Annotated in this window: 75 protein-coding genes, 2 tRNA genes, 1 rRNA gene and 2 pseudogenes (1 of these 80 only partly in view); 39 read left to right on the top strand and 41 right to left on the bottom strand. The window is 44.1% G+C overall.

The window, feature by feature from the left end:
• Nucleotides 1-9: 9 nt before the first annotated feature.
• Together rrf and G6047_RS16660 are read left to right on the top strand one after the other, a co-directional pair.
• Nucleotides 10-118: ribosomal RNA gene (gene rrf, locus G6047_RS16665) — 5S ribosomal RNA — on the top strand.
• A 665-nt stretch (nt 119-783) separates the two neighbouring features.
• Nucleotides 784-1107, top strand: a complete 324-nt coding sequence (locus G6047_RS16660; protein WP_169528751.1) for a hypothetical protein — start codon at nt 784-786, stop codon at nt 1105-1107.
• 72 nt (nt 1108-1179) lie between these two features.
• Here the strand turns inward: G6047_RS16660 and G6047_RS16655 are convergent, their stop codons facing one another.
• From G6047_RS16655 to porU, 5 genes are all read right to left on the bottom strand, one after another.
• Complete coding sequence (locus tag G6047_RS16655; RefSeq protein ID WP_169528750.1) at nt 1180-2850, bottom strand: pyruvate dehydrogenase complex dihydrolipoamide acetyltransferase; 1671 nt, start codon at nt 2848-2850, stop codon at nt 1180-1182.
• Between the two features lie 3 nt (nt 2851-2853).
• Nucleotides 2854-3852 carry a pyruvate dehydrogenase (acetyl-transferring) E1 component subunit alpha gene (pdhA, locus tag G6047_RS16650; protein WP_169528749.1) on the bottom strand — a complete coding sequence of 333 codons (999 nt, stop codon included), beginning with the start codon at nt 3850-3852 and terminating at the stop codon, nt 2854-2856.
• A 133-nt stretch (nt 3853-3985) separates the two neighbouring features.
• On the bottom strand, nt 3986-4495 hold the full coding sequence (gene cdd / locus G6047_RS16645) for a cytidine deaminase (RefSeq protein ID WP_394352505.1): 510 nt from the start codon (nt 4493-4495) through the stop codon (nt 3986-3988).
• A gap of 49 nt (nt 4496-4544) precedes the next feature.
• Nucleotides 4545-5753 (bottom strand): type IX secretion system outer membrane channel protein PorV, encoded by a 1209-nt coding sequence (gene porV / locus G6047_RS16640; protein WP_169528747.1) that lies wholly within the window; start codon nt 5751-5753, stop codon nt 4545-4547.
• A gap of 180 nt (nt 5754-5933) precedes the next feature.
• The gene (porU, locus tag G6047_RS16635; RefSeq protein WP_169528746.1) at nt 5934-9743 is read right to left on the bottom strand and encodes a type IX secretion system sortase PorU; all 3810 of its coding nucleotides are present in this window, start codon (nt 9741-9743) and stop codon (nt 5934-5936) included.
• A 211-nt stretch (nt 9744-9954) separates the two neighbouring features.
• On the opposite strand from porU, the gene gldJ reads away from it, so the two are divergent.
• Together gldJ and G6047_RS16625 are read left to right on the top strand one after the other, a co-directional pair.
• Nucleotides 9955-11622, top strand: a complete 1668-nt coding sequence (gldJ, locus tag G6047_RS16630) for a gliding motility lipoprotein GldJ (RefSeq protein ID WP_169528745.1) — start codon at nt 9955-9957, stop codon at nt 11620-11622.
• A 34-nt stretch (nt 11623-11656) separates the two neighbouring features.
• Entirely contained in the window at nt 11657-12943 is a 1287-nt protein-coding gene (locus G6047_RS16625) for a UDP-N-acetylmuramoyl-tripeptide--D-alanyl-D-alanine ligase (RefSeq protein WP_169528744.1), read from the top strand.
• Here G6047_RS16625 and G6047_RS16620 read toward each other — a convergent pair.
• Complete coding sequence (locus G6047_RS16620) at nt 12940-15792, bottom strand: helix-turn-helix and ligand-binding sensor domain-containing protein (protein WP_169528743.1); 2853 nt, start codon at nt 15790-15792, stop codon at nt 12940-12942. The two genes, G6047_RS16625 and G6047_RS16620, sit on opposite strands and share 4 nt — an antisense overlap.
• Nucleotides 15793-16063: 271 nt before the next feature.
• Here G6047_RS16620 and G6047_RS16615 point away from each other — a divergent pair, with 271 nt between their 5' ends.
• The 5 genes from G6047_RS16615 (at nt 16064) to G6047_RS16595 (ending at nt 24840) form a co-directional block, all read left to right on the top strand.
• Entirely contained in the window at nt 16064-19207 is a 3144-nt protein-coding gene (locus tag G6047_RS16615; RefSeq protein WP_169528742.1) for a SusC/RagA family TonB-linked outer membrane protein, read from the top strand.
• A 13-nt stretch (nt 19208-19220) separates the two neighbouring features.
• The gene (locus G6047_RS16610) at nt 19221-20732 is read left to right on the top strand and encodes a RagB/SusD family nutrient uptake outer membrane protein (protein WP_169528741.1); all 1512 of its coding nucleotides are present in this window, start codon (nt 19221-19223) and stop codon (nt 20730-20732) included.
• A 10-nt stretch (nt 20733-20742) separates the two neighbouring features.
• Nucleotides 20743-21597: a hypothetical protein gene (locus G6047_RS16605; protein ID WP_169528740.1), complete on the top strand. Its 855-nt coding sequence runs from the start codon at nt 20743-20745 to the stop codon at nt 21595-21597.
• Between the two features lie 82 nt (nt 21598-21679).
• Nucleotides 21680-23125 carry a glycoside hydrolase family 30 protein gene (locus G6047_RS16600; protein ID WP_169528739.1) on the top strand — a complete coding sequence of 482 codons (1446 nt, stop codon included), beginning with the start codon at nt 21680-21682 and terminating at the stop codon, nt 23123-23125.
• Nucleotides 23125-24840 carry a cellulase family glycosylhydrolase gene (locus G6047_RS16595; RefSeq protein ID WP_169528738.1) on the top strand — a complete coding sequence of 572 codons (1716 nt, stop codon included), beginning with the start codon at nt 23125-23127 and terminating at the stop codon, nt 24838-24840. Before G6047_RS16600 ends, G6047_RS16595 begins: the two co-directional genes overlap by 1 nt.
• 72 nt (nt 24841-24912) lie before the next feature.
• Here the strand turns inward: G6047_RS16595 and G6047_RS16590 are convergent, their stop codons facing one another.
• The 6 genes from G6047_RS16590 to G6047_RS16565 all read right to left on the bottom strand — a co-directional run bounded on the left by G6047_RS16590 (nt 24913) and on the right by G6047_RS16565 (nt 30290).
• Nucleotides 24913-25539, bottom strand: coding sequence for a YiiX family permuted papain-like enzyme (locus tag G6047_RS16590; protein WP_211165471.1), 627 nt, complete (start codon nt 25537-25539; stop codon nt 24913-24915).
• A 132-nt stretch (nt 25540-25671) separates the two neighbouring features.
• Nucleotides 25672-25746: transfer RNA gene (locus G6047_RS16585), tRNA-Val, on the bottom strand.
• Nucleotides 25747-25801: 55 nt separating this feature from the next.
• Nucleotides 25802-27025, bottom strand: coding sequence for a bifunctional folylpolyglutamate synthase/dihydrofolate synthase (locus G6047_RS16580; protein ID WP_169528737.1), 1224 nt, complete (start codon nt 27023-27025; stop codon nt 25802-25804).
• A gap of 3 nt (nt 27026-27028) precedes the next feature.
• On the bottom strand, nt 27029-27907 hold the full coding sequence (locus tag G6047_RS16575) for an energy transducer TonB (RefSeq protein WP_169528736.1): 879 nt from the start codon (nt 27905-27907) through the stop codon (nt 27029-27031).
• Nucleotides 27908-27954: 47 nt separating this feature from the next.
• Entirely contained in the window at nt 27955-29181 is a 1227-nt protein-coding gene (locus tag G6047_RS16570; protein ID WP_169528735.1) for a Glu/Leu/Phe/Val dehydrogenase dimerization domain-containing protein, read from the bottom strand.
• A gap of 35 nt (nt 29182-29216) precedes the next feature.
• Nucleotides 29217-30290, bottom strand: coding sequence for an anhydro-N-acetylmuramic acid kinase (locus tag G6047_RS16565; protein ID WP_169528734.1), 1074 nt, complete (start codon nt 30288-30290; stop codon nt 29217-29219).
• 98 nt (nt 30291-30388) lie between these two features.
• Between G6047_RS16565 and G6047_RS16560 the strand changes: the two genes are divergently transcribed.
• From G6047_RS16560 to G6047_RS16550, 3 genes are all read left to right on the top strand, one after another.
• Complete coding sequence (locus G6047_RS16560) at nt 30389-31531, top strand: acyl-CoA dehydrogenase (protein WP_169528733.1); 1143 nt, start codon at nt 30389-30391, stop codon at nt 31529-31531.
• Between the two features lie 129 nt (nt 31532-31660).
• Nucleotides 31661-32353 carry a DUF4397 domain-containing protein gene (locus tag G6047_RS16555; RefSeq protein WP_169528732.1) on the top strand — a complete coding sequence of 231 codons (693 nt, stop codon included), beginning with the start codon at nt 31661-31663 and terminating at the stop codon, nt 32351-32353.
• A gap of 151 nt (nt 32354-32504) precedes the next feature.
• Entirely contained in the window at nt 32505-34919 is a 2415-nt protein-coding gene (locus tag G6047_RS16550) for a hybrid sensor histidine kinase/response regulator (RefSeq protein ID WP_169528731.1), read from the top strand.
• Here the strand turns inward: G6047_RS16550 and G6047_RS16545 are convergent.
• Nucleotides 34916-36262 (bottom strand): sigma-54-dependent transcriptional regulator, encoded by a 1347-nt coding sequence (locus tag G6047_RS16545; RefSeq protein ID WP_169528730.1) that lies wholly within the window; start codon nt 36260-36262, stop codon nt 34916-34918. The two genes, G6047_RS16550 and G6047_RS16545, sit on opposite strands and share 4 nt — an antisense overlap.
• A 378-nt stretch (nt 36263-36640) precedes the next feature.
• On the opposite strand from G6047_RS16545, the gene G6047_RS16540 reads away from it, so the two are divergent.
• From G6047_RS16540 to G6047_RS16520, 5 genes are read left to right on the top strand one after another with little or no spacing between them, the layout of a single operon-like run.
• On the top strand, nt 36641-37318 hold the full coding sequence (locus tag G6047_RS16540) for an SDR family NAD(P)-dependent oxidoreductase (RefSeq protein WP_169528729.1): 678 nt from the start codon (nt 36641-36643) through the stop codon (nt 37316-37318).
• Nucleotides 37315-37938 (top strand): SprT-like domain-containing protein, encoded by a 624-nt coding sequence (locus tag G6047_RS16535; protein WP_169528728.1) that lies wholly within the window; start codon nt 37315-37317, stop codon nt 37936-37938. The genes G6047_RS16540 and G6047_RS16535 overlap by 4 nt, the downstream gene beginning before the upstream one ends.
• A 4-nt stretch (nt 37939-37942) precedes the next feature.
• Nucleotides 37943-39010, top strand: a complete 1068-nt coding sequence (locus G6047_RS16530) for a mannose-1-phosphate guanylyltransferase (protein ID WP_169528727.1) — start codon at nt 37943-37945, stop codon at nt 39008-39010.
• 13 nt (nt 39011-39023) lie between these two features.
• Nucleotides 39024-42212, top strand: a complete 3189-nt coding sequence (locus tag G6047_RS16525) for a T9SS type B sorting domain-containing protein (RefSeq protein ID WP_169528726.1) — start codon at nt 39024-39026, stop codon at nt 42210-42212.
• A gap of 10 nt (nt 42213-42222) precedes the next feature.
• Nucleotides 42223-45480 (top strand): T9SS type B sorting domain-containing protein, encoded by a 3258-nt coding sequence (locus G6047_RS16520; protein WP_169528725.1) that lies wholly within the window; start codon nt 42223-42225, stop codon nt 45478-45480.
• Here G6047_RS16520 and G6047_RS16515 read toward each other — a convergent pair.
• Entirely contained in the window at nt 45477-46262 is a 786-nt protein-coding gene (locus G6047_RS16515; protein WP_169528724.1) for an ABC transporter ATP-binding protein, read from the bottom strand. The genes G6047_RS16520 and G6047_RS16515 overlap by 4 nt on opposite strands.
• A complete protein-coding gene (locus G6047_RS16510) occupies nt 46259-47008 on the bottom strand; it encodes an MlaE family ABC transporter permease (RefSeq protein ID WP_169528723.1) in 750 nt (249 codons plus the stop codon). Before G6047_RS16510 ends, G6047_RS16515 begins: the two co-directional genes overlap by 4 nt.
• A gap of 255 nt (nt 47009-47263) precedes the next feature.
• Here G6047_RS16510 and G6047_RS16505 point away from each other — a divergent pair, with 255 nt between their 5' ends.
• Nucleotides 47264-47905 (top strand): NAD(P)-dependent oxidoreductase, encoded by a 642-nt coding sequence (locus tag G6047_RS16505; RefSeq protein WP_169528722.1) that lies wholly within the window; start codon nt 47264-47266, stop codon nt 47903-47905.
• 140 nt (nt 47906-48045) lie between these two features.
• On the opposite strand, the gene G6047_RS16500 is transcribed toward G6047_RS16505, so the two are convergent.
• Nucleotides 48046-48897: a glycosyltransferase family 2 protein gene (locus tag G6047_RS16500; RefSeq protein WP_169528777.1), complete on the bottom strand. Its 852-nt coding sequence runs from the start codon at nt 48895-48897 to the stop codon at nt 48046-48048.
• Nucleotides 48898-48953: 56 nt separating this feature from the next.
• Here G6047_RS16500 and G6047_RS16495 point away from each other — a divergent pair, with 56 nt between their 5' ends.
• From G6047_RS16495 to G6047_RS16485, 3 genes are all read left to right on the top strand, one after another.
• Nucleotides 48954-49925, top strand: coding sequence for a T9SS type A sorting domain-containing protein (locus G6047_RS16495; RefSeq protein WP_169528721.1), 972 nt, complete (start codon nt 48954-48956; stop codon nt 49923-49925).
• 89 nt (nt 49926-50014) lie between these two features.
• A complete protein-coding gene (locus G6047_RS16490; protein ID WP_169528720.1) occupies nt 50015-50971 on the top strand; it encodes a polysaccharide deacetylase family protein in 957 nt (318 codons plus the stop codon).
• The gene (locus tag G6047_RS16485; RefSeq protein ID WP_169528719.1) at nt 50968-52077 is read left to right on the top strand and encodes a GNAT family N-acetyltransferase; all 1110 of its coding nucleotides are present in this window, start codon (nt 50968-50970) and stop codon (nt 52075-52077) included. Before G6047_RS16490 ends, G6047_RS16485 begins: the two co-directional genes overlap by 4 nt.
• Here the strand turns inward: G6047_RS16485 and G6047_RS16480 are convergent.
• From G6047_RS16480 to gcvP, 4 genes are all read right to left on the bottom strand, one after another.
• Complete coding sequence (locus G6047_RS16480; protein ID WP_169528718.1) at nt 52074-52595, bottom strand: class I SAM-dependent methyltransferase; 522 nt, start codon at nt 52593-52595, stop codon at nt 52074-52076. The genes G6047_RS16485 and G6047_RS16480 overlap by 4 nt on opposite strands.
• 162 nt (nt 52596-52757) lie before the next feature.
• Nucleotides 52758-53816 (bottom strand): 3-oxoacyl-ACP synthase III family protein, encoded by a 1059-nt coding sequence (locus G6047_RS16475; protein ID WP_169528717.1) that lies wholly within the window; start codon nt 53814-53816, stop codon nt 52758-52760.
• 123 nt (nt 53817-53939) lie between these two features.
• Nucleotides 53940-54323: a group III truncated hemoglobin gene (locus G6047_RS16470; RefSeq protein WP_169528716.1), complete on the bottom strand. Its 384-nt coding sequence runs from the start codon at nt 54321-54323 to the stop codon at nt 53940-53942.
• 34 nt (nt 54324-54357) lie between these two features.
• Nucleotides 54358-57207 (bottom strand): aminomethyl-transferring glycine dehydrogenase, encoded by a 2850-nt coding sequence (gene gcvP / locus G6047_RS16465; protein ID WP_169528715.1) that lies wholly within the window; start codon nt 57205-57207, stop codon nt 54358-54360.
• Between the two features lie 148 nt (nt 57208-57355).
• On the opposite strand from gcvP, the gene G6047_RS16460 reads away from it, so the two are divergent.
• Nucleotides 57356-58174, top strand: a complete 819-nt coding sequence (locus G6047_RS16460) for a UbiA prenyltransferase family protein (protein WP_211165469.1) — start codon at nt 57356-57358, stop codon at nt 58172-58174.
• A gap of 53 nt (nt 58175-58227) precedes the next feature.
• Here G6047_RS16460 and G6047_RS16455 read toward each other — a convergent pair whose 3' ends face one another.
• Entirely contained in the window at nt 58228-58422 is a 195-nt protein-coding gene (locus G6047_RS16455; protein WP_169528714.1) for a hypothetical protein, read from the bottom strand.
• A gap of 191 nt (nt 58423-58613) precedes the next feature.
• On the opposite strand from G6047_RS16455, the gene G6047_RS16450 reads away from it, so the two are divergent.
• Entirely contained in the window at nt 58614-60521 is a 1908-nt protein-coding gene (locus G6047_RS16450) for a zinc-dependent metalloprotease (RefSeq protein ID WP_169528713.1), read from the top strand.
• 1 nt (nt 60522) lies between these two features.
• Here the strand turns inward: G6047_RS16450 and G6047_RS16445 are convergent, their stop codons facing one another.
• The 7 genes from G6047_RS16445 to G6047_RS16415 form a co-directional block, all read right to left on the bottom strand.
• Nucleotides 60523-61284, bottom strand: a complete 762-nt coding sequence (locus G6047_RS16445) for a LuxR C-terminal-related transcriptional regulator (RefSeq protein WP_169528712.1) — start codon at nt 61282-61284, stop codon at nt 60523-60525.
• A gap of 109 nt (nt 61285-61393) precedes the next feature.
• On the bottom strand, nt 61394-61771 hold the full coding sequence (locus G6047_RS16440; RefSeq protein ID WP_169528711.1) for a hypothetical protein: 378 nt from the start codon (nt 61769-61771) through the stop codon (nt 61394-61396).
• Nucleotides 61772-61782: 11 nt separating this feature from the next.
• The gene (locus G6047_RS16435) at nt 61783-62136 is read right to left on the bottom strand and encodes a hypothetical protein (RefSeq protein ID WP_169528710.1); all 354 of its coding nucleotides are present in this window, start codon (nt 62134-62136) and stop codon (nt 61783-61785) included.
• A gap of 51 nt (nt 62137-62187) precedes the next feature.
• Nucleotides 62188-62688, bottom strand: a complete 501-nt coding sequence (locus G6047_RS16430; protein WP_169528709.1) for a GbsR/MarR family transcriptional regulator — start codon at nt 62686-62688, stop codon at nt 62188-62190.
• Between the two features lie 85 nt (nt 62689-62773).
• A complete protein-coding gene (locus G6047_RS16425; protein WP_169528708.1) occupies nt 62774-64801 on the bottom strand; it encodes a M3 family metallopeptidase in 2028 nt (675 codons plus the stop codon).
• A gap of 191 nt (nt 64802-64992) precedes the next feature.
• Nucleotides 64993-65475: a 5-(carboxyamino)imidazole ribonucleotide mutase gene (gene purE, locus G6047_RS16420; protein WP_169528707.1), complete on the bottom strand. Its 483-nt coding sequence runs from the start codon at nt 65473-65475 to the stop codon at nt 64993-64995.
• A 92-nt stretch (nt 65476-65567) separates the two neighbouring features.
• The gene (locus G6047_RS16415; protein ID WP_169528706.1) at nt 65568-66722 is read right to left on the bottom strand and encodes a 5-(carboxyamino)imidazole ribonucleotide synthase; all 1155 of its coding nucleotides are present in this window, start codon (nt 66720-66722) and stop codon (nt 65568-65570) included.
• Between the two features lie 392 nt (nt 66723-67114).
• Between G6047_RS16415 and G6047_RS16410 the strand changes: the two genes are divergently transcribed.
• A tRNA-Leu gene (locus G6047_RS16410) sits at nt 67115-67196 on the top strand.
• 43 nt (nt 67197-67239) lie between these two features.
• Here the strand turns inward: G6047_RS16410 and G6047_RS16405 are convergent.
• Complete coding sequence (locus tag G6047_RS16405) at nt 67240-68463, bottom strand: MFS transporter (protein ID WP_169528705.1); 1224 nt, start codon at nt 68461-68463, stop codon at nt 67240-67242.
• Between the two features lie 172 nt (nt 68464-68635).
• On the opposite strand from G6047_RS16405, the gene G6047_RS16400 reads away from it, so the two are divergent.
• Entirely contained in the window at nt 68636-70213 is a 1578-nt protein-coding gene (locus G6047_RS16400; RefSeq protein ID WP_169528704.1) for a Na+/H+ antiporter, read from the top strand.
• Between the two features lie 37 nt (nt 70214-70250).
• Here the strand turns inward: G6047_RS16400 and G6047_RS16395 are convergent, their stop codons facing one another.
• Nucleotides 70251-70601, bottom strand: a complete 351-nt coding sequence (locus G6047_RS16395) for a hypothetical protein (protein WP_169528703.1) — start codon at nt 70599-70601, stop codon at nt 70251-70253.
• Between the two features lie 71 nt (nt 70602-70672).
• Entirely contained in the window at nt 70673-71902 is a 1230-nt protein-coding gene (locus G6047_RS16390; protein WP_169528702.1) for a cation:dicarboxylate symporter family transporter, read from the bottom strand.
• Nucleotides 71903-72084: 182 nt separating this feature from the next.
• On the opposite strand from G6047_RS16390, the gene G6047_RS16385 reads away from it, so the two are divergent.
• Entirely contained in the window at nt 72085-72600 is a 516-nt protein-coding gene (locus G6047_RS16385) for a DinB family protein (RefSeq protein WP_169528701.1), read from the top strand.
• Here the strand turns inward: G6047_RS16385 and G6047_RS16380 are convergent.
• From G6047_RS16380 to G6047_RS16365, 4 genes are all read right to left on the bottom strand, one after another.
• Nucleotides 72581-73180 carry a hypothetical protein gene (locus G6047_RS16380; protein WP_235946577.1) on the bottom strand — a complete coding sequence of 200 codons (600 nt, stop codon included), beginning with the start codon at nt 73178-73180 and terminating at the stop codon, nt 72581-72583. The genes G6047_RS16385 and G6047_RS16380 overlap by 20 nt on opposite strands.
• A gap of 126 nt (nt 73181-73306) precedes the next feature.
• Nucleotides 73307-75370, bottom strand: a complete 2064-nt coding sequence (locus G6047_RS16375) for a TonB-dependent receptor (protein ID WP_169528700.1) — start codon at nt 75368-75370, stop codon at nt 73307-73309.
• A 22-nt stretch (nt 75371-75392) separates the two neighbouring features.
• Complete coding sequence (locus tag G6047_RS16370) at nt 75393-75986, bottom strand: dihydrofolate reductase family protein (RefSeq protein WP_169528699.1); 594 nt, start codon at nt 75984-75986, stop codon at nt 75393-75395.
• 12 nt (nt 75987-75998) lie between these two features.
• The gene (locus G6047_RS16365; protein ID WP_169528698.1) at nt 75999-77273 is read right to left on the bottom strand and encodes a PQQ-dependent sugar dehydrogenase; all 1275 of its coding nucleotides are present in this window, start codon (nt 77271-77273) and stop codon (nt 75999-76001) included.
• A 172-nt stretch (nt 77274-77445) separates the two neighbouring features.
• Here G6047_RS16365 and hpt point away from each other — a divergent pair, with 172 nt between their 5' ends.
• The 4 genes from hpt (at nt 77446) to obgE (ending at nt 81343) form a co-directional block, all read left to right on the top strand.
• Nucleotides 77446-78003: a hypoxanthine phosphoribosyltransferase gene (hpt, locus tag G6047_RS16360; RefSeq protein ID WP_169528774.1), complete on the top strand. Its 558-nt coding sequence runs from the start codon at nt 77446-77448 to the stop codon at nt 78001-78003.
• Between the two features lie 92 nt (nt 78004-78095).
• A complete protein-coding gene (locus tag G6047_RS16355; protein ID WP_169528697.1) occupies nt 78096-78668 on the top strand; it encodes an adenylate kinase in 573 nt (190 codons plus the stop codon).
• A 161-nt stretch (nt 78669-78829) separates the two neighbouring features.
• Entirely contained in the window at nt 78830-80107 is a 1278-nt protein-coding gene (locus G6047_RS16350; RefSeq protein WP_169528696.1) for a hemolysin family protein, read from the top strand.
• Between the two features lie 219 nt (nt 80108-80326).
• A complete protein-coding gene (gene obgE / locus G6047_RS16345; protein WP_169528695.1) occupies nt 80327-81343 on the top strand; it encodes a GTPase ObgE in 1017 nt (338 codons plus the stop codon).
• 95 nt (nt 81344-81438) lie between these two features.
• Here obgE and G6047_RS16340 read toward each other — a convergent pair whose 3' ends face one another.
• Nucleotides 81439-81627 (bottom strand): hypothetical protein, encoded by a 189-nt coding sequence (locus tag G6047_RS16340; protein WP_169528694.1) that lies wholly within the window; start codon nt 81625-81627, stop codon nt 81439-81441.
• Nucleotides 81628-81733: 106 nt separating this feature from the next.
• Here G6047_RS16340 and G6047_RS16335 point away from each other — a divergent pair, with 106 nt between their 5' ends.
• From G6047_RS16335 to G6047_RS16325, 3 genes are all read left to right on the top strand, one after another.
• A complete protein-coding gene (locus G6047_RS16335) occupies nt 81734-82084 on the top strand; it encodes a helix-turn-helix transcriptional regulator (RefSeq protein ID WP_169528693.1) in 351 nt (116 codons plus the stop codon).
• 6 nt (nt 82085-82090) lie between these two features.
• Nucleotides 82091-82564 carry a hypothetical protein gene (locus G6047_RS16330; RefSeq protein WP_169528692.1) on the top strand — a complete coding sequence of 158 codons (474 nt, stop codon included), beginning with the start codon at nt 82091-82093 and terminating at the stop codon, nt 82562-82564.
• A 176-nt stretch (nt 82565-82740) separates the two neighbouring features.
• Nucleotides 82741-84885, top strand: a complete 2145-nt coding sequence (locus tag G6047_RS16325; RefSeq protein ID WP_169528691.1) for a S46 family peptidase — start codon at nt 82741-82743, stop codon at nt 84883-84885.
• Between the two features lie 60 nt (nt 84886-84945).
• Here the strand turns inward: G6047_RS16325 and G6047_RS16320 are convergent, their stop codons facing one another.
• The 3 genes and pseudogenes from G6047_RS16320 to G6047_RS17020 form a co-directional block, all read right to left on the bottom strand.
• Complete coding sequence (locus G6047_RS16320; RefSeq protein ID WP_449404257.1) at nt 84946-88254, bottom strand: GEVED domain-containing protein; 3309 nt, start codon at nt 88252-88254, stop codon at nt 84946-84948.
• 183 nt (nt 88255-88437) lie between these two features.
• A pseudogene (locus G6047_RS17025) lies at nt 88438-88770 on the bottom strand (hypothetical protein); the annotation flags it as partial.
• A gap of 63 nt (nt 88771-88833) precedes the next feature.
• A pseudogene (locus G6047_RS17020) lies at nt 88834-89244 on the bottom strand (hypothetical protein); the annotation flags it as partial.
• A gap of 209 nt (nt 89245-89453) precedes the next feature.
• On the opposite strand from G6047_RS17020, the gene G6047_RS16315 reads away from it, so the two are divergent.
• The 3 genes from G6047_RS16315 (at nt 89454) to G6047_RS16305 (ending at nt 92354) form a co-directional block, all read left to right on the top strand.
• The gene (locus G6047_RS16315; protein WP_169528689.1) at nt 89454-90089 is read left to right on the top strand and encodes a tetratricopeptide repeat protein; all 636 of its coding nucleotides are present in this window, start codon (nt 89454-89456) and stop codon (nt 90087-90089) included.
• A gap of 1 nt (nt 90090) precedes the next feature.
• Nucleotides 90091-91449: a UDP-N-acetylmuramate--L-alanine ligase gene (locus G6047_RS16310; protein WP_169528688.1), complete on the top strand. Its 1359-nt coding sequence runs from the start codon at nt 90091-90093 to the stop codon at nt 91447-91449.
• A 194-nt stretch (nt 91450-91643) separates the two neighbouring features.
• The gene (locus tag G6047_RS16305) at nt 91644-92354 is read left to right on the top strand and encodes a phosphodiester glycosidase family protein (protein ID WP_169528687.1); all 711 of its coding nucleotides are present in this window, start codon (nt 91644-91646) and stop codon (nt 92352-92354) included.
• Nucleotides 92355-92681: 327 nt separating this feature from the next.
• Here G6047_RS16305 and G6047_RS16300 read toward each other — a convergent pair whose 3' ends face one another.
• Nucleotides 92682-93263, bottom strand: a complete 582-nt coding sequence (locus G6047_RS16300; protein ID WP_169528686.1) for a DUF1287 domain-containing protein — start codon at nt 93261-93263, stop codon at nt 92682-92684.
• A 75-nt stretch (nt 93264-93338) separates the two neighbouring features.
• Between G6047_RS16300 and radC the strand changes: the two genes are divergently transcribed.
• From radC to G6047_RS16285, 3 genes are read left to right on the top strand one after another with little or no spacing between them, the layout of a single operon-like run.
• On the top strand, nt 93339-94034 hold the full coding sequence (gene radC, locus G6047_RS16295) for a RadC family protein (protein WP_169528685.1): 696 nt from the start codon (nt 93339-93341) through the stop codon (nt 94032-94034).
• Nucleotides 94035-94061: 27 nt separating this feature from the next.
• Nucleotides 94062-94754: a YjjG family noncanonical pyrimidine nucleotidase gene (locus G6047_RS16290; protein WP_169528684.1), complete on the top strand. Its 693-nt coding sequence runs from the start codon at nt 94062-94064 to the stop codon at nt 94752-94754.
• Nucleotides 94754-95506, top strand: a complete 753-nt coding sequence (locus G6047_RS16285) for a hypothetical protein (RefSeq protein ID WP_169528683.1) — start codon at nt 94754-94756, stop codon at nt 95504-95506. Before G6047_RS16290 ends, G6047_RS16285 begins: the two co-directional genes overlap by 1 nt.
• Here the strand turns inward: G6047_RS16285 and G6047_RS16280 are convergent.
• On the bottom strand, nt 95503-96774 hold the 3' portion of the coding sequence (locus G6047_RS16280) for a replication-associated recombination protein A (RefSeq protein WP_169528682.1). 6 nt of this gene lie beyond the right edge of the window; only the last 1272 of its 1278 coding nucleotides appear in the window; its start codon lies off the right edge, out of view — the gene reads right to left on this strand; it ends in the stop codon at nt 95503-95505. The genes G6047_RS16285 and G6047_RS16280 overlap by 4 nt on opposite strands.

Genomic DNA, 96774 nt, shown 5'->3' with positions numbered 1-96774 from the left:
GTAACGACTTAAGGTGGTTATTGCGGCGGGGCTCACCTCTTCCCATCCCGAACAGAGAAGTTAAGCCCGCCTGCGCAGATGGTACTGCAATTTGTGGGAGAGTATGTCGCTGCCTTTTTTTATTGGAACCCGTTCTGGAAAGAACGGGTTCTTTTTTTTTACAGGTGCGGCGCAGTCGGGGCAAGCCCTGGTGTGCTTCGCCAATTCGCCTGCGGCCCGGGCCGCTGCCTTTTTTTTGGAAACCCTGTCCTTCGGACGGGGTTTTTTGTTTTGCGGCGGTTCGCTTGGGCCCGGTTCCGACACGAAGGCGCTAAGGAGTTGTTTTGGACGTGTTTTACGGAGGCGCCTGCGCAAGGGGATAAGACACAGCCCCCATGATTGGCTGATTTTGGTGAAACGGAAAGAACCCACCCCGTTGGAAGGGATGATCTGGGTGTTACCAAAATGTGCTTGGGAATCGGAATGGCCACATCGGGCGGCTTACTTTTTGGGTCTTTGAAGAAAGGGAAGTTCTTTATGAAGTATGCGTGAGCGATGTAAGCGGCATCCCCGCAGACGTAGCGCCCTGGTTTTGCCGGTTTGGCGGGGCGACCACCGGAAGCCACGCCGGGCCGAACCAAAACCCGGTGGAACGGCAAGGGATACAGCGGGCAGCGCGATGGCGGCCGCGCAGCAGGTGGTTTTTGTGTGAAGGTCGTGGCCGACGGCACGCCCATCTAAAATATCGCTAATTAACAGTCTGCCTTCACATAATTTTCTATATTTGAAACAATTATCAATCAAATGAAAGCAAGAATTTTACTTATTGTTTTTTTAATGGTATCGGTTGCGGGATATTCGAATCATATTCCTAAGCCGTCGGTGTTATTCAGTATTACAGAAAAGATACTGGCTCAGGCACAACAATTCTTATTTGCTTCGACCGATAAACCTGCTAAAGCTACTAAAGCGAAACCGGTTATCAAGGTAAAAGCAAAGGCACCACTTACGGTTCCGGTGGAAGCAATAACTCCGCCGGATAAACCGGAAGTAGTTACTACAACCACTATAACGGTAAAAACTGTAACGATTAAGCGAGACGGAATGTTTATTGTTTGTGAACAGTAAGTCTTCGAATCTGTATAATAAAAAAAATCCCGTTCTTTTATGAGCGGGATTTTTTATTTATCGGCTGGTCAATTATGCCAGCATGGTAACAGGATTCTCCAAGTATTGACGCAATGTCTGTAAGAATTCAGAACCTGTAGCACCATCTACTGTACGATGATCACAAGCCAAAGTCACTTTCATTACATTTCCGACAACAATCTGTCCGTTTTTAACCACCGGTTGCTCAACGATGGCTCCAACAGAAAGAATTGCGGAGTTTGGTTGGTTGATAATCGAAGTGAATTCAGAGATTCCAAACATTCCAAGATTGGAAACCGTAAACGTACTTCCTTCCATTTCGGCAGGCTGTAGTTTTTTGGTTTTCGCACGACCTGCAACATCTTTGACGTTGGTTCCAATTTGAGTCAGGCTCAATTGATCTGCGAACTTCAAAACCGGAACAAGCAATCCGTCTTCAACAGCAACAGCAACTCCAATATGAACATGATGGTGTATCAAAGTCACGTCGTCTTTCCATGTTGAATTTACTTTCGGATGTTTCTTCAACGCCATTGCACAAGCCTTGATTACCATATCGTTGAATGAAACTTTGGTGTTTGGTATTGAATTAATGGAATTTCTTGAAGCAATCGCATTGTCCATATCCAGTTCAATGGTCAGGTAATAATGCGGAGCCGTGAATTTGGACTCAGACAAACGGCGCGCGATGGTCTTGCGCATTTGCGAATTCTTGACTTCTTCAGTATAGGTTTCTCCGGCTGGAACAAATGGTTTGACGGCAGGAGCTGCAAGCTCAGATTTAGCTTCACTGGTTGCAGTAGCTTGTTGTGGAGCTGCGACAGGTTTGAAGTTCTCGATATCGGCTTTTACGATGCGTCCGTTTTCACCTGAACCTTTGACTTGTGAAATGTTGATTCCTTTGTCTTCTGCCATTTTTTTGGCTAGCGGAGAAATGAAAATGCGTTTTCCGTCAGATACTACTTCGACCGGTTGTTCTTCTTTCTTTTCAGGATCAGCTGGTTTTTCAGATTCTGTCTCTGCTTTTTCAGATGAAGCTGCAGGAGCGGCACCACCTTTTACAAAATTTGCAGCCACACCGCTAACATCTGTTCCTTCCGGACCGATTATGGCTAGCAAACTGTCTACAGGAGCAGTTTCACCTTCCTTGATTCCGACAAAAAGTAGCGTTCCGGAGTTGAATGATTCAAACTCCATGGTCGCTTTATCGGTTTCGATTTCAGCGAGAATATCACCTTCGGAAACCTTATCTCCAACCTTTTTAAGCCAGGTTGCTACAGTTCCGTCTGTCATTGTATCCGACAGGCGCGGCATTGTAACTACGGTAACTCCGGCGGGAAGTTCAGCTGATGCAGTTTCTTTTTTAGGGGCTGCTTCTGCGGCAGGTTTCGTTACGGCTTGGTCAGCTTCTTTTGGAGCTTCTTCTTTTTTATCTTCAGATTTCGCCGGAGCATCGCCTTTCAATAATCCGGAAATATCTTCGCCTTCGTTTCCGATGATAGCCAAAAGAGAATCAACAGGAGCCGTTTGTCCCGCTTCAATTCCAATATGCAAAAGCGTACCGGCATTGAAAGATTCGAATTCCATAGTCGCTTTATCCGTTTCGATCTCTGCAAGAATATCACCTTCGGAAATTTTGTCCCCGACTTTTTTAAGCCAGGTTGCCACAGTTCCTTCGGTCATCGTATCGCTAAGGCGCGGCATTGTTACAACTGTTGCCATAAATTATAAACGGTGAGGGATAAATGGATAGTTTTCTTGTTCGTAGACCACATCGTACAATTGCTGTGCGGTTGGGAATTCAGATTCTTCGGCGAATTTTTCACATTCATCTACGAGGTTTTTTACACGCTCGTCAATAGCTGCGATTTCATCATCCGACGCGAATTTCTGGTCTTTGATTACGTCGAGTACCTGAGTGATCGGGTCGATTTTTTTGTATTCTTCAACCTCTTCTTTGGTACGATACAATTGCGCGTCGGACATAGAATGTCCGCGGTAACGGTATGTTTTCATTTCGAGGAAAGTAGGTCCGTCTCCACGACGAGCGCGATCTATTGCTTCATGCATGGCTTCGGCGACTTTCACCGGATTCATTCCGTCTACAGGTCCGCAAGGCATTTCATAGCCCAAACCAAGTTTCCAGATATCGGTATGATTAGCGGTTCTTTCTACAGAAGTTCCCATCGCATATCCGTTATTCTCCACGATAAAAACTACCGGAAGTTTCCACAACATTGCCATGTTGAAGGCTTCGTGCAACGATCCCTGGCGCGCGGCTCCGTCACCAAAATAGGTAAGGGTTACGCCGCCGGTGTTGAAATATTTATCGGCGAAAGCGATTCCGGCACCAACCGGGATTTGAGCCCCGACGATTCCATGTCCGCCATAAAAACCGTGTTCTTTTGAAAAGATGTGCATCGATCCTCCCATACCTTTGGAAGTTCCGGTCACTTTTCCGAGCAATTCCGCCATGACCCGTTTAGGATCAACGCCCATTCCGATTGGCTGGACGTGGTTGCGGTATGCAGTTATCATTTTGTCTTTGGTGAGGTCCATGGCGTGAAGCGCTCCTGCGAGTACGGCTTCCTGTCCATTGTACAGGTGAAGAAAACCTCTTACTTTTTGCTGAATGTACAGCGCTGCCAGTTTGTCTTCGAATTTTCTCCAAAACAGCATGTCTTCATACCACTTCAGATAAACTTCTCTGGTTACTTCTTTCATTGAAATCTTAGCTAAGAATTAGTGTGTCTTGTGTAAAGCAATCGCAAAATATTTTTCCTCACACAATTTTGCGAAATGCAAAAATAAGGTTTTCCATTCACAAGAAAAACTAATAAAACCTATAATTTGAGACTTATAAAAAGTTTTTGTCGAAGCTGAGCGGAAGCAGGTTTTTTGTCGATTGAGATAGAATGACCGCTCCGTCTTCTCCCATAAAAAGGATAGATATAGGTCTGCCATCGCGTTGTTCATATTCAATAATGGACTGGCGACAGGATCCGCATGGAGGAATGGGTTCATGCGTATCGCCTTTGTCCGATGCAGCCGATATGGCAATGGCCGAAATTATTTTACCCGGATACGCCGATGCCGCAGCATACAAAGCGACTCTTTCCGCACAAAGTCCTGACGGATAAGCTGCGTTTTCCTGATTGGTTCCAATTACGATTGTTCCGTCGTCTAAAATAACAGCTGCCCCTACACGAAACCTCGAATAAGGTGCATATGCTGTTTTTCTGGCTTGGATGGCGTGTTTCATCAGGTTTTTCGAAGCTTCCGGCAACTCATCCAGAGAGTCATATCGAAGAAAAGTAGTTTCGGTTACAATTTTTTTCATGAGGGTAAGTTCAGAAAAAAAATCCAGACGTCCTTTTCGGGAGCCTGGATTCTGATAATGCTATATGTTGATGATTCTACAAATCGTCATACTTTTCACCAAAGTTAAACGTAAGCGAAAAGCGCAACGTGTTTTCAAGCGGGTTTTGGACTCTTGAAGTCGAGAACAAATATGAGACATCGATCTTTACAATGTTGTAACGGAACCCGGCTCCAAGGGAAGCGAATTTACGCGCTCCTTTTTCTTCACTTTCATGGAAATAGCCCAAACGAAAAGCGAATGAGTCCTGGTATAGATATTCCGCAGCGGCAGAATAAGTGAATTCTTTTAGTTCCTCACTAAAACCATCTGGGGCGTCGCCAAATGATTTTATCAATCCGGAAGTCCAGCTGATTTTGCGATAGGCTTCATTGGCTTCGACACGGGCATCGGTGATTTCCTGATTCGTGATTGTTCCGTCGCCGTTGATATCGCGGTAATTCGGTACTTGTGGTGTCGGAACCAACAACTTTGTAAACTCGACACTCGCGGTGACTTTGTTGTAATCATCAAGTATAAAATCGAAAGCGCCACCCAAACGCATATTGGCCGGAAGGAAGTTGGCGTTGGTGTCATCCTGGGTAATATCGTAACGGATTTTCGGCCCCAGATTCTGGAAATTGAATCCCAAACGATAACGTCCGTTGAAATCTGTAAAGGCAATTTCTTCCGATTGATAAAATCCGGCTACGTCAACCGCGAAAGTGCTCGCCGGTTTGATATCGTTGTTTTCAGCTGGGATTTTGAGTGCGGATCTGATGTATCGACCGGCAACTGCCATTGAGAAATAGTCGCTCAGTTTAAGGGAATAAGAAATATCGACCGCCAATTCATTCGGCTTGACAATTTGTGCGGGATCTGTGTAGTCCTGACGCAACTCGATTTCGCCCAAAGAGAAATAACGCAAACTTGCCCCAAAAGCCATACGCTCGTCAAAACGATTATAATACGTGACCTGTCCGAGTGAAATGTCATTGACAAGTTGCGTGAGATATGGCGTATAATTAAGCGAAAATCCTTGCGGGTCTTGTGCGAAGGCATATTTCGCGGGGTTGTATTGCTGGGAGAATGCATCTGCCGAAGTCGCGACACCCTGATCTGCCAAACCTGCCGAACGTGCATCTGCCGCAATCAAAAGGAAAGGAACTCCTGTAGTAATTACTCTTGGTTCATTGGTAGGTATTTCCTGGGCAATCGAAAATTGTAAGCAAAATAAGCAGAGGAGGCAAATAGCAATTTTTCTCATTTATAAAGGCAATTAGTTAACAAATATAATATCGAAGTAGTTTTATCGGGTAAAAAAATTCTGTTTTTAATTCCTTTTGGACTTTTTTTCGTTCAATGATGCAGGAATTCAGTTTAAAAGCATTTTAATAGCAGGGATATTGTTTTTGATTTGATGAAAAACTCAAAATAGGTTCGTTTATTATAGTATAACAAGTTTCTCGATTTTTTCCGCCCTTACATTTGTGAGTGTGGATCTGACCGTCAATTTATATATATAGACTCCTTTTCCTATGCGGTCGCCAAAATCATCTTTTCCGTCCCATGTTACTTCACGTGATAGAAAGCCTTCCGTATTCACTACCTGGTTTTTTGTCCAGACTACTTTTCCGGTTACCGTCATCACCTGAACCTGAACCTCCAAAGGCTCATACGGCTTGTTGTGTGAGAACCAGAATTGGGTATAGGTAGAAAATGGATTCGGGTAATTGAGTACGTGGGTCAATGTGAGGCCTTCGTCTCCGACTACAATAAACTGTATTTCAGCTGTTATAGGGTTGTTGTATACGTCCCAGGCCTGAAACGTTATGGTATGAAGTCCTTTTTCAAGGTTCCGAAACGGAAAACGCAATTTGCCGCTTCTGTGATTGTCAAGATCTGCTTCGTAATAATCGTTAAGCACATATGGATTGCTTTCGTCACCGTCTAAAATTGCAGTGATGTCATGTCCTATTCCGCTTGCCGTATTAATCCCGTTTTCATCTTCAAGGAAGGCAAGGAAAAAAGGAGATTCATTCGTGACTCCGCCTGATACAAACGTTTGATCGTTCATATATAACTTTACGGTTGGGCCTATATTGTCTTCTGGTGCGTTTTCGTTTATGCCGCCCACTTTTATCGTAGTGTCATATCCTGATTTGTCCAATAATAGTTCATTGCGTTTTGCGTAGAAACTTACACGGCCATTCCCAACGGGAATCCGGATGTCCCGCGGTACAACAAAAGTGACGTCAAACTGACCGGCGGTAACGGATGCATTTCCCCGGAACAACGTTTCGCCAAGCGTTTTGAAGGGCATGATGCTATTGTTGTTATCGTTGTTCAGCGTTGTTCTCTGGAGTTCCTTGTCAAATACCGATATAGCTACTTCGCCGGCATAACTTGTCAGTGGCGTATTGAACTGATCTGTGATTTCTCCGGATAGTTTTACCGTTCCTAATGATTCAAGCGTATCTACCGGGCCGGTTACCGGCATATCATTTATTTTCGTCAGGCGTACCTTCGGTTTCGCAACGGCAAGCATCAGTGCCGGATCTCCTAAATAAACCACAACATTAGTCGTGTAGGCGACAGAGTTTTTGGCCCGACGTAGACATTCCGCGATGGAATAATATTCGTCAGAAGGCGCATTGTTGACATAAGACAACAAATATTGTGAAAATCGTGCATTAAAGAGTTGTCCTGTTCCCTGTCCGATAGTCCGGGTTGTCGTGACCATTGAAATCGCGCCACCTTTGGGATTCAGATAGATGTATTCGCCTGCTGTTGGCCTGTATGGATTGTCAAATCTCGAAAATTCACAGGTAATTGTTATGAACAGCGGATATTTGTATCTGTTGGACAAATTCTGACCATCTTCTTTTGTCCAGATTCGTTCGGCGGAAAGTCCGTCTTCGCCCCCATGACCCAGGTAATTGAATACAAGCGAGCCTTTTTCAAAGTCGTTGAAAATGTCCAGTCGCGCTTTTGGATAGCGTTCGCCTCCTGCCGCCGATTCCTGTTCATACGAATCAAGGTAAATTTTCTCAACGTTTAAAAAAGGTTTGTTGGTGTTGAGTGCCTGCGCCAATGCTTCCTGGTTAGTTTGCAGTTGGGCGTCGTCAGCGGCATCGGAATCATCCGCAATCAGAACATAATTGTTTCGCCAAGGGCCGTATGATTTCAGGTCGTAATAATCAATAACCTTGTCAACCATTTCGCTTGCCTGGGAAGCAGTTGATACAATCATTCGGCCTGGAGCTACATCTATGCCTCCTGCACCGCTAAGCTCGCCTTCATTTTCATCGAGCATGCAAAAAAAGTCGTCACTCGAAAAAGATCCTTCGCCTTCTGTATAGCCATTCAGGGCGTGAAAAATGGGGACTATGTTAGTGTTGTTGGGAATGCGGTCTTTGAAATCAAAAGAGGCATCGCCAAAAAGATTCAGGTATTTTATGCGTTTGGATGGATCGGATGCATTGAAATAGATGTATTTGACCAAGTTTCGAATGGCGCCTATATCTTGTTTTCCGGAAGCGAATTCGGTGTAAATTTTTTCGAGGCTTATGACCCTGACACTAAGGTTTGAGTAAGATCTGTGAAAAGCTGCAAGCCGTTCAGCCTGTGTGATGAGGGATTCTGGTGCTACAATAAGGTAATCGACGTCTTCAAAACCACCCTGTTGATTCTTTAAAATGGTTCCTTTGATATTTTGGTTGGCAACGCGAGCGTTTCCTTCGCGATGCGGGGCATAGTAATCTGTAGGGTCAATAACCGCAAAGCGTCGGTTGTCGCCCATTTGTGATGTAAAACTGAAAGATGCGCTTCCTGTATTAAGGACTCTGGTCACGTTATAAATATCGGTCACATCCCAAACCTGTCCTATTCCGCCGGCATCGGTAAAATTATACTGTATGTTGCCTGTTGAATTTGAGGTATTGTTTTCGAATCTGTATTGTTTGGTATACCCTTTAAGAGAACGTTTCGCTTCAAGTATGATATAGTCCAGATATCCGATAGATCCCGGAACTCCATTGTTGTTATAAGTGACCGTAACGGTCAGGTCTTCTGAAGCTGTAACGGTTGTGGATAATGTTGCAGGTGTAGCCAATATGTGGTCTCCGAGGGCCGCCATACTCATAGTTCCCGCCTGTTGCCCATTGACCGAAATAGTGAAATTTGTGGCAGATGGTGCGCTTGCAGCAGTGTAGACCTGCAGTGAAACAGGCTCAGAAGAAACAATACCCGGAAACTGGAATTCAAATTCCTGTTCGTTTTCTATGTTGAATTTTTCCCCAAACCAACGACGTCCCAAACGGCCTATATTCTCAAGGTCGCGTTCGTGGTATTGGTGGTCTGTAAATTGAGACGTTGACGCATTGGCAGGCAAAGGCTGGCTCATTGTTGTGATGCGCTTTCCGTTATCACCGCCCGAAGTCACGTAATAATAGGCGCGGTCGGCATATAGATTGTTATGGGTCTGGCTGTCAGTGCTCCAGTTGTCCATTCCTTCGGCATATAATAATATGTAGTCGTCCCCGTCGAAATTCCCATCTGATTCTCCTTCAAATACAATGGCGTTTTCTGCTATGTCTAACGGGTAGGGTTGGCTATTCCGGAGCGGAATCATTCTTCCGCCGCTACCATATATTTTAATTTTGCGCGGATCGACCGATGTATTCATGCCAAGGCTCTGTAAAAAACCTCTCGAAATTTTATAAACACCGCTTTTTTCAACATAGAATCTATACCAATCACCGGTTGTAAGGACAGAATTGGAGACAGCATTAATGGAACTGGTAGATAAAACACGTGAAGAGGAAGACGTAAAGCTGTAATCAAAACTTACTAAACGCTTGAAAGAACCGTTGTCCTTTATTATAGGATTCAATTCTATACTTGCGTAGATGTCTTCGCGGGCCTGTCTTGATTGTAGGCGGGTATTGATTGAAGAAGGGATGCTGCTTTGTGAAAGTAAGCCGAGCTGTGCAGTGCCGATGCTTTCATACACGGTGTTCGTAATTTGAAGCGATTGCGGGTTGACTGCAGATGTGACTTTGACAGTATACTGAAACTTCAGGCTTTTTGTGCCAAGGTCGTAAGACATGAATTCCGGGTCAAAATGCGGGATGTTGATTTTGGAGTCGCCGTAAGCAAATTCCTGATCCTGTGCCCAGCTGAGCCGGACGCTTCCGGATTGGCTTGTACACAAATAAGAAGCGAACAGCGTAAGTATCAGTACGATTTGTTTCATGCGATAGATAGAACGGAGTGCTTCCCGATTTATTACGGCTGTAAAAATAAATATTTGTAGGCCATGACCATACTAAAAGGATTCAAAAATGCGTTGATGCTTACTCTTTGGGCAGTCCGGGAGATATGACGAACATTAATTTTTTCATTTTGTATTGTGATGTAATGGTTAATTGCTATATTGCGCCACAAATTTTTACCTACTAAAGATTATGAAAGTAAACAGAATCATGGCATTCAAGGTCTTAGTTGTCGCAGCTATAGCCTTAAGTCTTACTGGTTGCAGTAAGGGATCCTCGAAGAATGTTTCGAGTGCCACAGGATGGAAAATCAACGACAAAGCCGGAGGTTTTCAGCACAATTCCAAATTCAAGAAGCAAGCGACCGCCCCTGGTCTTGTACTTGTTGAAGGTGGGACATTTACAATGGGTAAGGTTCAGGACGATGTTATGCACGACTGGAATAACTCCCCGAACCAGCAACACGTCCAGTCTTTCTACATGGACGAAACTGAGGTAACCAATATTATGTATATGGAATACCTCGACTGGCTCAAGCGCATCTATCCGCCGGACCAGGAGAACTACAAAAACATTTATGAAGGTGCTTGTCCGGACACATTGGTTTGGAGAAACCGTTTGGGTTATAACGAGACCATGACCAACAATTACCTGCGCCATCCGGCTTATGCAGAGTATCCGGTAGTTGGTGTCAACTGGATCCAGGCTGTTGAATTTAGCCGTTGGAGAACAGACCGTGTAAACGAAAAAACCCTCGAAGACAACAAATACCTTAAAAAAGGTGGTAAGCTAGAAGCTGAAGCCGGTAAATCTTTCAGCACTGATACCTATTTGGCGGCCCCAACCAAAACAATGGGTGGTGATGAAGAGCTTGTACTTAAAAAAGGTCGTGGTCGTGCATCTAAAGACAGTACTAATGTTTATGCTCAACGTACATCTGGTTTGATTTTGCCAGATTACAGGCTTCCGACCGAAGCAGAATGGGAATATGCAGCTGCTGCAGACGTAGGACAACGCGAATACAATATCTACAAAGGACAAAAGAAATATCCATGGTCGGGTAGCTATACCCGTTCAGGCAAGCGTAAAGTACGTGGTGATCAATTGGCTAACTTCAAACAAGGTAAAGGTGACTATGGTGGAATTGCCGGATGGTCAGATGACAACGCTGATATCACTAACAAAGCCAAAGCATATCCGCCAAATGATTTCGGTTTGTATGACATGGCTGGTAACGTTGCAGAATGGGTTGCCGACGTTTATCGTCCTATGGTAGACGACGAAGCGAATGACTTCAATTATTATCGTGGTAACGTCTACACCAAAAATAAAATTGGGGAAGACGGTAAATATGAAATCGTTACAACCGAAAATATTAAATACGATACGCTTGCAAATGGAAAGATCATTGCACGCAATTTCCCTGGTGAATTAGCTACTGTGCCTGTCGATCAAAACGAAACGTATCTGCGCGTGAACTTCAGTCAGAGTGATAACCGTAATTACCGTGATGGAGACAAACCGTCGAGAAGGGATTTTAAATTCGGATCAGAAGACCAGGAAAAACCTGAGGATGCCAACAGCAGCAAAATGTACAACTCTCCTCAACATAACGTATCCGGTGATTCTTTGGGTAATATGGTTCGTAAGTTTGACAACTCTAACAAGCGTACGACACTTATAAATGATGATGTCCGTGTTTATAAAGGAGGCTCATGGAGAGACAGAGCTTACTGGCTTGATCCGGCTCAGCGTCGTTACTTCCCTCAGGATATGGCAACCGATTATATTGGTTTCCGCTGTGCCATGTCACGCGTAGGTCCTAAGTCGGATAAAAAGAAAAAAGCAAAACGTAACTAATATATGAGCCCTTGAAAAAGGGCTTTTTTTTGACATGGACATTTCTGAAATCCATAAACTTTTCCTTGAATCCTCGGGGGTTTGTACAGATACACGCCGTATTGAGGCTGGTTGTCTGTTTGTAGCTCTTAAAGGCGATAATTTCGATGCCAATTCTTTTGCAGCTGAAGCTCTTGAAAAAGGGGCGGCTTATGCAGTAATTGATAATCCTTCAAAGGTTACTGGAAGCAGGACTATTTTAGTTGAAGACGGACTCTCATTTTTACAACAGCTTGCAAATTTCCATCGAAACTTTTTGGCCTTACCTGTTATCGCATTGACCGGAAGCAATGGAAAGACAACTACGAAAGAACTTATCCATGCCGTGCTGAGCCAGAAGTTTAAAACATCGGCCACCATCGGAAACCTTAATAATCATATAGGTGTCCCGCTGACGATATTGAAATTTACGGCTGAGACTCAATTGGGAATCGTTGAAATGGGAGCGAACCATCAAAGAGAAATTTCACAGTTATGCGCCATTGCAGAACCTGATTTCGGATACATTACGAACTTTGGCAAAGCGCATCTTGAAGGTTTCGGTGGGGTTGAAGGTGTTATCAAAGGTAAAAGCGAATTATATGATTATCTGAGGACGAAAGATAAACTGGTTTTCGTCAATTCAGATGATTCTATCCAAATGGAAAAATCTAATGGAATGCACCGTTGCACTTTTGGAAAGTCGGCAGATTCAGAAGTTAAAATAAATAGTGTAGTTGCTGATCCGTATGTCTCGGTTTATTGGGAAAAAGGCGAAGTAGACAGTAATCTGATAGGTTTATACAATGCTACAAATGTAGGCGCAGCAATAGCCATAGGCAATTTTTTTGGCCTTGAGCCTTCTTTGATTGGAACCGCAATTGCTGCATATATTCCGAATAATAATCGGTCGCAGATATTGGAAAAAGGCGGAAATAAAATAATTCTCGACGCTTACAACGCTAATCCTAGCAGCATGGATGTCGCCATTTCAAATTTTGTCCAGCTTTCTTCATCAGAACCTAAAGTAATGTTTCTGGGTGATATGTTTGAGCTGGGTAATGAAAGTGATGCTGAACATTTGAATTTGGTTCAACGATTGGCTGATATTTCAAATGTAGAAGTGCATCTTATAGGTCCATATTTTTATGCTCATAAGAATCAATCGGTCTCAATTCATTTTCATAACAGCCTCGCTTCTTTTTTAGAAACGATTTCTTTTTTAGAGTTACACGGAAAAAATATTTTGATAAAAGGGTCACGGGGAATGGCGCTCGAACGTATTCTTGACCATATTTCTTAAATTGACATTAAAAATCCGGTCAGGTTTTCATTCTTGGCCAATTCGAGTTTCTTTCTGAGTCTGTAACGTGCTAGTTCAACACCGCCTGAAGATATATTCATGATTTCCGCAATTTCCTTTGTGGACATATTCATGAGCAGGTAGGTAGACAAATCCAATTCCCTTGGTGTAATTGCCGGATGTTTCTCCTTTAATCTTTTGAGGAATTCAAAATGTACGTTCCGGATGTGTTTTTCAAGATCTTTCCAGCTTTTGTCTGCATTGACTTCCTTCAGGATGCTTTTATTTACTTTTCCTAACTGAAAACGCGCGGTCTCATCGAGTCTTTCAGAGTCTATTTCTTTCATTTTATGAATGATGCCATTCAGAATTTTGTTCTTTTTGACAACCTGGAGCGAGTTGTTGACGAGTTCTTTGTCTTTTGAAATGATGCGCATCCGGAGCTTTTCATTCTTTAATTGCTCAATTTGTTTTTCAAGTTCCAGTTGATCCTGGCGTATTTTGGCTTCTTTTTCAAGATAGATCCGGCGCTGTTCTACGGTTTCGAAATATTTGTTTCGCCGAATGTGCAACTGTATTCTGTGGTTTGTAAAATACGCGGCAGCTGCAAGCATGCATAAATAAAGTACATATGCCAACCAATGCCTGTACCACGGAGGCGATACGCTGAATGAGAACGTGCACGTAGGCGAAATCTCTCCAAAAGTATTTCTGGTCCTGAGTTCCATGGTATAATCGCCTTCGTGTAAATTGGTGTATTCCTTATTTGTTGCGCTTGTCCATCGGCTCCAATCTTCTTCAAATCCATTCAAACGGTATGAAAATTCAATGTTTTCAAGATTGTCAAATTGCGGAGAAGAAAACGTAAACCGGACGTTATTGTTTCGGAACGGAATATCTGGTTCCAATGCACCAGCTTTCAAGCGCGAAATGGCAGTACTGTCTTTTACCGTCACAAAACTCCTGATTATTGCAGATGGCCTTGAATGACGCGTATTCAACTGTGAATCGTAGTGTGCCAAGCCATTTGTGAGTCCAATTAATATGTCATTAGCTGTATTGGCGTTGACGGAAATATAATCGGTAACCAAAAGCCCGCGAATCGATGAAAAGGGTGAAAGTATCGGTTCGTATCCCGTATTATTCTTCTTGAGTAAGCCAAAACTTTCCTTATAGGAAAACCAGATATTGCCAAATCTATCCTGTGTTGCCATGCGTATTGGTGGGATTTTGGAAAAAAGTGATGACAACGAGGTGATTTCACCAAATGATTGTTTATTCAGGTCATAAGTAAAGAAGCGATTTTCCGACTGAAAGGTCAATTGTCCGTTTATCCGCTGAAGACTTGTTATTCCTGCATCCTTTGGGTACAAATGTTCTATCGCCTTTATGGATTTGAATTCGCTTAGATTTGAACTTAGGCTGCACTTGTAAAGGATATTGTCTTTTCTGAGCCAAACAATGGTTCCATCGACGTCAAACGTATTTATGGATTTTGCGATGCCTTGTAACTTTGTGTCAAGCCTAAGTGTTTTTCCTGCATTCGATAGTACGCTAAAGCCACTGTAGTTTGCCCCGATGTATTTACCGGGTTTATCAGGAATAGGCTTTACTCCCCAATAACCGTCGGCATCGATTATTTCTGTAGCAGCAGAACCTTCGATTTTCATTAGGCCTCTGTTGTGACTGCATAATAAAATGCCATTTACTATTTCAATATTCCATGCTTGTCCTGTTGTCCCTGAAACTAATTTGAATGGGTCGTAAAAGAAGCTGTCATCCCATTTGTGCATGAAAAGACCTTGGTTTGTAGCTACATAAAGTATTTTGTTGTAAATGACAGAGGCATAAACGGTACTCAGGTTATAATTTGAGCCTAAAAAAGTAAGAGGTGTATTCTCTACTATCAGACTGATTCCGTTGTCCAGGCCAAGCCATAGGTTTTTGTCGCGATCAACGTATGAACTTAATACGGTGTTGTTCTGAAGACCGTTTTCCTGATTTATATGCTGAATGATTTTTCCACGCCTGTCAGTAATTATGACTCCATTTAATACAGAGTTGAATACGATGTAATCTTTATCTATGAATTCGGCTCCCAGACAACTGTTCTTTTTAAGGAAGTCGTTTGCTTCAGATTTGAATTCAGTAATGTCATTTCCATTATATAAAAGGAGGCCCTTGTCTAGAGTGGCAAGAAGTAGGCTCTTTTTATCGAGATACAATGCTGACCAAATTTCTGTACTCTTTAGTTTAGAAGTATTTGGCAAAGGGATTAGGCCATTCAAAGTGTACTCAAATAAACCGGTTTCAATGTCCTGGATAATCAGTTTATTTCCAATTGAGAATGAAAACTGAAATTTTCCAGGCGCATCTTCAGTTTTAAGAATCTTTTTATAGTAAACATAATTCCGGTCAAAAGACTGAAAGATGATTCTGCCTTTATAACTGTGTATTTTCCAGATATTATCAATAAGCAGCTTTTCTTCTTTTGGCAATAATGCCGATAGTGAAGTGTAAGTCAGCAAGCCATTTGCTCCTGACTTGAAATAGCCAAATTCATTATAGCCACCTATATAAATGGTATCATTGGATATGCGTAAAGCCCGCATGCCATTGTTCGAAGGCAAAGGATAAGTATGCCAGTAAGATCCGTCGAATTCCAACAGACCGGCATTGTTTGCCATATATATGCTTCCGTTGCTTGACTGGGCAATTTTCCAACTTTGTGTTCCTCCGTTGTATTGGGATTTTGTAAAGTTCTTTATTACTGGCTGTCCTGCAGTTTTGATCTGGGCATTAAGACCAATACAAATGAGCAACAACGATATTCGAAAAAAGTGAGTCATATAGCAAATATATTGAATTCGCAACTACATCGATGTAAGTCATAAATTCCAATTTGTAGTGTTATTTTATTAATGATATATTTTTTATAACAAGGTTTTAATATTTTTAAATAACTATAAATCAAATTATTATAAATAAAATGATGTGGTTTTGTAGTATTTAAAATTAATAATTGATGTGTTTTTGTAAGGATTATCACTTGGTAAATGTATATTTTATGCCATAATATTGTATCAAATCAATAATTAACTCACTAAAAAAATCTGAAAAATGAAATTAACAAAACTACTCTTTTTGTGTATTTCAGCAGTGTTCTTTTCAGTTGTGGCCCAAGCACAGGACCGGATCAACGTATCTGGAAATGTGGTTGACGACACCGGCTTACCCGTTCCTGGGGCCACCATTACTGAAAAAGGTACTCAAAATGCAACCCTGTCTGATATTGATGGGAAGTATTCCTTAAATGTATCGTCTAACGGAACCTTGGTCATTTCCTTTATAGGATTTGCGACCCAGGAAGTTGTCGTTGGTGGTAAAAATGTTATTAATGCCAAGTTGATGCCTTCTTCGCAAAGTCTCGAAGAAGTAGTTGTGGTTGGTTATGGTGTTCAGAAAAAGAGTGTTGTAACCGGATCAATATCTAGCGTAAAAGCTACGCAGATCGAAGATCAGCCTGTAACAAGGATAGAACAAACGCTTCAGGGAAGGGTTTCTGGCGTTACAATATCTGCAAATGCGGGCCAGCCTGGTTCGTCTTCTACAATTAGAATACGAGGCATTACTACTTTCAATAACAATGATCCACTTTGGGTAGTGGATGGAATCATTGTGGATAATGGTGGCATTGCTTATTTGAATCAGTCTGATATTGAATCTATCGAAGTCCTTAAAGATGGTGCCTCTGCTGCGATTTATGGAACCCGTGGTGCAACCGGTGTCATATTGGTTACTACTAAGAAAGGTAAAGCAGGTAAAATGAATGTAACTTATAATGGGTATACAGGAGTTTCTTCAGCAGCTAGAAGGCTTGATTTGCTTGATGCGACACAGTATGCAACTTTGAGGAACGAGATGTATATGAATGATTTTAACCAAGGTGCTGGTACAACTCCTCAATTGCCTTACCCGAATCCATCATCTTATGGTGCAGGAACAAACTGGCAGGATCAGATATTTAAGACAGCTCAACGTCAATCTCACAATCTAAGCTTTAGTGGCGGCAATGATAAATCTACTTATTATGCTTCGTTCGGCTATTTGGATCAAGAAGGTATAGTGCTTCCTGAAATATCCAACTGGAATAGAAAAAACTTGACGATTAATTCTACGCATAAAATTACGAGTTGGTTGAATTTTGGTCAAAATTTTTCATATTCCCATGAAAAGACAATGGGGGTTGGGAATACAAACAGCGAGTTCGGTGGGCCGTTGTCATCAGCAATTAACCTCGATCCTACAACACCGGCAATAGTTTATGATCCATCTACTCAACCAGATCCAGGTGTTTACACTGGAAATCCTAACGTGGTTCGCTCTCCAGATGGTGGATATTACGGAATTTCAAATCAGGTACAACAAGAGATGACAAACCCGCTTGGGTATGCCAAAACCCGTTTGGGGCAATACAATTGGGCAGATAATTTCGTAGGAAGCGCTTATGTTGAAATCATGCCAATAAAAGGTTTAAAGTTTAGATCACAAGCTGGTGGTAAACAATCCTATTGGGGTTACGAAGGGTTTTCTCCGGTATTTTACCTAAGTGCAATTGTCAATCAGTCGATTAACAGCCTGACCCGTCAAACCAACAAAAGTTTGTATTGGAATGTTGAAAACACCTTATCGTATACCCGTGAATTTGGAGGACATAATGCTACCGTCTTGGTAGGACAGTCCGCTTATCAAGATTTGGGAGCTACAGGTCAGGGTGTAACATATCGTAATATTCCGACCCAGGATTATAATGAGGCTTCATTTCAATTCGGTAATGATCCGTCTACTCGTGAAAGTTATGCCTACACCAATCAGGTTCACCGAATCCGTTCGTTGTTCGCAAGGTTGAATTATGACTACAAAGAGAAATACCTGGTAACTGGAATCATTCGCGCAGATGCTTCCACACGATTCGGTTCTAATTACAGAACTGGTAAATTTCCATCATTCTCATTGGGATGGGTTCCAACTAAAGAAGAGTTTTTTCCGGAATCGAACGTAATTAATTTCCTTAAATTGAAAGCCGGTTACGGGGAGGTTGGAAACGACAATACTAATGGCGCAGAAAACTTATATCTTTCACTCATAGGGCCAGGAGGTAACTATGTGTTTGGTAATGGTGGCCAAGGAGTGACGATTGGAAACTATCCGTCGAGACCTGCTAACCCGAACCTTAGATGGGAGCAAACCATTTCGAAGGATGTCGGCTTTGAAATGACGCTACTCAAAAATATCAACCTTGATGTTAGTTTTTGGCAAAAAACGACTTCTGGGATTTTGGCCGAGGTTAACCTTCCGGGTTACGCAGGTGCAACAGTACGTCCCTACGGGAATGTACTTGATATGAGGAATACAGGTGTTGATATTGAGCTATCTTACAAGAAGAAATTTGGAGACTTTCAGGTTGGGGTCAGTGGAAACTTGTCTCACTTCAAGAATAAGGTATTAGGTGTTGGTGCTGACAAAGAATTCATTGAGGGTCCAAACGTCCAGTCAACTCAATTCGGTACCATCTCACGCAGCGAGCCGGGGGGTGAATACAATGCTTTCTTCGGGTTTAAGACGCTCGGCATATTCCAAAACCAGGCAGAGATTGACAGTTATGTTGGCGCTAGTGGAACGCCAATACAACCGGATGCAGTTCCCGGTGATTTCAAATGGCAGGATACAAATGGAGATGGTGTAATCAGCGGAGATGATCGTACAAAAATTGGCAGTCCATTCCCTGATTTTACCTATGGATTCAATATTAACCTTGAATATAAGGGATTTGACTTAAACCTGTTCGCTCAAGGATCACAAGGGAATGACATTTATGTTGGTTACCGACGCCTAGAAATCACAACCGCGAACTGGCAATCAGAAGCACTGAACCGTTGGACTGGGGAAGGAACATCTAATACTTATCCTAGATTAACTGCGAATGATCCGAATGGAAACTTTTCACGCGCATCTGATTTTAAATTGAAAGACGGCTCGTATATGCGTTTCAAAACCGTCCAAATAGGATATTCTTTACCTAAATCTGTCCTTGATCGTATCGGATTAGCTAAAGCAAGATTCTATGCTACAGGTGAAAACCTGTTTACATTTACAAAATACAACGGATATGACCCTGAAATCGGCGGCGATGTATTCGGTATCGATCGTGGATATTATCCTCAGGCAAGAAGCTATATGTTTGGCGTAAACCTGCAACTTTAAAAAATTGTAAACCATGAAAAAAAGAAAAATTGTTTGGAGCTTGCTGCTAATGGCGGTTATTACGGGTACCGTGATTTCCTGCAGCGAAGACTTTACCACAATCAAACCTGCCGGACTTACACCGGTTGAAGATTATTATAAGGATGAAGGCGAAGCATTATCAGCGCTTGCGTCTGTGTACGATTTATTGCGAAAGAATTCAGGTGGTTTTGACAACATGATCATCATGATGAATTCCGGCTCAGATGATTTTCTTGCGGGCGGTGGAAATGCGAACGACGGGCAGGGAATACATGATTTCGAGAAATTTCGCCTTACCGCTGGGACCATTCCGGGAAGTTTCTGGAGCGATTATTATCAGGGAATTTTCCGCGCCAATCAGGTTCTGTCTGTGTTTCCAAGCGTCCCGATGGACGAAGCCAAGAAAGCCCGGTTCATTGCTGAAGCCCGTACTTTGAGAGCTTATTATTATTTTGAGCTTGTTACGCTGTTCCGCAATATTCCACTTATTACGGAAACATTATTGCCGGAAGAAATTTACTCAGTGACCCAGTCACCACCGGCAGATATCTATGCTTTCATCGAAACTGAACTTTCTGAATCAATGAATGACCTCCCGATGATGATTACAGATGTTGCTACTGAAGGAGGACGTTTGACCAAAGGATCTGCCCAGGCAATTTTGGGGAAAGTGTATCTTTACGAAGGTAAAAAAACCGAAGCTGCTGCTCAGTTTGCCGAGGTTAATGGCACACCTGGGGGAGTCAGTCAATATGGCTATCACTTATTGCCGAATTATGCAGATTTGTGGGTTCGAGACAATGACTTCAACGCTGAATCTATCATTGAGGTTTCACATAGCCAATTGGGGCGAAGTGACTGGACTTTCTGGGGAAGCGGTGCAGATGAAGGCAATACTGTAAATCAGATGGTAGGCCCACGTGGTTATCAGAGGGTTTCCAACACGCAACCAGACTTTTGGTCCGGATGGTCGTTCAACCCTGTGCTGCCAGGACTGGTTGCGGAATTTGAAGCCGGTGATCCGAGAAAAGACATTACGATTTTCGACATGACCGCTAGCGTTTCTACTTATAATCATGATGCTTGTTATGACGATACTGGATACTGGTTGCGTAAATTTATGCCTTTGGTTGCAGATGTAAGTACAGACGGTGGAACCCAAGAACTCAATTTCCGTCAAAATACATACATCATCCGTCTGGCAGATTCGTATCTGATGGAAGCAGAAGCCCTGAATGGCTCAGGAGCCCGTGCCCAATCACTTTTAGATGCGGTTCGTGCACGTGCCGGGATGCCTTCTGTACCGGTAAGTATGAATGCAATCTGGCATGAGCGCCGGGTTGAATTAGCCGGAGAAGGATTCCGTTTCTTTGACTTGGTTAGAAGTGGACAGGCTTCTAGCGCTTTAGGGTCCAGAGGCTTCACAGCGGGAGTGGATGAAATCTTTCCAATTCCTCAGAATGAATTGAATAATACACAACTTGTTCAAAATCCTGGTTTTTAAATTAAAGTATATGAAAAATAATAAAACAAAATTCTGGGGTATTCTGGCATTGGCCGGAATGACACTTGCTGCGTGTTCTCCGGAAGAAGTTGACGGTGATGGAAACGGAATTATAAACACACTGGATTTAGATGCGACTTTTACGGTTACAGAGGTTTCTGCAAACCATTATCGTGTCCAATCCGGTGAAACCCGTGCCACATCTCATTATTGGAGCGATGGGTCGGTTTCGGGGCCGGATGGAGATGCAAGGGACTATTTCTTCCCGGATGCTGCAGATTATACCATAACACATCGCGTTTGTGGAATCGGTGGGCAGGATTGCTTAGAAAGTGTCCAAACTGTCCACGTACCTGTTTCAGACCCAGTACAAGGAAATATTGTAGTCAATCCAAAATTTTTAGATGGGTCAACGGGATGGACAATCCTCAATATCAGCCCTTCAGGAGCTCAGTGGACTTTTAATGATGGCTCTGCAAGTTTGGTGGCATCTGGTTTCAACCAACAAGCTATTTATCAGCCAATCCAGGTTGAAGGAGGACATACTTACAAGTTCGATATGACTGTTTCAAGTCCGGGTCTTCAAGATACATGGTTTGAGCTTTATGCAGATTATGCAGCTCCAACCCAAAACAGCGATTATTCGGCCGGTGGACGTTTGTTGCAGATCAATACTTGGGGTGGCTGTGGCGGTTCGGCTTTTAATGGGCAATTATCATCATTCTATCCATGTGGAAGTACGTCAGATGTTTCAGGTCAAACTAGACAGTTTGCAACTTCTGGAACAGTATATCTCCTGATAAAATCTGGTGGAGGAAATGCCAATCTTACAGTCACCAACGTAGAGGTAAGAAGAATAGATTAAAATTTGTTTGGGTTAGTTTTTCTAAATAGCCTGTACTTGCGGGTACAGGCTATTTTATTTTTTAAATCATCAATCAGTTAAAATGAAAATTGTTAGCAGCATTTCTTTAGCCTTGTCACTTTGCAGTATGGCAGCCTTGGGCCAAAAATCAACGGCCGAATCTTTCCTTAACAAAAAGGTCGCGGTTTACACCACAGCCGAAAATACTGCTATGAGAATTGACAAATCAGCCAGTTCACTCAGCTTTCAAAATAGTCGACAACCTTTGGAAACACAGGTTTGTGTTTTTGTAGATCCGACGAAATCTTTTCAATCACTCACGGGAATCGGCGGTGCCATAACAGATGCATCTGCTGAAGTCTTCGCAAAATTATCTGAAGCAAAACAAAAAGAATTCCTGAAAGCCTATTACGATAAGTCAGACGGTATTGGGTATTCGCTTATGCGTACCAATATCGCCAGCTGTGATTTCAGCAGCGATATGTATGATTACATTAAAGATGGGGACAAAGACCTGAAAACCTTTTCCATTGACCACGATAAAAAATACAGAATACCATTACTCAAAAAAGCCATCGCGACAGCTGGTGGCAAACTGACTCTTTTTGTGAGTCCGTGGAGTCCGCCGGCATTCATGAAAGACAATAAAGACAGGCTTCATGGAGGAAAACTGCTTCCGGAATTCTCACAAAGTTGGGCAAATTATTACGTTGCTTATGTCAAAGCACTTGAAAAAGAAAATATTCCGGTTTGGGGATTATCTGTTCAAAATGAACCTATGGCCACGCAAATCTGGGAATCCTGTATTTATACAGCCGAAGGGGAACGCGATTTTGTAAAGAATTTCCTTGGTCCGACTTTGAAAAAAGATCTGCCAGGTAAAAAACTTATCTTCTGGGATCACAACCGCGACCTTATGAACAACCGAGCCAGTGTGATGCTCAATGATCCGGATGCAGCACAATATATTTGGGGGATGGGTTTTCATTGGTACGAGACTTGGGCAGGTGGCGAGCCGATGTTCGGTAACGTAGGCCAGGTTCATGAAGATTTTCCGAATGTGAACCTCATGTTTACCGAAGGCTGCATCGAAAAATTCGACCCGACAAAATACCAGCTTTGGGCAAATGGGGAACGCTACGGCAAAAGCATGATCAACGATTTCAATAATGGAACCGTAGCCTGGACAGATTGGAACATTTTATTGGATGACAAAGGCGGACCGAACCACGTTGGTAATTTCTGCTTTGCACCCGTACATGCCGATGCTGCCGGCGAATTGATCTACACACCATCATTTTATTACATCGGTCACTTTTCGAAATTTATCCGTCCGGAAGCAAAACGCCTCAGTACTTCTGTGAGTCGCAGTTCATTGCTGAGTACATCTTTCCGCAATCAAAATGGTGAGATGGTTTCCGTAATCATGAACCAGAGCGATGCTAAAGTCAATTATAAACTCATAATCGGGACTTCGGAAGTTGCCGTAGATATTCCGGCCCACGCTATACAAACCTTGGTTTACTGATGAAATCAATCCTGACGTCATTGTTTGTTTGTGCTTCCATAAGCATGAACGCCCAATTCCTACATCAAAAAGGAACTGAAATTGTCGATGGTTCCGGAAAGCCTGTAATCCTTCGCGGCCTCGGTCTCGGCGGATGGATGCTCCAGGAAGGATATATGCTTAAGACAGCCGATTTTGCAGGGCCACAGTACAAAATCCGTGAAAAAATCCAGGAAATCATCGGGCCGGAAAAAACCGAAGCGTTCTATCAGGCGTATCGTGACAACGGAATTACCAAACGCGACATTGATTCTTTAAAGGCATGGGGCTTTAATTCAATCCGTTTACCCATGCATTACAAATTGTATACGCCGCCAATTGAAGAATCAAAGGATTCGTGGCTCAAAGAAGGTTTTGATCGTACCGATAAATTGCTTGAATGGTGCGCCGCGAATCAAATGTACCTAATCCTTGATATGCACGGAACACCTGGCGGACAGGGGAAAGATGCCAATATTTCTGATTATGACACCACAAAATCATCGCTTTGGGAAAGTCAGGACAACCGGAACAAATTGGTTGCACTATGGAAAAAACTGGCCGAACGCTATAAAGACAGCAAGTGGATTGGCGCTTATGATTTGATTAATGAACCGAATTGGGCTTTCACCGGAACGAATCAGAACGGTTGCGATGAAAAGTCAAATGCGCCGTTACGCGAAATCTACATCGAACTCACTAAAGCTATCCGTGAAGTAGATAAGAACCACATGATCATCATTGAAGGAAATTGCTGGGGAAATAATTACAGCGGCATATTTCCTTTGTGGGACAACAATATGGCGCTCAGCTTCCATAAATACTGGAATTACACGAATGATGGATCACTTCAGACGATGCTCGATTACCGCGAAAAATATCAGGTTCCGATCTGGCTTGGAGAGAGTGGCGAAAATTCGAATCAATGGTTTGCCGATGCCATTTCGCTTGTCGAAAAGCATAAAATCGGATGGGCTTGGTGGCCGATGAAGAAAATCGATAACCTTGCCGGTTTCGGAAATGTCAAATTCACCAAAGGTTATCAGGATTTACTTGATTACTGGAATGGAAAAGGTCCAAAGCCCGATGCCGATGTCGCCTATAAAAGTCTGATGGAGGTCGCTTCGAATTACAGAATTGAAAATACCAAAATACAGTACGACGTAATTGACGCGATGTTCCGTCAGCCGCACGATAAATCTGCCAAGCCCTTTAAAAAGCATCAGATTGGTAAAAAAGTTTTTGCATCCGACTATGATTTTGGAGGACACAACACGGCTTACTCAGATACAGATTTCCAGAATCTATGGGTCGATACGCAAAAAAGGGAAGAATGGAACAGCGGGCATGCGTACCGTAATGATGGAGTAGACATCTATTCTTCTTCCGACAAAGATTCCAATGGGTACTATGTTGGCGATATCAAATCTGGGGAATGGCTCAGGTATACGATTCCGGTAAAATCCAAAACGAATTACAGTGTGTCGCTTCGTTATTCCGGAGCAGCAGGAAAAGTAAGGATTGAAGATGGAAAAGGAAACGTTGCAGGAACCATAGAATTAAAGGCGACTTCCGGCCTCAATGATTGGAAAACGGCAAATGTGAAAAATGTAAAGTTTGAAAATCCGGGAAGCGTGAAATTGGTTTTTGAAAACGACGGAAATCAATTTGGCTGGTTTGAGGTTTCTGCAAAATAATAGTTACAGACAATAATTTAAAAGCCGTTTCAGTTTGGAGCGTCTTTTTTAATTACCGACCAGTTTAAATCTTTAATTGGTTTTGACGGTTTTTAATAAGCCGGAATTAAAAATGGCATCAGGTGAAATTACCAATTCATTTGCTGGAATTTTGGTGCCGTATCTTTCCATCAGTTTCTGCTTTACGACTTTGTCAGACAAATCAAAATCTCCTAATCTCTGTAGTTTTCCAATTTCAAACCTATTGAGTTTGTAATACGATTTCCAGATGAGTTCCGAGCAATAGACGTTTTTATCGCTCCAATCAAAATAGAGGTCATAATCCTTACCGATATAACTTTCGGCAATTTCTCTCAATTCAGCCAGCATCGAATCGGGGATCATCGGGTCTGTAGTCAATCGTTTGATTACATAATGCTTCCCTTTTCCACGCTTTATCCAGCTTGACAGAGGCGTCCATTTTACAGGTTGTACCGCTTCGAGGACACACCATTCGTCATTTTTATATTTCCTTTTGAACAATAACCCGCAGTGACTGTATTTCGAATGGGTTGCTCTTTGTATCGCTTCACTTTGTGACGAAAGAGAAGTCTGGAATATAATGTCGCCATCTTTGATGACTTTCTCTAATTTTTTAGGTTGATGCCACTCTTTAGGAGGATGCGTCTCGTTTTTGCAACCTATTATCAAGAGGAGCAACAGCGCTAATTTCCCAAAATCGGAAGCGTAATATTCCATAATAAAATAAGGCAGCAACTATTTTCCCGATTTGAATTTAAAAACAAAAAGGTAGAAAATAAAAAAAGCCGAAACAATGTTTCGACTTTTTTGTGGGCGATGAGGGGTTCGAACCCCCGACCCCCTCGGTGTAAACGAGGTGCTCTGAACCAGCTGAGCTAATCGCCCTGAATGCGGATGCAAATATAAGCCGCTTTTTTAGAAATGCAAGCAAAAAAGTAAATTATTGTAAAATTTCTGCGACGACAAAAGTACTGCCGCCAATATAGATCATATCGTTTTCAGAGGATGCTTGTTTTGCGGCTTCGTAAGCATCTGGAACAGAATCGAAACGCTTTCCGCGAAGCCCGTAAATTTCCGCTGCATCTGCAAGTACATCGGTTTCCATTCTACGTGGAATTTGTGGTTTGCAGAAATAATAAATGGCATCTTTAGGAAACAAAGGCAATAGTTCATCAAGGTTTTTATCGTTCACCATGCCAATTACCAGATGTAATTTTTGATATGATTGATTCTCGATTTGTGTCATCACACGATGAAAGCCGTGTGAATTGTGAGCGGTATCTGCAACAACCAACGGATTTTGTCCAATTATCTGCCATCGTCCCAAAAGCCCGGTCGAATCAGAAACCTTGAGGAAGCCGGTTTTAATCGCATCATCTGAAATCCTGAATTGCGTATATTTTTCAATTATCTGCAAGCAAGCCAACACCGTACGTTTGTTCTGGAATTGGTAATCGCCGGTCAGGTCAGATGGAAAATCGGGTAGTATCATATCCTGGGCAAACAAGATTTCGCAATCTTTTTCGAGGGCCGTAAATTCAAATACAGGTTTGGTTTCAGCCGTATATTCGCCAATAACGACAGGTGTTTCCGGTTTAATGATCCCGGCTTTTTCCCTGGCGATAGATTCTAAGGTGTTGCCCAGATATTGCGTATGGTCAAAGCCGATGTTGGTGATGACAGAAACTAGCGGATGAACCACATTGGTTGCATCAAGACGTCCGCCAAGCCCGGTTTCGATTATCGCGATGTCGATGTTTTCCTCTAGGAAATACATAAAGCACAAACCGACCGACATTTCAAAAAAGCTCAGGTTGTTGCGCTCGAAAAAATCTTTGTGTTTCGCGATGAAATCGATTACGAATTCCTCAGAAATAGTAATGCCATTGATGCGGATACGTTCGCGGTAATCCTTTAAATGAGGTGATGTGAAAAGTCCCGTTTTATATCCGGCCTGCTGAAAAACAGACGCGAGCAAATGACAGGTCGAACCTTTTCCGTTCGTTCCGGCAACGTGGATGCATTTGAGTTTGTCTTCGGGATGATCTAGATAGGAGCAAAGGAGCTTTATGTTATCGAGGTCTTTGCGAAATGCAGATGCGCCCTGTGTCTGGTACATTGGCAGTTGCGCGAACATCCAGTCGAGCGTTTGCTGGTAATCCATATGTTATTCTCCTACCGAAAAATTGATGGTAATGGTTCCGATCTGTACTTCCGGCGCATCCGGATTCGGGTTCCATTTATACGTGCGTGCCGTGGCATACGCAGGTTGGAGCAGGCAAGGATCTGTGTTTGTAGTACCTCTTACATATTTTGTCCCAGTTACGATTCCCTGACGGTTTACTTTGACTTCAACTACCACAGTTCCGGTTTCATTACATTTCTGGATCACTTTGCTGCTTGAGCTTAATTTTCGTCCGGCAAGGCTCCAGTTTCCGCTCCCGCTTCCATTACCTCCGCCGCTTCCACTTCCATATCCGCTTCCGGTTCCGATTCCTTGCCCGGAGCCGTTTCCACCGCCGCTTCCGGTTCCTGACCCGCCACCGCCTTCATAGCCCCGGGAATTGATGTCGCCGTTGCTGCGGCCTTTGTTTCCGGCGCGGTTATCATCTCCATCCCCGCCTGTGCTTGATCCGTTGAGTAAATCTGAGATAGCGTTCGATGTGGATTTATCAGGCTTGCGTTCCGGTTTCGGAGCTTCTTTTTTCTCTTCCGGCTTCTTTGGTTTTTCGTCGGCTTTTTTGATATCCGCTACAGATGGCGCATCGTCTGCTTCGCTTGTAATGACTTCTTCCTGAGAAGATTTTGCCGGTTCGACAGCCTTTGCTTTGGCCTTTACGGGTTCGCGCGATTCAAAGTTGGTTCCCGATCCGAATTCCGAATCGCCAAAATTAACAGCTACATCACCGCCACCTCCGCCACCTTCAAGATCAGCCATTACCGTAATGCTATCGTTGAATTTGAGAACGAGAAGCACGAGCAAAAACAAGCCGAAAATCGCCGAAGTGATCGCGAGTGATTTTTTTTGGTTTGCAGATATAGCCATGATGGATATTTTACGGGATAAACGAAAATACTAAAAATAAATTGCCGTTATACCAATTGCTTCAATGCGATTTCAAAGGCTCTGGCGCTGATGCCTTTTTTATTGGAATCCAGTTCGTAAGTACGTTCGAGTGCTTTTTTGATGGTTCCGGAAATGTCAGAGAAAATGGCTTCGTCAGTCATTTGGACTTTCTTTTCCATGAAATAAGCGAACACGCGGGCCATTCCGCAATTGGAAATAAAGTCCGGAACAAGGCTCACTTTGCTGTCGACTTCTTCCATGATTGGCCCGAAAAAGATTTCTTTATCGGCAAACGGAACATTCGCTCCACACGAAATCACTTCGAGGCCGGAAGCGATAAGTTTCTCAACCTGATCCTGGGTTACTAAACGGGAAGCTGCACAAGGAGCGAAAATTTCTGCACCTACGTTCCATATTTGGGCGTCAAGTTCAGCGAAAGGAATCATTTTTCCAGAAACCAGTTTGTTTCCGTCCTTGTCAAGGAACAAATCACGGATCTCATCGAATGAAAACCCGTTCTCGTTGATCAGTCCGCCTTCACGGTCGATGATTCCGACTACTTTGACGCCCATTTCGGCGAGGTAAAAAGCAGCAGCCGATCCTACATTCCCGAATCCCTGGACAATGGCGCGTTTACCGGCCACGTTTCCACCATAAATGCTATAGAAATGGCGCACCGCTTCAGCTACGCCATAACCGGTAATCATATCGGCGACTGTGTATTTTCTGGAAACGTCCGGGGAGAATTTGGGGTTTTCGATAACCTTGATCACACCTTGGCGCAATTGGCCGATGCGGTTGATCTTGTCGGCTTCGGTAGGACGGAAGTGGCCGTTGAAAACGCCTTCCTGCGGATGCCAAACACCACATTCCTCTGTCATTGGAATCACTTCGTGGATTTCATCGACGTTCAAATCGCCTCCTGTTCCGTAATAGCTTTTCAATAATGGGGAAACCGCTTTGTACCAACGTTGTAATACGCCGGCTTTTCTCGGGTCGTTCGGGTCAAAGTTGATTCCTGATTTTGCGCCACCGATCGCTGGTCCTGAAACGGAGAATTTCACCTCCATGGTTTTGGCCAATGAAAGCACTTCGTTCATGTCGAGTCCTTTCCGCATGCGTGTTCCGCCACCGGCAGCGCCACCGCGAAGTGAATTGATTACGGTCCATCCTTCGGCGCCGGTTTCCGCATCTTTCCAGTTGAACACGATTTCGGGTGATTTATCTTCGAATTTTTTGAGTAGTTCTTTCATGCGTTTGTAGTTTTTGCAAATATAGTCTGTTGGCTTTAGTCGTAAGGCAGAAATATGCGGCCCGAAGAATGGTCTTGCGAAGCTCCGGTCACGCTTGCCAATACATTGTTTTGATTCCGTAGTTTTAAAATGCCGAGAAGGCCGAAAATGAGCGCTTCTTTGAATTCGAGTAGTTTTTTGTCCGGGATGACAATTTCCATTTGAGGCAGGTGATGCTTTATCCGGTCTATCAGGAAATCGTGATAAGCGCCGCCGCCCGTTATGAGCATCTTGCCCGTTTTTTTTGGTAAAGCCGATTCCGTCTGGATAGCGATATGTTCACAAAACGTATGGAGCAAATCTGGAATGTCAGCTGAATAATGATCCGTCAGTGGAAAAATTTCGGCATTGACGAATTCCATCCCGAGAGATTTTGGCCAGGTCGTTTTATAATAGGGCAGCGAATTCAGTTTTTCGATTAATTCGGGAATGATGTTTCCCACTGAAGCTATTTGCCCTTTATCGTCATAATCCTTCCCGACCAGATTGGCGTATTTGTTCAACATGGTGTTCACAGGTGAAATATCGAATGCAATGCGTCTGTCGTTGTCTTCAAACGAAACATTGGAAAATCCGCCAAGATTGAGGCAATAGTTGTAATCGGCAAAAAGCAAACGATCGCCTATTGGAACCAAAGGTGCGCCTTGTCCGCCCATTTCCACATCCTGGACGCGGAAATCACAGACGATTTTTTGATTGGTCAACAGGGCAATTTCCGGCCGGTTTCCTATTTGGATCGTAATTCCATTTTGGGGCTGATGCAAAACGGTATGCCCGTGAGAGCATATGGCATCTATATCGGTCAGGTTATTATCTGAAATGAATTTTGAAATGGCAGATGAAAGCAACTTAGTGTAGGATCCGTCGAGTGTTGCGATTGATTTCAGGTCGAGGTTTACGGCATTTCTCAATCGGTTGACCCAATCTTCAGGATAAGCGACAGTTTGTGCGTTGCCGATAGTGAAATGCCATTTTCCCGATGCAAAAGTAAAAGTCAGTTGCGCCATGTCAATCCCGTCAAGCGACGTTCCGGACATAACCCCGATCACCCTGTATGAATCCTTTGTCATCGGCTCCAAAATTACAAATCAATATTGAGAATTTCCCAACAAAAAATTTATCTTTGGGCATATTTTTACACAAACATTAATTTTTCTTTCCACTTGTTATGAATTTCAATCTTTCTGAAGAACATTTGATGATTCAACAGGCTGCGCGTGATTTTGCACAGGCCGAATTGCTCCCGGGCGTAATCGAACGCGATGAAAAGCAACAATTCCCAACCGAACAAATCCGTAAAATGGGTGAACTCGGCTTTTTGGGAATGATGGTCGACCCGAAATACGGTGGCAGCGGACTCGATACGATTTCGTATGTGTTGGCTATGGAAGAAATTTCCAAGATCGATGCCTCTGCTTCTGTGGTCATGTCGGTGAACAATTCGCTTGTTTGCTGGGGTTTGCAGACGTTCGGATCTGAAGAGCAAAAACAAAAATACCTGCCTAAATTGGCGACTGGCCAGGAAATAGGTGCCTTTTGCCTTTCGGAACCGGAAGCCGGAAGTGATGCAACTTCCCAGCGCACTACGGCAATCGACATGGGTGATCATTATTTGCTCAACGGAACCAAGAACTGGATCACGAATGGAAGTACGGCATCGGTATATATCGTGATCGCGCAAACCGACGTTGATAAAAAACATAAAGGTATCAATGCTATAATAGTTGAAAAAGGAATGCCTGGTTTTGAAATCGGCCCAAAGGAACAAAAACTCGGCATCCGCGGATCTGATACGCATTCGCTGATGTTCACTGATGTAAAAGTTCCAAAAGAGAACCGGATTGGCGAAGATGGATTCGGGTTTACGTTTGCCATGAAGACTTTGGCAGGCGGACGTATCGGAATTGCATCCCAGGCTTTGGGAATCGCTTCCGGAGCTTATGAACTGGCTCTGAAATATTCCAAAGAGCGCAAAGCTTTCGGAAAGGAAATTTCAAGCCATCAGGCCATCGCTTTCAAATTAGCCGATATGGCAGTTGAAATCGAAGCTGCGAGACATTTATGCATGAAAGCTGCCTGGGACAAGGATCAGCATAAAAATTATGATCTTAGTGGTGCAATGGCTAAACTCTACGCTTCACAGGTTGCCATGGATACGACGATTGAAGCCGTCCAGATTCACGGCGGAAACGGATACGTCAAGGAATATCATGTGGAGAGATTGATGCGGGATGCAAAAATTACCCAAATCTATGAAGGCACGTCTGAGATACAAAAAATAGTGATTTCCAGAAGCATACTCAGCAAATAGAGAAAATTACAAGGGCCGCGATAACAGCGGCTTTGTTTTTTTTGTTTTTTTTGTGACGGAATGCCGCAACCCTTGTGGGTTTTTCCAATCTTGGGGCAAACTATACTTAAATTAAATTCAATTACTATTATGAAGTTTCCAAATTTAACCAGATGCCTTGCTTTTGCTGCTGTTACTATGTCGATGGCTTCTTGTTCTACCGATAGCGGAGATTACACGTACGAACCGCCCCAAGTCGCTTATGGAGTTGTAGCCAATGCGAGCCCTGATTCAGGGGATCTTTATTTTTTTGCCGATGACAACGCGGTAAATGTGAATGGTCTCAATTACACAGATGCAGAAGGTTATTACTCATTCAGCCCTGGTGAGCGCGTTCTTAAAATAAAAGATGAGACAGGCGAAGTGCTGGCCACCGATACCTTGACACTTACGGTAGGGCAGGTTTTCAGTACATTTGCAGTGAACCGGTTTGAAGAAATAGAGTTGGTGACTTTTCAGGATTCTTTGGAATATCCTGCTACAAACAAGGCTCGCGTACGTTTTATTAATTTAACTGCCGATGCCCCGGAAATAATGATTTACAAAAATTCCCAAACCATTGCGACACTTCCTTTTAAAGGCTCAAGTGACTACATGGACGTAGAAGTAGACGCACTTGAAAATTACGTTTTCAAACTTGCCGGTTCAGAGCAGACCTTATATACCATGACCAATGGAAATCTTGAAGTCGGAAGAATCTACACTATTTACACCAAAGGCTATGTTTATCCCCCTGCCGCAAGTAATGATACATTTTCGGCGGAAACCATCAGAAATTACTGATTCAGGTAGTTGTAATTGTAGGAATAAATCCCAAATAACTACAAAGAATATAACTATCTCTTAATAAATTCCTAAAAACCCGGTTCATCCGGGTTTTTTTATACAAAACAATTTTTATCTTTAGTAAGCAAGATTTTAAGCCCCTAAAATCATGATTCATAAACCTAAAGCCATTACAGGCAAAGTGGTAACCGGTTACCTTTTGCTTTTTGCCACCGCAGTACTAGCTGTGTGGTTTGTTTACACTGAAATTTTAAAGACAGCTGTGCCTGATGAAAACATCGGTCAGGAAAGCCGTAAGGTCATCGATATATCAGATGCCGTGACCAGATTGTACGCTGCCGAAACCGTCGGGCGTAATGCATTGCTCAAAAGTTCCGAATCCGAATTTGCATCGTATAACAAAATGATCGATAGCGTTACGTTGCAATTCGAAGGTTTGAAAACCGGAATAGATGGCAATCAACTTTTAAAACTCGATACCATCCAGCAATTGCTCGCATCGAAACGCGAAAGCATGCGCGAGATCATGGATTTCAGAAAAGCCTATACCGTAGATAATACGTTTAACAAAGCCGTTCGAAAAATCTCTAAGGTCAAGGATTCACTCAACAAAACCGTAAAACCTGTCGCATTTAAAAATGACACCCAACTGCGTCAGTTCCTCAATCGCGTGCTTACACCAAGGCAGCAGGATTCATTGAGCCGTCTTCCGGTATCTAATGAAAGGTTGACGGCCGAAATTGAGAAAATGCTGAACAAATTGATCCTTCGCGATAACCGGGTCAAATACAATCTCTTTTTAAAGGAACAGAAACTGCAGGATGAAAGCCGCGTGATTTCAGATAAAATCCGTGTTATCGTAGGTTCACTTCAAAACGACATCGTCACCGAATCCTACGCCAAAATCGACAGGTCAAAACAAACTGTCGCAGCAACAACTAAAAAGGTCGCCTGGATTGGAGCCATTGCATTTTTTATTTTTGTGTTGATTGTCTGGCTTGGAATAAGGGACATCAGTATCAGCCAGCGTTACAGACAACGTCTCGAAATACTGAATCTGGAAAAAGAAGACTTACTCCGAAGCAAGACCATGCTTTTGGCGACCGTAACCCACGACATACAAACGCCCTTGGGAAGTGTCATTGGATTTACAGATTTGCTTCGAAGCACACATCTGGATAAAAAGCAACTGCAATACACGGACAACATCAGGAATTCATCTGAATACATCGTGCGTCTCGTTAATGACCTTATCGATTTTTCAAAGCTGGAAAACGACCGCATCAGCATCCAGAAAGTTCCCTTCAACTTAAAGGAGCTTATTGAAAATTGTTGCCTGTCACTTGAACCCAATGCCACGAACAAAAAGATTGCCCTGCGTTGGCAGATAGACCATGAAATTGATAATTACTTCTTATCGGATCCTTATCGCATCAAGCAAGTCCTGACCAACCTGATATCGAATGCCATAAAATTCACCCAGAAAGGATCGGTTATCGTCATGGCAAAAGCATATGAAAATACGCTCGAAATTGCAGTCGCCGATACGGGAATAGGAATCGCAAAAGCTAGCCAGCAATCAGTTTTCAAAGAATTCACCCAGGCGCATTCGGGAATAGAGAAAAAATTCGGCGGAACAGGCCTGGGACTTACCATTGCAAAACGTATGTTGGGACTTTTGGGAGGAAGCATCAAACTGGAAAGTGAAGAAGGAAAAGGTTCTACTTTTACGGTTACATTGCCTAAGGAACCTGTTGCCATGGAAACATCGGAACCAATCATCCAAAAGAGCAATTTATATCCGACCCTTAGAGGCAAAAAGATACTCGTTGTTGACGATGATGCCATGCAGCTCACATTGATGCGTGAATTGTTCCAGCAATATCCGGTTGAAATCAGAACGGAAAGCAACGCCGTGAATGTGCCGGGAATATTATCGGAAGAATTTTTCGATCTGGTCATTACAGATGTTCAGATGCCCGATATAGACGGTTTTGAACTCGTCCGGAGATTGCGTTCCAATTCAGATCCCGCCCTTTCACAAATACCGGTCCTGGCATTGTCCGGAAAACGTGATTTGACAGTGGAAGATTTTACCTCGAGAGGATTTACGGCCGTTCATCCGAAGCCGCTGGATTTACCCGTTTTGCTCAAACAGATAGGAGATTTGCTTGGAGTCGAAACAAGCTTGGATATTCCGCTTAAAGTATCGGTTGCAGATAATCCGGATGTATTGTATAGCCTGGAAACGCTCAATCATTTTACGCAAAAGGATAAAGAGTCGCTGCGGATAATCCTCAACACCTTTGTAGAAAGTTCACGTTTGAATTGTAATGAACTTTCAGAAGCTGCGTCATATTATGACCTGAATAAATTGTCGGCGCTTGCACACAAAATGAGCCCGATGCTCAAGCAACTTGAAGCAAATTCAATCGTGCAGCTCCTTGAGCCTTTGGAGCATAAGAAAATCGAGATGAACAAAACACAACTCAAGCGCTATGTTCTGGTAATCTGCAAAAAAATGGAAGCATTATTCGAAGGACTTTTGGTCGAACTCGATTAACAGTCAATATTGTACAGTTTGAGTTTGTTGTACAACGTCTTCCGGTCTATTTCAAGCATGCGGGCTGCCTTGCTTTTGTTGAAATTAGCCTGATCCAATGCTTTCCGGATGGTGCTTTCTTCATTACGTCTTACGGACAGGCCGTCTTCCGAAGCTTCATTTTCAAAAGAAACCATGTGTGCCGGAAGCAAATCCACGGTAAATGTTTCAGATTGTGCCAATAAAACAGATCTTCTGACTGTGTTCTTCATTTCACGCAAATTCCCTGGCCAATCATAGTTGAGGAAAATATATTCGACTTCCGGATCAAAAACCGTCACATTGCGGTCGAGTTCGTGATTGGCATGGGCTAAAAAGTGATTGGCAAATATCATGATGTCCGAGCCGCGCTGTGATAACCGTGGGACTTCAAGCGAGAATTCATTGAGTCGATGGTACAAATCTTCACGAAAATCTCCTCGTTTTACAGCTTCGACTAAATCCTCGTTCGTAGCTGCGACCAATCGGATGTCGACTTTTATTTCGTGATTGCTTCCTACTGGCTTGACTTTTCGTTCCTGGAGCGCGCGAAGCAATTGTACCTGCACTTCGGAACTTAAATTTCCTACTTCATCCAAAAACAATGTTCCTCCATTAGCGGCTTCAAAATGCCCTGATTTATCTGATAGTGCTCCGGTGAAAGAGCCTTTTACGTGTCCGAAAAATTCGCTCGATGCCAGTTCTTTCGGAATGGCGCCACAATCAACGGCAATGAAAGGTTGTGAGGCGCGCTTACTCGATTCGTGAATGGATTGTGCCAGGTATTCTTTTCCGGTTCCGCTGTCGCCTTGAATCAATACCGATAAATTCGTCGGTGCCACCAATTGCGCCATTTCATGAAGCTTTCTTGATTCCTGGTCAATCCCGCTTACGAAATGATTATTTGGTTTGGTTTTGACAGAGGAAGGATCCGGTTTCTTTGAAGGTTCTGCTGTTGAAACCGAAGTGCTTTTTAGCGCCAGTTGAAGCGTATGGAGCAATTCTTCGGGGTTTATCGGTTTTCCGACATAATCGAAAGCACCTTCTTTCATCGCTTTTACAGCGGCTTTGATATCGGTATATCCCGTAATCAGGATGACTTGTGTGGTTTGGGACTTTTCTCGGATCTGCTTCAGGATTTCAATCCCGGAACTGTCGGGCAGACGAATGTCGGTAATCACCGCAGCCCAATCGTCGTGCAACATAGGCAATGCTTCCTGACCCGAAAATGCTGTCGAGACGGAATAGCCGTTTTTGGCGAGAAATGTTTTTAATAACAGACAGAAAGAAACGTCGTCGTCAATTACCAGAACTTTTGGGGGCATAATCCGGGATTTGAGTGATAGCTACAAATTTAGCTTTTTGATTCGCCCAAAATGTTACAATTGTTATAAAAAACAAAAAGGAGATGCTGTCTACATCTCCCTTATGTGAAGAAAACGTGTCTTCATTCACTCAATTTAACTAAACTAATCGACCTGTATATTTTCATTTTCCAAAAATGTGCCGAAAGGTTTTGACTGATTTATTATTTGTTAATTTATTCATTTTCAGATATTTGATATATAATGAGCCTTTTAGAAATTGAAGAAATGTGTGGCTTTTGTAGCGTTTGATTGTGGAATTATGCCCCAATATGCCTTTTTGATATTATCGGGTTTAAATCACAGTCGTTTTGTCATCATTCTTTATATTTACAACCTATGAAAACCGTAGTCATTACCGGAACAAGCCGTGGCATTGGGTTGCAGCTGGCCTTATCTTTTGCGAATTCCGGACATAAAGTAGTTGCGCTTTCGCGAAAGCCACATCCGGATTTGAATGCACATGCCAACATCAGTTTTTTCAGTGTCGATTTGACTGCCGATGACGGATTGCAATCGTTCGCTGATTTTCTGCAGACGAATCCGACAACTATCGACATCCTGATACACAACGCCGGACAACTCATCACAAAACCCTTTTCACAGTTGACGAATGCCGATTTTGAATCTGTCTATAAAGTCAATGTTTTTGGTGTGGCCGAACTGACGCGGATTTGCCTTCCGTTTATGGTCAAAGGCAGTCATATGGTTACAATTAGCAGTATGGGCGGTATTCAGGGAAGTATGAAATTTCCTGGATTGGCGGCTTACAGTTCGAGCAAAGGTGCTGTGATAACGCTAACGGAAATGTTGGCGGAAGAATATAAAGACTCCGGAATTTCGTTCAACGTACTGGCTTTGGGTGCGGTTCAGACAGAAATGCTGGCAGAAGCATTTCCGGGTTATCAGGCACCGGTATCAGCATTGGAAATGGCAAATTACATCATGGATTTTTCATTGAACGCACAAAAGTTCTACAACGGAAAAGTGCTTCAGGTTTCGGCAAGTACACCATGAACGACGTACTCGCGAAATATCTTCCGGAACATGCAGTATTGGCGGTTTTTAACCTGATCGTCGAAAATAATGTCCATCTCAAGATTGTCAATGAACGACATACACGTCATGGGGATTACCGCAAAGCTGTCGATGGAAAACACCAGATTACCGTAAATTCGAGCCTCAATAAATACAGGTTCATGATTACGCTGATCCATGAAATCGCACATCTTGTCGCTTTTGAAAAGCATGGGCGTATGATAAAACCGCACGGGTTGGAATGGAAACAGGAGTTCCGGTTACTGATGCTTCCGTTTTTACGACCTGAGATTTTCCCGAACCAATTATTGCCTTTATTGGCGCGTCATTTCCGGAATCCGTCGGCCAGTAGCGATACCGATGCGAGTCTTGCTTTGGCCCTGAAATCGTTCGATGAAAAGGACGGCCAACTTTTTTTGTTTGAATTGCCTTATGGCAGCTTGTTCCGAATCAGGCAGAATCGTATCTTTCAGAAAGGTGCGTTGCGTGTCAAACGATACGAGTGTGTTGAAACGGCAACAGGCCGGACGTTTTTGTTTAATCCGAACGCCGAGGTAGAGCCGCTTCCTCAAAAAGTAAACAGGGGCGAACATATTTGATCACATGAATAAAAATTATTACGCTGTTTTGATGGCAGGCGGAGTCGGTTCTCGGTTCTGGCCGGTAAGTACAACCGAGTTTCCGAAGCAATTCCACGATATGCTAGGTGCCGGTCAAACGCTTATCCAGAAAACATATGAGCGGCTTTCGCAGATTGTTCCTGAAGAAAATATACTTATCCTGACCAACGAAAGATATAAAGATATCGTAGCCGATCAGCTTCCGAAGGTATCTGAAAAAAATATCCTGCTTGAACCTGCAATGCGCAACACAGCTCCGTGCATCTTATATGCATCTTTGAAAATCCGAAAGGAAAATCCGGATGCCTTGATGATTGTGGCGCCGAGCGATCACTGGATAGAAGACGAAGATGCATTCGGGAAAGACCTTGAGCAGTGTTTTGCTTTTGCGGAAATGCATGATTCATTGATTACGCTTGGCATCCGCCCGACATTTCCTAATACCGGTTATGGATACATTGAGTTTGATAAATCCGATTCCGACGATATGAAACGCGTGAAGCAATTTCGTGAAAAACCGGATTATGAAACGGCAAAAGCATTTCTTGAAAGCGGGAACTTTGTATGGAATGCAGGTATTTTTATCTGGAGCGTGTCATCGGTATTGGAAGCTTTTGAAAAATTCCAGCCGGCCATGAAGGCGCTTTTTGAAACCGGAAATTCCTATTACAATACGCCTGAAGAACAAAAATTCATAGATGAGAATTATGCAAAGGCAGAAGGAATATCAATAGATTATGCCCTGATGGAACCGGCACGCAACGTTTTTGTCTTACCCGCATCCTTCGACTGGAATGATTTGGGAACCTGGGGTTCGCTGCATGATAAACTTCCTAAAGACGACAGCAACAACGCAGTGGTCAATGCGAAGGTCATTCTTGAAAATGCAACAAACAATATCATCAGGAGCGATGCTAAAAAGCTGATTGTCATTGACGGCCTTGACGATTACATCATAGTTGACCGCAACGACATTCTTCTTATATTTCCTAAACACAAAGAACAGGAAATCAAAAGGATTACTGGTCTTGCCAATTCAATGGACAATTAAAAACAGCCAAAGCATGAAGACGAAAATTACCGGATTGCAGTCATTACTTTTCGTTTTTATGTTTTTTTCATTATCGGTAAAGGCACAATTGCCAGCTTTTACTTTTACAGCAACTCATACCAACGAAACCTGTTCAGGTAACGCTTGTGTCAATTTTACTGTTTCCGGAACCGTTACTGGAGCAACAGTTTTATATTCGGTCTATGAATTGCCGGATTTGTCAAATCCACTCACCACAACTTCATCGGCTTCTTTTTGTGGCCTTGAAGCGGGAAGTTACACCGTATTCGCTACCCAATCCTTAAACGGACAATCGTCGACCCAACAGGTTGATTTTGAGGTTGAAAATCAAATTGAACTGTTGTCCTACAGCCTCACCAATAGAAGTGACGGATGCGGCGAAACAGGAACCATCATAGTTCACGCACTTACCGGAAATCCGGAGTTTTATGAAATCATTTCCGGGCCTCAGATATTACCGCAACAAGCGTCCAATGAGCTTTCCGGACTTACTGGCGGCACGTATACTGTTCGTGTAACCGATGTGTGCGGAGAAGCTGTTGTCCAAACCTACACTTTTTTCCCCCAGCCATCATCATTCAGTTTATTGGTTACGCCTGAGGTTGAATCTGTAGATTGTGATACCTCGACCATCAATCAAAGCATCGCCGCGAATTCTAACCTCAATTATCCCATAGATATTGAATATACCATCACGCTTCCCAATGGAACTGTTGTCCAGAATTCCATTTCCGATGCCCAGCAAGATATGTTTTCATTGGTGCTGTCAGAAAATGTGTTGCTTGATGTTGGCCAGACTTATTCGTATACTATTTCGGCTTCAGACAGTTGCGGGCATACGTTCTCGCAGACATTTTCTGTCACCATAAGTGGGACAACGGCGTTGATTGCTCCTGATATTTCGTGTGAAGGTACCACGGCAAGTGTCCTGATGGCGCTTCAGGCTATCGTAACGGAGGCGCCGGATGCTTATGACCATGATTTGCCGTATGCCCTTTCTGAATTCCCGTCGCATACCTTTTATATGGGAATGTTGCCTTACGGACAATACACCGTAATGGCCCAAAACGAATGTGGTATATGGCAGGAATTACATTTGGATGTAGGGCCTATAAATTCAGCTCCTCCGGTGTATTCTGTACAGCGTGGATGCGGACCTGGATATGCATCGCTTTTTGTAGGAGGAACTTCGGGCATTATCCATATCGAACTCGCAAGCGGACCAGCTGAATATGCGTCCGATTATCCTATTGATATGACTGCGTTGCTGAATAACGAGACGCTCCGGGTCGCCGGCCTTGTCACCGGGAGCTATATGTTTCATGTTACAGATTTGTGCGAAAGTGAGTTTGATCTTCCCATAACTATTGAAGGGTTGACCGTCTCAGACAATTCCTCGGTCATCCCGCATTGCGGTTCCTTTGACATTAATTTGCAATATTCAGACAATAATACCAGTCCCATTACCTTCTGGCTGCAAAGATATGACGCGGTTACACAGGAATGGGGTCATCCGGCAAGCGGAGCTGCGTACGTTCCCGGAACCGCAATAACAGCGGCAACGGGATTTCAGCTTACGAATACTAGTATTAATTATAATTTGGTATTTCCTTCAGGGCATTTTAGGGTCGTTTCTTACAGAGTTATGTTTTCTACGGATCCTGTTGAACGCAACTGCCTCAATACCATATTTGAATTTGATTTTTTTGGCGTTCCGGATATCCGGAATGTTTACAGTTTTTCGTGTAGTTCCAATCTGAATGATGTGATTGTAGAGGCTGTCGGAATGGAACCGCTTACCTACAGGATAACCAGTTTTGACGGAAGCCCGATGCTGGTAGATAATGGCAACTCCGGGTATTTTACCGGCCTTGCCCCGGGGATTTACAATTTTCAGGTGGAAGACGTCTGCCATAATATCGTCAACCAATTATATGACATCAGTGATCCGTATCCGCTGACGATAGGCGGTGAGGGGCTTTGTGAAAACCAAATGGCTCAAATTACGGTTCCATCGTTTTCATTCCTGAATTATTCGTGGCACAAAGAAGGGTCAGGTCAGGAACTTTCAAATACGGCAACACTTGAATTTCCAAGCTATTCAGCGGATAACTTAGGGACGTATTACGTTCATATCACGGCGTCTGCTCCAAATTCCTGTCTTGATATTACACTCGAATACACTTTTGAACATATTACTCTTGTGCCATTTGCGGGTGGTGATACTGAACAGAGTTTTTGTGATGCGCCTGATTCAATTGATTTAAATTCGTATTTATCAGGAGATTTTCAAAATGGTGGAAACTGGAGTGCAATCACGCCGAACATAACCCTTGATGACAACGTCTGGAATTCCGGTACGGCTGCAACCGGCAATTACACCTTTCGGTATTCTGTAAGCAATGATTGCGGCCCGACAGATGAAGCCGACATCATCATCCATATTTTGCCCGCGCCACCAGTTCCACAGTTGGTCGCTTCAATCCAGACCTGTGAAAATGGAAACATAGAGCTGAATGTGGCCGCAATTCCTGGAGCTACATATGAATGGAATGGCCCGTTGGGATTCACGTCGTCAGAACAAAATCCGACCATAGAAAATGCAACGGTAGCCAACAGTGGAATATATAGCGTGCAGGCTTTCATAGGGGCTTGCCCATCAGAAATTGCTACGGTCAACGCAAATGTGGCTGCGCTTCCGGAGCTTTCAATTTCATTTGGTTGCAGACAGGATCGGATGATACTCGATGTGGAATCGGCTTCGGCAGATGCAATGGAATTCCACTGGATTGGCCCCGATGGCTTTTCGGCAAATGGAGAAAGTATCGACATTACCGGAAATCTACCTGGAGACTACACCGTTACAGGAACCAATCCGCAAGGTTGTTCTACCGAAGCGACACAGCACATAGCAACTACCTTGTGTCGTATCTCTGCCGGAATCAGTCCAAATGACGACGGTGATAACGACAACTTTGACTTAAGCGGATTCGGTGAAATCGAACGGGTAAAAATTTTTAACCGCTATGGAATGACGGTTTATGAACAAGCCCAATACGTAGATCAGTGGCACGGCCAGGATTACAATGGTAATTTACTTCCGAGCGCAACCTATTTCTATTTGATTACTCTGGCTAGTGGGGAGCCAAAGACAGGTTGGGTGTATTTGCTTCATCCGTAAACTGAACTACATGAAAAAAAATACTTTCTTCCAGATTGTTCTGGTCCTATTATTTGTTGTTTTTTCCGCAAAAGTATCCGCTCAGCTCTCAGCATTCAGCCTCAGTGTAACGACTGCTCCGGAAACTTGTCCGGGAAACGGATCACTATCTTTCACAACCCAGAATACGACTTCTGGTGCAACGATAGTCTACACCATTTATCATTTGCCGGATATTATTTCGCCCATAGCTACCCAGAGTTTACAAACGCTGGGAGGCCTTGTTGCAGGGAATTATCGTGTGATTGCAACCCAGTCTTTGGGCAATGAGAGTAATGCGCAGCAGCAAGATGTAAGTATTTCATATCAAGTTTCCCCTCTGACTTATTCACTTACCATAAAAAAAACAGTTTGTGGTAACGATGGAAAACTGACGGTAAATATTGTGAGTGGGAACGCGACGACTTATGAAATCTTTGCAGGTCCTGCAATTCGGCCTTTACAATCGTCAAATATTTTTGATAACCTGCCTTCGGGAAATTATCAGGTTCGTGTTTTTGACAATTGTGGCGAAGGTGTGGTTCAGAATTTTACAATAGGAGCATTGAATGCTAATTTCACTTTTTCGGAATATGGTGTAAATCCAAACTTGCCCGGTTGTAATGAAGTTCATGTCAACAATGTCCTTTTAGTGCCAACAGGTAGTACGATTGCCTATCCGCTATCGATTCAATATACCGTATTTCCACCAGCCGGAGCGCCTATTATTATAAATGAGGTACTATCGTCGGGAAATCCTGATCAAGGCTCAATAGGCCAGGATATACCTTTCTTCAATAATCAGATATATTCGTACCAGATGAAAATTACGGATAATTGTGGAAATGTCTTTACGAGCGGTCAGTTTTTCATTAACGAAAGCTTTGAAATTTCTCTTTTGGCGTTAAATGCATCATGTAATAACAAAAAATTGAAAATTGACATTGTGTACGGATACTATCCAATGACGATAAGTTTCATTTCGGCTCCATCTGGATTCAATCCGGTAAATTTTAATCCGTCCCATCCGGGACCTTTTGCGGCACCGGCTTTTTACGGATCAGATTCAAACCCGGTTCCCGCAGGAAATTACCAGGTTCAGGTAACAGATGCCTGCGGCCATGTTGCGGTTTCAAATATCTCTGTTTCCCAGAACCCTTCAGAAATGATAGTCGCGGTGGATGTGCTCCCGGGTTGTGCCGACGATGAAGCATCTTTAGGTATAATCACAATGGATGGCGTTTCGGAATTAGTCAGCGTGAATGTAATCAGTGCGCCTCCATTATATCCATTTAGCCTGCCCCATAACGTATCTTCGTCTATTTTTCAGGGAGTGTTCCGGGCCAATGGATATCCAATAGGCGATTATACATTTAGCCTTGTGGATTCCTGTGGTCGCCAGAAGCAGGTAGATGTATACCTCCCACCATTGATTGTGACGAACAACAACATCTCTGTGCTCGAAGGCTGTAATTCGTTCGGCCTGTCCTTGTACTACGATTTATACAATGCCTGGCTTCCTAATTACTGGTTGCAGAAGTATAACCCAGTAACGGGATTATGGGGTCATCCTCTTACGGGAAATGCTGCGCCGGGAAACATAACCACAACCAACGCACTTATGGTTTATAATGACATCATGAACCCAAATTTGGCCTTTAGCGGTACATTTCGCGTGTTATTGACATTTCATATCGTTTCACCTGTTCCTTCCGAAGATTTGTTTTGTGTACGCGAAATATACAATTTCACATATAACCAACAGCCTCATATTGACGATGTTTTTGCATTCGCATGCGAATCTTCAATTACTGATGTTGTACTTGTAGCCAACGGTGTTCAACCATTAACATATCGGATTACGGAAAAAAATGGACAGCCATTTTCCATTCCCGACCAGAACTCAGCGATGTTTGCCGGTTTAGAACCGGCCATTTATAATTTTCAGGTACAGGATAATTGTGGTAACATCTTAAATAGGCTTTTTGATGTTACGGTTCCTGTAGAGCTTACCGTTTCCCCTGTCCAATTATGCGACGGACAACCCGGCAGCCTCACTATGTCCTTGTTTGATTTCCTGGATTACAGCTGGTGGAAAGGCGACGATGTGTCAAATATTTTAAGTACGTCGAACAACCTTAATTTTTCATCTTTTAACGCAGCGGCCGATTCCGGAATCTATCATGTACGCATCGAATATCCGTTCACCAATTCCTGCATAGACCGTACGTTGGATTTTACCATTTCTTCAGCCCAGCAAAATCCTCAGGCTGGAAATGATACTACAGCAAATCTTTGCGCTCAAGGTATCGTCGATCTTTCAGGTTTATTGTCAGGTTCGTATGACACATACGGAATCTGGACGGAAACCACATCAAGCGGTTCACTCAACGGCGCACTTTGGGATACGGCTGGATTGTCTGCCGGGAATTATCAGTTCAAATACACTGTCGAAGGGTTTTGTGGTGTTTTTGATGAAGCCGTAATTGATTTGAACCTGAAGCAAATCCCTGAAACACCGGTTGCCTTTATAGAACAGATTCCGTGTGAACAAAGCGCACTTAATTTGTTGGCAACTACAATTCCGGATGTTACCTATTCGTGGACAGGCCCGAATGGTTTTACATCATCTGAACAAAACCCTGTCATTCAAAATCCGTCGGTTGCAGACAATGGCAATTACACGGTAATGGTCAGCAATGGCGATTGTGAATCTGGTATGTCGACTTTGGAAATCAACATAAATCCTTTTCCGACATATGTTGCGTTTTCCGATTGTATCGAGGGCCGATTCATGTTGCAAGTACTTTCAGGTGATTCTGCTCAAACAGACGTGTCGGCTTTGACCCTTTCATGGAATGGCCCCGATAATTTTTCGTCGGCCCAAAATCCTGTCGACATCACCGGACTTGAAAATGGAATGTACCACGTTTCATTGACCACGCCCGAAGGTTGCGAAAGATTGTTACAGGTTGAGGTTGGCGGAACCACTTGCGATATTCCAAAAGGTGTTTCACCCAACAATGACGGAAACAACGATTCGTTCGACCTTAGCGGTTTGGGAGAAATACAGGAAGTAAAAATATTTAACAGATACGGTGTTACGGTTTACGGGAAATCACAATACGTCGACCAATGGCACGGCCAGGATTACAATGGGAATTTACTGCCAAGCGCAACCTATTATTATTTGGTGAAACCAGTCAATGCGGAACCTAAAACCGGTTGGGTGTACTTGCTTCACGATTAAAGTTCGGCATCGGCGTCTTTGTCTTCGCGACGTTGGGCTTTGCGGACCTTCTTGAATAGATTTGAAGAATAAACAAAGTCTACGATGGCTTCGTTATCGGTCTTGAAGATTTCTTTTTTGGTTCCTTCCCAAGCAAGCACTCCCTCTTTGAGAAATACGATTTTCTCGCCAATTTCCATCACCGAGTTCATGTCATGTGTGTTGATGACGGTTGTGATGTTGTATTCTTTTGTGATTTCCTGGATCAGGTTGTCGATCACGGTAGACGTTTTTGGATCGAGCCCTGAGTTCGGTTCGTCACAAAACAGATACTTTGGATTATTCACAATCGCGCGCGCAATCGCAACCCGCTTTTGCATACCTCCCGATATTTCAGACGGCATTTTTTTATGTGCATCGATAAGGTTTACACGCTGCAATACCTGGTCTACGCGGTCTTTGATTTCTCCTTGGGTTTTGGTACTGAACATCCGAAGTGGGAAAGCTACATTCTGGGCAACGGTCATGCTGTCGAACAAGGCACTTCCCTGGAATACCATCCCAATTTCTGTCCGCAGGTCTCGTTTTTCATCTTCGTTCAAATCCCAATAGGCCCGGCCGTCATAGAGTATTTTTCCTGAATCGGGCTTATGTATTCCCAACAGGCTTTTAAGCAAAACGGTTTTTCCAGATCCGCTCTGACCAATGATGAGGTTCGTTTTTCCGGTCTCAAAAGTTGTCGTTATGCCTTTTAGGACGGTAACATCACCAAACGATTTTACAAGCTCTTTGACTTCGATCATTTGCTCAAAAGTAATTGGGTTAAGATATAGTTCGAGAGAATGATGGCAACTGAAGTCCAAACAAACGATGTCGTACTCGCTTTACCCACTTCCAGTGCGCCGCCTTTCATGTAGAATCCGTGGAAAGACGGGATCGTGGCCAACAAAATCGCAAAGATGATGGTCTTGATAAAAGCGTATGTAATGTGGAACGGGATAAATTCCGTCTGTATTCCCTGGATGAATTCGGTACTGCTTACAAAACCGCCGTAAACACCGGCCATCCATCCGCCTAAAATACCAAGGAACATGCTCAGCATAATCACAAACGGATACAGCATCAATGCGACGATTTTTGGGAAAACCAGGTAATTGAGCGCATTCACGCCCATTACTTCGAGCGCGTCGATTTGCTCCGTAACCCGCATGGTTCCTATGCTCGAGGTGATGAAAGAACCAACCTTACCGGCCATGATGATCGAAATAAAAGTCGGCGCAAACTCAAGGATTACCGATTGTCGTGTCGCAAATCCGATAAGATATTTGGGAATCAATGGATTCGTCAGGTTCAATGCCGTTTGTATCGAAACAACACCACCGACGAAAAAAGATATGAAAGCCACGATCCCAAGTGACCCGATTATCAAATCGTCAATCTCTTTGAGAATCAGCCCGCGCATCACCGAAGCCTTCGTCGGCTTCCGGAAAACTTCTTTGATCATCAGGAAATATTTTCCTATCTGGGTCAGGTAACGGGCTACAATCATAAATGCGAATAAGGGCGAAAGTACGAATAAATGTGGGGCTTGTCAATATATTCGATTGGTTCGGACATATTTTAATAGTCTGGTTATGGTAAACGGCTTACATATTTTCGAAAAAAAAATGTTGCGGTTAGTTTATATTTGCCCTATCAAAATCTATTTATAAAACACAAAGATTTTTTTGCCACACTCAGGCGAAATAGTGTCATTCACTGCTCTTGGCGAATGGCATCAATTTTTAATTATATAAATAGAATAATGAAAAAACATACTATTGCCGTAATTGGCGGCACAGGTAAAGCCGGAAAATATCTTGTAAAGGAATTACTCAAACAAGGCTTTCAACTCAAACTACTTATCCGGAATCCGGAACAATACAACAATAATGGCGAATCGGTAAAAGTCATCGTAGGGAATGCCAATGATTACTCTGCGGTCAAAAAGCTCATCGAAGGTTGTCATGCCGTAATAAGCACGCTGGGATTAGGTCAGCCGAATAGCGAAAAATCCATCTTCAGTGTCTCTACGGGTAATGTAATCAAGGCAATGAATGAATTGGAAGTCAATCGTTACATTGTCATTACGGGATTGAATGTTGATACGCCTTTTGATAAAAAAAGTCAGAAAACGCAATCCGGTACAGATTGGATGAAGAAAAATTATCCTGAAACCACGTTGGACAAACAAAAGGAATTTGAAGTCTTAAGCCAAAGTTCTGTCGATTGGACCTTGGTGCGGCTTCCGTTGATAGCACTCACGGATCAGGTTACTGAAATAGATGCCAGCCTTGAAGATTGTTTGGGCGATTCGATCAGTGCCTTTAATCTGGCTTTGTTTCTAATACGACAATTGTCAGATGAAAATTACCTTAGAAAGGCACCATTTATTTGGAATCGATAGTTTTTTACAGCGAGTTTCGGCTCGCTGTTTTTTTTGATCCAAGATTTGAGGTTACAGTTCAGACGCGTCTCGGGCTATGTATCAATGTTGTTGTTACAAAGCTTACCTTGAACGGGCGGGACGATAAAATACTCTATTCTTCAAAAAATTTTTTCCTTCATTTTTTCAAGGCGGTATTTCCGGATGAATTTGGCCTGTTCATTAGTAACAAGCATTTGTTTTTTCTCAGCTTTTGCCTTTAGGAAACCATTCAGGTAATCCAAAAATAGCAGCGGTTTCTTTTTCCGCATAGCCAATTTCGCCGACGCAATGGCCGTGATCCAGAATCCGTAACCCAAAGTGTAAAAAGCCTCGCCTTGTTTATACCGTGCGGCCTTGTCGTAATTCGCACCTGTCGGTTTGAGGTGTTTGACTTTGAGTTCGGGAAGCGTGATTACTTTCCAACCGTAGAATTTGCACAGCAGTTCATCTGCCGTATCCCAGCCCATCGCCGGTCGCAAGCCGCCAATCTGGTCGAAACATTGTTTGCGGTATGCCTTGAAAGCGCCGCGAATGTGGTCTTTGTCAGTCAGGTTTTCCAAAATCCATTCGCCGTTTTTTTCGATATAGGCAAAACCGCCGGCCATGCCAATCTTCTCGTCTGATTCAAAAACGACAATGATTTTTTCAAAATAATCAACGGGAAGAATCAAATCGGCGTCGAGTTTCACGATAATGTCGAAATCCTTATTTTCAAGTGCATCAAAACCCTTTTGAAAAGCCCGTATTACCTTGCTTCCGGGTAAATGCACGGCATCAGATGACGTATTGAGCAATTTTATCCAAGGATATCTTTGTGCGTAAGTGGCCGCGATTTGGGAAGTCGAATCGGTAGAATTGTCGTTTACAACAATAACTTCATGCGGTAAAACGGTTTGGCTTACAAGGGAGTCAATGGTCAACGGCAGGAATTGTTCCTCGTTATAGGCCGGGATAACGATACTGAATTTTATGTGATTCGAATTTGTCTCCAATCAGATGGAAAATTTTATATTTGAAAAAAAAGACAATGAAGCATAACTACCTTTTACTCATTTTGTTGCTCCCTTTTCTTGCCATGTCGCAGTTGACAAACAACCTGCTGGCAATTTACGACTTTAACGGAAACGTGGACGATGTAAGCGGACAAGGTTTCAATGCAACTCCATACAACGTCACATTCATAGATGACCGTTACGGAAATCCGGAATCGGCTGCCTATTTCAACGGAGTCGACAGCTATGTGGAATTGCCTAATGTAGATGCCTTAAAAACACCGTTGCCCGTTTCTTTCTCGTTCTGGATTCGCTATGATAGCGCCGATTATTTGAAGCAAGTGGTTTTCAATACTTCGTTTGAAGAAAATCGCGCGGCCGGTGTCTGGATGAATTCCACAAGTGCCGATGCCCATTATGCTGTCAATTTTGGAAACGGAACCTATAATTTTACAGAAGAGACACGACAGACCTTCGTAAGCAACAGCAGCGTACAGGTTGGTGAATGGCACCACGTGTGCGTCAGCGTAACTTCGGCTACCGAAATGCGCATCTGGTTTGACCGTGTCGATCTTGGCGGATATTATGCTGGATACGGAGGTGATTTAGTCTATTCGTTGAATCCGGGTTGCCTGGGCCGTCACGATCGCAATATGGATGGGCCAGCCGATTATTTCGAAGGTGCTTTGGATAATGTTTCCTATTTTGCAAGAACCTTTGTACAGTCAGATGTAGATGCTTTATATGACGATGCGCTATCTGTTAAGCAAAACAATGACCCTGTAGTGGCAATTTATCCGAATCCTGCATCGGACAAGCTTAATGTACGCTGGACTAATGCGGCTTCATCTGTGAGCTATAAAGTGTATAATGCCTTCGGAAGCATAACGATGTCCGGAAACATCGTTGGTGAAAAGTTGGACGTTTCTTCTTTGGCGACCGGAATTTACATGATCCAGCTTACAGATGGCACAAACGAAGTGACCCGCAGGATTGTCAAAAAATAACAGCCTTTATTTCTTAATCGTATATTTGTAAGACTCCGGTATTGCCGGAGTTTTTGATTATGGGTCTTGTCAGGAATTTTTTGTATCGCATGGCACCGCGCGGTTCTTTTCGCAAGCAATCGGTATTTCCTTATTATCATTTGATTACAGATGTAAAGCTTCCGCACATTTCACAGTTGTATCCTTACAAAGGAGATGCGGTTTTTCTTTCAGATCTTGAAATCCTGACCTCGAATTACCACCAACTCGAATTGAAAGACCTCGGAAATGACACATCGCCTGAAAATGGTTTTTTGCTGACTTTTGATGACGGGCTGCGAGAAATTTACACCCATGTCTATCCGGTACTCAAACAAAAAGGAATCAAGGCTGCGTTTTTTCTGAATCCGGATTTTGTAGATAACAATCAGGCGCTTTACAAACATGAAATCAGTGTGTTGCTCGATGATCTGGACAGACGGAAATTCCCATCGGATCTACTCAGGCAAATCGCCGATATCCTGGAATTTAAATTTTCTGATGCAACCGATTTCAGAACCAAAATACTCAAATTGCCTTATGCCAAACGCGGACTGTTGCCGCAGGCGTTGAAGATCGCCGATGTCGATATATCGGCATTTCTGAAAAATCAAAAGCCCTACATAACGACAGATGAAATCAGGGAGATGATTGCCGACGGATTCTATTTCGGCGGCCATACCATGTCACATCCGCCGTTGCAGCAGCTCAGTCTTGAAGAACAGAAAAAACAGATTATCGATTCAATCGAATGGGTCAAAAGTAATTTCGGGATTCCGTATTCGATTTTTGCGTTTCCGTTTTCAGATAAACCGGCTTCTGAAAAACTTGTAAAAAGTTTGCTTGATTATGATCCCGAAATCCTGATATTCGGGAATTCGGGGTTGAAAAAAGACATAAGCCCAAGAATTATCCAGCGTTTTTCCATAGAAGATCCAAGCCGTGAGATACAAAAAGTCATCGGGATGGAAAACCTCTACAAAGTGTTCAATAAAATAACCGGAAACTATAAAATCCGTCGTAAATGATCCGAATCCGTAAAGTCTATCGCCGCGAAATACCGGAAATCCTGAATGAAAAAGCTGTTTGGGACAATGAATTCCTGTCGGTGAGCCGTCATCGTTTATTGGCGCATTACCACAATCCCAATTGCGCCGATGACGACATTGTATTGCTTTTGGGTTATCAAAACGACGAACTTTTAGGTTACATGGGTGTGTTCACAGATTATGTGACCCTTGACGGAAACCATCAAAAAATCGGGTGGCTTTCGACCTGGTGGGTGCACCCGAAAACCAAGGGCAGCGGAATCGGGCGCGAAATCCTCAATACGATGTATGAAACGTTGGACGGCAAAATCGGGATTTCCCAGTTTACGCCAAGTGCCAAACGTGTCTATGATAAGTCCGGTTACTTCACAGATTTAAAGCAAAATCGTGGAATCAAGGCTGTTCTCAGGAGCAATCTTGTTTTTGTGATGCCGGCACTTTTTCCGTGGGCTTCGAAACTCAAAAGATTGTGGAGATTCAAGGATTTTGTCATCAATCTGTTTGTAGAGCCGAGGTTGTATTTCCAGAAAGCAGTTTTAAAAAATAAGTTGTCGTCCATAAAAATCGAATATCTGTCGGCTCCGGATTCAGAATGCATGCAATTGGTAAAGGCACTCGGGCAGCATCATCTGTCTCAAAAGACAGCCGATTTCTTTGCCTGGATGAAAGCCTATCCGTGGGTTCAGGAAGCACCGTTGCTGTATTTGACGAATGCACGCGATTACGAATTTTCCATGTACGACAGCAGCTTTGCCATTTATATGATGAAAGTTGTGAAGGCCGGAAAGTGCATTGGTTTTGTCGTGTTGCAGAAACGGGCCAAAGTGAGCAAATTGTTGTTCGCCTATTATGAAAAGAAAGATGCCGCAATTATCGCAGACATCGTAAAACTGCATGCCATTGAAACCGGAGTGCGCGAGATCATTACCTATGATGAACCCATGGTGGCCGAATTCAAAAAGTCATTCGTATTCCTGTACCGAACCAAAAAAGTCAAGGATTCGATCATCTCAAAATCGTTCGGGAAGACGGATTTTTCGGATACATATATGAATTTCGGCGATGGTGACTGTAGTTTCGCTTAGATTCTTTCGGCATAGATGATATAGTATCTGTTGGTGAATTTTCGCAGCAACGGACGCAGGCCGAAACTCTTGACCGGATTCGTCCATTTTTGGCTGTCGACGATTTTCCATCCGGTTTTTTCCAACAGCCAGTCGAGTTGCCAGTCTTCGAATTCGTGGTAATGACGGTCCCATATGTCGGTTTTGCTACGATAGGCCGGTGAAAACCACAGCCGCATTGGAATCGAGATAAAGATTTTGTCCGATTTTATATGCTGAAGTACCGTGAACGGATTGAGCAGGTGTTCGAATATTTCAAATGCCGTGACTACATCATAACCCGCTTTTTCCAGTTCGGATTGATCGAAATCGAGGTCTTCGCCAGTCGTGTTGCGGACGTCGAAACCTTCTTTTTTCATGATGGTGGAAAACGGATTTTCTACACCAAGGTCAAGGATTTTCTCGGTTCCGGAAGTGTGTTTTTTGAGGAATTCCAGCGTGAGGCGAAAGCGCTTGTCTGGATAGACATTTTCGTACATGTATCGTGATTAGCCCGGATGGAAGCGAAAACCCCGCAGCAATTACGACTTGGTTTTTTTAGTTATGTGGGGCGACCAACGGAAGCCATGACATAACTTTTAAAAACCTGGCGGAATTGTGAGGAGTTGCAGCAAACAGCCGGATTGGCTCCAAATTAAAAATCAATATCTGTAGACGAAAGCGTTGATGTTCATGCCCGCGCCGACTGACGCAAATATAAGTACATCGCCCGGACTAATTTCGTGGTTCGGAACTTTTCCTTTTACGAGCAAATCGTAAAGTGTAGGAACTGTGGCGACGCTTGAATTCCCGAGTTTGTGGATGCTCATGGGCATGGTAAGTCCTGGTGGTTCCTGATCGTATAATTTATAGAAGCGATGGATGATGGCTTCGTCCATTTTTTCGTTGGCCTGATGGATAAGGATTTTTTTGACGTCCTTGATGTCGATGCCGCTTTTATCGAGACAGCTTTTCATGGCTGCCGGAACTTTGCTCAGGGCGAATTCATAAATCTTTCGGCCGTGCATTTTGATGTAGCGTACATCTGGATCGAGTTCTTTGTTATTTGAATTTCCGAAGAATAAATAATAGGCTTCGTCGTACGTATAACTTGCACTTTCGTGTGATAGCAATCCGTGGTCGTCGCCATTGGCTTCCACGATTGTGGCTCCGGCTCCGTCACTGTAAATCATGGAATCGCGATCGTGTACGTCGACAACCCTTGAAAGCGTTTCTGCCCCGATGACCAGACAGCGTTTTGCCATGCCGGATTTGATGAAGGCGTTGGCCTGCAGCATACCTTCGATCCAGCCCGGACAACCAAAAAGGATATCGTAGGCCACACAACCCGGGTTTTGGATCCTCAGGCTATTCTTGACACGGGTAGCAAGGCTAGGCAGGATGTCAGATTGGATGGCGCCTGCTTTTACGTTCCCGAAATTATGGGCAAGAATGATATAGTCGATGGTTTCGCGGTCGATTCCGGCGTCTTCGATGGCTTTTTCGGCGGCAAAATAGGCAATGTCGCTGGTAAGCAAATCGTCTTCCACATAGCGTCTTTCCTCAATTCCGGTAATATCTTTGAATTTGCGGATTACGGTTTCACCGGCTACTCCAAGCGGAGTTCCGTCCTCGTTTAAAAAAGCATGGTTACTGAAGTCGGCGTTTTTCATTGTCACTCCGGGTACGTAGCTTCCGGAGCCGATAATCCTGATATTCATTCGGTAGTATTACTGGTAAATTGCATCTAAGGTAAATATAATAACGCCCAAAAGCCGGATAATATATGCGTGCATAGTATTTTTACGAATATCTGATTTTTTTACTTCTGAATTTACGGATTCTTAATTTTGGGTTAAAAAATTATCGAGTTTCAATTGCATGACTTGCGAAATCGATAGCGCCCGCGTCTTTATTTTTTCGGAATTTTCGCCCGAATAATGTAGGTCAATTACCTTAAAAAGCGTGTCCAACCATATTTTGAAGTGATGTTGCTCCAAACGGATTGCATTGTGGAGGTGACGATGAATTTCCAGCACATTCGTTTTGTAATTCCCGCTGCCAAAAATTACCTGTTCCCAGAATGAAACAATAATTGGCAGATGTTTATCGATATCGAGTTTGGCGATAGCTATGAAAATGTGATGCATCTCAGCATCGAGAAGCAGTTCCTTGTAGAAATTGCCGAATAAAATTCTAAGGTCGTCCGTGTTCCTGATGTCGGTCATAAAAAAATCCCGGCCAATTGACCGGGATAAATTATCAAGATTCCATATACGCTTCGATTGGTGCGCAGGAACAAACCAGGTTCCGGTCTCCATACGCATCATCTACACGACGAACGGATGGCCAGAATTTATTCTCTGAAATATACTCCAGCGGATAAGCCGCTTTTTCACGCGAATACGGCATGTTCCAGTCATCTGAAGTCAGCATGGCCAACGTGTGAGGCGCATTTTTGAGCACGTTGTTCTTATTGTCGGCAGATGCTTCGTCGATTTCTTTTCTGATTGAAATCATCGCATCGCAAAAACGATCGAGTTCTTCGAGGTTTTCGCTTTCGGTCGGTTCAACCATCAGTGTTCCGGCTACCGGAAAAGAAACGGTAGGAGCGTGGAAACCGTAATCCATAAGGCGTTTGGCAATATCGGTTACTTCGATTCCATTTTCCTTGAACGGACGGCATTCCAAAATCATTTCGTGAGCTGCACGGCCCATTTCACCGGTGTAAAGCGTATCGAAATGACCTGCCAGTCTTTCCTTGATATAGTTGGCGTTGAGGATGGCATTTTCGGTAGACGAACGAAGCCCTTCAGCTCCAAGCATCGTAATATAAGCATACGAAATCAGGCAAACCAAAGCTGATCCGTAAGGTGCAGATGAGATTCCGGCCACATCATTTGTGGAAGCTGTCGGGATAATAGGGTTCGATGGTAAGAATGGAACCAAATGTCCGGCAACGCAAATCGGGCCAACTCCGGGGCCGCCGCCGCCGTGAGGAATCGCGAAAGTTTTGTGCAGGTTCAGGTGACACACGTCAGCTCCGATTGTAGCAGGATTCGTCAATCCGACCTGGGCGTTCATATTCGCACCGTCCATGTAAACTTGTCCGCCGTTTTCGTGGATCAGTTTGGTGACTTCGATGATGGTGGCTTCGTATACACCGTGAGTCGACGGATAAGTAACCATCAAGCAAGACAAGTCGTCCTTGTGTTCGATGGCTTTTGCTCTTAAATCCTCAACATCGATATTTCCGTTTTCGAGGGTTTTGGTGACTACGATGTGCATTCCGGCAAGTGCCGCAGACGCAGGGTTCGTTCCGTGAGCCGATGCCGGAATCAGACACACATTTCTATGTCCGTTACCTTGTGAAATATGATACGCGCGAATCGCCATTAAGCCTGCATATTCGCCTTGAGCACCTGAATTCGGTTGCAAAGAAGTACCGGCAAAACCGGTGATGACATTGAGTTGTTGCTCCAGTTTTTTGAGCATGGTCGTATAGCCTTCAACCTGATCGAGTGGGGCAAAAGGGTGAATATTGTTCCAGTTGGCCATGGAAAGTGGAAGCATTTCAGCGGCCGCATTAAGCTTCATGGTACACGAACCGAGCGAAATCATCGAATGGTTCAATGCCAGGTCTTTGCGTTCGAGCATTTTGATATAGCGCATCAAAGCCGTTTCGCTATGGTATTTATTGAACACATCGTAATTGAGGAAATCCGATGTGCGTTCGAGGTTTTTAGGATAATGTATGTCTGAAGAAAGTGCATTTATTTTATCGGCAGATTTTCCGACGGCTTCGGCAAAAACAGCAAGGATTGCATTCAAATCATTGACAGATGTCGTTTCGTTGAATGAAATACTGATGGTTTCGGCATCGATATAATTAAAGTTGATTTCTTTCGATTCCGCAATCGGACGGACTTTTGATGTATCGGCCTTGACCACGATCGTATCAAAGAAATTCGAATTCGTCTGATACACCCCGATTTTATTAAGTGCATTCGCAGCCGTAACGGCAGAAGCATGGACTTTATCTGCAATATAACCCAAACCTTTCGGCCCGTGATATACGGCATACATTCCTGCCATGACGGCCAATAAAACCTGAGCGGTACAAATGTTCGAAGTCGCTTTTTCGCGTTTGATGTGTTGCTCGCGTGTCTGCAAAGCCATACGAAGCGCTCGGTTTCCGTTGACATCTACGGTAACGCCAATGATTCTTCCAGGCATGCTTCTCTTGTATTCTTCTTTCGTAGCGAAGAAACCGGCATGAGGCCCGCCGTAACCCATTGGGATTCCGAAACGTTGGGTAGTTCCGACGACTACGTCGGCACCCATTTCACCCGGAGGCGTCAGTTTGACAAGGCTTAAAATGTCGGCAGCTACGGCAACTTTTATCTCGTGCTGTTTGGCTTTTGAGATGAATCCGGCGTAGTCGAAAACTTCCCCATATTTACCCGGGTATTGAAGCATCGCCCCAAAATATTCCGGGGTCATTTCAAACGATTCGTGATTTCCGGTAACCAATTCTATCCCGATTGGAGTGGCACGTGTCTCAAGAATCGCTAATGTTTGCGGCAAAATTTCTTCAGAAACGAAGAATTTATTTACGTTGTTCTTTTTCTGGTCGCGCGAACGCACATCGAAAAGCAGCGACATGGCTTCGGCGGCGGCTGTACCTTCGTCAAGTAAGGATGCATTGGCGATTTCCATTCCGGTAAGTTCAATTACTGTAGTCTGGAAATTTAATAATGCTTCGAGTCGGCCTTGGGCAATCTCAGCCTGATATGGTGTATAAGCCGTGTACCAGCCCGGATTTTCAAAAATGTTCCTTTGGATGGCAGCCGGAACAATGTTCGGGTGATAGCCGAGTCCAATGTATGATGTAAAGACTTTGTTCTTGTTCCCGAGCGCGCGAATGTGGTTCAGGTATTCGTATTCGGTGAGTGCAGGTTCGAGGTCGAGTTCTGCTTTCAGCCTTATATCATCAGGCAATGTTTCGTAGATAAGCTGTTCCATCGAATCCACGCCGATAGTTTTGAGCATATGGGTAACGTCTTGTTCGCGAGGTCCAATGTGGCGTAAGGCAAAAGCGTCTGTCTTCATAAATTGCGATAAAAGTTGTGTAGTTTTTCGTGCGACAAAAGTACATCAATACTATTAAAAATAATCAGTGTTTTAACATGGATTTTATGTGAATTTTTCAACCGAATCCGTACCTTATCAACAACTTTTATGAACTTCGCAATCGCCTATGCTCAAGCGGATTTTAGATTTTTATATAGAAGGCAGCATCCATGTGGCGCTTTCTGTTTTTGCGTTAATCCAGGTGAGTTCCATCAGGCTTGGGATTCCGTTTGATTTTGCGGTTTCGGGATTTGGCTTTTTTGGAACTATCGTGGGTTATAATTTTGTCAAATACGATGCGATTGCGAGGCAGGGAAAGCCAGTGCGTGATGTAAAGATGAACGTTTTTATTGCCCTCAGTGTTATCAGTTTTATAGCCGCTTCTGGTTTTTTCCTAATGCTCGAGTGGCTTACAAAAGTGATTTCAGTCGCCGTTTTGCTGGTCACGGCTTTGTACACGCTTCCGTTTTTTCCAAACAAAAAGACCGCCCGCGACTGGGCCGGGCTTAAAATTTACTTTGTGGCGCTCTGCTGGGTAGGCGTTACCGTTGTTTTGCCTGTTTTGAACAAGGGTTTTCCGCTGACCATAGACTTTTACATAAGCAGCCTGCAACGATTCATTTTGGTTATTGTGTTGTTGTTCGTTTTTGAGATCATAGACATGCAATGGGACGATCCGCATCTAAAAACGGTTCCGCAAGAAATAGGCGTTCTGAATACCAAAATTCTTGGTGTCGTTTTGATTTCGATGAATCTCGCACTCGAATTATTAAAGACCATGAGAAAGCCGGAATTGATTGTAGTCAATATTGTTTTTGGAATATTCATCTGCATCTTTCTCTTGCAGGCCAATCAAAAAAGGTCCCGGTATTACACTACTTTTTGGGTAGAAGGCATCACCGTGGTTTGGTGGTTTGCCTTGGATTGGGTTTCAAAAAATACCTAAGAATAGGGATTGTATTTTAAACTGTAAGTATTGAAATTGCAGAAAAACTAAAACTAAATCTTCCGGCAATCCCTTATGCTGAATTTTCCAGATATATTATTGGCAACCGTGCTGATTGCGGGTGGTTTGGCAGGTTTGCTCAGCTTAAAAGCATTGACCATTGGTTTTTTAAGGCGCAGGAGAATCATTGCTTTTTTGTGTTTATGCATAGTCTTTTCACTCTCCATATTGTTTTTACTCCAGCTCATACTCGATGAATTTGTCTTGGAAATTCCACAAAAGCTGTTTATCCTGTTTTCTGCCTGCCTGTGTTTTTTAGCGACCTATTTATTCGCATTGGGCTTCCTTATTTTCGTTCGGGATTTTCGTCGCGTAAAAATTTAAAAGTGCGTTTGTATATTCGATGGAATCATTCATATTTGCGAATTATTCCAAGTCTATGAAGTCACTACTATCCTTATTTTCAGTCTTGTTTTCGGCTGCGTCGTTTTCGCAGTTTTCTTGTGGTACGTCGCCTGAAAGTTTTTCTTCGGAATTGGCGCGTCGCGAACGTATTTCCAATCTGGCACCTTTGTTCCAGGCAAGGGAAATGGCCGGAAACAATCTGTATTCCATTCCAATCAAGCCGCATTTGTTTTCAAACAACGATGGTTCGAATGGTGTCAGTTTTACCCAACTCAATGACGCTTTAGCAGAACTCAACCGACGTTTCGCCCAGATTGGTGTGGTGTTTTATTTTTCAGGTACCGAATTCGAGCAGACAGCCAGCAGCGATTTCAATGCCGGGACACAGGATGAAGAAATCGAAGACGGTTTTTACGAGCAGTTCGGTGCCACGAATGCGATCAATTTATATATCGCCCAGACTGTACTTGTAGGTGGAAGCGGAGTCGGCGGATATTCGTTCCTGAATCCGCAATGGCAGCAATACAACAGGGTCTGGGTGGTTACCGGACAACTTAATGACAATAAGACCACGCCACATGAATTCGGTCATTATTTCGGGCTTCCGCATACGTTCAATAATTCCGATAGCAATATCATAACGCAACGCGAATTGGTCACGCGCAGTTTCAGTGAAATCTTGCCAAGAAAGAACGCCAACTGCGGCAACGCCGGTGATTTTATCTGCGATACCGAATCAGATCCGTTCAACGTAAGCCCTTCTGCAGCCAACTGTATTTACACAGGTTCAGAAACAGATGCCAATGGTGATTTATTCCATCCGCAGAACAACAATTACATGGATTATCGCTGGTGTCCGCCTTATGCCTATACGACAGGCCAATACAACCGCATGACAGAAGGAGCCATGTTGGTCACGAATGCCAACGATTTTACACTTGACGCGCCTGAAACTGCACAGGATGCGCCCCAACAGCCTGTCGTTTCAAATGAGGATTATTCCATATTGGTTTCGTGGACAGATGTGTCCGATGTGGAAACCGGTTTTATCATTGAAAGAGCCGAAAATCCTTCGGGGCCATTTATTCCTATTGGCGGTGTCGAGGCGAATGCCGTGGTGTATCACGATGTAGATGGCGTTGCGGGAGTGACCTATTTCTATCGGATAAAGCCTTCCAATTCCGCTGCGAATTATTCCGGAGTTTCTTCGGGAATAGTAGCTCCGGGTTGCGGGAATCTCAATGGGCAAACCTGTTCGCTTGTCGTAAATCCTTCGGAAGCGGCCTGGAACATCAACAGATTCATCCTTACGCGTGATGGAGTTGAGCTCATAGATAACGGCCCTAGCGGTTGTTCAGAAAATGGCATCGGGAATTTCTATGCGGATGTTTTTGCCGACATCCTTCCCGGCGATCAACTCGATTTCAATGCGAGGTCAACTACAGGGCCGGGAAATACCGGATTCAATGTGATTGGAAGATTGTGGGTAGATTGGAATCAGAATTCAATTTTTGAAGAAACGGAATTGCTGGAAGACGCGAGTTCCTTTGCTCAGGTATCAGGCAGTTTTATGGTTCCCGAAGATATTTCAGAAGGGAGTTACCGCCTTCGTGTAGGGCTATCTGCCGGAAGCTATCTGGAGCCTTGCGGTGTCGACTTTGGGGAATTGGAAGATTACAGGCTGGTTTATGCGCCTCTTGCTGTTGGGCAACCTGTTTCTCAATTCGGTATTTCGGTCTTTCCGAATCCGACGCGGCATCTGTTGGAAATCAAATCGTCCGATACCTTGAAAAACATTACGGTTTTTGACGCTTCGGGAAAAAAAGTCCTCGATTTGAACGGACAGAAGACTATTGATGTCAATTCGCTTGAAGTGGGTTTTTATATGCTTCGGGCGACTTCGGACAATGGAACTTCTGTCGCAAAATTCATAAAAGAATAAGCTAGATAAGTCCTTCTGAAATTACCTTCATAGCCAAATCCAAAGTGCTTTTAGTGCCAGATTTGCTAAGAATGTTCTTTCGGTGCGAATCAACCGTGTGGCGACTGATATTAAGGGCCTGGGCAATTTCAGAAGTTTGGTTCCCTCTTAAAATATACCCGATGATTTCTTTTTCACGGGCCGTAAAAAGTTCGGCGCTTTGTTCAAAAATCTCTTTGGGTTTTACATCTATGTAAGAAGGTTCGCCTTCCAATCCCAAAAATGAAAGAACCGATTTTTTGCTGTCTTTTAAATGGCTGATATCGGTGTGGACGCCAAGTGTCAGCAATAAATTCCCATCGTCGTCACATTTTAATGCAATGGCTTGTTGCAGTATGCGGATGTAGGTTCCATCGGCTTTTTTGATCCGGTAATCATAACTCATTTTGTACCGAAGCTTTTGTTCAGGCGAAAGTGTGCCCAGGAATTCAACTACAGTTGCTTCGTGATTGAGGAACGTCGGATGGTCGTCCTCGTGTATCAGCGACATCAAAAACGGAATGTCGACCATAGACGAAGGAAAACCCAATATATCTTCAATTTCCGGACTGATGAAAACCATTTGGGGTAGACGCCAATCAATGAAGTAATAATAGAACCGTCCTACATGGAATAATTCAAGGATTTTTTTATAGACGCTTATGTCGACGCGGGCAGCTTCCGGCAAGTCGCTCATGACGCTTTTCCAGACGGTTTGTGCCTGGGAAAAAAGGGAAGGTTTCATAGGTGGTGGTGTTGGGCAAATGTAATTAAATCTTGACTGCTCATTTGGCATAACAGACTAAAATAAAGGCCATCTCGCTAAAGATGGCCCGTTTTTAAAGGTTTTTCATTCAATTTCCACTATGTAATGCGCCAGTTTCACGGGCTTTGCGTTTGCCCCTGAAAAAGAAATACAGATTGAGGAATAACATAACCCCGAGATATATTGAGAAGCCGCCAATTTTATAACTCAACGCCTCGACCAGTTCGCGGTTGCTGTTGTTGTACAGGTTGATTTCAAGAATCATCAGTGCAAACCCGACATTCAACAGGTAAAAGCCGGTTTCAAAAAGATTGTTCGTCGCAAAGGCTATTTCCTGACGGCCTTTAAAAATATCTAGCATATAAATCTTGCTGTTTTTGAACAACGTGCGTGACACATAAAATGTCAGAAGAATTGCGATTGGAAGATAGATGGCATAGCCGAGAAGGATTTTTGAAGTTTCCATGAGAAAAGGTTTTATAATGAATTAAGGATTTTATCGGTGTGGTGTGTGATGACGTAAATATTGATGTAGTGGAGTATCGAGATGATACTGATGATCATTGCCGATTTCAAAGCGACGGTTTCAATCAAATCCGGTAGTGTCTGGAGCGTATCCCACTGAACCAATGTTATCAGGCAGTATCCTATGTTAAGCAGATAATATCCGGCAAGCAAAATTTTGTTGACGCGGATGCATAAATCTTCATGTCCCGGAATCAATTGGGCCACAAATACATTCCCGTTCTTATAGCAAATGTGCCCGACCCAAAGAATGATGAAAGCTGTAATGACGAGGTACAAAAAGTAACCTATTAGATTATAGTCCATGATTATGTATTTTGTAATTTCAGAAAATATTGAAACTTCAGGATAAAAAAATTACTTTATAAATTTGATCATCAATTGAGTGAGCCAGTTGTCTTTGTATTCCGTGATCCGATCGAGGACATTGTCTGCTTTGAGCACAAAATCATACAATTTTTTGGTTTGTTCAGAAAAGTGCTTTTCTTCGGCAGAATCACCTTCCACAACAGATACTTCTTTCAAGACTTTGAGCGCCGGCTTGATTTCCCTGCGACTGCGTTCCCGCGATATTTTTACGGCAAGTTCGTCCAGGTCTTTTTCGGCAGTAAAAAACTCGCGTCTTTCACCAGCTTTGTATTCCTTGTAGACAATTCCCCAATCCATCAAAGCACGTAAATTCATGCTGGCATTTCCGCGTGAAATATGAAGTTCTTCCATAATGTCTTCCATGCTGATGGGTTCATGCGAAACCATCAACAGCGCATGTATTTGAGCCATCGTTTTGTTGATGCCCCATTGTGACCCTAAGGCGCCCCAGGTTTGGATAAACTTTTTTCGTGCCGGTTTCAATTCCATAGTCCAAATGTATGCAATGTTTTTAAACTTTCAAAAAATATTGAAAGATAATTTTACCAACTGAAGAAAATCAATTGGATTATAATTAAATCAATCCCGCACGTTTGAGAAGTGCGTCTACTTTGGGTTCTTTGCCGCGGAATCGTTTGTATAATTCCATCGGATGTTCGGTTCCGCCTTTGGATAGAATATTTTCTTTGAATTTCCGGGCGACTTCCTCATTGAAAATCCCGAGTTCCTGAAAGTATTCGAACGCATCGGCATCGAGCACTTCCGCCCATTTGTAGCTGTAATAGCCAGATGAATACCCGCCTTGGAAAATATGGGAGAATGAGGTACTCATGGCATTTTCGGCTACATCCGGATACAATTTGGTCGTGGCGAATTGTTCGTTTTCGAAGGCTTTCAAATTTGTAATTCCAGTCGGATCCTGACCGTGCCAGCCCATGTCGAGTAACCCGAAACTCAATTGGCGCAAGGTAGCCATACCTTCCTGGAAACTTGCACTGTCCTTAATCTTCTGGATGTATTCCTGTGGGATCAATTCACCGGTTTCATAATGATGCGCAAACAAGGCCAACGCTTCAGGCTCATAACACCAGTTCTCGAAAATCTGGCTCGGCAGTTCCACAAAATCCCAGTAAACGCTGGTTCCCGACAAATCCGGATACGTTGTGTTAGCCAACATTCCGTGAAGTGCGTGTCCGAATTCATGGAATAAGGTCGTCACCTCATTAAAAGTGAGCAACGATGGTTTCGTCGCCGTGGGTTTGGTGAAATTACAGACGATGGAAATATGCGGACGCTCGTTGTTTTGGCCAACGATATATTGGGATTTGTACGATGTCATCCAGGCACCGTTGCGTTTGCCTTTTCTCGGGAAGAAATCGGCGTAGAAAACAGCGACAAAATTTCCGTTCAGGTCTTTGACTTCGTAAGTAGTGACATCTGAATGATAGGTATCGATATCAAAAACCTGCTCAAACGTAAGCCCGAACAATTTTCCGGCAATCGTGAATGCGCCGTTCAAAACATTTTCTAGTTTGAAATACGGCTTTAGTTTTTCATCGTCGAGATCGAACAATTGCTGTTTCAATTTTTCGGAATAATAAGCGCCGTCCCATTTCTGAAGCTCGTCGATTCCATCTTTTTCCTTTGCGAAATTTGACAATTGCTTGAATTCTCGTTCAGCGGCCGGACGTGCTTTTTCGAGTAATTCGGACAGGAACGATTTTACTTTATCCGGACTTTCGGCCATACGTTCTTCCAGAACAAAATGGGCGTGGGATGCATAACCCAATAATTTCGCCCGTTCAAAACGCAGCTTTGCGAGTTGCAGAACAATTTCCTGATTATCGTGTTCGTTGCCCTGGAACGCTTTTTTGCCGGACGCGATCGAAAGCTCTTTTCTCAATTCCCGGTTATCGGCGTAAGTCAAAAACGGTATCGAGCTCGGATAATCAAGCGTGAATATCCAGCCTTCTTTTTCGTGTGATTTGGCCAGTTCGGCGGCTGCCTCGATTGTTCCTTCCGGCAATCCGGAAAGATTGTTTTTGTCCGTGATGTGAAGTTGGTATGCATGCGTTTCGTGCAGCACATTTTCTCCAAATTCGAGGCTCAATTTAGAAAGTTCCATGTCTATGGCACGGAGTTTTTCCTTTTTATCATCAGGCAGATTTGCGCCGTTTCGTGAAAAGCTTTTGTATTTCCTGTCGAGCAAAGTCGCTTGTTCGGCAGATAATTCGAGGTTCGATTTGTTGTCGTAAACAAATTTCACGCGGGCAAACAATCTCTCGTTGAGCCGGACATCGTTCCCGAATTCACTCAGCAAAGGCGAAACTTCCTGGGCGATTTTCTGGATCTCGTCATTCGTTTCGGCGGAATGCAGGTTAAAGAAGATATTTGAAACCCGATCCAATGTATCTCCGCTGAACGACAACGCTTCAATAGTGTTTTCAAATGTCGGTGCGCCCGGATTCGAGATGATTGCGTCAATTTCTTTGCGTGCTTTTTCGATGCCTTCGAGGAATGCAGGCAGGAAATCTTCGGTTTTTATTTGTGAAAAGGGTGCGGTATCGTGGGATGTGGTAAATTTTGTGGTAAGAATGTTCATTTGAATTAACAATTAATAATTAACAATGATGGGAGCCGGGAACCTGCTGCCCGCTATTAGCTGCCTCATGCTGGCGGGTTTCGCAACGCAAACCAGTAGCTTCCGTTGGTCGCTCTGGTTTGCGAACTCAACCAGCGCCACCCTTTCAACAGGCTAACCGCTCGCATCAGGGCTAGGCCACGGATCCGAACTTACTTCTTTACATTTTCAGAAGCTTTAAGTACCGCTTCTTTTAAAGATTTTTTATAATCGACTATTTTTTGCAAAACCGCTGCATTCGAACTTCCGATGATCTGGGCCGCAAGAATTCCCGCATTTTTAGCGCCGTTCAAAGCAACTGTCGCAACCGGAACGCCGCCCGGCATCTGCAGAATAGACAAAACGCTGTCCCAGCCATCTATCGAATTGCTCGATTTCACCGGAACGCCAATTACAGGAAGCGGAGACATGGATGCGACCATTCCGGGTAAATGTGCCGCTCCGCCAGCTCCGGCAATTACTACCGAAATTCCGCGCGTGTGTGCATTCTGGCTGAAATTGAACAGCTTTTCAGGCGTGCGGTGAGCTGAAACAATATCTACTTCGGTCTCAATCCCGAACTCTTTTAAGATGTCAATGGCGTCCTGCATGACCGGAAGATCGGAGGCTGAGCCCATGATTATGGCGACTTTCATATGTTTAATTTGAAAATTTGAAAATTTGAAAATTTGGAAATTTCCATGATGTGTATGTCATTTTCAAATTTCCAAATTATCCGATTTTCGAATTATTGACTAATTACTTTGATGGTATTCTTAACTTGTTCTGCAATGTTACGGGCTTCATACATATCTTCATTCACAATGGTCACATGTCCCATTTTGCGGAACGGCCGCGTTTGTTTCTTGCCGTAAATATGTGGAGTTACTCCGGGAATTTCGAGTATTTTTTCAATGTTTTCATATTTGACATTTCCTGAAAAACCTTCGGCCCCAACCAAATTCACCATGACTCCGGCGACCTTGCTTCCGGTTTTTCCGAGCGGTAAATCCAGTATTGCCCTAAGATGGTTTTCGAATTGGGAGGTGTAACTGGCTTCGATGGAATAATGACCTGAATTGTGCGGACGTGGTGCGACTTCATTCACAAGGATTTCGTCATCGTTTGTCTGGAACATTTCAACGGCAAGCAATCCTACGTGGTCGAATTTTTTGGATACTTCGATGGCGATGCTGCGTGCTTTTTCTGCAACGGCTGCATCGATGCGTGCCGGACAAATTACATATTCCACCTGGTTGGCTTCGGGATGGAATTCCATCTCTACGACCGGATAGGTTTTCATTTCGCCCGAAACAGAACGTGCAACGATTACGGCAAGTTCGTTTTTGAACGGGATCATTTCTTCGGCTATGCACTCGGTTTCGGGCAGGTTTTCCAGATCGTCTATGGTACGAACGACCTTTACGCCGTTTCCGTCATATCCGAATTCAGCACTTTTCCACACAAAAGGGTATGTCATCTGGCCAGAGCGCAGTGTCGAGATCAATTCGCTGATTCCCGTAAAACGCTTGTATGGCGCGGTCGGGATGTTGTGTCTGCTGTAAAAATCTTTCTGGAACCCTTTATTCTGGATTTGCTTCAGCGTTTTGGAAGACGGATATACTTTTATGCCTTCAGATTCGAGCTGTTCCAAAGCCTGGACATTTACAAGTTCAATCTCGAACGTAAGCACGTCGACCTTTTTTCCAAAGTTATAAACGGTTTCAAAGTCCATGAGACTGCCCTGGAAAAACTTGTTGCAGGCCAAAGCACCTGGGGCATCGTCAGCCGGATCGAGCACATAGGTCTGGATGTCGAATTTGCGGGTTTCAGAAAGCAACATCTTACCGAGTTGCCCGCCGCCAAGGATGCCAAGTTTGAAATTGGAGGAGAAAAAATTCATGTGGCAAAGATAAGGAAGTCATGTGTCGGATATGAAATCCGGTACGCTGAATTTGGAAGAATGTTTCTTGAAGCAGTTTGATATTTTAACTTTTCAGGCAGACCCGAGCAAAGCGAATTGTACGAAGTAATTTTATGTACCGGTCATATTTGGACAAAGACTATCTTGCTGCTGGGGAGGGGCTAATGGGTTTCCCTATAAAATCCTGAAAAAATACAGATACATTTTTTATGTAATAAATGTTAAGGTTTTAATCGGCATTTGTTGATGAATGACGGATTAAATTTTCATATGATATTTTTTCCAACATATTACAAAAATGGTTCAATGCAAAATCTTTTGTCATTCGTCTTTCATCTTCCATCTTTTTCCATATTTTTGCCGTCCTGAATGCCCAGGTGGCGAAATTGGTAGACGCACTACGTTCAGGTCGTAGCGCCTTCGGGTGTGCTGGTTCGAGTCCAGTTCTGGGTACTTATAAAACGCAATTGCTGTAAAGTGGTTGCGTTTTTTATTACTAGCGGATCGATTTGACATTCTTCACAATCAGCGCGATTAAAATCCCGAACAATGCCACAAACGCAAACGAGATACGCAAGCTTGAATGCTGGGCTATAAGTCCAATAAGTGGCGGGCCTGTCAAAAATCCGAGGAAACTGACACTTGTAACGATAGTCAGTGCAAGACTGGCAGGAACATCCGGCCGGCTGCCGGCGATGCTGAAAATGATCGGGAAAATGGTGGAAACGCCAAGTCCGACGAACATAAACGATAAGGTCGATGGAACAATATACGGAAATATTACGGCGCACATCAACCCAATGGATACTGCAATTCCGCTGACAATCAGTATGGGTCGCCGTCCAAAACGAAGTACAAGCCAATCGCTTAAAAACCGTCCGGTGGTCATGGTAATCATAAAAGCCGTATAACCTAACGTGGCAAGCGCCCCTTTTTCGCCAATGATCTCACGAAAGTAAACACCGCTCCAATCATACATGATTCCTTCGCTCGTCCGGCAACATAAGGCAATGACACCGAGCCATATCAACAGGCTGCTTACACCACTCCAGAATGCAGGTTGGGGTTCGGTAGGTTTGGGCTTTTTGACTTTGACGAGGAATTTTTTATTGGTCAGGATCAGTAGGGTCAGTATGCCGAGAACTATTGCAAAATGAAAACCGGGCGTCCATTTAAAAACGTTTGAAATCATTCCGCACAAGGCACCGAAAAAGCCGGCAAGACTCCATGAGCCATGAAACGAGCCCATTATGGGTTTTGAAAAAAGACCTTCGGCATACACGCCCTGGGTGTTCACGGCAATGTTGCAGAAATTCCCCGAAAGCCCGAAAAAGAAAAGTGCCAGCGCCAATTGCCACGGATGTTGTGCCAGCCCCAGGAATAAAAGGGAGATTCCATAAGTGAATAAAGTTACAGGCAGCATTTTGTCGCTTCCGATTTTAGTGACGCTTTTACCTGAAAATGGCAAAGCGACCAATTGCCCAACCGGAATGGCAAAAAGTATAAGCCCGAGTCCGGATTCGTCCAACCCCATGATTTGCTTGATGTCCGGAATCCGGCTGGCCCACGAAGCGAATGTAAACCCCATTCCAAAATAAAATAAGGAAACCGCAATCCGTATTCGCGTCAAATACGATTTGCGAAGGTTGTGATATGATTTTTTGTATCTGGGACGCGAGATGATCTTATCCCAAAAATTGCTGTAATCGAGTAAAGGCATAGGTTTAAAGTTAGTAAAACGAAATTTGTTTTGACAATTTGGTTTTTGACAATTTAACTTGTCAAAGAAATTTTGTCAATGGGATTTGAAAGAAATGGATCAACGAACTGATTCCGGATATTTTATTTTTTCGGAAAAATCGTATTTTTAAAAACCTTCCAAAACACTATCGATGCTGCATAATTTTCCTTTTTTCCTGATACTCGCCATTGGGATTGTGTTTCTCATTATGATTGCCCGAAAGGTCAACGTAGCCTATCCCGTGGTTTTGGTACTTGCCGGGCTTGGGGTGAGTTTTATTCCGGGTATACCTAAGATGACGCTCGATCCCGAACTCATTTTTATCATTTTCCTGCCGCCATTGCTATACGAAGCCGCGTGGTCCATTTCGTGGAAGGAACTCTGGCGCTGGCGTCGCATCATAAGCAGTTTCGCTTTTGTCGTTGTTTTTTTTACGGCTTTTTCGGTAGCGCTTATTTCAAATTATATCATTCCCGGATTTTCGTTGGCACTTGGGTTTTTGCTTGGCGGAATCGTCTCGCCGCCTGATGCCGTCAGTGCCGGTGCCATCATGAAATTCGTCAAGGTTCCCAAGCGCATGTCATCTATCCTTGAAGGTGAAAGCCTGCTCAATGACGCCTCTTCGCTTATCGTTTTCCGGTTTGCATTGGTCGCCGTCGCCACAGGTCAGTTCATCTGGTATAAGGCGGCATTAAATTTTTCGTGGATGGTCATCGGAGGAATAGGCGTCGGGTTATTGATTGGATTTGTATTTATGAAAATGCATAAATATTTACCTACCGATGCCAACATCGATACGGTCCTGAGCCTCGTCACGCCTTACCTTATATATATAGCTGCAGAAGAAGTCGGAAGCTCCGGTGTTCTGGCTGTTGTCAGTGGCGGATTGTTATTGTCGAACAATCGGCACAAATTCATGAACAGTACCTCGCGATTACGCGGATTCAACGTTTGGGAAAGTCTCGCATTTTTAATGAATGGTTTTGTATTTATGCTGATAGGTCTCGAATTGCCTGAGATTCGCACAGGCCTGGAAAACGAAGGGGTAAGCCTGAATTCCGCGATTGTTTACGGATTGATTGTGACCGGACTTTTAATCGTGAGTAGGATATTCTCATTTATGTGTGCCGTTGGTGTTACGCTTGTGGCCCGTAATTATATAGAAGTGGCTGATAGGAATAGTCCCGGAATCCGGGGGCCTTTTATTTTAGGTTGGGCCGGAATGCGGGGCGTGGTGTCATTGGCGGCGGCGCTTTCCATTCCGATAACACTCGAAAACGGTGAGGTTTTTCCGCACCGAAACCTAATCCTTTTTATAACTTTTGTGGTAATCCTGCTCACTTTGGTCACGCAGGGATTGACGCTTCCGTGGATAATCGGGAAATTGCACGTTCCGGATCCCGATCATACCGCGACAAAAGAAGAGGAAGAAAAACTGCTGAACCAACAGCTTTCCAAATACAGTCTGTCTTACGTACAATCGCATTATGCCGATGAACTCAAACGCCAACCAATCATAAAACAAATGGCTATCAAATGGGAAGCGGCGGCTTCTGAAGACGATGCCTTACTCAATCCGGAATGCCTCAAAGTCTATCGGGCCATATTGGCCGAACAACGAAAATGGCTGCTGGATAAGAATAAGCAAGAAGTGCTTTTGGACGAAGACATGATACGCCAGCATTTGCATCGGATAGATCTTGAGGAAGAAAAACTTCGGTACGCCTGAAAATAAAAAACCGCAACCTGTTCGATTGCGCCTGAAATCAATGCCTTCCATGGCCTTTGTGCGGATGGGCCTTTTTGTATTTTACTCTGTGGACTTTGTAAGGAGAATGTCCGTGGTAATCGTTGATGATGAGGGTACGTCCGCGCCGGAAATCGTAATTGCGATACACGACCGGTAAATTTCGTGACCGGATCCAGTTGCCGCGATTGACATAAATATATTCGGTCGTGCCAATGTCATAATAGGTATTGATGTCCGGCAGATAATAATATTGGACACCGACAGGAGTAGGAGGCGCCCAAAACGGAGCAGAAATGTTTACATTGACGGAAACTTGTCCAAAAGTTGTTGCCGTAGCAAAGACAAGTATCAAAAGAAACTTTTTCATAATGATTGGATTTTAGTTGCAGGCCGCTTGCCAACAACGTTGCCAGAAAGGTTTCTTTATTTTGTCAAATATTACATGATTTCCATGCCGTCGGTTTCCGGATGGATGAATTCGCCTTCGTTTTTTGAAATGACGATCGTCGCCACACCGTTCCCGATGAAATTCGTAATGGCCCTGGCTTCACTCATGAATTTATCCACGCCTAACAGGAACGCCAGGCCTTCGATGGGAATTTTATGGATTGCGGTCAGTGTGGATGCCAATACGATAAACCCGCTTCCCGTGACGCCTGCCGCACCTTTCGATGTCAGCATCAGTAAACCAATGATGGTTATGATTTCGCCCCAACTCAGCTGCACGTTATACAATTGGGCCAGGAAAATCACGGCCATCGACAGGTAAATCGATGTGCCATCAAGATTGAATGAATAACCGGTCGGGACAACAAGCCCCACGACACTTTTGGAGCAACCCATTTTTTCGAGCTTTTCCATCAGGTTCGGCAATGCGGCTTCGGACGACGAGGTCCCGAGCACGATAAGCAATTCCGCTTTGATGTATCCGAGGAATTTCCACAGGCTCATTTTATAATAACGCATGATCGCTCCTAAAACAATGAACAGGAAAATCGCCATAGTGACATACATCGTCAGCATCAATTTGCCCAACGGTAAAAGTGTTTCCAATCCGAATTTACCAACCGTAAAAGCCATGCCTCCAAAAGCACCCAAAGGAGCCAGGTACATGACGAATTTAAGCGCCCTGAAGACGTATTTCGAAACTACATACAAGACATCCACGGCCTGTTGCCTTCGTGAAGAATAATTGAGCAGTATCCCGATAATGATGGCCGTGATCAAAACCTGGAGTGTAATATTGTTCAGGAAAAACTGCAGCCAGCTGAAATCTTCCCCTTTTTTGGCGAATTCAGATGCATCTCCAATAGCGAGCCCCGATTTATCGATGTGGCCGGGTTTTATGATCAACGCTGCCGCAACACCAATACCAAGGGCGAAGGTGATTACTACCTCAAAATAAATAAGTGCCTTCAAACCGATGCGCCCGACTTTTTTCAAATCGCCTATCCCGCTGATCCCCAAAACGATTGTCAGGAAAATAATCGGCCCGATGAAAATTTTGATCAGGTCTACGAAATACTTGCCGATGATTTCCATCTTCATTCCCGTTTTTGGGTCGAGATGGCCGAGCGCTGCCCCGCAAACTATCGCAATGAATACCCAAAACGTCAGGTTCGTAAAGATGCGATAAGCAAGGGTTGGAGCAGGAATCTGGTTTTTCATAGTGACGGCAAGATATTAAATCAGGACACTGACAAAATTGTTGTGACAAAATATTTTGTCACCACAATTTTGTCACAAGGTTTTGACACATCACTCTTTTGGATGAAAAATGTCGCGAAAAATCACTGTATCGACCTTTATATGTTTATAATTTCTAACTTAGGGAAACAATAGATACCTGAATGAAAAGAGACGAATTGCTCAGCCAGATCCAGCCTACGTTTATCCAGCTTCGTGAAGTGTCCGATGCATTACGCGACCAGTTCAACCGGCCGCCATCTTACGGAGGCTGGACGCCGGGACAAGCGGTGCGCCATATACAAATGTTCACGGGAGGAATGGTTCGCCTTATTACATCGGACAGCGATGAGAAACGCGAGCCTGAAAATGAAAAGGTGAAGCAGTTGGTTTCGATTTTTCTCGATCCGGACAATAAATTCGATGCGCCGGAATTCATCGTGCCTGAAAACAAAGCATTCGATATAGAGCGGTTCCATTCGTATTTCGCTGATTTTTCGTCTCAATTGCAGGCTGCGACACAAGGGAATGATTTGTCATACATCTGCAAAGGCTTTGAAATTCCGGGATTAGGCCCGATGACCCGGCTCGAATTCGTCGCTTTTACCGTTTTCCATACGCAACGTCACATTCGTCAGCTCGAACGGATGATTGTCGATTTCAACGCTTCAACTTTTTAAGCAATTCCCTCGCAGCGGCTTTGTAAGCAGCGGAATGATGTGGAAAATCTTTTTCAAGGATGGTTCCGAGTTCCGGGTAAATCCAGTCGAAATCTTTCCCTGTCAGGAATAAGGCGCGCATGGCATAGGCTTTCATGGCAACTTTTCCGTCAGATATAAGCCAGTCGAAACACGCTTCCGAAATATGCTGCAGTTGTTCCTTTGAGGCAAATACAGTTTGGTTTTTCCCAAAATGGCGTTCGCAAATAAACAGGCAGATTTTTGAAATGGATCGCAAGGCACTGTCGTTTTCAAAATACGGGAGCGACTGGCAGAATTCATCGAGATAAGGTTCGATCAGGCTTATTTTCTGATTGAGCACCAATTCCATGATCCAGCACGCCTTGAAATGGAAATCGCTTTTGGTGTCGAGTGCACAAAAGAAAAGTTGCGGGAATAAAGCCTCGTCCGCAAGCACAGAATTCGCAATCCGATCGCGTATAGGCCTGTGTGCCGTGCTGTGTTCTATTTCATAAACGAGGTTCACACGACTAAAATAGAAAAAGGCCGGCAAAACGCCAGCCTGATCCACAGTTTCCATTTGTTAGTGAAAATATTTCGATGGGCTTTCGCCTGGATTCGTCATCGTTTCGACGGGAACAAATTTAGGTTGCGGGGCCGTGGGTTCGTTACATCAATTTTTTTCAACATTGTAAGATTCCGGGCACTAAAATAATCCGTTGAACGTAAATCCGCCGTAGAAACTGATTGGATTTGCGGGGTAAAAGGAACGCGGTGAGCCGGTTGGGGGTGTCGTGGCATTGGGTAGAATCATTCCTGCGTAATTTTTGTCGGTAATATTGTTTGCACCTGCATAAAGCTGGATCGAAGCTTTTTCATTCAATGCCCAATTGTAACCTGCTTTTGCATTTATGGTTTGAAAGGATCTGTTGTAAGCGGAATTCGCATCGTCAAGCAGCATCTTATCCACATATTGAAATTCACCCGAAACATAGAATCTGCGCAAATCCCATCGTAAACCTGCATTGGTTTTGAACGATGGAACGCCGGGCAATCTGTTCCCGCTTCTGTCATTTCCGCGGTCGAAGAATTCCTTGAACCTGTATTCGCCAAAATTTCCGTTGACGAAGGGATGTAACGAACTGCGCGAAGTCAACCTCCACACATATTCCACAGACCATTCGATGCCTTTGTGGATGCTTTCGCCTGCATTGACGCCGACATATTGGTCATCGCCCACGCGTTGCGCCACCAAAAGATTTTTGATGTTCATTTGATACAGCGCGATTTCAACAAACAGTTTCCGGCCAAAGGCCTGTATGCGCGACCCAACTTCAACATTGTAGCCGCTTTCCGGTTTGATGTCCGGATTTATGGTTCCGTCTGCATTGAGCGTTTCTTCTATGGCCGGCATCGAAAATCCGCGACTGACCGATGCGTACAGTGTTGAGAAATCGGTCGGCGTAAACAAAACGGAAATATTCGGCGACCAAATGGCATCGTACTCATAAGACTGATCCGATCTTTCCTCAGAAGGAAACAGATTCTCCAGTTCAAATTTGGTTTTGTTGAGGTTCAGGCCGGCCTGGATTTCAAGTTTTTTCATCGGCTGATACCGCAATTGGGCAAACACGTTTACGATTTGTCGTTGTTGCGAAGCTTCGGCGATTTTGTCTCCGCGAAGGCTTCCGTTCCCGTTGTTTTGCTGATACAGGTTTTCCAGATTGCGTGATCCGAACCCATCTTTGAAAAATTCCGCTCCGGCTAAAAAACGGATTTTTGGCTGATTGAATAAAGAACCTGAAAATTGTGTGTGTGCGCCATATCCGTTTGTGTTTTGAAGCAAAATATCGAACGGCCGCGGTTCGTCGCTTTGTTTGTGGTTGAAGAAAGCAGAAGTTGAATTGCTGACGTTTCCAATCTTGAAATCATACGCCAATCCCGCCAAGTAAGAATCGTAAGCTTCATAACCTTTTGCCGCTTTCCACGTCGCTGCGGCTGCTTTGGGGTTGTTATCCAAAGTGTTTTTGTCGACCGAACTTGGGATATAGGATTTCATTTTGGTGAAATTTCCAAAGTACGTCAACTTTGCATTTTGTCTTCGGAATAATTCCCCTGCCAACGTAACGCCTTCCCGTTTATAAGAAGAATTCTCGCGCCAGCCGTCGCTTTCAAGCCGGTGATACGAAATGTTGACCGATGCTTTTTCAGAATCGAACCCGTAAGCCATCGAATTTTTATAGGTCCCGAAAGACCCGCCGGTTGTTGAAAGGCGAACGGAATTTCCCGGCGCAGCCTGGAGCATCGGCCGAATCAGGATCGCTCCGCCCAAACCGGCTCCGTAAACGCTCGATAATGGCCCTTTGATGACTTCGACACCTGAGATGTTCTCTACGTCAATGTCTTCGATAGTCGTTTCGCTGTCGCCGGATGTCAATGGAATGTTGCCGTAAAAGCCGCGGATCTTGTTGGTTCCGTAAGGTGTCCGTGCGCCTATTCCGCGAATGGTGATACGATTGGTATTGAAACTTCCCGATTGCATCTGGACGCCGGCGATTCGGTTCATGGCCGTCGCAATTTCCGTTTGGTTGTTCGCCTGCAAATCTGCTTTCGAAATGGTTCCGATGGCCGCCGGAGCTTTCATCAGGCTGTCGCTTATGTGGAAACCGGAAATCACGACTTCGCGCAATTGCTGTTTGGAAAGGGTATCGGTTTGCGCAAAAAGTGCCGACGTGATCAGCATCGGCACAAAGAGTAAAAGTTTATTCATTAAAGTTTTTCCTGATTTGCGGCTATACGGTTACATCTCCAGTATTGATGTTTCCCGCCCGTTTGTAATTGGCCAAAATTACACCTTTTGTCGTGACAGTGCTTTGCGTGAGGTCGAATGCGGAAGGATTGGAATTGTCGTCAAACAACTTTTTGCCTTTTCCGAGAATTATGGGATATATCTTGAGCCGGATTTCGTCGACGAGTTTGTGTTCGAGCAATAAATGGATGAGTTCGCTGCTGCCCCAAACCTGTATGTCTCGGCCCGGTTCGGTCTTTAGTTTTTCAATCGATGAAACAGCATCAATAAAATTTGAATTCTTCCAATCGGAAGTTTTACGCGTCGATGAAAAAACATATTTGTTGCCTTCATTGATTCCGGGCCAGAAATCAGAATGTTCGGGCCAGTAGTTTTCCCAGATTTCGAATGTTTTCCTGCCTAAAAGGTAATCGGCGGGTTTTAATTCTTCCATCATGGCTTTGTTGAATTCCTCATCGCCGAACGGTGCCGTCCAACCACCATATTGGAATCCGTTTGACTCGTCTTCTTTCGGACCGCCCGGAGCCTGCAATACGCCATCGAGCGAAATCATCGACAATACAATTATTTTTCTCATGATTGGAATAATTTATTTAGTGTAAGATACTTTCCACAGTGTATTTCCGGCGTCATCATTGACCAGAAGCGATCCGTCGTTCATCACCGTAACATCAACAGGACGGCCATAAACATTCGATTTATTGGCATCGGCGACAAAGCCCGTGAGAAAATCTTCTGGCTTGCCCGATGGTTTTCCATCTTTGAAAGGAACGAAAACCACTTTGTAACCGGTAAGCGTCGAACTGTTCCAGCTCCCGTGTTGACCCACGAAAGCGCCGTTGCGATACTTTTCCGGGAATTTGTCCGAAGTATAAAAAGCGATTCCAAGTGATGCAGTATGTGGCCCGACGGGAACATCCGGGACAATTGCTTTGGCAACCAATTCTTTTGCCTGGCCTTTTAACCTTGGGTCTTCGATCTGTCCGAAGTAGGAGTAAGGCCAGCCGTAGAATCCACCTTGTTTGACACTGGTAATGTAATCCGGAACGAGTCCGTCACCCAGATTGTCGCGTTCGTTCACCGCTGTCCAAAGTTCGTTGCTGACCGGATTCCAATCCATCCCGACCGGATTGCGCAGGCCGCTCGCGTAGATTTTTTCACCGCTTCCGTCCGGATTGATCTCAAGGATGTTGGCGCGGCGGTTTTCATTCTCGATTCCATGTTCGGCCACATTGCTTCCGGAACCGACCGAAACATAGATTTTGGTTCCGTCTGCGTTTGCGATAAGGTTTCGCGTCCAATGATTGTTGTATCCGCCGGCGGGCAAATCCAGTATTTTTTTACCTTTTCCTTCGAGTTTCAATGCCGACGGATTGTAATCGTACACATAAACCCCATCTGTATTGGCAATGTAAAACTGGTTTTTGAGAACCAAAACACCGTACGGTTTGTCGAGTCCTTTTATATAGACTTCGCGGGTTTTGTATTTACCGCTTTTGTCTGTGTCGCGCAAAATCGTGATCTGATCCGCACTAAAAGCAGTTCCGCTTTCGACGACAAAAATATCCCCGTTGGGCGCGATTACGGTATTTCTCGGGTTTTTTAAACCGGATGCGAATTTGGTGACGGTGAATCCGGATGGAGCCGTCGGGCCTTTACCATCAGGCCAGTCTTTCATGCTGTTTCTGTTTGTGGTCGATTTTGTGGCATAAGGTGCAGGAAGCGTATAATAGCCGATCGCTGTTTTTACGGTGGTTTCACCTGAGGCGGCCGCAGCTTTTTTTTCTTCTTTCGAAACCTGTCCATTGCACGATAAGAACACGGCAGAAAGTAGGGTAAATGCACAGATAATACAACTTTTCATTTGATTGTCATTTAGATGAACTTCAAGTTAGGCATTCTGTAAAACAGGGCTTTCACGACTTCTGAAATATTAAAAGATATTTAACAATAGACTAAAAAGCGTAATTTGTGTATATTAGCTTGGAACAACAGCCTGCATTTACCGATATTTGCAGCTTTATTCATTGCCGCAGGTGATACAACTTCACGACAAAACTTTCGAACCTTTCATTTCTTCAGATGAAATCGGGTTCGCGCTTGCCGAAATGGCAAAACACATTGAAGACGATTTTCAGGACGAAGTGCCCGTTTTCATTGGGATTCTGAACGGATCATTCATGGTTTTGAGCGATTTGCTCAAGCAGTATAAATTTATGTGCGAGGTTGAATTCCTAAAGTTGTCTTCATATGAAGGCACGGAATCTTCAGGCAAAGTCAATGAACTCATCGGCACATCCAAAAGCTTTGAAGGCAGGAGCGTGATCGTTGTGGAAGACATCGTCGATACCGGAAACACCGTCGAAAAGCTCAAGGCTATTTTCAAATCGCATAACGTCAAAAGCTTCAAGGTCGCCACGCTTTTTCTCAAGCCTGATGTCTATAAAAAAGACATCAAACTCGATTACGTCGGCATTCGCATCCCGGACAAATTCATTGTAGGTTACGGACTTGATTACGACGGTCTGGGAAGAAATCTTGTCGATGTGTACCAACTAGCCCCCCAACTCCCAAAGGGGGAGTTTCCAAGCTAGCTGGAATAGTTGATTTTCATTTTTCGAAAATCTGAAAATCTGCCAATCCAAAAATCCAAATATCCAACAATCCAATATCCAACAATCCCAAAATGACCAACATAGTTCTCTTCGGAAAACCAGGCGCCGGCAAAGGCACACAAGCTGAATTCCTCAAAGAAAAATACAATTTAGTCCATTTATCAACTGGCGATATTTTTCGCTACAATATGAAGAATGACACGGAACTCGGTAAATTGGCCAAAAGCTATATCAGCGCCGGAAATCTTGTCCCGGATGAGGTGACGACGAAAATGGTCATCGATTCTGTAAATGCAAACCCGGAAGCCAATGGGTTTTTATTTGACGGCTATCCGCGTAATCTTTCACAGGCCGAAGCTTTGGACGCTTTTCTTGAGTCTAAAAATATGAATGTCGCTGCTACGGTTGCGCTTGAAGCAGATGACGAAGTACTGGTGAACCGAATCCTTGAAAGAGGTAAGATTTCGCAGCGTCCGGATGATCTTGACGAAGCGACAATCCGCAACAGATATGTGGTTTACAACAATGAAACGGCACCCTTGGTCGCATTTTACAAACAGCAGGGAAAATTCCATGCGGTTGATGGCATTGGTGAAATCTCGGAGATTACCGGGCGGTTGAGTGCGGTGATCGATAATTTGTAGCAGAAACCTGCTGCCCGCTGCAACTCCTCGCGTCCGTGATGGGTTTTGCAGCCTGCCTTCAAAGCTTCCGTTGGTCGCTTTGCTTTCAGGGCAAAAACATATCACGGACACTGCGGGGTTTGTGCTTGCATCAGGGCTAGGCTTCCGACTAAAAACAAACTATGGAACTTTTAATAATCTTATTTCTAATCCTTCTCAACGGCGTGTTTTCGATGAGTGAGATCGCGCTCATATCGGCACGCAAGAACCGTCTGGAATCGGCAGCCAAAAAAGGCAATGCCAGTGCACAGACCGCACTCGACCTGGCCAATTCGCCGAATAAATTTTTATCGACAGTCCAGATTGGGATTACGCTCATCGGTATTCTGACAGGTATTTATTCCGGCGACAAAATCACCAGCGATGTACAACTTTTTGTGGAACGGTTCGAATCGTTGAAGCCGTATTCGGATAATATTGCAGTGGGTGTCGTTGTAGTTGTGCTTACGTTTTTCTCTTTGGTTCTGGGAGAATTATTGCCAAAACGCATCGGCCTGAATTATCCGGAGAAAATTGCCAAAATGGTCGCCATTCCAATGAAATGGATTTCGGTCATCACGGCGCCTTTTATCTGGTTGCTCACCATTTCCACCGAGGCTTTGCTTAAAATCTTCATGATCAAGCCATCGGCCGAAGGAAAAGTGACCGAAGAAGAAATCAAGGCCATCATCAAAGAAGGTACAGAAGGAGGCGAAGTCCAGGAAATAGAGCAGGACATTATGGAGCGTGTGTTCCATATTGGCGACAGGAAGGTCAATTCGTTAATGACACACAGAAAATCTGTCGTGTTCCTTCCGGTTAATGCAGATAAAAACCATGTGCGTGAATTGATGCTGCGCGAACTGCATTCAGTCTATCCGGTTTACGGTGAGAATTTCGATGATATTGTTGGTGTAGTCAACCTCAAAAGTATTTTCGCCCATTTCGAGCAGGAGAATTTCACCATCCCGACTATCATGACCGAAGCGCCTTTTATCATGGAGCAGACGACGGCATACAACGCGCTTGAAAATTTCAAAAAAAGCGGCGTCCATTACGCTTTTGTGGCCGATGAATACGGTGTCTTTCAGGGAATCATTACATTGAATGATATTCTCGAGGCTCTTGTTGGGGATGCATCTGATTTCTATAAAGAAGATTTCCAGCTTGCGGAACGCGAAGACGGTTCGTGGCTTGTGGACGGACATTATCCGCTTCACGATTTCCTTACCTACTTCGAACTCGATGAGCTTATAAACGATTATGAAGTGACCACGGTTTCCGGCCTTATCATGACCGAATTATCGCGTATCCCAAAACAGGGCGAAAAACTCCATTGGCAGAATTTCGAACTCGAAGTGATTGACATGGATGGGGTAAAGATTGATAAAGTGATGGTGAAGAACCTTAAAGAGGATTAATAATTAACAATTAACGATTAATAATTAGTAATTGCAGTTTTTGAGTGAAACTGCTTTTCTCTTTTGAAGCTTTAGTCTGGTTCAAACCTCGGAATTAAATCATGCAGATAATTAATAACCCTTAATACCAAATAATTTATAAGCGATACAAGATAATTGAAAGTCATTTTAACAGCATCTCAATTATTAATTGTTCATTATTAATTATTAATTAAAAAAATGACCGAAGGAAATTTCGTCGATTACGTCAAAATATACGTTGCATCCGGAAAAGGAGGCAAAGGCTCATCCCATTTACACCGCGAGAAATTCATTGAAAAAGGTGGCCCGGACGGAGGTGATGGCGGTCGCGGCGGTCATGTGTATCTGGTCGGGAACAAAGGATTATGGACGTTGTTCCATTTGAAATTCGCTAAACACGTCAAAGCCGGTCACGGAGGTGATGGTGGCTCATCGCGAAGCACAGGCCATGACGGAGAAGATATGTTCATCCCGGTTCCGCTTGGAACTGTGGTCCGCGATAAGGATTCGAATGAAATCCTGTTTGAAATTACCGAAGACGGGGAGAAGAAAATAATAGCACAAGGTGGAAAAGGCGGATTGGGCAACTGGCATTTCCGGTCGTCCACGAACCAGACGCCAAGATATGCACAACCCGGAATGGCTGGTGAAGAAGCAGATATCGTCCTCGAATTGAAAGTACTTGCCGATGTAGGTTTGGTCGGTTTTCCGAATGCAGGAAAATCTACGCTTTTATCGGTCCTGACATCAGCAAAGCCAAAAATCGCCGATTATCCGTTTACCACATTAAAACCGAATTTGGGAATCGTCGCGTATCGTAATTTTCAGTCTTTTGTTATCGCTGACATCCCCGGAATCATAGAAGGCGCGGCTGAAGGCAAAGGCCTCGGGCACTATTTCCTAAGACACATAGAACGAAATTCTACACTGTTGTTCTTGGTTCCTGCCGATGCAAAAGACATTAAGGAAGAATACGGAATTTTGCTTAACGAGCTTGAAAAGTACAATCCGGAAATGTTGGACAAAGATCGTTTCTTGGTTATTTCAAAGTCTGATATGCTTGATGAGGAACTTAAAGCCGAGATGGAAAAGGATTTGAGAAAATCATTGAAAGGTGTGCCGTTTATGTTCATTTCGTCTGTGGCGCAACAAGGCTTGACGGAATTGAAGGATAAACTTTGGGCAATGCTTAACACAGCCGACAATCCTTCATAAATTTACAAACGTTATTCGCGTAATCCCCGTTCCCCAAACAAAAAGCCCTGCGCATGGCAGGGCGGTGGTATTTGCATTCACAGGGCCCATTGTATTTATTTTTTTGACGAGAAATCTGCTATTAAACGCTCGCGCGATTCGATGATCAGCGTCATGGCTATTATGGCCTTGTCGTCGTTCCTCATGAATCTCATTTTGGCCGCATCCGGATTTATGCCCAACATCAAGCCAAGCGTACTATAGTCGCCGTAACGGATTTTCTTTTTCAGTTGTTCTAATGTCATAACAAACGAAAATAGCGTACTTTTACTCGAGGTGCAAACAAATATATAACACTATTCTATATAATTCAATCTTTAGTCTAAAAAAATAGAATACTGAGTGGTATTTATGGCGGATACAAAACCAATACAGCGTGTCAGGAACATCATATCGCACCTTGGGATTTCGGTCAGTGCGTTTGAAAAAGCAACCGGTATGTCGAACAATTCCATACAGACAGCGCTCAAACGCAACTCAAATCTCAAAGACGACACCTTGAACAGTATTCTAAAGGCTTATCCGGATATTTCTGCAGAATGGCTGCTGACCGGGAATGGTTCTATGCTCAAAAAAGAAAATAAGGATGCGTTATCACTCAATGAATCACCTGATGCTTACGGCGATTCGAAGTATTTGATCGAACTTCAGAAAGAATATATCGAAAGGCTTAAGCAAGAGATTGACGGATTAAAAAAGTAGATAACTATGCTATTTCGAAATACGGTTTTTATCCTTTTCTTTTTCCTGATGGGATTCTCATGCCTTACTGCACAACAGGTCATCGATTCTCAACGCGCCAACGAATTGGGTCTCGGAATGGAAATACTTGATACAAAATACAAAAGCGCCCTTCACGAAAAGCCGGAAAAAGCAGTTTTCAAAACAGAAGAGGAACAACAAAAACTTACAAAAGCCTATACTGATTTTTTACAGCAGATAGGTGCTTTTCTATCTTCACATCAATTTCATTGGGATACACAAGTGCGCGGTTTCAACCGGATTTACATAAAGCCTGACGGTAGCGTGGATTATTTTATCTACAGATTACCCGATGATTTACCGGTACAAAAGAAACTTGAATTCGAAAAGTTGTTGAGCCAATTCCTCACCGATCATAAATTCCCTGTTTCTTCGCCGGTTCCGTTTGCGCAATGCAGTTCTACGGTTTGGTCGAACTGACGCAAATTCTTTTCTGGATTAGCTTTTATCTTTCGTCATTCATCTTTCATACAATATCTTCCGATCTTCCGAACCTTGATCTTCCGAACTTTATTACCTTAGCGCCGCTTTAAAAATGTAACGATTTCAATCGATTGCAGACTTACGGCACAAGTAACTAAACTAAATCCAGATTAATGAAAAAAATCCTCCTGATCGCGCTTCTTGCCCTTTCGGCCTTTCCGATGCGCGCCGACGAAGGCATGTGGTTCCTGATGTTCATTGAACGTTTGAATCACCGCGACATGCAAAAAATGGGTCTTCAGCTTACTTCTGAAGAAATCTACAGTATCAACCATCACAGTCTTAAAGACGCTGTCGTTCAGTTCAACGGCGGATGTACGGCAGAAATCGTTTCCAAAGATGGGCTTGTGCTGACTAACCATCACTGCGGATACGACGCGATAGCAGAACTTTCCACAGCCGAACAAAACTACCTCAAAAACGGTTTCTGGGCTGCCGATCGTTCCAAAGAGATGAAGCCTGAATCACTTTACGTTCGTTTTTTTGTACGGATGGACGATGTAACCAAACGCATCCTTGCGAAATTGAACCCGAACATGACCGAAGCCGAGCGCGAAAAAGCCGTGCAGCAGGAATCGGAACTGATCCAGAAAGAAAACAGCGAAGGCGGGAAATATGTGGTTTCCGTACGTCCGTTCTTTCAGGGCAATGAATATTATTATTTCGTCTATCAGGATTATAAAGATGTGCGTTTGGTAGGAACTCCGCCGGAAAGCCTTGGTAAATTCGGGGGAGATACCGATAACTGGGAATGGCCACGTCACACGGCTGACTTTTCAATGTTCCGCGTGTACGCCGATAAAGATGGAAATCCCGCAGATTATTCACCGAACAATGTCCCACTCCAACCAAAACATCATTTGCCCGTAAGCCTTAAAGGGGTACAGGAAAATGATTTTGCGATGATTTTGGGTTATCCGGGGCGTACGAACCGTTGGATGCCGGCACAGGGAATCGAGCAGAACATCAAGTTTTCATATCCTGCCTGGGTCGAAGGGGCCAAAACCGGAATGGACCAGATGAAAAAGTATATGGATAAAGATGCATCGGTCCGTTTGATGTACGCTTCAAAATATGCACAGACAGCAAACTACTGGAAAAACCGCCAGGGAATGATTGACGCGTTGACCAAGCATAAAACCGTTGCAGCCAAGACCGATCAGGAAAATAAGTTCGACAAATGGGCACAGAAACCGGAAAACAAAGCTAAGTACGGAACGGTTATCGCGAATATCAATAAGTTCTATGCGCTGACGAACGAGAAGTCGCGTCATGATAACTACCTGCAGCAATTGTTCCGCACCACATCTTTCGGAACATCATACAACACATTGGGCAGAGGTCTGGAAGCTTACGTTGCAGCCGACGAAGCCAAGCGCAAAGAAATGTATCCCCAAATCATGGCTTCGGTAGAAAGCATGTTCAAGGAAATTTATCTTCCTGCCGAAAAAGATTTACTTGCCGCTCAACTCAAATTGTATTCGACGAAAGCTACGGGTTATGCCATAGCGCCTGTCGTTGCCCAGATTTCAAGTGAGAATAATGGCGATTTTACCAAGTATGCTTCAGAAGCTATCGATAAAAGCACGGTGACATCGGTAGAAAAAATCAAAGCTTTCCTCGATGCGCCGTCTGCCGAAAAATTGCAGAACGACCCATTGCTGCAGCTTTCAAAAGGTTTGATTACACATTTCAGTGCAAAATCTGACGAACTTACCAAAGCCCAGAACGATTATGGTGTGGCTTTTCGTTTACTTGTCGAAGGACTTCGTGACTCTAAAATAGGGACTATCCAATATCCGGATGCAAACTCTACACTTCGCTTAACTTACGGTAAAGTCCGCGCGCTTCCTAAAGATGCCCGCAATGATGCCAAGATCAACGATTACACGACTATGGAAGGCATGGTGAAAAAGTACAAAGCCGGTGACGAGGAATTCGACCTGCCGTCTAAAGTACTTGAAATGAACAAGGCGAAAGATTATGGCCGTTATGCCGACAAAAAAGGCTACATGCCTGTAAACTTCCTCACGGATAACGACATCACAGGAGGAAATTCAGGTTCGCCTGTCCTTAACGGAAAAGGTGAGCTTATCGGGATCGCTTTCGATGGAAACATAGAAGCGATGGCCGGTGACGTGATCTTCGATAAGGATCTGCAACGTACCATCAACGTCGATATCCGCTACGTACTTTGGTGCATAGACAAATTGGCAGGTGCCAAGCATATTGTTGACGAGATGGACATCGTTCAATAATCTGGTACAATCATTAAACAAAACTCCGCCGGAAACAGCGGAGTTTTTTTATGGGGTACTTCATTGCCGATTGAGCAATTTCCGTCCAAAAGAATCTCCGTTTTTCATAGTCACGGCAGCCATGTAAGTCGCCTGTGCAAAAGGAAAATCCCAGGATTGGTGAAACGAATCTGATATCGGCAACAACGTATGCAACAATTTTCCGGTCATGTCATACAACCGGATGTTTTCAACTTCTGAATTCGATTGGAAATACAAATGTTGGTTCGAGACATAGATGATGCTTTGATCTTCGAGCGATTGATGCAGCGCCAGTGAATTTTGCGTATATCTGAGGACGAATCTGTCATCGACACGACCGTTTTCAAGTGTAAAAGTGTAAGCAGATTGTTTGATGTCATGGATTACATTGGCCCATTTGTCTTCTATGTAAATAGTGATCTGATCGAAAAACGGATCGAACCGGTCAATCCCAATGCTATATGTTCCGCCCACAGGACAATTCACGCCAAGCGGAACCTGGTCTTCAATGTCAAATGGCAACGGACGCCCCTGTATTACCAGTTTATCGTCTGGAATCAAAGAATAAAAAGACAATGAAGCACCTTCGTTCTTTCGGCCATCGAGCGCGCGGTCATAACCCAAAGTCGCGCCATTGGCATATCCCACAAGGGTTTGGCAAAACGAATTGTTTTCTCCATTCATATTGAGCCAGATGCGATGCTTGACAGTTCCTATGGGTTGTTCCAATTCATCCTCGTTGATTGCCGATGTCCGGAAAAAAGCATTGTTGCCCGTGCCAGTCCGCATGCTGTTGTTGAACTGTACATTTCCGGTAGGCAATAAGCTTCTCACAAAAAACGATTGGCCAGATGCAATGGTTCCGGTTGGAGCCGGGCCGCCCGTAGAAGCAATCGTGGAAACAGGTCCGAGTAAATTCCATGAAGCATAATCGGCATCGGTGTAATTGATTACGAAGTCATTGTAGAACGGATCCGGGTAAGCTGTACTCGGCGGTGAATTATGTGTCCACAAATAAATGGTTCCGTCTATTGCGGTCACATTTTGCGGATACATAAGCAACGATGCCGCACTTAATCCGCTCGGATACGGATTTCCAATCAGGTTCCATTTGTCGAAAGTAGTCAAAGCACCCATGGTTCCATGAGCAACAGGAGCGGTCATAGGGCCGTTGTTTGGTGTTCCGATAAAAGTCCCGGTATAAGCCGTTGTCGTCGATGGATTCGTGGAATAGGTCTGGGGTGCGCGTACAATGTATCCTTTTGCAGGATTCATCACAGTTGCGGCACTTTCCTGTTGCCATGTTCCTGTTCCGCCTCCAACGAACGGTTGCCAGCTGTAATATTTATCTGATAACGTCAGGGGCGAAAGCGAACCTAACGTGAAATTCGAGGCTAACGTCATTGGCGAATTCCAGTACGTATAATCATATCGGTACATAGGCCGTGTAATGCGTTGCAAATTCGCGATTCCGCTGTTGGCTGAATTGTTTACCTGAAGGAGATTTGCCGAATCGTATATGTTGAAAGTTCCTCCGGTGATGACATTCACTTCATTGGTAATCGTAAGATTGTTGTTTGATTGCAGATTCAAAATACCACCGTTTTCTACACGGACGCTGTATGCATAGGCATTGAAACCTGAACCCGAAATGATACACGGATTGGCCACGTTCGGAACCCTTACGCATTGCGCAGCTGTCGGAACGCCAGTCGGTGTCCAGTTAGCTGCCGTATTCCAGTTGGAACTGACCGAGCCGTTCCAGATTTTTCCGTTGTCTACGTTGACGGTGGTTTCATCTACTTCGGTCAAAGTCGCTCCATTGCAAAGTGCATAGGTGACACGCGCCGTATAAGTTGTTGTGGCAGTTGGACAAACCGTAATCGTATCGGTATTTCCAACCACGGGCCCGGATGTTCCCGAACCTTGGAACCACGTTATACTTGTGATTGGTGTTCCCGATGGGCGGAATCTCCAGGCTTCATTCGTGACGGCCCAATCCGGGCTCAAGCCGTTGCGGTTCGGCGCTACCGTAGCTGTATTTCCGGCGGCATTCTGTATTCCGACTATGGCATTTCCGTTATTCCAGGAAGCACAGACTGTTTTTTGTTGGATATACACATCGATGATATTCGTGTTTTCGTATAGTACTATCATTCCTGTATAAAGCTGTGAATTGCAGGTGGTGGAATACATTGGGATGTCTTTCCACGATGCCACCAGGGCGCGGCAACCTGTATTCAGAGTGATCAATTCCCATCCGACCTCACCGCCAATGCTCGGGTCAATGTCATGATAGACTCCAAAAATGGAATTTCGAAACAATGAGGTATTTGGAAGGTTTGTATTGAAACTCCACGCGGAACTGCCGCCGGCCGTATTATTTACCTGATCGAAAGACACCACGCCGTTGGAACTGATAAGACAGCTGTTATAGGTGTTTCCGTAAAAGCAGAAATTAAACGGCAGGTTGATAACCGGCGACCATACATCATCATCGTCGACGCTCACCGCATTCTTAAGGCACCCGAACTGGTACGGAGGTTCGTAAAGTATGGATTCTACCGTGTAACTCGTTGTTTGTCCCAACTGTAAATAGGTCGCTTCGAGATCGACGCAGCCGGACGTTGTACAGTCTATCGGAACAGGATCGTTTCCACTAAGTCCAAGTCCGCCGGAAATCACAGAAGGGCAGGCGAGTGTCGTAGTGCCAAGGCTATTCCCGATACCACAACTCGGAATGAGTAACGAAACCGGTCCGGTCCACAAACCCTGGCCGGTAGCGCCTCCGCAATTGGATCGTACCCAAACATAATACGTTACGCCAAGGCTAAGGCCGGAAATGTTTGCCGAAACCACTCCGGCTGCAGTTGAACCTAAAGGCGTGGTTCCTGCAGTTGGCGCTATTGGAGAAGTGCTGTAATAATACTGATAACCTGAAGCCGGGGCAGGAGAAGCCGCTGTCCAGCTCAGTGTCGCCGTTCCTGAGCCGGTAATTGTGGCGATCAGGGTAGAGGGAATTCCGGAACAAGGCGGAGGAGTAACAACGGTAAATGTATAATCTTCGGTTTCGCCGTACAGGATCGTTCCGCATGGCAAAGGAGCTGTAGATAAAGCGTCGGCACGGACACGCATCCTGTAATTTCCGGGCAGTGCGGCTGCAGGAACCATAAAAGTTCCTGTAGCGTTGGTGAGATAAGCACCTGACGAGTACAATTGTTCACCGGCATCGTAGAAGTCGTTGTCGTTGTTCCAATCGATCCAAACCCCAAATCCAAACGTACTCGCATTGTTGAAATTCGCAACAAAATTTACCGAGCCACCGGCAATCTGGCTTGCAGCGTACACGGTAAAATCGCCATAGCCATTCGCCGAAAATCCCGAAGCGACATTGCTGATATTATTGATTCCGCCATTCGTACTGAAGTTGTCAATCTGATAACCGGTATATGTCGATAGTGCCGGACACGGGCCGGTATTTTCGGTGACACAAATTCCAAAAGTCCCGGAAGTTGTATTGTTATAACACCAAACCCTCAAATATACGGTGGTTCCGGCAGTCAGGCCGTATTGCGTTATGCTTGACATGAGACCGTTGGCACTGTCGTCGTCGTCGCATTCTATTAAAGAAAGTGAGCCGCACGTTCCGGAATATAACGCAAGCCCGGAATCTGTTATGCCACCCTGAAGCATGTCTACGGTGAACGCACCACTCGGCGGAACAACCAGCGAAAACCAAACGTCATTTCCGTTGTAACTTCCACAACCCGGAGCAGGAGCACCGGTACTTGAAGTTGCATTCACAGTGGTATAGGTAGCATAGGAACAGGAAGCCGAAGCCGTAAGTGAAATAGCACCGGAACAATCGTCGTTCGCAGGAGCCGGAGGTGCCACACGAACGCAAATGGTTCCATTCATGGCATTGTTGTTTGCGTTGTTGGTACGCATGATGCGTAAATAATAAGTAGTGTTCGGAGTTACGGCAGCTGTCAGCGTCGCATTGGCAGCCCCGGGAACAATACAGGCTGTACTCGCGCCTCCGCAGGTTGTGTAGATGGCCAGGCCCATTTGCCGGTCACTGGTTCCGATGATCTGGATGTTTGTGGTAGTCGCATCTGTCGTAAACCGAAACCAGCCGTCGCGATAGGATGTTGCACAAGCTGCAGGCCCGTCATTATTGAAAGCCGCAGCTACCGAATACGAAGTCGTGACGCAGGTTGCATTTACAGAAATTACGGGAGCGGCACTGCAAAGATCAGCTTGTGACCATGCAGGATTAACCCCAAAAAGAAGTAAAACAAGTAACCCCAGGAATCTGGAAAAGTAATTTTCAGGCATGCAAAAATGATTGGTGGTTCTCAAAAATAGTGAAATAATCTTACTAATGTTAACTAAATGATAAGAATTTGATAGGTCAAATGCTTAAAGTTTAGAATTATCCACAAGTAAGATCTAGCTTTGAATGATAAGACAGCAGAACGTCGTTTTTCCCTAACGACAAGGCGTGTATTTTTTCTATTTTTGGAACAAATCCAAACCATCCGACTTTGAGCCGATTCCTGATTCCGATACTTGTTTTTTGCCTGATGGGAAATGTATCGGCATCGGTCCCATCCGCAATCATTTTTGAAAATAGTTCAAAGGAAAAAGGGGAGTTGATGGGTGACGAAGCCTGTAGAATCAAAGACTGGGAATCGGCACGTATACATTATAAAAAGGCGTTGGCATCTGATGCTTCAAATTCCTATTTGCATTTTAAATACGGAGCCGTTTTGGCCATGATCGCTTCTAAAGACAAATGGCGCGGTCTTTCCTTTTTGGGAGAGATGCGCGAATCGTTTGAAACCGCCATCAAATTAGATCCGTCACAAATCGAAGCACGATGGGCACTCGTTGAATATTACCTGCAGGTTCCCGGAATTCTGGGTGGAAGTGAAGCCAAAGCGACCAAATATGCCTCTCAACTCTCAGCTATTTCAGAAGTTGACGGAATGCTTGCCAAAGCACGGATCGCTGTTTATTTCGGACGAGACAAACAAGCCGAAGCAGTATACCTGAAAGCCATCGCGAAATTCAAATCGGGCGTTGCCAGGCAAAAATTAATCGAACTTTATACTAAGAATAAGGAAATTGCAAAAGCAGATGCTTTGAAAAACAATATTTCCAAAATCACAAAAAACTGATATGACCATCCATTTCATCGCTATCGGCGGAAGCGCCATGCATAATCTTGCCCTCGCACTCCATCACAAAGGATACAAAATCACAGGTAGCGACGATGCTATTTTCGAGCCTTCCAAAACACGGCTGGAGAAAAAAGGATTATTGCCGGCAGAAATGGGCTGGTTTCCGGAAAAGATAAACGAAAATCTCGATGCAGTAATTCTCGGGATGCATGCCAAACAGGACAATCCGGAATTGTTGAAAGCCCAGGAATTGGGACTCAAAATCTATTCGTATCCGGAATTTCTTTACGAGCAATCGAAGCATAAAACCCGCGTCGTAATTGGTGGCTCACACGGAAAGACGACGATTACTTCGATGATCCTTCACGTCATGCACTACAACAACCGTGACGTCGATTATATGGTAGGTGCGCAATTGGAAGGTTTTGATACTATGGTGCATCTGACCGAGGAAAATGATTTTATTGTTTTGGAAGGAGACGAATATTTGTCTTCACCTACAGATCTGCGTCCGAAGTTCCATTTGTATCAGCCAAATATCGCCCTCATTTCGGGCATAGCATGGGATCATATCAATGTGTTCCCGACGTTTGAAAATTATGTGGAGCAATTTGAAATCTTCGTTGCCAAAATCACCAACGGTGGTATGCTGGTTTATAATTCAGAAGATCCGGAAGTCAAAAAAGTAGCGGAATCTGCCACAAACCCCATCCGTAAAATTCCATACGAAACCCCGAATTACAAAGTCGAAAACGGCGTGACTTTGCTCGAAACGCCCGAAGGCCCAATGCCGATAGAAGTTTTTGGTAAACACAACCTGAACAACCTCGCCGGAGCCAAATGGATCTGCCAGGCCATGGGCGTGGATGAAGCTGATTTTTACGAAGCCATCGCGAGTTTCAAAGGTGCTTCAAAACGTCTGGAGAAAATTGCCGAAAACAGCAGAAATGTTGCCTACAAAGATTTCGCGCACTCGCCGAGCAAGGTTTCCGCCACCACCAAAGCCCTCAAGGAACAATATCCGGACAGGAAACTCATTGCCTGTCTTGAATTGCACACGTACAGCAGCCTCAATCCCGAATTCCTCAAGGAATACGAAGGTGCGCTTGATGCCGCCGATGTCGCCGTGGTTTTCTATTCGCCCGAAGCCGTCAAGATCAAACGTCTCGAAGAAATATCGGCACAGCAAATAGGCGAGGCCTTTAAGCGAGAAGACCTGATTATTTACACAAATCCGGAATCATTCCGGGAATTTTTGCAGCATTTGAAATTCGGGACAGAAGGGATTGCTTTGCTGCTTATGAGTTCAGGGAATTACGGAGGGTTGAATTTTGATGAGGTTAAGGGGTTGATTTAGTTCGGGAAAGTTCGGGAGATCGGGAGATCGGGAGATCGGAAGCTTGTGAAAGTCGGAAAAGCTCGGGAGATCGAAAGACGCAACTTCACTACAAAATTCCGGCCTTCAAATAAGAAGCATTGCTTTGTGTCTTGAAAGAATTCCCTTTGCGACTTAGTGTCTTTGAGCCTTCGTGTCAAAAAAGCAAATTGAAAATGAATAGATATAAACTGACGGCAATTTTAAGTTTGATAGCTTTACTGGCTGTCTCGTTTGCCGTTTTCAAATCACCTGACGACCGATTCATATCGTACATAACCGAAGCCAAAAACATCCAGTTCTTCTACAAAAGCCAAAACGGTCAAAATTTCGGCAGCATTCAAAACCTGAAAACTTCAATTGAAAGCCAAAAGAAAAAACTGCTTTTTGCAACCAACGGCGGTATGTACAAAAAAGATCGTTCGCCTCAGGGCTTGTTTATTCAGGATGGAAAAATCGTCACCCGAATAGATACGGCAACTGCATCGGGAAATTTCTATCTGAAACCAAACGGCGTATTTTTCATTTCGGGAAACAACGAAGCCCAAATCCAGACAACGGCTAATTTTCATTTTTCAAATAAAATAAAATTCGCAACCCAATCCGGGCCCATGCTTGTCATAAACGGTGAAATCCATCCCGAATTCAAGAAAGGCTCAACCAACCTGAACATTCGCAATGGCGTCGGGATTTTGCCAAATGTGGAAGTAATTTTTGCCATCTCCAAAAAAGAAGTCAATTTTTATGATTTTGCCGAATATTTCAAAGACCTCGGCTGTAAAAATGCTTTGTATCTGGATGGATTCGTTTCCAGAATGTACGTGCCGGAAAAGAATTGGGTACAAACCGACGGCGATTTTGGGGTAATCATTGGGGTTGTGGAATGAGTTGGGAGTCGGGAAAGACTGGAAAGTCGGGAAAGTCCGGAAAGTCCGGAAAGTCTGCAAAGAGAAGTGCAATGACAGTTTTCTTTCACTGTTCATAAAGTTGAAAGCAGCGAAAAATATGTTTGTCTTTTAGTCAACTCAAAACTTTCCCGACTTTCCGGACTTTTCAGACTTTTTTGAAGCAATTTCCCGCTGCCCGTTTTAACGTCCCAACTTTAACTCCGGTTTTTCCATGGCCGCGCAGGAGCTTCTGTTAGTCGCTCTGCGCGTGCCGGCAAAAACACCTCGTTAAAGCCGGTGCGTTTCCACTCGCATCGGGGCTAGGCTTCAGTATCCGATTGGAACATAACGATAATGTCCGGTAATTTCATAAGCAAACAAACAATCTTCCAGCACCTGTCCGCCGCCTACGTTGTGCATCAGCAGCGGCCGTTTACCGTCAGCAGATTTTAAATGCGTCACGATTCCAATATGCGGCAGCTTGTCGTTTATCATCCATGTCACCAAATCACCGGGTTTGTAGCCTGAAGCTGTTTTTGAAACGCCAAGGCTTTGTCCTTTTCTCGTAAAGAATACCTGAAGGTTCGGGACGCGCCTGTGATCGATGTTCGTATCGGTCGTTTTCAGGCCCCAGGTTTTGGGATATTTGGAGAAATTCGCAGCCATGTCTTCATGAACCTTTTGCTGTAAATCTATTCCGAGTTTCCTGTAAGCGCGGATCACAACATCGGTACAAACACCTTTTTTGTTAGAAACGTCACCGTTCGGATACGGAATTTTGGTGTACTTGCCGTCATAAACAATCGTATCGTCTGCAATCGAAACGGCAGCTTTGGAAAGTCTGTCTGCAAAATCAGGAGTCACGAAGAACAAACGGAACGCGACTATCGAACAAACGAATAATTTCATATTTTAGCGGTTGGGTCGAAATCATAACGCATTGAAATCCAATTATATTTTACGCCATTTAAAACCGTATACGCCATGTCCGAAACTACTCCGTTTCCAATCCGCCATTGGTCTGAAGACGACCGTCCGCGCGAAAAATTCCAACTTAAAGGCAAGTCCGCACTCAGCGACGCCGAACTCATTGCGATCATCATCGGTTCCGGTTCGTCAAAGGAATCGGCCGTCGATCTGAGTAAACGCATTTTATCATCGGTACATAACAACCTCAATGAATTGTCGGCGCTTTCGCTCGAACAACTTGTGGCTTTCAAAGGAATCGGGCCGGTAAAAGCCATCGCCATTTCCGCAGCCATGGAATTGTGCCGCCGACGCCGTGAATCGGAATCGCGCCAATTGTCCAAAATTTCATCGAGCCGCGATGTCTTTGAGTTGATGCAACCCGTCATAGGTGAATTGCCGCACGAGGAATTCTGGTTGTTGTACCTGAACAATTCCAACAAGATTTTGCATCGGCACCAGCTTTCAAAAGGCGGGATCACCGGAACGGTCGTCGATGTGCGCTTGGCGTTTAAAACGGCTTTACAATTCGGGGCAACCGGGATTATTTTATGTCACAATCATCCGTCGGGTTCGCTCAAACCAAGCGATGCCGATAAACAAATCACGCGCAAAATGAGGCTTGCGGGTGATAACCTCGATATTAAAGTGCTCGATCATGTCATCGTGACCGAAACGGCGTATTACAGTTTTTCAGACGAAGGCCTGCTCTGATATAATTCCTGTGTATCTTTGTCATCAGTGAAACCAAATCATAACATAACCGACGTCTTTTTCGATCTCGATCATACACTGTGGGATTTTGAAAGGAATTCGGCGATTGCTTTTGAACAAGTTTTGGCAGAAAGATTTCCAGAGATTCCGGTTGAAGATTTTTTGGAGATTTACATTCCCATCAACCGCGAATATTGGCTCAGATACCAAAGAAATGAAGTCAGCCAGCAGGAATTGAGGCTTGGGAGAATGCGGTCGAGTTTTGCCAAATTGGGTGTTCTGCTGAATGATTCTGAATTGGAAGAAATCTCGAACAGATACATTGAGTTGCTTCCGTCGAACAATCATTTGAAGCCGAATGCGCTGGAACTTCTCGAGTATCTGAAGCCGAAATATAAACTCCATATCATCACGAATGGCTTTGCATCCGTCCAGCAAAAAAAACTTGAAAATTCAGGTATCGCGCCGTACTTTGCAACCGTTACCGACTCGGAGCGTGCGGGTTTCAAGAAACCGGATAAACGCATCTATGAATTTGCTTTGAACGATGCCAAAACGGTTTCCGCCCAAAGTGTCATGATAGGCGATTGCCCTGAAGCTGATGTTGCCGGGGCGCTCAATTGCGGGATGTCGGCTATTTGGTTCGATCCGGAAGAAAAAGTTACGCCTGATGGTTTATGCCATATCAGGGATTTGTCTGAAATAAAAAATTATCTGTAATGAAAAATATGATTACCGTGTTTGGGCTTTTGTTGTTTGCAGTTGTATCGGCCCAGGTCAAACCATCGTTGAACCAATATAAATATGCTGTGGTTCCTGCCAAATTTTCGTTTTTGAAAGAGCGCGATCAATATATGTTGAATACGTATACCAAAATGCATCTGCACAAATATGGATTTGAAGCTTATCTCGACGACGAAGACATGCCGATGGAAGCCATGGGAAGTAAATGCGGCAAGGTATACGTGAATTTGCTGGAAGACAATAATATGTTCACCACTAAAATCATAGTCCAGTTCAAGGATTGCCTTGGTAATATTTTATATACTTCAGAAGAAGGGACATCACGTATAAAGGAATATCCAAAAGCGTATCGTGAAGCACTTTCCAATGCATTCAAATCTTTTGAAACGGCTGGTTATGCATACGATGGAACCAAAATACCAGTGACTGATGCACAACTGACAAATGCTCCAAAAGCAGCTACAGCTGTCGTTTCTTCTCAAAGTGTTGCGGTTCCTGTAGTTGTCGACAAAAATACCCTGTTCGCACAGCCGACCGAAAATGGGTATCAGCTGGTAGATACAACGCCATCGGTGGTTTTCAAATTACAGAAGACATCTTCACGCGAAGTTTTCATGGCCCAGAAAGGTGATGTTTCAGGGACTTTGATCAACAAAGATGGAGTTTGGACGTTTGAATTTTACAAAGACGGACAGCTTTCCACGGAGCAGGTCAAGATCAAGTTTTAATAGCCGTATCTGTCTTTCCAACGATTTTTGAGGAATTCGCGGGTTGAATTCTCTCGTGAATTATTTCCCGGATCGTAGATTTTTGTGCCGGAAATTTCGTCTGGAAGGAAATTCTGGTCCACAAAATTATTCTCATAACTGTGGGCGTATTTGTAGTCGTCTCCGTAACCCAGTTCTTTCATGAGTTTTGTAGGCGCATTGCGCAGATGCAACGGAACCGGCAAGTCTCCGTGCTGGCGAACCAATTGCTGGGCTTTGCCGATAGCTTCATAACTCGCATTACTTTTAGGTGATGTGGCAAGATAAACGGCACATTGGCTCAAAATGATGCGGCTTTCCGGATAACCGATTGTAGTAACTGCCTGAAACGTATTGTTCGCAATGACCAATGCCGTCGGGTTTGCGTTGCCAATGTCTTCACTGGCCAGGATGAGCATCCTTCGTGCAATGAATTTTACATCTTCACCGCCTTCGATCATTCGGGCCAGCCAGTAAACCGCTCCGTTTGGGTCACTGCCACGCATCGATTTGATGAATGCCGAGATGATATCGTAATGCTGCTCACCCGTTTTGTCGTACAATACGGTATTTTGTTGGGCAATCCTGAGTACCGATTCGTTTGTGATTGTGATACTGTCGCCACCCGTAGCATTTACGACGAGTTCAAAAACATTGAGCAATTTTCTGCCGTCGCCACCCGATAATCGCAACAAGGCCTCGGTTTCCTTGAGCTTTATTTTTTTTGTTTTTAGGAAGGTGTCGGTTTTGATGGCGCGTTGGAGCAAGGCTTCAAGATCTTCACGTGAAAACGGGTTCAATATATAAACCTGACATCGCGACAGTAAAGCCGGGATGACTTCGAAACTCGGATTTTCGGTCGTGGCACCAATTAGCGTGACCCAACCTTTTTCAACGGCCGCCAGCAAAGAATCCTGTTGTGATTTGCTGAACCTATGAATCTCGTCAATGAACAGGATAGGATTTTTTGCGGTGAACAAGCCACCTGACTGTTTGGCTTTGTCGATGACGTCGCGTACGTCTTTTACTCCTGCGTTAATGGCACTGAGTACATAAAAAGGCCGTCCCGATTGCTGGGCGATGATTTGTGCGAGCGTTGTTTTTCCGGTTCCGGGCGGCCCCCAAAAAATAAGCGAAGGGACAATGCCACGCGAAATTTGCAGCGTAAGCGAACCATTCGGGCCTACAAGGTGTTCCTGGCTGATGTAATCTTCGAGGCGTTGCGGGCGGACGCGTTCGGCTAATGGAGC

Origin of the sequence: Flavobacterium silvaticum, assembly GCF_012911565.1 — a bacterium.
Classification (GTDB): domain Bacteria; phylum Bacteroidota; class Bacteroidia; order Flavobacteriales; family Flavobacteriaceae; genus Flavobacterium; species Flavobacterium silvaticum.
Note: the sequence above shows the minus strand (reverse complement) of the source record. Positions and strands in the feature narration are given on the sequence as shown.

Excerpts from the sequence above, each read along its gene's own strand:
- porU (WP_169528746.1), bottom strand. The coding sequence starts at position 9,743 with ATGAAACAAATCGTACTGATACTTACGCTGTTCGCTTCTTATTTGTGT.
- G6047_RS16560 (WP_169528733.1), top strand. The coding sequence starts at position 30,389 with ATGAATTTCAATCTTTCTGAAGAACATTTGATGATTCAACAGGCTGCG.
- G6047_RS16525 (WP_169528726.1), top strand. The coding sequence starts at position 39,024 with ATGAAGACGAAAATTACCGGATTGCAGTCATTACTTTTCGTTTTTATG.
- G6047_RS16490 (WP_169528720.1), top strand. The coding sequence starts at position 50,015 with ATGGCACCGCGCGGTTCTTTTCGCAAGCAATCGGTATTTCCTTATTAT.
- G6047_RS16385 (WP_169528701.1), top strand. The coding sequence starts at position 72,085 with ATGAAAAGAGACGAATTGCTCAGCCAGATCCAGCCTACGTTTATCCAG.
- G6047_RS16505 (WP_169528722.1), top strand. The coding sequence starts at position 47,264 with ATGAAAAAACATACTATTGCCGTAATTGGCGGCACAGGTAAAGCCGGA.
- G6047_RS16475 (WP_169528717.1), bottom strand. The coding sequence starts at position 53,816 with ATGAATATCAGGATTATCGGCTCCGGAAGCTACGTACCCGGAGTGACA.
- G6047_RS16580 (WP_169528737.1), bottom strand. The coding sequence starts at position 27,025 with ATGGATTACCAGCAAACGCTCGACTGGATGTTCGCGCAACTGCCAATG.
- G6047_RS16365 (WP_169528698.1), bottom strand. The coding sequence starts at position 77,273 with ATGAAAAGTTGTATTATCTGTGCATTTACCCTACTTTCTGCCGTGTTC.
- G6047_RS16610 (WP_169528741.1), top strand. The coding sequence starts at position 19,221 with ATGAAAAAAAGAAAAATTGTTTGGAGCTTGCTGCTAATGGCGGTTATT.
- G6047_RS16530 (WP_169528727.1), top strand. The coding sequence starts at position 37,943 with ATGAATAAAAATTATTACGCTGTTTTGATGGCAGGCGGAGTCGGTTCT.
- G6047_RS16330 (WP_169528692.1), top strand. The coding sequence starts at position 82,091 with ATGCTATTTCGAAATACGGTTTTTATCCTTTTCTTTTTCCTGATGGGA.
- radC (WP_169528685.1), top strand. The coding sequence starts at position 93,339 with ATGTCCGAAACTACTCCGTTTCCAATCCGCCATTGGTCTGAAGACGAC.
- G6047_RS16570 (WP_169528735.1), bottom strand. The coding sequence starts at position 29,181 with ATGAAAGAACTACTCAAAAAATTCGAAGATAAATCACCCGAAATCGTG.
- gcvP (WP_169528715.1), bottom strand. The coding sequence starts at position 57,207 with ATGAAGACAGACGCTTTTGCCTTACGCCACATTGGACCTCGCGAACAA.
- G6047_RS16340 (WP_169528694.1), bottom strand. The coding sequence starts at position 81,627 with ATGACATTAGAACAACTGAAAAAGAAAATCCGTTACGGCGACTATAGT.
- G6047_RS16555 (WP_169528732.1), top strand. The coding sequence starts at position 31,661 with ATGAAGTTTCCAAATTTAACCAGATGCCTTGCTTTTGCTGCTGTTACT.
- G6047_RS16550 (WP_169528731.1), top strand. The coding sequence starts at position 32,505 with ATGATTCATAAACCTAAAGCCATTACAGGCAAAGTGGTAACCGGTTAC.
- pdhA (WP_169528749.1), bottom strand. The coding sequence starts at position 3,852 with ATGAAAGAAGTAACCAGAGAAGTTTATCTGAAGTGGTATGAAGACATG.
- G6047_RS16450 (WP_169528713.1), top strand. The coding sequence starts at position 58,614 with ATGAAGTCACTACTATCCTTATTTTCAGTCTTGTTTTCGGCTGCGTCG.
- G6047_RS16660 (WP_169528751.1), top strand. The coding sequence starts at position 784 with ATGAAAGCAAGAATTTTACTTATTGTTTTTTTAATGGTATCGGTTGCG.
- gldJ (WP_169528745.1), top strand. The coding sequence starts at position 9,955 with ATGAAAGTAAACAGAATCATGGCATTCAAGGTCTTAGTTGTCGCAGCT.
- G6047_RS16455 (WP_169528714.1), bottom strand. The coding sequence starts at position 58,422 with ATGAGCTGGAGTAAAAACAATATGGAGAGTGAAAAGACTATGCATAAA.
- G6047_RS16335 (WP_169528693.1), top strand. The coding sequence starts at position 81,734 with ATGGCGGATACAAAACCAATACAGCGTGTCAGGAACATCATATCGCAC.
- G6047_RS16595 (WP_169528738.1), top strand. The coding sequence starts at position 23,125 with ATGAAATCAATCCTGACGTCATTGTTTGTTTGTGCTTCCATAAGCATG.
- G6047_RS16655 (WP_169528750.1), bottom strand. The coding sequence starts at position 2,850 with ATGGCAACAGTTGTAACAATGCCGCGCCTTAGCGATACGATGACCGAA.
- G6047_RS16510 (WP_169528723.1), bottom strand. The coding sequence starts at position 47,008 with ATGATTGTAGCCCGTTACCTGACCCAGATAGGAAAATATTTCCTGATG.
- G6047_RS16600 (WP_169528739.1), top strand. The coding sequence starts at position 21,680 with ATGAAAATTGTTAGCAGCATTTCTTTAGCCTTGTCACTTTGCAGTATG.
- porV (WP_169528747.1), bottom strand. The coding sequence starts at position 5,753 with ATGAGAAAAATTGCTATTTGCCTCCTCTGCTTATTTTGCTTACAATTT.
- G6047_RS16430 (WP_169528709.1), bottom strand. The coding sequence starts at position 62,688 with ATGGAATTGAAACCGGCACGAAAAAAGTTTATCCAAACCTGGGGCGCC.
- G6047_RS16300 (WP_169528686.1), bottom strand. The coding sequence starts at position 93,263 with ATGAAATTATTCGTTTGTTCGATAGTCGCGTTCCGTTTGTTCTTCGTG.
- G6047_RS16375 (WP_169528700.1), bottom strand. The coding sequence starts at position 75,370 with ATGAATAAACTTTTACTCTTTGTGCCGATGCTGATCACGTCGGCACTT.
- G6047_RS16415 (WP_169528706.1), bottom strand. The coding sequence starts at position 66,722 with ATGAATTTTTTCTCCTCCAATTTCAAACTTGGCATCCTTGGCGGCGGG.
- G6047_RS16440 (WP_169528711.1), bottom strand. The coding sequence starts at position 61,771 with ATGGAAACTTCAAAAATCCTTCTCGGCTATGCCATCTATCTTCCAATC.
- G6047_RS16355 (WP_169528697.1), top strand. The coding sequence starts at position 78,096 with ATGACCAACATAGTTCTCTTCGGAAAACCAGGCGCCGGCAAAGGCACA.
- G6047_RS16425 (WP_169528708.1), bottom strand. The coding sequence starts at position 64,801 with ATGAACATTCTTACCACAAAATTTACCACATCCCACGATACCGCACCC.
- G6047_RS16400 (WP_169528704.1), top strand. The coding sequence starts at position 68,636 with ATGCTGCATAATTTTCCTTTTTTCCTGATACTCGCCATTGGGATTGTG.
- G6047_RS16285 (WP_169528683.1), top strand. The coding sequence starts at position 94,754 with ATGAAAAATATGATTACCGTGTTTGGGCTTTTGTTGTTTGCAGTTGTA.
- G6047_RS16515 (WP_169528724.1), bottom strand. The coding sequence starts at position 46,262 with ATGATCGAAGTCAAAGAGCTTGTAAAATCGTTTGGTGATGTTACCGTC.
- G6047_RS16370 (WP_169528699.1), bottom strand. The coding sequence starts at position 75,986 with ATGAGAAAAATAATTGTATTGTCGATGATTTCGCTCGATGGCGTATTG.
- G6047_RS16620 (WP_169528743.1), bottom strand. The coding sequence starts at position 15,792 with ATGACTCACTTTTTTCGAATATCGTTGTTGCTCATTTGTATTGGTCTT.
- G6047_RS16605 (WP_169528740.1), top strand. The coding sequence starts at position 20,743 with ATGAAAAATAATAAAACAAAATTCTGGGGTATTCTGGCATTGGCCGGA.
- G6047_RS16625 (WP_169528744.1), top strand. The coding sequence starts at position 11,657 with ATGGACATTTCTGAAATCCATAAACTTTTCCTTGAATCCTCGGGGGTT.
- G6047_RS16470 (WP_169528716.1), bottom strand. The coding sequence starts at position 54,323 with ATGACCGACATCAGGAACACGGACGACCTTAGAATTTTATTCGGCAAT.
- G6047_RS16435 (WP_169528710.1), bottom strand. The coding sequence starts at position 62,136 with ATGGACTATAATCTAATAGGTTACTTTTTGTACCTCGTCATTACAGCT.
- G6047_RS16485 (WP_169528719.1), top strand. The coding sequence starts at position 50,968 with ATGATCCGAATCCGTAAAGTCTATCGCCGCGAAATACCGGAAATCCTG.
- G6047_RS16405 (WP_169528705.1), bottom strand. The coding sequence starts at position 68,463 with ATGCCTTTACTCGATTACAGCAATTTTTGGGATAAGATCATCTCGCGT.
- G6047_RS16445 (WP_169528712.1), bottom strand. The coding sequence starts at position 61,284 with ATGAAACCTTCCCTTTTTTCCCAGGCACAAACCGTCTGGAAAAGCGTC.
- G6047_RS16615 (WP_169528742.1), top strand. The coding sequence starts at position 16,064 with ATGAAATTAACAAAACTACTCTTTTTGTGTATTTCAGCAGTGTTCTTT.
- G6047_RS16390 (WP_169528702.1), bottom strand. The coding sequence starts at position 71,902 with ATGAAAAACCAGATTCCTGCTCCAACCCTTGCTTATCGCATCTTTACG.
- G6047_RS16350 (WP_169528696.1), top strand. The coding sequence starts at position 78,830 with ATGGAACTTTTAATAATCTTATTTCTAATCCTTCTCAACGGCGTGTTT.
- G6047_RS16460 (WP_211165469.1), top strand. The coding sequence starts at position 57,356 with ATGCTCAAGCGGATTTTAGATTTTTATATAGAAGGCAGCATCCATGTG.
- G6047_RS16575 (WP_169528736.1), bottom strand. The coding sequence starts at position 27,907 with ATGGCTATATCTGCAAACCAAAAAAAATCACTCGCGATCACTTCGGCG.
- G6047_RS16535 (WP_169528728.1), top strand. The coding sequence starts at position 37,315 with ATGAACGACGTACTCGCGAAATATCTTCCGGAACATGCAGTATTGGCG.
- G6047_RS16495 (WP_169528721.1), top strand. The coding sequence starts at position 48,954 with ATGAAGCATAACTACCTTTTACTCATTTTGTTGCTCCCTTTTCTTGCC.
- G6047_RS16545 (WP_169528730.1), bottom strand. The coding sequence starts at position 36,262 with ATGCCCCCAAAAGTTCTGGTAATTGACGACGACGTTTCTTTCTGTCTG.
- G6047_RS16520 (WP_169528725.1), top strand. The coding sequence starts at position 42,223 with ATGAAAAAAAATACTTTCTTCCAGATTGTTCTGGTCCTATTATTTGTT.
- G6047_RS16305 (WP_169528687.1), top strand. The coding sequence starts at position 91,644 with ATGAATAGATATAAACTGACGGCAATTTTAAGTTTGATAGCTTTACTG.
- G6047_RS16395 (WP_169528703.1), bottom strand. The coding sequence starts at position 70,601 with ATGAAAAAGTTTCTTTTGATACTTGTCTTTGCTACGGCAACAACTTTT.
- G6047_RS16325 (WP_169528691.1), top strand. The coding sequence starts at position 82,741 with ATGAAAAAAATCCTCCTGATCGCGCTTCTTGCCCTTTCGGCCTTTCCG.
- purE (WP_169528707.1), bottom strand. The coding sequence starts at position 65,475 with ATGAAAGTCGCCATAATCATGGGCTCAGCCTCCGATCTTCCGGTCATG.
- G6047_RS16480 (WP_169528718.1), bottom strand. The coding sequence starts at position 52,595 with ATGTACGAAAATGTCTATCCAGACAAGCGCTTTCGCCTCACGCTGGAA.
- G6047_RS16565 (WP_169528734.1), bottom strand. The coding sequence starts at position 30,290 with ATGACAAAGGATTCATACAGGGTGATCGGGGTTATGTCCGGAACGTCG.
- G6047_RS16380 (WP_235946577.1), bottom strand. The coding sequence starts at position 73,180 with ATGGAAACTGTGGATCAGGCTGGCGTTTTGCCGGCCTTTTTCTATTTT.
- G6047_RS16310 (WP_169528688.1), top strand. The coding sequence starts at position 90,091 with ATGACCATCCATTTCATCGCTATCGGCGGAAGCGCCATGCATAATCTT.
- obgE (WP_169528695.1), top strand. The coding sequence starts at position 80,327 with ATGACCGAAGGAAATTTCGTCGATTACGTCAAAATATACGTTGCATCC.
- G6047_RS16540 (WP_169528729.1), top strand. The coding sequence starts at position 36,641 with ATGAAAACCGTAGTCATTACCGGAACAAGCCGTGGCATTGGGTTGCAG.